Genomic DNA, 112,293 nt, shown 5'->3' on the forward strand with positions numbered 1-112,293 from the left:
TTCCCACAGCCCGCACGCCCCTTGCCATGAAGCTCGAGTCCTACTGGAACGATTCGGTCCCGCCGCTGGCGCTGGCACCGCACGATCTGCCGCGGCAGGTCGATGTCGCCATCGTCGGCGCGGGCTTCACCGGCCTGTCGGCCGCCCTGGCCCTGGCCCGGCGCGGCGCGAGCGTGGCGGTGTTGGAGGCGGGCGCCAGCGTGGCGCCCGAGGCATCGGGCCGCAACGGCGGCCACGTCAACAACGGCCTGGCGGTGGACTACGCCGAGGTGGCCGCCAAGGTCGGCGTGGCGCAGGCCCGGGCCTGGTACCACGCCTACGACGCCGCGGTGGACACCGTCGCCCGCATCGTGCGCGACGAGGCCATCGACTGCGATTTCCTGCGCTACGGCAAGCTCAAGCTCGCCACCCGGCCCCACCACCTGGAGGCGCTGCGGCGCAGTGCCGAGCGGCTCATCGCCGACGGGGTGGATACCGACGTGGAGATCCTCGACGCCGCCCGGGTGCGCGCCGAGGTGCAGAGCGACCGGTTCGAAGGCGGGCTGCTGTACCGGCGCAGCGCGCAGATGCACATGGGGCGGTTCGCCCAGGGGCTGGCCCTGGCCGCCCAGCGTCAGGGTGCACAGATCCACACCGGCACCTGCGTGGACCGCATCGAGCGCGTGCAGGGCCAGGTGCACCGGCTGCACACCGCGCGCGGCGCGGTGCAGGCCAGCCAGGTGCTGCTGGCCACCGGCACCTCGCGCCACGGCGGCTACGGCACGTTCGGCTGGCTGCGCCGGCGCATCGTGCCCATCGGCAGCTTCATCGTGGTGACCGAGCCGCTGGGCGCGGCGCGCGCGCAGGCCCTGCTGGCCGAGCGGCGCACCTACGTCACCATCGCCAACATCCACCACTACTTCCGCCTCACGGCCGACCACCGGCTGGTGTTCGGCGGCCGGGCGCGCTTCGCCATCTCCAGCCCGCAGCAGGACGCCGCCAGCGGCGAGATCCTGCGCGCCGGCCTGGCGGAGACCTTCCCGCAACTGGGCCGCGTGCGCATCGACCACTGCTGGGGCGGTCTGGTGGACATGACGCAGGACCGCCTGCCGCACGCCGGCGAGCGCGACGGCCTGTTCTATTCCATGGGCTACAGCGGCCACGGCACGCAGATGTCGGTGCACATGGGCGAGCGCATGGCCGCCGTGATGGCCGGCGATGCCGAGGCCAATCCCTGGCGCGGCCGCGACTGGCCCGCCGTGCCCGGCCACTTCGGCCCGCCGTGGTTCCTGCCGGCGGTGGGGCTGTACTACCGCCTGAAGGACCGGCTGGCCTGACGTCCCAGCGGGCGCCTGCCACCTTCCCTTGATTCGCACCATTCCAAGATCCCCGTTCCCCCCCACTGCCACCCGTCACAGGAGCATCACCATGAGCGACAGCCGCACCCCGTTCGACACCCTCGTCGGTCCCCAAGAAAGCCTTCGCGTGATGGACTCGCTGCGGCGGGGCGCCACGCGCCGCGACGTGCTCGCCATGCTGATGGCGGGCGGCATGCAGGCCACGCTGGCCGGCGGCCTGGCGGGCATGGCGGTCACCGCGCACGCGCAGACGCCCCGCCGCGGCGGCCGCATCCGCGTGGCCGGCGCCACGGCCGCGGCCACCGACACGCTGGACCCGGCCAAGCAGTCCAACCAGACCGACTACTCGCGCGGCACCATGCTCTACAACGGCCTGTTCGTGCTGGACGGCTCGCTCACGCCGCAGCCCGCGCTGGCCGAATCGTCCGCCACGCAGGACGCCAAGACCTGGGTGTTCACCCTGCGCAAGGGCGTCACCTTCCATGACGGCAAGGCCCTGTCGCCGGCCGACGTGGTGTTCTCCATCCTGCGCCACAAGGACCCGGCCACGGCCTCCAAGGCCAAGGTGCTGGCCGACCAGATCGAGACCGTCAAGGCCTCGGGTCCGAACGAGGTGACCATCGAGCTGACCGCGCCCAACGCCGACCTGCCGGTCATCCTGGGCACCTTCCACTTCCACATCGTCAAGGAAGGCACCACCGACTTCAACGCCGGCATCGGCACCGGCCCCTACAAGCTCAAGGAGTTCAAGCCCGGCGTGCGGTCGCTGATGGTGCGCAACGACGCCTACTGGAAGCCCGGCAAGCCCTACCTGGACGAGATCGAGTTCGTGGGCATCGGCGACGAGAGCGCCCGCGTGAACGCGCTGCTGTCCGGCGGCATGGACCTCGTGGCCTCGGTCAACCCGCGCGCCGTGGCACGGGTCAAGGGCACGCCCGGCTATGCCATCTTCACCACGCAGTCGGGCCAGTACTCCGACCTCATCCTGCGCAAGGACATGGGCCCGGGCGCCAACCCCGACTTCATCCTGGCGATGAAGTACCTGTTCGACCGCGAGCAGATGAAAAAGAGCATCGCGCTCGACTATGCCGTCATCGCCAACGACCAGCCCATCGACCCGACCAACCGGTTCTACTTCAAGGATCTGCCGCAGCGCGCGTTCGATCTGGACAAGGCCAAGTTCCACCTGCAGAAGTCGGGCGTGACGGGCAAGGTGCCCGTGGTCACCTCGCCGGCCGCCATGTACTCGACCGAAACCGCGCTGCTGCTGCAGCAGTCGGGACAGCGCATCGGCCTGGACCTGGACATCAAGCGCATGCCGGCCGACGGCTACTGGTCCAACCACTGGCTCAACAGCCCGGTGGGCTTCGGCAACGTGAACCCGCGCCCCAGCGCCGACACCATCCTGACGCAGTTCTTCAAGTCCGATGCGGCCTGGAACGAGTCGCGCTGGAAGAGCCCGCAGTTCGACCAGCTGCTGCTGGCCTCGCGCGCCGAGACCGATCTGGCCAAACGCCGCCAGATGTACGCCGACATGCAGACCATGATCCACCAGGACGCCGGCATCGGCATTCCGCTGTTCCTGGCCAGCATCGACGGACATTCCACCAAGCTCAAGGGCTTGTCCCCGATTCCGCTGGGCGGCCTGATGGGCTACTCTTTCGCCGAGCACGTCTGGCTCGAAGCCTGACGCCCCGCACGCCCCGAGCACTGGAAGCCGCCGCGCCATGAACCGTGTGATTCTCAAGCTCCTGGTCCAGCGGATCCTGCTGGCGCTGCTGTCCCTGTTGGCGGTCTCGGTGATCGTTTTCTCGATCACCGCCGTGCTGCCGGGCGATGCCGCGCAGGAGCAGCTGGGCCAGGACGCCACGGTCGAGGCCCTCGCCGCGCTGCGCGCCCAGATGGGGCTGGACGTGCCGGCCCCGCTGCGCTACCTGCGTTGGCTGGGCGGCATCGTGCGCGGCGACCTGGGCCAGTCGGTCACCACGCAGATGCCGGTGGGCGAGCTGGTGGCCAGCCGCCTGCCCAATTCGCTGCTGCTGGCGGCCGTGACCGCGCTGTTCTCGGTGCCCATCGCGCTCACCCTGGGCATCGCCTCGGCCGTGTGGCGCGGCTCGTGGTTCGACCGCCTGGCCTCGTCGGCGGCGGTGGCCGTGGTGTCCGTGCCCGAGTTCCTGGTGGCCACGCTGGCGGTGCTGGTGTTCGCCGTCAAACTCAAATGGCTGCCTGCGCTGTCCTACGTGAGCGACATCGAATCGGTGGGGCAGATGCTGCGGGCCTTCGCCATGCCCGTGCTCAGCCTGTGCTGCGTGATCGTCGCGCAGATGATGCGCATGAGCCGCGCCGCCGTCATCGACCAGCTGGAGGCGCCCTACATCGAGATGGTGCGCCTGAAGGGCGCCTCGCCCCTGCGCATGGTCATGGCCCACGCGCTGCCCAATGCCATCGGGCCGATCGCCAACGCGGTGGCGCTGTCGCTGTCGTACCTGCTGGGCGGCGTCATCATCATCGAGACCATCTTCAACTACCCCGGCATCGCCAAGCTCATGGTCGATGGCGTGACCCAGCGCGACATGCCGCTGGTGCAGACCTGCGCCATGATCTTCTGCGCGGGCTACCTGATCCTGGTGACGGCGGCCGACGTGTGCGGCATCCTCGCCAACCCGCGCCTGCGCCACCGCTGACCACACCGAAGGGCCGACCCATGGATTCCCTGACCCACCCTTCCGGCCCGCCCGCCACGCCGCGCCACGCGGTGCGCCGCTGGCTCTCTGGCTTCGGCATCTCCGGCCTGATCGGCCTGGCGGTGCTGCTGTGCTGGATGCTGGCCGCCCTGGCCGGTCCCGTGCTGCTGCCGGGCTCGTTGCAGGCGGGCGGCGGCTCCGACGTGTTCGCGCCCATCAGCGCCCAACACTGGCTGGGCACCGACTACCTGGGCCGCGACATGCTGGCGCGCGTGATCGACGGTGCGCGCTACACCGTGGGCGTGGCCCTGCTGGCCACCCTGCTGGCCAGCGGCACGGGCACGGCCCTGGCGCTGTTCGCCGCCGCCATGGGCGGCAAGGTGGACACCATTCTGAGCCGCGTGCTGGACACCCTCACCGCCATTCCCAGCAAGATGTTCGCGCTGATCCTGGTGGCCGGCTTCGGCTCGTCCGTCGCCATGCTGGTGGCCACGGCGGCGGTCATCTACATCCCGGGCGCCTACCGCATCGCGCGGTCGCTGGCCGTCAACATCAATGCGCTCGATTACGTCACCGTGGCGCGCACCCGGGGCGAGGGCACGCTCTACATCATGCTGCGCGAGATCCTGCCCAACATCGTCGGCCCCATGCTGGCCGACCTGGGGCTGCGCTTCGTCTACGTGGTGCTGCTGCTCGCCGGCCTGAGCTTCCTGGGCCTGGGCATCCAGCCGCCCGCGGCCGACTGGGGATCACTGGTGCGCGAGAACATCGGCGCGCTGCCCGACGCCGGCGCCTCGGTCATCGCACCGGCGCTGGCCATCGCCAGCCTGACCATCGCGGTCAATCTCGTCATCGACAACCTGCCGGGCCGCGCGGCCCGCGAACGCGGAGGGCGTTGAACATGGGGGCATCCGTTGTCGTCAAAGACCTGAGTATCACCGCGGGCGACCAGACGCTGGTCGATGCGCTGAGCTTCACCATCGCGCCCGGCGAGGTGCTGGCGCTCATCGGCGAATCCGGCTCGGGCAAGACCACCACGGCGCTCGCGCTGATGGGCTACGCACGGCACGGCTGCACCATCTCCGGCGGCAGCGTGCGCATCGGCGACGTCGACGTGCTGCACCTGGCGCCCGCCGCCCAGCGCGCGCTGCGCGGGCGCACCGTGGCCTACATCGCGCAGAGCGCCGCCGCGTCGTTCAACCCGTCGCGCACCATCATGGACCAGGTGGTCGAGCCCACCCGCATCCACGGCACCATGAAGCGCGCCGAGGCCGAGGCCAAGGCGGTGCAGCTGTTCCGTGAACTCGCGCTACCCGACCCGGACACCATCGGCGACCGCTACCCGCACCAGGTCTCGGGCGGGCAACTGCAGCGGCTGATGGCGGCCATGGCGCTCATCACCGATCCCGACCTCGTCATCCTCGACGAGCCCACCACCGCGCTGGACGTGACCACGCAGATCGAAGTGCTGCTCGCCTTTCGCCGCGTGGTGCGCGAACGCCGCGCCACCGCCGTCTACGTGAGCCACGACCTCGCCGTGGTGGCGCAAATGGCCGACCACATCCTCGTGCTGCGCAACGGCCGGATGCAGGAGGTGGACACCACCGCGCACATCCTCGCCGCCCCGGCCAACCAATACACCCGGTGCCTGCTGGCCGCCGCGCGCCCCACGCCGCGCGTGGCCGAGCACTGCCGGGGCGAGGGCGAGCTGCTGCTCGATGTGCGCGACCTGTCCGCCGGCTACGGCCCGGTGGATGCCACCGGCCGCCCCGCCGCGCTCATCCTGGAAGACATCAACTTCAAGCTCTACCGCGGCCAGGCCATCGGCGTCATCGGCGAATCGGGCTCGGGCAAGACCACGCTGGCGCGCGCCATCGCCGGGCTCATCCAGCCCTGGCACGGCACCATGCTGTTCGGCAATTCGGAGCTCAAGACCACGCTGGGCGCCCGCACCAAGGAAGAGCTGCGCCGCATCCAGATCGTGTTCCAGATGGCCGACACGGCGCTCAACCCATCGCACACCATCGAGCGCATCCTGGCCCGGCCGCTGCAGTTCTACAAGGGGCTCAAGGGCGAGGCGCTGCAGCGGCGCATCCGCGAACTGCTCGACCTGGTCAAGCTGCCGCACAGCGTGGCGGATCGCCTGCCCGGCGGCCTGTCGGGCGGCCAGAAGCAGCGGGTCAACCTGGCCCGCGCGCTCGCGGCCGATCCCGACCTGATCCTGTGCGATGAAGTGACCTCCGCCCTCGACACCGTGGTGGGCGCCGCCGTGCTCGACCTGATGGCCGAGCTGCGGCGCGAGCTGGGCGTGTCGTACCTCTTCATCAGCCACGACCTGCACACCGTGCGCTCCGTGTGCGACGAGATCGTCGTCATGCAGCACGGCCGCAAACTCGCGCAGGTGGCGCGCGCCGACTACGACCGCGGGCCGCACCACCCGTATTACGAACTGCTGGCGCGCTCGGTGCCCGAGCTGCGCCAGGGCTGGCTGGAGGAGAGGGCCGGCGCACCGGCCGTGCTGGCCGCAGCGGCCTGACAAACAGGCGACCCCTACCGGAGACACCCCATGCACCCCATCTTCCGCATCGCCGTGATCCCCGGCGACGGCATCGGCAAGGAAGTCATGCCCGAAGGCCTGCGGGCCATCCAGACCGCCGCCGAGCGCTTCGGCTTCGAGCTGGAATGCCGCACCATCGACTGGGCCAGCTGCGACTACTACGCCGCCCACGGAAAAATGATGCCCGACGACTGGAAGGCCCAGCTCGCCGGCGTGGACGCCATCTTCTTCGGCGCCGTCGGCTGGCCCGCCACCGTGCCCGACCACGTGTCCCTGTGGGGCTCGCTGCTCAAGTTCCGCCGCGAGTTCGACCAGTACATCAACCTGCGCCCCGTGCGCCTCTTCGAAGGCGTGCCGTGCCCCCTGGCCGGCAGGAAGCCTGGCGACATCGACTACTTCGTCGTGCGCGAGAACACCGAGGGCGAATACACCTCGCTGGGCGGCGTCATGTACGAGGGCACCGACCGCGAGATCGTCATCCAAGAGTCGGTCTACTCGCGCCACGGTGCCAACCGCCTTTTGAAGTTCGCCTTCGACCTGGCGCAAAGCCGCGCCAAGAAGCACGTGACCCTCGCCACCAAAAGCAACGGCATCGCCATCAGCATGCCCTGGTGGGATGCCCGCGCCGACGACGTTGCCAAGGCCTACCCCGAGGTCACCCTGGACAAGCAGCACATCGACATCCTCACCGCGCGCTTCGTGCTGCAGCCCGGGCGCTTCGACGTGGTGGCGGCCACCAACCTGTTCGGCGACATCCTCTCCGACCTGGGGCCCGCCACCACCGGCACCATCGGTCTGGCGCCTTCGGCCAACCTGAACCCCGAGCGCACCTTCCCCAGCCTGTTCGAGCCCGTGCACGGCTCGGCGCCGGACATCTACGGCCAAAACATCGCCAACCCCATCGCCATGATCTGGTCGGGCGCGCTGATGCTGGACTTCTTGACGCAAGGCCAGGGCGCGGGAAGGCAGGCGCACGATGCCATCGTGGCGGCGATCGAAGAGGTCATCAAGACCGGGCCGAAGACGCCTGACTTAGGGGGCACGGCCAACACCACGCAGGTGGGCGAGGCCATCGCGGCGTGCATCGCCAAGCGCTAGCCCATCGGCCCCGTCATTCCTTTTGCTATTGAATCTGTAGCGCGATGCCCTAGTGTTATTTGCACTGGAGCCCGATTTCATTCAAACCCCATTCTGTCCCTGCCATGCCCCTGACCCTCACCCGCCCCGACCTGATCCGCAGCGCCAACTTCATCGCGGGGCACTGGCACCCCGGCCCCGGCGCGCTGCTGCCCGTGACCGACCCCGCCACCGGCACCGTGATCACCGAAGTGCCCGACTCCGGCGCCCCCGAGGCCCGGGCCGCGCTGGAGGCCGCCCATGCCGCGTTTCCTTCCTGGCGCCAGGTGCCCGCCAAGCAGCGCGCGGCCATCATCAAGCGCTGGAACGATCTGGTGCTGGCCCACCAGGACGACCTGGGCGCCTTGATCTCGCTGGAGCAGGGCAAGCCCCTGGCCGAGGGCAAGGGCGAGGTGGCCTACGCCGCCAGCTACATCGAATGGTTCGGCGAACAGGCCACGCGCATGAACGGCGAGGTCATCCCCGCCCCCGTGCCCGGCCGTCGCATGTTCGCCCTGAAGGAGCCCGTGGGCGTGGTGGCCGCCATCACCCCGTGGAACTTTCCCGCCGCGATGATCGCCCGCAAGATCGCCCCGGCCCTGGCCGCCGGCTGCACGGTGGTCTGCAAGCCCGCCGAGGACACGCCCCTCACGTCGCTTGCTCTGGTGCTGCTGGCCCACGAGGCCGGGGTGCCTGCGGGCGTGCTGAACATCGTCACCGCCTCGCGCGAGAAGACGCCCGAGGTGGTGGATGTGTGGCTCGATGACCCGCGCGTGCGCAAGATCACCTTCACCGGCTCCACGCCGGTGGGCAAGCACCTGGCGCGCCGCAGCGCCGACACGCTCAAGAAGCTCTCGCTGGAGCTGGGCGGCAACGCCCCCTTCATCGTCTTCGAGGATGCCGACGTGGACGCCGCCGTGGAAGGCTTCATGGCCGCCAAGTTCCGAAACGGCGGCCAGACCTGCGTGTGCCCCAACCGGGTGTTCGTGCACACCAAGGTGCATGCCGAGTTCGCGCAAAAGCTCACCGCCCGCGTGGCGGCCTTGAAGGTGGGGCCGGCGAGCGACCCCGCCTCGCAGATCGGGCCGATGATCAACGCCCGGGCGGTGGAGAAGATCGAGCGGCACGTGCAGGATGCGGTGTCCAAGGGCGCCAGGGTGCTCACGGGCGGCAAGCGCCTGACCGACCTGGGCGCGACCTACTACGCCCCCACGGTGCTGGAGAACGCCGATGCGACCATGGCCTGCGCGTGCGAGGAGACGTTCGGCCCGGTGGCGCCGCTCACGCGCTTCGAGAATGAACAGGACGTGATCGCCGCCGCCAACGACACGCCGTTCGGCCTGGCCGCGTACTTCTACAGCCAGGACGTGCGCCGCATCTGGCGCGTGGCGGAGGCCCTGGAGTCGGGGATCGTGGGGATCAACGAAGGGGCGCTGGCGGCGGAGGCGGCGCCGTTCGGGGGCGTGAAGGAGTCGGGCTACGGGCGCGAGGGATCGACGCACGGGCTGGAGGATTACCTGCACACGAAGTATGTGTGCCAGGGCGGGCTGGGCTGACGGGGGAGGGCGCTGGGGTGGCTTATTTGGTAGAGAGAAGCATGGTCTAAACGCGAAGGGCCATGTTCATTCCGACGTTGCAATTGAATATTAGACGCGTGTCGAATGTCTCCTAAGCAGCGATTAGCGTCCTTCGGGCTATTCTCGCAGTAGGCCGCTATCGGCCAGAAGCAGTCGGTCGCGCTAGGTGAAAGCAGACGCTCAACGTTGAAATAAGCGGCCGCCGCAGGCGGTCCGATCAATTGACATGTGCTAAATAAGATAGAGAGAATTCATACCTCTTAGGACTTACCGCCTTGGACAGCAGGCCGCGCTCGGAATGTGTAGGACTAGGTTACTGTCGGCCTGGAGGCCCAAGCCGTCGCCTCGAACAACTATGCCGTTGGCTGCCGGCGTTGCAGGATATGGCTCCCCAGCGATCTCTGTTCTCTTCAACCCACGATTCGGGCTTACGATGTGGTTCGGAATGCAACTGAAAATTCGCTTTTTGCCTTGAATCGCCGAGGAATAGACATTCACTGCACTCTCGGCTGATACAGAGGCAATCGACCGCTCACCGCACCCAACGTCGCAAAGATATGCCGCGAGGAACTCAACGGTGCCTCAAAGCTGCATGATGCTTAACGTTGGAGATGGTACGTCCGCGTCAATCGCCATGCTGGGCCTCAGCGCCACACCCGTCGATAGCGGGAAAGACTCAGTAAAGCTTGAACATATCCTCCCAGAAAGCCACGACATCAGCGTCAAAACTCCCTCCAGTAGCACCCGCAATCAGTGACTCCGGCGCCTTGTTGAGTCGATATAGTGCTCTCATGCCGCTCCGCTGCTTGTCTGTTACAGCCCAGATGCGATGCTTCGCTCCTATAGGGAGAATGTCTCGTGGGAGTTTGCGATTCTCAAGATCTTCTTCTGAGAAGTACATGGATCGGGACGCGAGCCTAACGACTCGTTGTACCGTATCAAGTACTCGAAGCTCCCGATCACCCAATGGGCGCACAGGCTGACTTCCGGCATCGCGCAGTCCAAGCCTCTCCAGGAACTCTTTATCTTGTGCCGTCCTGTAGAGCGTGGACTCTTGACCTCCGCGACGAACTCGCAGACCGATGATCTCTTCACCAAGCCGGAGCCCTTTAAAGTTGAGGTTGGTAGCCTCATCGACCAACGGCATATGAAAGCTACAGCCTCTAAAGGTCGCTGTAGGAGCCTCCATGCCAGTCATATCAACCTCGTCGAATCTGCAGTCCTGAAACACTAGGCCATTGGCCTGCACACCCGAAAGATCGGTTGCTGAGAATATCGCTTGGGATACCGTCAATGGCGCGATGATCTCTTGCGAGTGCCTTAACACCCCCCCGATCAGCGCGCCACGGTTTGTATTGATTAGGTCAGAAGCTGCAGACTCACCTAACGACGCAGCCAAGCCGCCCAAGTAACGATTTAGTTCTACGCCGCCTTGGAGGAGCCACGCACACTGGCGAGCTAATGTTGCAGGTAAAACGGACCTACTTATCAGGCGAGCCAACTCTTTGCGAGATGCCGTGAGAACCGCATTTTTGAAGTAGTTTCCAAGGAAAAAACTGAAGTAGATCTCATGCCGGAACGAGAGCTTCCTCGCGCCCTCGCCGAGCTCGATAACAGCATTGCTGGAGAGTTTTCCAAGTAATGCCCCGGCTTTGCTCTTGTCAATACCCAACTGTTCCAGAGTAATATCCGCGACAACAAGGAGTGTATCGTCATCAAGTGTCCGGGTCTCCTGCCACCACATTTCCTCCGCTACCGCCGCGAAAAGCTGTTCAAACTGACGTTCATTCAGTATTTGATCTCCGTGCGCCCCTAGCAGCTTATCTTTAATCTCGCGTTGCACGAGTGCCCGGATGGCCGCCTCGACCACGGAACCACTTGGGTGCGAGATTCCTTGCTCCGCCAACAGACTCGCATAAGCACCCGTGAGAAGTGGGCTAGAGAGGATCTCGTCCGCGCCCACCCCGATGTGCTGCGCCGCCGCCTCATAAAGATCTGTATCTCGTGGATCCAAGGAATCGCCCAACAAATACTTAGCTGCCCCGAGCTGTTTCAGCAGTTGCTGAGTGGCTTCACGGTCCCAAGGCAAAAGGTGGATATTGTGGATAACGATGTTCACTGAAGTCGAAGCGCCGGATAGACGCGCTGCGGCCCGGCTCAACGCCGATTGTTGGTAGAAGGTGGAGCGCGCAGAGGTGACCACTGTGCCGTGGCCCTCTAAGCGGAATAGGAATGCTTCAAGAGAAGCGAACGCCTCCGCGTATCCGCCTGAACCGAGCAATTCGTCGAAACCGTCTACGACAGGCACCACTAGCCCAAGGCGAGTTAAGACTGCCAGCGATTGATAACGAAAATTAGAGTTCAGGTCGTCAAGAATCAACGCTACGGCCTCGTCTAGTCTGGATAACGCGCGCCCCTGTGCATCAATATACAGGTAAAGGAAATCGATTTTGCGGGCCGCGTAGTCGGCAGCTTGCTTTTGAGCAAGGTCGACCAAGCTGGTGCTCTTCCCATCTCCTGCACGGCCTTGCAAGAAAACGAGGGAGGTGCGATCGGTATCTGCAGCCGCTATGTCGCTGAGCGCGTGTCCGAACGTGGTTACATCAGGTTTATCCTCTACTCTCACCTTCGCCGGAATGATTTCAGTCGGATAACTACTTTTAAGAATCGCGAGACTCCGCTCTATTTCCTCAGCCAACCATGCCAAGGCTCCTATCTGTTCGGACGCAAAAAAATCAGGGTACGTGAACTCTTGACCCTCAAATTCGACACGAGTCGGCACGTCGCTATCGCCGAGTTCGAGCATCTTTAGCACACGTGCCGTCCGCTTCAAAGTCCACCTGAATTCATTTCCGCTGAACTCGATCTGTGTCCGGGAATCTGCGAATGCAGCGAGATCTCTGCGGACCCGGTCTTCAACGCCTTGGGGCAAGCTAAATGTCATAGATTTCGACTCCGTCCGATTTCAGCATCATGTCGTATCTACCCACGCTTGAGGAATGGTTCAGTCGCGCGAGTGCCATAGTGCACTTCCTATTATTCTGAAACAGCAGGCCGGGGAGCAAGTCTTCATCTGCAGATAAGATGACGATCTTGTCATAAAGACCGGAGACACCAGCGATCACCGCATCGGCGACCACTAACGTATCGACAACCTTTTGGCCACGCCGGCTTGCTACATCGCGCAGGCGCCCGGGACAGCCGTACTCTGGACACTTCCCGCGAATCCAGCAATTAAGAGTTTGCACTGCTTGGCATCTAGGCATCCCTGCAGCTCTCACGCATGTTGCAAGATCGTTTATCTTGCCCTCTGGCTGTTTCCAAGCCTCTGTGCGAAGCGTCGCCTCGAAGCGCATTTCCCCGCGAAACAGCGGAGCGTATGCCACCTCGAAATTCAAACGCTGCCCACTTAGATGGCGAGGATGCCGCGCTATGCACTGGACTACCATGTTATGCAGATCCGTCGGATCACCCGAAATCGACTCAAACCAGCCGCCATAAAAACGGAAGCTGAATTCGGATCGCGCTCCGGGTGTGCGGAGTGCCGCAACAACCCCACCAATTATTTCATCAAAAACAGCTGAATAATCAGCCAAACTGGGGTTGCCACGTCCCATTGCACGCTCCAAGCGGTCGTTCCGGCAATTGTCAAAATCGACTAATACGGCAGTACTTCCCATATTCAATGGCGCTTTTCGTGTGTTAGTGGTCGCACCGCCAAAGCAAAGCGGTACCAAAAAATTTTCAACCAGTTGCCGCTCGCTGCGCACGCTGTACAGGATCTGCAGCACCATAGCGCGCATCAGCTTCTCCGGTGCGATGCTGGGTCGCCCACCCTTAACGTCGGCCTCGTACATCGCGGAGAACCTAGCATCCCTTGGCCAAGGCGTCATCGACCCACTGGCGAATCGGTCGCAGCGGGTGGTCGGCCGGCACAAAGTTCTCCAGCCTCACAGTGGTGGACAGCGACTTGTTGTATCCGTCTGCTCCTCGCATGCTGTGATCAATTCTTGTTCGACGACGCACCGATGGTCGGCGACGACTGGGCTGAGGTCGATAGGTATTTCAACGGCCTGTTAGTGAGAGGCTGCTGCTGAGCATGAGCGCTCGAAGTGATACCCAATGTTGCAGTCAATATTCACTGCCAAATCATCTTCATCATTTTTTGCGCTTCATCGGCCAACGCTTTTTCAGGTGGATTCTGCCACCGCTGATCATGGTCAAGCGTTGCCACGGTCGGATGCGAACTTGTCGCGAAATGAAGGGCGTCTTTTGGCCGATAGTACTCATTCGCATGCGGGTACTCTACGTCCTTTTGCTGACGTAGTCGCCAGTCAGCCTCACGGACAGTTAATCACCCCCCAATAAGAAAAGTAATCCTTGCTCATCAACACATCCACGCGATGGACCTGAGCCGCCTCGGCAAGGATCGCATTCATCCGCGCCACGTCGCGAAAGATATCGCCCCCTCCGCCATCGACATGCGCCTGCCGCCCCGCCAGATCGGGAAACGCTTCAAAAATCGCAAAACGTCTTTCCGAAAACCGAACGGTGAACCACGGACCCGTGGCGGGTTCGGCTTCGACGCAGGCCCGGATGTCCCGCAGCATCTGCACCACCGCCTCCTCCTGACCGGGGCGGGCCTCGATCTCGATGAAGAAGGCCTTGCGGCCCTCAGCGCCTTGTTCTCCCAGCACCTGCACACCCCGGTGCGGTGCGCGGGCAGGTTCGGCGGCGGGCGGGTTCTCTTGCGGGGGCGACAGCGAAGTCATGGGTGCCTTTCGGGGTTCGGTGCAACGCAACGACTGTAGGGTCGCGCCCACTCCGTTGCGTGCCCGAAGATCGGCATTCCTTGCCTGATCGTCCAGGCCGGTTGTGCCGGGCCGGCCTTCCTGGCCAGAATGCGCCATGGCGGACGACGAATTGACGCAAGCGGTCTTGCGCTACACAGGCACCACGCACCAACGGACGGGCGGCATCACCGCCACGCCGGTGCACGGCCTGTACCTGGTTCGGCGCACGGCGCCGAGCGCGTTGGAGCATGCGGTGGAGCAGCCCCTGGTGTGCCTGGTGCTGCAGGGCCGCAAGCGGGTCGCCATGGGCAGCCGCACGGCGTCCTATGCGGCGGGCGACACGATGATCGTCACCGCCAACGTGCCCACGGCGAGTCGCATCAGCCAGGCCAGCATCGCCCAGCCCTATCTGGCCGTTGCACTGGAACTGGACCCGGCGGTGATCACCGATCTGGTCCTGGGCTCGCCGGAGTGCCATGCGCCTGCCGCCGCGCCCGACACGGGCGATGAGGATGATCTGCGCGATGCCGTGCGCCGGCTGGTGCGGCTGCTGGACCGGCCCGAATCGCTCGCGGTGCTCAAGGAGGGCTTGGTCCGGGAGATCCACCATTGGTTGCTGCGCGGCCGCCAGGGCGCCGCGGTCCGCCACCTGGGCTTGCCCGACAGCCACGCGCGCCGCATCGCGCGCGCGGTGGCGATCCTGCGGGCCGAGCCCGCGCGGCCGGTGCGTATCGAGCAACTGGCAGCGGCGGCCGGCATGGGCCGCTCGGCGTTCCATCGGCACTTTCGGGCCATCACGTCGCTGTCGCCGCTGCAGTTCCAGAAAGCGCTGCGGTTGATGGAGGCGCGCCGCCTGATCCTGTCGCAGGGCAAGAGCATGAGCCAGGTCGCTTTCGAGGTGGGGTACGAGAGTGCCTCGCAGTTCAGCCGCGAATACGCCCGCATGCATGGTCGGCCGCCGATGAGGGACAAGCGGCAGGCATCCGGCCGGGTCGGCTTGGTCGGCGCCGTGAGCGGTGTGGGTGCCGTGGGCGCCGCCACGCGATAGCCCGCGGGCCCTGCATCCTGTTGCTATTAAATATGTAGCGGCATGCCCTAGTGTTGATTGTGCTGGGGGGTGATTTCATTCAAACCCCATTCCTGGCTGCGCAGCGCCGGCCTGTGGTGTCCCCGTGCCGGGCGCATGTTCGCTGCCGGTTCTTCTGTTAAAAACCTCCACGCCGTGTGAACAATCGGTTACGTCAACCCTGCATTGGTGGGGAGAGGGAAACCCGGCTGCCCATGTAAAAAGCACGCTGCAAGGCGCCGACGCCTGAGCGGGCACGATCCTGCAGGTTCTGGCGGGTCTTCCCGGGTCCCCCATTGCCCGGCCTTGAATCGAATTCTGCTTCCCCACGCCTGCAGCCTGCGTTCTGCGGGTGTCTGCATGCATCGGCATTCGTCCTGTCGTGCGCCAGCCTTTGGCATGTCGCGTGGGCAGGTACACGTGTGCCGCCTCACTCAACCCGCTACCGGAGAAACCATGAAAATCAAAACCCTTTCTCAGGCGTTGGCAGCCGTGCTCGGCACATTCGCGCTGGCCGGTGCATCGCCTGCCGCCGTGATCGTGGGCACCGGTGCCCGCCCTTCCAGCACCCAGTTGGGCGCGACCACCGCGGTCGGTTTCAAGAAGGAAGAGGGCCAGCCCGGCCATGCACTGCTCGTGCCTTACTTCACGGCGCAGAACGGCCAGATGACCGTGCTGCACCTGATGAACACGGACATCGACAACGGCAAGGTGGTCAAGGTGCGGTTTCGAGGGGCCAACAACGGCGACAGCCTGCTGAGCGTGCATGTGTTGATGTCGCCCGGCGACATGTGGACGGCCGCGGTGACGGCCAATGCCGATGGCACCGCGCAACTGACCACGGGCGACCGGTCCTGCACGCTGCCACGGCTGGCCACCGGTGTGCCACAACGCTTTTCCACGGACCGTCTGGATCCTGGATGGACCCCCGACATCACCGCGGCCCACACGCGAGAAGGTGCCATCGAAGCCATCGTGATGGCCGACATTCCGCAATTGCGCGTCTACGGCGCCGACACCGCGAGCAATTCGGCGCTGTTCAAAGCCATCAAGCAGGTGAACGGCATTGCGCCTTGCACCTTTGAAGACTCCGCCGTCAATGCGGCCCTGATGTCCGAGGCCAACAGCGAAGCCGTTGCCGCGGGCCGCGGCCTTGCCGGCCCGACGGGCCGGCTGGCGGCCACGTGGTACATCATGGATGTGCTGGGCTCCACCACGTTCTCCGGCCCTGCCACTGCGATTCAGGCCGTCGACGGTGCAGGGGATCCCGCGCGCGGCAACTACATGCTCTTTCCGCCCACGGATTCGGAGGTGGCCCAGCCGGAGCGCTATACCTCCGACCCGTTGCTGGTTTCCGCAGGCCTGGCGTTTCGCGACAAGGACATGCCCGGCAACACCTCTCGGCCGACGACCGCGCCTGTGCTGACCGCCCGTTCCAACGACTTTCCCGATCTGTCCACCCCCGTCTACCTGCCGCCCACGGCGACCAACGCGGCCACGACGGCGGCCGACCTTTCCCGGCTGCTGACGGTGGCCGGATTCAGGAACCAAGTGGTTCTCGACGCTTCGATTTCGGCCCGCACGGACTGGGTCGTGGCAACCCCCACCAAGCGTTACAGCGTGGGCAAGGACTACAGCCAACCGGACCCCGCGGACCAGCGGGTGTATTCCGTGGTGCCTCCCTTGCGCACGACTTTGCAGTATTTCCATTCGGGCAATACGGAAGTCGGCCAGAGCATCTGCAGCATGCACGGCACGTGGGACCTGTGGATGGCCGATCGCGAGGCGACCGTCACTGTCCGCCCCAACCCAAACTTCCCCAACGAGAAGTATGAAAGCTGCGGCGCGGTTTCCGTATTCGCTTTCAGCGACTCGTATGTACTGTCCTCCGCAGTCAACCGCAGGCGGCTGAACGGTGTGTTTCGGGAAGGCTGGGCGGGCATGACGACTTCGGACAGCAATGGCATTCCGGTCATTGGTGCATCGTTCATCAAGCTGACCAATCCTGGCGTTGCGCCGGGCGTCGCGGGCAACTATGGGCTGAGCTTCCCCCACATCAGAAGGTTGCCCGTGAAGTGATGGCGCGAGACCTGTAGCGTCGGCCGGTGCGGTCTCTGCGGAAAAATTCTTTCAATGCGCTGCATGCGAAGGCCCACGCGCAGGGTCTGCGCAGTGCAGGCAAACGGCCGGGGCGCTACCACCTGTCCCGAAGCAGCAGGTAGCCCAAGGCTCCAGCCCCCAGCCAAACCACGAGAACCAAGACCACACCCGCTCGGCTGCGGGGCTTGCGGCCCTCCGTTCGCATCCATTCGTCTGCCTGGCTTCGGCACGACATCAGCACGGGCGCGGGCAGCAGTTTCACGGTGAGCCAGATCAGCGCCGGCAGCACGATGACGTCGTCCAGGTAGCCCAGGACCGGAATGAAGTCCGGGACCAAGTCGATGGGGCTGAGCGCATAGGCCACGACGACCACGCTCAGCGCTTTCGCATACCACGGGGTGGCGGGGCTTTTGCAGGCGAACCAGAGCGTGACGCCGTCTCGCTTGATGCGCCAGGCCCAGGCCTTCAGGGTTTTGTGGACGGACATGGTGCGGGCAGGGGTTGGCAGACCGATTTTGTGGCAGAACCCGCAGAGCGCCCGCGGCACGGCAAAGAGGGGCCAAGGCCCTGGCATCATCGCGCGCATGAATCGTCACTATCTGACCGCCGTCGCCGCCGTGGCGGCAGCGCTGCTGTTGCGCTACCTGCTCAATCCGGTGCTGGGGCAGCAGGGGCCGTACCTCATTTTGACGGTGCCGATCGTGGTGGCCGCGATCTATGGAGGGTTCGGCCCGGCACTGCTGGCCACGGTGCTGGGCACGTCGGTGGGCACGTACCTGTTCATCGAGCGCGGCGCTGGTTTGCGCGAGGTGCTGCAGCCAGAGAACGTGGCCCGGCTCCTGCTTTTCCTGGCGATCGGCCTGGGCATCGGTCTGATGGGCGGGCAACTGCGGCGCTCGCGCGTGGCGCTGGCGGAAAAGATGCAGCAGCTCAAAGCCAGCAACCGTGCCAAGGATAACGCCATGGCCATCCTCGGCCATGAGATCCGCAACCCGCTGTCCGCCATCCATTCCGCGCAGGCGGTGTTGCAGCGATCGCCCGGCGATGAGAAACGGGTGCTGCGGGCCAGCGAGATGATTGGCCGCCAGGTGGCGCAACTCACGCGCATGGCGGACGACCTGCTCGACCTGTCCGGGCTGATGCGCGCAAGCCCGCCGCCGAAGGTGCCGGTGGATCTGCAGCAGGTGCTGCGACAGGCGCTCGAGCAGAGCGCGCCGCTGGTGGCCAAGAAGGGCCACCGGCTCGACGCCGATCTGGGCGATGCGCCCGTGGTGGTCACTGGCGATGCGCTGCGGCTGGTCCAGGTGTTCGCCAATCTGTTGACCAACGCCGCCAAGTACACCGATCCCGGTGGCGAGATCGCCCTGCAGGTGCAATGGCGCGGCGAGCGCCAGGTGGCGGTGGCGATCCGGGACAACGGCGTGGGCCTGCCTCCAGGCTCCGTGGCCGACTTGTTCGAGCCGTTCGTCCAGGCGCCGGGCGCCGCCTCGAATGCGGAAGGCGGGCTGGGCCTGGGACTGGCGATCGTGCGCAAGATCGTGCTGGCCCACGGGGGCGAGGTGGTGGCCGAGAGCCAGGGACTGGGCCTGGGAAGTGAGTTCACGGTGGTGCTCCCCCTGGCCCGCACGGGTGCCTGAAGCCGCCGCCGCCCGGCGCGGCAGCCCGCGCTGCACCAGGGTCAGGAGGCCGGTCGGATGCGTTCGAAGAGGCCTTCATAGCGCTCGACGAAACCGTTGGCGTCCACCGTCAGGAGGGCTTCGAATCCCCTGAAAAGGCCCAGGTCCACATAGTGCAGCTGCCTCGGTCCGAGCCGGTCGTACCGCTGCCGCGACCGCGTGACGGTCCACTCCAGTGCGTCGATGAAGGCGGTTTCCAGGCGGAGGCTTTTGCCGGTGGATAGCGGCGTGCGCAGGATCGGGAAGGTGTTGCAGAAAGGGGTCGCGGACAGGTCGGGTTCTTCGGCGCCGTCCAGATCGGTGCGCGGCTTGCCGTCGACGGTCCAGCCGCTGCCGTTGCGTTCGAGCGCCAACCGCCGGTGGCCGTTGGCGTTCCAGCGCTCGACCTCGACCGACTGCGTGTGCCAGTCGGGTGTGATCCGCCAGCGATGGGTGAGCTGGAAGCCGCCGCCCTCCAGGCCGATCACCGTGGACGATGCGGTGATGCCGTCGTGCGCGACGTGCAGCGCCAGCCGCTCCAGGCTGGCATTGGCCGTTCCGCGCCAGAACAAAACGGATGTGCCGGGTGTGGCGCAAGCGGGTGTGGGAGTGGGGTCGGAAGCAGGGGCGATGGGCATGTGCGGGCTCCTTCAGGCGGCTGCACCGGCGAAGAAGCCGGGTCCGCGGTTTCGGTTCTGGTGCAGGATGGTGCGCAGATTCCATTAAGATGGAAACATATTCCACTTTACTGGACGAGGCGATGGTGGCATGAAAGGCAACAGGGCCGGCGGGCCGCTTTCGCAGGGCGTTCTGCCGATGCCGCCGGATTGTTCCAAAGCGCTGAAGTCCGCCCGCCGTTCGGCATGTTCCCCATGAATCACACCCCCATCCCCGAGGTTCGACTGATCGACTGCGACGAGGCCGCCCATGCGGGGGCAATTCTCGACATTCTGAACGAGGCCATCGCTCATTCGACGGCCCTCTACGACTATGCGGCACGCCCGCCATCGGCGATGTCTGCCTGGTTCGCCACGAAGCGCGCGAACGGCTTTCCCGTGGTGGGAGCGGTCGACGCGCAAGGCGCGTTGATGGGTTTTGCATCGTGGGGCACGTTCAGGGCGTTTCCGGCCTACAAGTACACGGTGGAGCAGAGCGTCTACGTGCACAAGGACTGCCGTGGGCGCGGGCTGGGCGCGCTGCTGATGCGAACCCTGGTGGAGCGGGCCCGGGCCGCGGGCCTGCACGCGATGGTGGGCTGCATCGACGCGGCCAACGAGGGGAGCATCCGGCTGCACCGGCAAATGGGGTTCGTCCACACGGGCACGATGCCGCAGGTGGGGTTCAAGTTCGGCCGGTGGCTGGATGCGGCGTTCTACCAGCTCACGCTGGAGACGCCGCTCGATCCGGTCGACGGTTAGGCGGCGGACCGTTCGGTGCTGGTGAGAGGGCGCACCGCACCGCGCCGTCCTCAAGCCGCCGGGGTCGCGCGCGCCTCGCCGCAATCCGGGTATCGCCGCAGCCGCTCGATCAGCCATCGGCCCGCAGGCCCGGGCAGCGCGTCGCGCCGATAGACCGCTTTCATCTCCAGCATGGGATCGCCCTGCACGCCGGTCTCCACCTGGATGCGCACCAGCCGCCCGTCGCGCAGGTCGTCTTCCACCATGGGCCGGGGCATGTGCCCCCAGCCGAGACCGGCGCGCAGGAAGGCGTGCTTGGCGCCGATGTCCGCCAGGCGCCACACGGTGTCGCCCAGCACGCCGAAGTCGCGGCCGGCGGTGAGGGGCGAGCGGTCGGTGAGGACGAGCTGGACATGGCCTTTCAGCTGCTGGCGCGTCAGCCGGCCCGGCTGCTTTGCCAGCGGCGATCCCGGGGCCGCCACGGTGACCATGGGCACGCCCATGAGCGGCACCTGTTCGAACTCCGGCGGAATGACGGGCAGCGAACCCATCACGCCCACGCGGCAGCGCCCGTCCAGCACCCATTGGGCCGCGGCGCCGAGTGCCTCCACCTGCAGTTGCAGCGTGGTGCCGGGAAAGGCGACGGCAAAGGCGCCGATGGCGTCGGTCAGGGCCGCCATGGGGAACATGACATCGACCACGACCGACAGTTCGGGCTCCAGGCCGGCGGCCATCGAGCGTGCCTCTGCCTTGAGTGTGTCGGCCGCGCGAACGATGTCGCGGGCGCGGCCGGCCAGTGCCTGGCCTTCCGGAGTGAGGGCGGGTAGGCGCGCCGCCCTGGTGAACAGTGTGACGCCGAGTTGCGCCTCCAGCCCGGCGATGGCCTGGCTGACGACCGATTGCGCCCGACCGACGCGGCGGCCGGCGGCCGAGAAGCTGCCGGTTTCCACCGCGGCGACGAAGATGCGCAGGTGATCCAGCGAGACGCCATCGAGCATGGTGATGTCCTCAATCCATCGTTAAAGCAGATGGATCATATTCAATCAAATAGGCTTCGCAGATGGAGAGTGCGTCTCTACACTGGGTGGGTAGCGGCGCCACGGCAAACCGGATGTGGCGCCGGCGCAGATTTGTCCGGCCCGTCTTTTCAGGAGCACCCCACCATGTCCGCCTTGCTTTCCCCCACCGCCCAACGAACCATCGTGCGGCGCACTCGTGGCCGTGGACACGGTCCCATCACCCGGCTGATGAGCCCTGGCGACCTGGGCCAGGTGCTCAAGCCTTTCGTGTTTCTGGATCTGTTCCAGGGCGAATCGTCGTTTGCCGGTGGCATGCCCATTCACCCGCACTCGGGGCTGGCCACCGTCACGGTGGTGACCGAAGGCGACTTTCGCTTCGACGATGCGGTCTCGGGCGAGGGGGAATTGGCCTACGGCGGCGTGGAGTGGATGCGCGCCGGGGGCGGCGTGTGGCATGGCAAGGAGCTTTCACCAGGGCAGTCGCCGCGCATCGCGGGTTTCCAGCTGTGGCTCGCCCTGCCGCCCGAACTGGAAAACGGCCCGGTGGACAGCCAGTACATCGAGGCCAGGGCCATGCCCGCCAGCGGCCCGGTCACGGTGATCCTTGGCGAATATGCCGGCCTTCGCAGCCCGGTGCGGGCACCGGAGGGCGTTCACTACCTGCTCGTCACGCTGCAGCCCGGCCAGGCATGGACGTATGCGCCGCCCCAGGGGCACGATGCCGCCTGGCTGGCGGTCAGCCACGGCCAACTGGTCGGTCCCAACGCGGTGGCCACGGGCGAGATGGCGGTGTTTGGCGCATCCGGCACGATCGAGCTGCAGGCCTCGCAGGAGCGTAGCGCGGTGTTCGTGATCGGGTCCGCCGAGCCGCATCCGCACGATCTGGTAACGGGCACGTATTCGGTGCATACCAGCCGGGCGGCCCTGGCGAAGGGGGAGGCAGGCATTCAGGCGCTGGCCGAGCGCATGGCACTGCGCCCTGCGGGGCCGCAGCGGCGCACGGCGGTGTTCAGCGGCTGACGGCATCGCGCCGCCGGGCGAGCACGGTGGGCACGGGCCCGTTCAGTTCGCGCCGCCCACGCGCTGCAGTGCTTCCAGGTGCAGCAGTTCGATGCGGCGGTAGCGCAGGCCGATCAGGCCTTCCTGCGCCAGGGCGTTGAGTTCTTTCGACAGGGTCTGCCGCGTCACGCCGAGCATCATGGCCAGGGCCTCCTGCGGCACGGCCACGCTGGGCCGCAAGGTGGCGGACTGGGTGGCGTCGCCGCGCGCCAGGGCCAGCAGGCGATGCACCACGCGCACGCGCAGCCCGCGCAGGGTGGCGTCCTCCATCATGCTGTACAGCCCCCGCACCCGTGAGGCGAGCAGGGTGGCCATGGCGTTGGCGAACACGGGGTCGGCCATCTGCGCGGCGAAGGCGGCGGGCGGCACCACGAGCAGATCGACCCCGGTGAGCGCGGTGGCGTCGTGCGTGCGCGGCGAGCCGTCGATGAGGGTGATCTCGCCGAACCAGTTGCCCGGCTCCAGCAGCACCAGGATGGCTTCGCGCCCGTCGTCGCGCAGCGTGGAGATCTTGAGGGTGCCGGCCAGCAGGCCGTAGAACCCGCTGCCGGCCGCGCCCACCGGGTCGCCCTGGCGAAAGGGCATGGCGCCACGCTGCAGGTGCACCAGTTCCGCCGTGCCCAGCAGGCCATTGCGCTGCGCGGCGGGCAGGGCCGCGAACCAGGGATTGCCTTCCATGGTGCGGCGGTGGGCGGGCGACAGCGGGGGCGTGTGGGGCATGCAATGCGGTGTACGGTGCGGCGCGGGCGGGTAAACCAAGGGGTCGAACTGTCAATTATTGGACAGTTGGCAGGCCAGGGCGCGCCTACAGTGGCCCGGTTCCCCCACGGAGACAAAACGATGCAGACCCATCAAAAGGCGACTTTCGTGCGCATGCAGGACAGCACGCGCGAGGACTGGCAGACGATTGGCGGCGAGTTCATGCAGTTCTCGCGCGGCCTGGCAGACCGGGTGGCGGCGCACCTGCGCATCTTGGAAGGCGACTACGGCGGCTTTCCGGTGGACCGCTACACGCACTCGCTGCAGACCGCCACCCGCGCGCTGCGCGATGGCCGGGACGAGGAGTACGTGGTGTGCGCGCTGCTGCACGACATCGGCGACACGCTGGGCTCGTTCAACCACCCCGACATCGCGGCCGCCATCCTGCAGCCGTTCGTGAGCGAGGCCAACCACTGGATGGTCAAGCACCACGGCATCTTCCAGGGCCATTATTTCTTTCACCACATCGGGCTGGACCGCCACCTGCGCGACCAGTTCGCGGGACACCCGCACTACCAGCAGACGGCCGATTTTTGCGAGCGCTACGACAACCCGGCGTTCGACCCGCACGCCGAGACGCTGCCGCTCGACACGTTCATGCCGATGCTGCGGCGCGTGTTGGCCCAGCCGCGCCAGAGCCTCTACAAGGCGGCGCTGCAGCCGCCGCAGCCGGCCGCCGCCTGACGGCTGCCGGCGCCCTCTGTCCCATGCACCCAACCCAAGGAATGTTCATGAATGCGATCACCCCGTCCGAAGTCCGGCAACTCGTGTCTGCCGAAGAGTGGCAGTTGCGCGTCGATCTGGCCGCCTGCTACCGCCTGGTGGCCCTGCACGGCTGGAGCGACCTGGTGTTCACCCACATCAGTGCTCGGGTGCCGGGGCCGGAGCACCACTTTCTCATCAACCCCTACGGCCTGATGTTCGACGAGATCACGGCGTCCAGCCTGGTCAAGGTGGATTCGCAATGCAACAAGGTGATCGACTCGCCCCACCCGGTGAACCCGGCGGGCTTCGTGATCCACAGCGCGGTGCATGCGGCGCGCGACGACATCCAGTGCGTGCTGCACACCCACACGCGGGCCGGCATCGCCGTGAGCGCGCAAAAGGACGGCGTGCTGCCCATCAGCCAGCAGTCGACCTTCGTGCTGGCCTCGCTCGCTTACCACGACTACGAAGGCGTGGCGATCCGCGACGACGAGAAGACCCGCCTGCAGGCCGACCTGGGCCACGCGAACTTCCTCATGCTGCGCAACCACGGCCTGCTCACCTGCGGCAAGACGGTGGCGGATGCGTTCCTGGCCATGTACACGTTCGAATCCACCTGCCAGATCCAGATCGCCGCGCAGTCCGGCGGCGGGGAGTTGACGCGGGTGCACCCGCAGATCGTGCAGGGGGTGGGCCATGCGATGAAGGTGCAGACGGGCGGCCTGGGCGGGCAGTTCGTCTGGCCCGCGCTGATCCGCAAGCTCGACCGCACCGACCCGGGTTACCGCGACTGAGCGCGGCGGCCCCGATGGACAGCACCCTCATCGTCACGCGCTTTCTGTTCGGCGCGCTGGCGCTCGTCATGTTCGGGCTCGGGCTCACCCTGCGGGTGGCCGACTTCCGGCGGCTGCTGCACAGCCCCAAGGCCGTGGGCATCGCGCTCGGCCTGCAGGTGATCGGCCTGCCGATCCTGTGCTACGCGATCATCCGCGCCTTTGGGTTGTCGCCGATGTTCGCCATCGGCCTCATGCTGCTGGCCGCGTCGCCGGGCGGCATCTCGGCCAACCTGTTTTCTCATCTGTTCGGCGGCAACGTGGCGATGAACATCTCGCTGACGGCGGTGAACACGCTGCTGTCCATCGTCACGCTGCCGATCATCGCCAACGCGGCCATCGCCCACTTTGCCCAGAGCGGGCAGGTGGTGCCGATCCAGACCGGCAAGCTCCTGGAGGTGATCGCCATCGTGCTGGTGCCGGTGGGGCTGGGCATGGCCGCGGCGGCGCGCTGGCCGGCCTTCGCGGCGCGCATGGAAAAGCCGGTGAAGGTCTTCAGCGCGCTGGTGCTGGCGGTGGTGTCCATCCTGTCGATCGCCAAGGAGTGGAGTTCGATCGCCAGCACCTTCGCCGAGATCGGGCCGGCGGTGCTGGTGTTCAATCTGGCGAGCCTGCTGTCCGGCTACTACCTGAGCCGCGCGGCCGGGCTGGACAAGCCGCTGGCCACCGCGGTGAGCTACGAGATCGGCATCCACAACTCGACGCTGGCCATCTTCATCGCACTGAGCGTGCTGGGCAGCTACACGCTGGCGCTGCCCGCGGCCATCTACTCGGTGCTGATGTACATCACGGCGCCGCTGTTCGGCTGGCTGCTGCTTCGCCGTCCGGCGCCTGTGGTGCCGGCTCAGAGCTAGAGCGCCTGCGGTGCCCGTTTCACGCGAGGGTGCCGCGGCGCACACCACCCAGAACCATCTGCCCCCCGCGGGCCGCCGGCGCCGTGCCGGCCGGCCCGCGCTGCGGGCCTGGTCAGGCGCGCAGCAGGCGGGTGGAAGGCCGTGGCGAGACCTTGGGCGCCGGGGCCGGCGTGGGGTGGTGCTCAGCCGCAAGGGCTGCGGCCTCGCCCAGTTGGAACACGGCCAGCGCCTCGCGCAGCACGGCCACCTGCGAGGCCATGGCCGAGGTGGCGGCACTGGCTTCTTCCACCATGGCGGCGTTCTGCTGTGTCATCTCGTCCATCTGCGAGACGGCGCGGTTCACCTCTTCGATGCCGGCCGTCTGCTCCACGTTGGCCGAGGCGATGCCTTCCATCAGGCCCGAGATGCGGTGCACGGACTCGACCACTTCGCCCATGGTCTTGCCGGCTTTTTCGACCAGCTCGGAGCCGGTGTGGACCTCGTTGACCGATTCGCTGATGAGGGTCTTGATTTCCTTGGCGGCGGCCGCGCTGCGCTGGGCCAGCCCGCGCACTTCGGAGGCCACCACGGCGAAGCCCCGGCCCTGCTCGCCGGCGCGGGCGGCTTCCACCGCCGCGTTCAGCGCCAGGATGTTGGTCTGGAAGGCGATGCCGTCGATCACGCCGATGATCTCGTTGATCTTGCGCGAGCTGGCGCTGATGGAGCGCATGGTCTCGACCACCTGGTTGACCACCTGGCCTCCCTGCACGGCGGTCTGGGCGGTGCTGGAGACGTACTGCGCGGCCTGGCGGGCGTTGTCGGCGTTCTGGCGCACGGTGGCGGTCAGCTCTTCCATGCTGGAGGCGGTCTGCTGCAGCGAAGAGGCCTGCTGCTCGGTGCGGCGCGACAGGTCGCCATTGCCCTGGGCGATCTCGCTGGCCGCATGGTCGATGGTGCTGGTGGCCTGCTGGATGCGGTGCAGGATGCTGGCGAGCCGGTCGCGCATGAAGCCGATGGCGTACATCAGGCTTTGCTCGTCGCGGGCGCGCAGCGGGATCTCCGCCTGCAGGTCGCCGTCGGCCATGCGCATCGCTGCGCCGGCGGCGGCGCGCGGCTCGCCGCCCACGGAGCGTTCGATGTCGCGCACCACCAGCCCGGTGAGGGCCGAGATCACCAGCCCCAGCAGGGCCAGCAAGCCGATCGCGCGGTACAGCGAGGCGCGGTAGGCCTGTTCGATGTCGTCGACGTAGTCGCCGGCCACTAGGTCCCAGTTCCAGGGCTTGAAGCGCACCACGTAGCCGATCTTGGGGCTGGGGGCGTCGCTGCCCGGGCGCGGCCACCAGTATTCGAGGAACCCGCGGCCCTGCGCGCCGGCGGCGGCGATGTTCACGTAGAGCAGGTTGCCCTTGGCATCCTTGAAGGCGATCATGTTCTTGCCGTTCAGCTCGGGCTTGATCGGGTGCATCGCCATGATCGAGTCGGAGCCGATGACGGTGACGTAGCCGTCCTTGCCGTAGCGCTGCGAGGCGATGCGCGCCAGGGCGGCGCTGCGGGCTTCCTCCTGGCTCATCTTGCCGGCCTGGGCCTGCTTTTCGTAATCGCTGGCCACGGTCAGCGCCATGTCGGTGATGTCGGAGAGGGCCGATTGCCGGGCCTGGTACTGGATCTGCCGGGTCTGCCACGCGTTCACGAAGGTCAGTGCCAGCAGCCCCAGCAACGCGAGGACCAGCGGGAGCCAGAGCTTTTGCCGCAAGGTCAGTTTTTTCATGGAAGGGGTCCTTTCAGGAGGGCGTACGGAAGGCATTGGGATGGGTCGCAGTATGGCCGTGAACACCCCTCGTCTGGCAGTCGGGCTACCCCTTTCTGTCGGGTGTTCGCAACGGTTTGATACATATGCAAGTTACGTGCTCGATCCGCACCCCGCGGCCTGCCACCCGGCGAAAACGGGGCTTCCTTTTGCGCGTTTCCGCACCGCGCAATGCCGGCTCAGTGGATGGGCGCGGCCTCGGCGCCCAGTTCCCGGCCCAGCGTTTCGGGCAGGGCGAGCGCCGCCACGATCACCAGCCCGTAGCAGATCGCGGTGATCCAGCCGATGGTCTGGCCCAGCGGCAGCGTGTTGCTCAGCGTGCCCACCAGCGCCGGGCAGATGGCGCCGATGGCGCGGCCGAAGTTGTAGCAGAACCCCTGGCCCGAGCCCCGCACGTCGCTGGGGAACAGTTCTGACAAAAATGCGCCCATCCCCGAGAAGATGCCTGACAAAAAGAACCCCAGCGGAAAGCCCAGCACCAGCATCCAGGCGTCCGTGATCGGGATCTGCGTGTAGGCCAGCACCAGCGCCATGCCCATCGCCGCGAACAGGATGAAGCAGCGGCGCCGGCCGATCACGTCCGACAGCCAGGCGCTGGCGAGGTAGCCCAAGAACGAGCCGGCAATGAGCACCAGCAGGTAGGTGCTGGTGCCCAGCACGGACAGGTGCCGCTCGGTCTTGAGGAAGGTCGGCAGCCAGGTGGTGACCGAGTAGTAGGCGCCCTGCATGCCGGTGGCCAGCAGGCTGGCCAGCACCGTGGTGCGCAGCAGCGAGGGGTGGAAGATGCGCAGGAAGCTGCCCTGCGTGCCGGCGGCGCGGGCACGGGCCTGGGCCGCCAGGTAGACCGGCGGCTCCTGGATGTTGCGGCGGATGTAGATGATGAGCACGGCGGGCACGATGCCGATCCAAAAGAGCACCTTCCAGGCGATCTCCGGCGGCAGCACCGAATACACGCCCCAGAACGCCAGCGCCGAAGCGGCCCAGCCCACGGCCCAGCTGCTTTGCACCAGCCCGGCCGCCTTGCCGCGGTGCCTGGCCGAGATGGTTTCCGCGATCAGCACCGAGCCCACGGCCCACTCCCCGCCGAAGCCGAAGCCCTGCATGGCCCGGGTGAAGAACAGCTGGCCGAACGATTCGGTGAAACCGCTCAGGAAGGTGAACAGCGTGAACCACAGCACCGTCCACTGCAGCACCCGCACGCGGCCGTAGCGGTCGGCCAGCACCCCGGCCGCCCATCCCCCGATGGCGGAGGTGAGCAGCGCGCCGGTGGCGATGTAGCCGGCCTCCGCCTTGGACATGTTCCACGCGGCCAGCAGCGTGGGGATGAGGAAGGTGTAGATCATGTAGTCGAAGCCGTCGACGCCATAGCCTGCGAAGGTGGCGGCCAGGGTGCGCCGCTCGGTGGGGGAGGTGTGCCGGAGCCACATGGTGCGAAGTCTTTCTTGGAAGGGGTGGGACAGGAAGGGCGGCGTCAGGCGGTCACCAGATCGCGGTTGAGCAGATCGGTGACCAGCATGTGCCCCGGCGCGTGGGTGATGCAGAAGGCGGGGCGGGCTGCCGCGATGGCGGCCTGGGGCGTCACGCCGCAGGCCCAGAACACAGGCAGCTCGTGCGGCTGCACGCTCACGGCGTCGCCGTAGTCGGGCCGGGACAGGTCGTGGATGCCGATGAGCGCCGGGTCGCCCAGGTGCACGGGGGCGCCGTGCACCTGCGGCATGCGCGAGGTGATTTGGATGGCGCGGATCGCGTCCGCAGCCGCCATGGGGCGCATGGAAACGACCAGAGGCCCGCGGAACGCGCCGCTGGGCTCGGTGGCGCGGTCGGTGCGGTACATGGACACGTTGCGGCCCTGGTCCACGTGCCGCAGGGGAATGCCGTCCGCCAGCAGCGCGTGCTCGAACGAGAACGAGCAGCCGATGGCGAAGGTCACAAGGTCGTCGCGCCAGTGGGCGAAGAGGTCGGTGGGCGCGTCCACCTGCTCGCCGTCGCGCCACACGGCATAGCGGGGCAGGTCGGTGCGGATGTCGATGTCCGCGCCCAGTGCGGGCAGGGCGGGCGAGCCGGGCTCGCTGACCGCCAGCACCGGGCAGGCGCGCGGGTTGCGCTCGCAATAGCGTTGGAACTCGGTGGCCAGCGCCTGGGGCAGGATGGCCAGATTGACCTGAACGTAGTCGCTGGCCAGGCCGCTCGTGTGGTCGGACAGGTGCCCGGCGCGGGCGGCCGCACGCACGTCGCGGGCGGTGGACCGGGCGGTCAGCCCGGCGGCGGCGCCTGGGCCGGGGGAAAGAACAGGGGATGGCATCGTCGTGAAAGCCCTGGAATGCGGGGCTTGCGGTGGTGGCAATGCCGCGGATTCTGAAAGCCGCACGGCGGCGAATCCAACGCAAAATTTTGCGTTCACGTCATCGAAAAAATCGATGGCGACCACTGAATTTTCAATATTGCGAAAAGCATGCCAATGCCATCCGGGCTTTCCCGGGGGGCGCGTGCACTGCGACGGTGCGGTCAGCGCGGCGTGCGCTTTTTTCGGGCAGTCTGGGTCTGGGCCACGTACGCCTGGGCCGATTCCAGCACCGATTCGGTGATTCCCGAGCCGGGGTCTTCGCGGTAGCTGGCGTGGATGGGCAGGGCGGTGAGCGCGCACGAGGCCCGCAAGATGTGCAGCGGCATGCGGTGCGACAGCCGCTGCGTCACGGCGCGCGGCAGCACCGCGATGCCGAATCCCGCTTCCACGAGCTGCAGCATGGCCGAAATCGACGAAATGGCGTGCATGCGTGGCACGGCCACGCCCGATTCCTGGAACAGCTGCAGCAGGCTCTGGTGCGGGTGCGAGCCCTTTTGGAAGGTGATGAGGTCGTGCTGCGCCAGCCGCTGCAGGTCGTACCGCCCCGCGGAGTGCAGGGTGCGGTGACCGACGAACACCAGCTCCAGCGGCGGCATGGTCCGCGTGCGGACCCCGGTGTCGGTGGCGGGCAGGGAGGTGAACACCAGGTCCTGCGCCCCGCGCCGCACCTGGTCCACCAGCACGGGCGAGGTTTCCACGGTCAGCTCCAGCTCGAAGTCGGGGCGGGTCTTGCGCATCTCCTGCAACCAGCCGGTGAGCCAGCTGTGCACGACCGATTCGATGGCCCCGATGCGCAGCGCCACCGGCGCGTGCGGGCTGGTGCCCAGTTCTTCCTTCACCTGCCGCTGCAGCTCCAGCAGGCGCACGGCCAGCAGCTGAAAGCGCTGCCCGGCGGCGGTGAGGCGGAACAGGCGCTCGCGCCGGTCTAGCAGGATCACGCCCAGTTCCTCCTCCAGCGCGGCGATGCGGCTGGACAGGGCGGATTGCGTGATGTGCAGCTTTTCGGCCGCCCGCGTGATGCTCTTGAGCGAGGCGGCCCAGTGGAAGGCTTCGACAAACCGCAGGTTCATGGGCGCGATTGTCGCCGCGCGGCGGGGGATCAGCCTGCGGCGGCCACGCCCCGGCAGGTGGCGAACATGTCCTTCGACGCCTCGTAAACGCTGGTCTGCACGTCCATCAGCCCGAGGATGGAGTGAAAGTAGTGGTCGTGCGACAGGCGCCGCTCGCCCAGGTCCTTTTGCAGGCAGGCGGTGGCCGTGCGGGTGCGCGACTGCATGGCGGGCGACAGCCAGGTGATCCACGGCACGTGCTTTTGCACATCGGGCGCGATGGCGTAGGGCATGCCGTGCAGGTAGATGTTGTTCTCGCCCAGCGACTCGCCGTGGTCGGCCACGTACATCATCGCGGTCTGCGCGGTGCCCGACTGCGCGGCCAGCCACTGGATGGTGGCGTTGAGGAAATGGTCGGTGGACACGATGCTGTTGTCGTACGCGTTCACCACTTCCTGGCGCTGGCATTCCTGCAGCGCCGAGGTCCGGCATTCGGGTTGGAAGGTCTTCTGCGAAGGCAGCGACCGCTTGAAATACGCCGGGCCGTGGCTGCCCATCTGGTGCAGCACCACCACGGTCCCGCGCGCCCGCTGATCGGACGGCAGCGCCGCGATGCGGGCGTCCAGGCCCTTGAGCATCACGTCGTCCAGGCATTCCTTGCCGTCAGCGCACCACTGTGGGTCGTCGGACTTGGCCGAGGTGCTGGCCTCGGCCACGCGGTCGCACACGCCCTTGCAGCCCGACTGGTTGTCCACCCACAGCACGGCCAGACCGGCATGCTGCAGCACGTCCAGCAGCCCCTCGGAGCGGATGTGGCTGGCCTCGTAGGCGGTGCGCCCCAGGTTGGAGAACATGCAGGGCACGGATGCCGCCGTGCTGGTGCCGCAGGACCAGGCGTTGCGGGCGCTGACGAGGTCGTTGCGGGCGGACAGCTCGGGCGTCGTCGGGCGGCCGTAGCCGTTGAGGCCGAAATTGCCGCTGCGCCCGGTCTCGCCCAGCACCAGCACCAGCAGCGGTGGTTTGCCTTGGCCGGCATAGGACGCCCCCAGCCTGGCATCGCGCCCCAGCGGCATCAGCGGGCCGGCATCCCGGCGCAGGGGGCGCGCAGCGGCATTGCCCACGGCATAGATGCTGTTCAGGGGGTTGACCAGATAGCGCAGCTGCGTGTGGTTGCGCATGGCGGAGGAAAAATCCTGGAACACGGCGAAGACCAAGCCCGCGGCCAGGGCCAGCGAGCCCAGCAGCAGCAGGCCATGGAACACGATCTGCCGGGCAAAGCCGAGCGGTTTCACGCGGGTGCGCGCCAGCCACCACAGGGGCGGCCCTGCCAGCGCCACGATCGTGAGCGGCAGGCGCCAGTCGAGCAGGTCGGCCGCCTCGCGCGGATCGGTCTGCAGCACGTTGGTGATCATGCCGGTGTCGATCACGATGCCGTAGGCCGTCATGAAGTAAGAACCAAGAGCGGCCAGCAAGATACCCATGGCCAGCATGGGCTTGAGAAGGCGACCCCACGCGAGAAAGCCGATGACCGCGGCATTGGCGGCGGCCACTGCCAAGACGAATGCCATAAGGAAAGCCCAGCCGCGCAGGCTGTGGGCATTGGGCAATTGCAGCAGGGCCCGCCACAACGGCACGTTGCAGGCCGTGGCCAGCCAGAGGCTGATGATGGTGATGATCCAAGCCGGATGCAGGGCGTTGCGGGGGTCCAGCCCCGCATGTCCCAACGCTCCCTTGCTCGTCTTTGTAATAAGCCGCAACTGCGGCTGCAGAATGTGAGCCATGGCGCATTCTTGAGCGCCAGCCTTAAGAGCAAATTAAGGGCTTACCCGTGGCGTTACAAAACGGGTAGGTGGGCCCGCCGGCCTATTCCAACAGCGCTGCGTGGTGTGCCAGATGGTCTTCGATGAAGGTCTGGATGAAGTAGTAACCGTGGTCGTACCCCTCGTGGCGGCGCAGGGTGAGGGGCTGGCCGATGGCCTGGCATGCAGCTTCGAAGCGCTCCGGGTAAAGCTGCTCGGCGAGGAATTTGTCGCCCAGCCCCTGGTCGATCAGGATGCCGGACGGGTAGGGGGCCAGCGGCTGGTTTTCCATGAGCACCGTGGCGTCATGCTCGCCCCACGCCGTGCGGTCCGCGCCCAGATAGCCCGTGAACGCCCGCTCGCCCCAGGGGCACTGCGTGGGCGCGCAGATCGGTGCCAGGGCCGAGAGCGACCGGAAGCGGCCGGGGTGGCGCAGCGCCAGCGTCAGCGCGCCATGGCCGCCCATCGAGTGGCCGAAGACGCCCAGGCGATCCAGGTCGATCGGCAGGTACCGGCCCAGCAGGGGCAGCAGTTCCTGCACCAGGTAGCTTTCCATGCGCCAGTGCGTGCGCCAGGGCGCTTGGGTCGCATCGAGGTAAAAGCCCGCGCCGACGCCGAAATCCCAGCGGGCGGTGGCGTCCGGCAGGGCCTCCACCGCGGCACCGCGGGGGCTGGTGTCGGGCGCGATCAGTGCCAGGCCCAGCTCCGAGGCCCGGCGCTGCGCGCCAGCCTTGACCATGAAGGTCTCTTCGTTGCACGTCAGCCCCGCCAGGTACAGCACCGCGGGCACCGGGCCGTGGGCGGCCTGCGGCGGCAGGTACACCGAAAACTTCATCGGCAGGCCGATCTCGGTGGAGTCGTGTTGGTAAAAGCGCTGCGTGCCGCCGAAGCTGCGGTGTTCCGACAGGGTCTGGAAGGGATGGGTCATGGCGTGGGAAGTGAAGAAGAAGGCGTGGCACGGACCAGTTCGAGCACCGCATCGGCGAAGGCTTCGGGGGCCTCCTGCGGCAGGTTGTGGCCGGCGCCGGGCACCCAGCGGTGCGTGCGCAGGCCGCTGAACTTCGCGGCATGGGCCGAGGCGTCGGCCGGCGGGCGAACCCCGTCGTCCACGCCGTCGAAGGTGATGGCCGGCACGCGGATGGCCGGCTGCGCCGCCAGGCGCGATTCGATCCCGGCGTACGCCGGATCGCCCGTGACCAGGCCGAAGCGGTGGCGGTACGAGTGGATCACCACGTCCACGAAGTCGGGGTTGTCGAACGCGGCGGCGCTGCGCTCGAAGGTGGCCTCGTCGAACGCCCAGGTCGGCGACCACGACTGCCACAGCAGGCGGGTGAGGGCCCGCCGGTCGTTTGCCAGGCCGGCCGCGCCCCGTGCGTTGTGAAAGTAGTACTGGTACCACAGGCGCTGTTCGTTGGCCGGCGTGTCGGGCGCCATGGCCCGGCCGATGTCCTGGATGTTGTAGCTGTTGAGCGAGACCAGCCCGGCGCACCGCTCGGGCCACAGCGCCGCGACCACGCAGGCCGCGCGCCCGCCCCAGTCGTAGCCCGCCAGCACTGCGCGCTCGATCGCCAACGCATCGAGCAGCGCCAGCAGGTCCGCGCCCAATGCCGCCTGCTCGCCCGAGCGGGGCGTGGCCGCGCTGCGGAACCGCGTGGGGCCGTAGCCCCGCAGGAACGGCACCACCACCCGGCACCCTTGCGCAGCCAGCCGGGGCGCGACCTCGGCATAGGCATGGATGTCGTAGGGAAAGCCGTGCAGCAGCACGACGGGCGGCCCTTCGGCGGGGCCCGCCTCGAAATACGCGACGTCGAGCACGCCGGCCTCGATCCGGCGCAGGGGTTCCAGGCGGTCCATGGCGGGCACCATCGGGGTCTGCCGCGGGCCGGTCAGTAGATGACCACGCCGCGGATCGACTCGCCGCGCTTCATCAGGTCGAACCCGTGGTTGATGTCGGCCAGGGGCATGGTGTGGGTGATCAGGCTGTCGATGTCGATCTTGCCCTCCATGTACCAGTCCACGATCTTGGGCACGTCGGTGCGGCCCCGGGCGCCGCCGAAGGCCGAGCCTTCCCACTTGCGGCCCGTCACGAGCTGGAAGGGGCGCGTGCTGATCTCGGCGCCGGCCTCGGCCACGCCGATGATGATGCTGCGGCCCCAGCCCTTGTGCGTGCACTCCAGCGCCTGGCGCATCACCTTGGTGTTGCCGATGCATTCGAAGGAATAGTCCGCGCCGCCGTCGGTCAGCTGCACGATGGCGTCCACCACGTTCTCGACCTCATTCGGGTTGATGAAGTGCGTCATGCCGAACTGGCGCGCCATCTCCTGGCGGGCGGGGTTGATGTCCACGCCGATGATCTTGTCCGCGCCCACCATCTTGGCGCCCTGGATCACGTTCAGGCCGATGCCGCCCAGGCCGAACACCACCACGTTCGCGCCGGCCTCCACCTTGGCGGTGAACAGCACCGCACCGATGCCGGTGGTCACGCCGCAGCCGATGTAGCAGACCTTGTCGAACGGGGCGTCCTCGCGGATCTTGGCCAGCGAGATCTCGGGGGCCACGGTGTAGTTGCTGAACGTGCTCGTGCCCATGTAGTGGAAGATGGGCTGGCCGTCGATGCTGAAGCGGCTGGTGGCGTCCGGCATCAGCCCCTTGCCCTGCGTGCCGCGGATCAACTGGCACAGGTTGGTCTTGCGCGACAGGCAGAACTTGCACTGGCGGCATTCGGGCGTGTACAGCGGGATCACGTGGTCGCCCTTCTTGAGGGTGGTCACGCCCGGCCCCACGTCCACCACGATGCCCGCGCCTTCATGGCCCAGGATGGCGGGGAAGATCCCTTCCGGGTCGGCGCCCGAAAGGGTGTAGTAGTCGGTGTGGCAAATGCCGGTGGCCTTGATTTCGACCAGCACCTCGCCGAATTTCGGGCCCTGCAGGTCCACGGTTTCGATGGTGAGGGGTTCTCCGGCCTTCCAGGCGACGGCGGCTTGGGTTTTCATGGGATGGGGCTCCTGTCAGTGGTGGTTCGGTGGCTCGCAAGGGGGCGGCGCGGCGCCGTCGTGGGTCGGCGGGCGAGGCGGCACGTCGGGCGGCTGCAGCAGTCTTTCTAGCAGATGCGGCGGGGCCGCCGCGTTCCATGGCCGGATCGTCCGGCGACAATCGCTGCGCCGGCCCGGCCCGGGCGGCGCCCGGACGGTCCTGCATGCCGGTGCCGCGAGCGTAAAAGCGTTTGGCCGGCTCGGCCACCCGGCGCGCTGCGCCCGGCCGTGTTTGGCCGCCGTGCCGGGCATCTTGGCCGCTGAAGCGGGTCGTGCCGTCCGCGGTCTGTCCATCCCTTGGTTTCCACCCCGTCCATGTCCGCTCCCTACACCGTCGATATCGTCGTCTACCCCGGCTTCAAGGCCCTGGAGGCGATCGGCCCCATGTCGGTGTTCGACTATGCCAACGTGCACCTGGCGCGGCGCGGCCAGCCGCCGGGCTATGCGGTGTCGGTGGCGGCTGAAGGGCTGGGCGACGTGCCTTCCGACACGGCCATGTCGCTGCGGGCCACGCGCCAGCTGGGGCAGGGGCCGGACCCGCACATCGCGCTGGTGGTGGGGTCCCGCGACATCGAGACGGCGCTGGCTGCCTCCCCCGGCGTGGTGGCCTGGGCGGCGGCCACCGCGCCGCGGGTGCGGCACATGGTGGCGCTGTGCTCGGGCAGCTTCTTCCTCGGGGCGGCCGGCCTGCTGGACGGCGCGCAGGCGGCCACGCACTGGAGCGTGGCCGATCTGCTGCAGCGCCGTTTCCCCTCCGTGCGCGTGGATGCCGACGCGATCTACGTGCGCAGCGGCAACCTGTGGACCTCGGCCGGGGTCACCGCCGGCATCGACCTAGCGCTGGCCCTGGTGGAGGAGGACTTCGGCCGCACGCTGGCGCTGGAGGTGGCGCGCGACCTGGTGATGTATTTGAAGCGCCCCGGCGGGCAATCGCAGTTCAGCATGCACCTGGCCAGCCAGGGCACGCGCCACCCGGGCATCCGCGAGGTACAGGCGTGGGTGCTGTCGCACCTGGCCGAGTCCCTGCCCCTGCAGCAGCTCGCTTCGCGGGCGGCCATGAGCGAGCGCAACTTCCGCCGTGTGTTCCTGCAGGAATGCGGGCAAAGCCCGTCGGATTTCATCGAGACCGCCCGGCTCGAAGGCGCCCGCCGGCTGCTGGAGGAACAGAACGGCCTGCCGCTCAAAACCGTGGCGGCGCGGGTGGGCTTTCGGTCGGACGAGCCGCTGCGCCGGCTGTTCCTGCGCCGCCTGGGGATCACTCCGCAGGCCTACCGCGAGCGGTTCGGCGGGCCGGGCTGAGCCCCGGCACTGCGGCCCGGCTGGCACTCGGGCCTTTTGGAAAAAAGGCATGATGCCAGGCTGAGCAGCGTCGGGAGACCGCCGGCAACGGCCGGGCCCGACTGCACATTGACACCCAACGAGCGAGCGATTCAAAGGTTTTTTCTCAATGCACACCGTCCCCGGCCCAGCGGCCGCCGGCCCTGCCGATCCCCTGGGTAGCCGCCCCGACGCGCGAGCGATCGCCGAGTTCGATTGGTCCCTGACCCCCCTGGGGCCTGTAGCGCACTGGCCGCAGTCCGTGCAGGCCGCGATCGCGCAGTGGAGCGAGGCCGCCGCGCCATCGGCACCCTTGCCGGATACCGACATCCGCAACCGCCAGATCCTGGACAGCGCCATCGACTACGCCATCATCGCTTTCGACCTGCAGGGCCAGGTCACGCGGTGGAACGAAGGTGCCCGCCGCGTGCTCGGCTGGACGGAATCCGAAATGCTGGGCCATAACGCCGCCCGGATCTTCACCCCCGAAGACCGCGCCGCGCAACGCATGGAGATGGAGATGCAGGCCGCGCTCGCGCGGGGCGTGGGCACCGACGAGCGCTGGCATGTGCGCAAATCCGGCGAGCGCTTCTGGGCCAATGGCGAGATGACGCCGATCCGCGATGGTGACGGCACGCCGATCGGCTTCGTGAAAGTGCTGCGCGACCGCACCGAGCAGCACCGCGCCGCTGAGGCGCTGCGCCAGTCCGAAGAACGCCTGCACCGCGCGCAGAAGGCGGGCGGCGTGGGCACGTTCTCCCTCGAACTGGCCACCGACCTGCTGTACGGCACGCGCGAGTTCTATCGCATCTTCGGTGTGCCCGAAGCCGAGACCATTCCCGCCAAGGCGCTGGAAGCGCTGGTGATCCCCGAGGACGCCCAGGTGCGTTCCGCCCGCGAAACCCGCAACGCCGAATCGGCCCCGCTGGATGTGGAGTACCGCATCCGACGCGCCACCGATGGCGCCCTGCGCTGGATCGCCCGCAAGGCCGAATTCGTGCGCAGCCCGGACGGCGCGATCGTTCGCATGGTGGGCGTAGTGCAGGACATCACCGACCGCAAGGCGGCGCTGCAGGCGGTGGCCGACAGCGCGGCGGAGTTCCGCACCTTCGCCCAGTCGCTGCCCAGCCACGTGTGGACCTCCCGGAGCGATGGCCAACTGGACTGGTTCAACGACCGGGTGTACGAATACAGCCAGGCCGAACCGGGCACGCTGGATGGCGACGGATGGACGGGCCTCGTGCACCCTGAAGATCTTCCGGCGGTGTCCCAACTCTGGCAGGCGAGCGTTGCCTCCGGCGAGCAGTATGAAACCGAATTCCGCATCCGCCGCGCGGACGGCGAGATGCGCTGGCACCTGGCGCGGGCGCTGCCCCTGCGCACGGGGGGCGGGGCCATCAGCCGGTGGATCGGCACCAGCACCGACATCCACGAGCAAAAGCTCGTGCAGGCCGAAAGCGTGCGCGACCGCAACCGCCTTTGGGCGCTTTCGCGCGAACTCATGCTGGTGTGCGACTTCCAGGGCGTGATCGCCGCGGTCAATCCCGCCGCCACGCGCCTTCTGGGATGGGAAAAGCCCCAGATGGCCGGCCACGCCGTGGCCGAATTCATCCACCCCGAAGATGCCGAGGGCATGGCCGCCGAACTGGCCAAGCTGGAGGCCGGCGCGCCCACGCTGGTGTTCGAGAACCGCTGGCGCAAGGAAGACGGCAGCTACCGCCTGCTGAGCTGGACCGCCGTGCCCGAGGAGGGCCTGGTCCATGCGGTGGCGCGCGATGTGACGCGCGAGCGCACGGCCGAAGAGGCGCTGCGCCAGTCGCAAAAGCTCGAAGCCATCGGCCAGCTCACCGGCGGGGTCGCGCACGATTTCAACAACGTGCTGGCGGTCATCCGAACGTCGATCGACCTGCTGCGGCGCGTGCAGCTCACCGACGAGCGGCGCCACCGTTTCATGGAGTCCATCTCCAACGCGGTGACGCGGGCGACCAAGCTCACGGGCCAGCTGCTGGCCTTCGCGCGGCGCCAGGCCCTGCAGCCCACGGTGTTCGATGCCGGGCACAACACCCGGGCGGTCAGCGACATGATCGCCAGCCTGGCGGGCGCGCGCATCGAGATCGAGCTGAACCTGGCGGAGACGGCCTGCTTCGTGCACGCCGACCCGAGCCAGTTCGACACCGCCCTGGTGAACCTCGCCGTCAATGCCCGCGACGCCATGCAGGGCAGCGGCAAGCTCACCATCGAGGTGCGGGCCGTCTCCGAGATTCCCGCGCTGCAGTCGCAGCCCGCGGTGCCGGGCAAATTCGTGGCCGTGTCCATCATCGACAGCGGCACGGGCATCGCGCCGGAGCACCTCACGCAGATCTTCGAGCCCTTTTTCACCACCAAGGGCGTGGGCCACGGCACGGGACTGGGCCTGTCGCAGGTGTTCGGCTTCGCCAAGCAGTCCGGCGGCGACATCCGTGTGGAAAGCACGCTGGGTGAGGGCAGCCGTTTCACCCTGTACCTGCCGCGTGCCGCGCGCCCCGGCTACGACGCGCAGGCCGCCGAGGGCGACGACCGGCTGGCCCTGGGCAACGGCGGCTGCGTGCTGGTGGTGGAGGACAACGCGGAAGTGTCCGCGTCCGTCGAGCAGACCCTGCACGAACTGGGCTACACCACCGTGGTCACGGCCAGCGGCGAGAAGGCGCTGGAGGCCTTGAAGGCCGGCCCGGGCCGCTTCGTGGCAGTGTTCTCCGACGTGGTCATGACCGGCATGAGCGGCATCGAGCTGGGCCGTGAGATCCGCCAGCGCTACGGCGCGACCCTGCCCATCGTGCTGTCCAGCGGCTACAGCTACGTGCTGGCGCAAAGCCCCGACCACGGCTTCACGCTGCTGCCCAAGCCTTATTCGCTGGACGAACTGGCCCAGGTGCTGCACGACAGCATCCACCGCGGCGCGGACGCCGCGCGGCCGCGCCGCCGCAAGGTGCGCGCGGCACTGCCCCCATCGGCCGCGGCGGATGCGGCGCAGTCGGAACTGCTGCGCCAGGCCGAACTGGAATCCATGCGCATCCTGGACACCGACGAGGAAGCGGCCTTCGACGAGTTCGCCCGGCTGGCGGCGGCCCTGTGCCAGACGCCCATCGCGCTCGTTTCGCTGGTGGATGCCGACCGGCAGTGGTTCAAGGCCAAGGTGGGGCTGGCAGCGCGGCAGACGCCCCGCGCGCATTCCTTCTGCGCCCACGCGATCCAGGTGCCGGAAAGCGTGATGATCGTGAGCGATACCTCGCGGGACGAACGCTTTGCCGACAACCCGCTGGTGACGGGCGAGCCCAACATCAAGTTCTATGCCGGCGCGCCGCTCATCACCTCGACCGGGCAGGCGCTCGGAACGCTGTGCGTGATCGACCGGGTGCCGCGGGAACTGGAGGCCCGGCAGGTGGAGATGCTGCAGTTCCTGGCCGCCCAGTTGGTCGAGCGGCTGGAGTCGCGCCGCGCGGCGCTGCCGGATGCCCCGGCACGGCCGTCCCCGTCGCAGTAGCCCGTCCACCGCATTCCGCCCGGCCACCGGACCGTTATCCCCCTTTGATCCGCCAGCCGGCGGGGGGAAGGGGGCGCGCGCGGGTGGTGTCGGATTGCGCCTACGCCGGCCGGCCCGGCCTTCCGACGTGCTGCGCTGCGGTGCGGGCGCCCAATGACAGCCCCAGACGACGGGTCTGTTTTTGGAGGGTTTCCCCATGTTTTCCAACCCGGCTGTTCCCTCGCCGCTGCGTTTCGGCGAAAGCGCCCCCTCCGCCCAGATGGGGGAATTCGGCGGCTTCGGCCTCCAGTGGCAACAGGGCGATGGCGCCATCGACGGAGACGGCCAGCAGGCCTTCCGCTCTGCCGCATCCGAATACCAATACGGCGACAGCTGCCGTTTCGAGACCCAGGCCCAAGGCTGAAGCCCGGGTTTTAGACAGCCCGTTTTCCGCGCCGCTGCTGGATGCAAGGCGTGGGCAGGCGCTGAATCGATGCCGGGGAGTACGCCCCCGGTGGTTGTAAAAAATGGATTGGCCTGCCCGGAGGGACTCGAACCCCCGACCTATTGCTTAGAAGGCAATTGCTCTATCCGGTTGAGCTACGGGCAGACGGAAAAAGAAAAAAGACGCGGGGCCTCCAGGCCCTGCAGCACGGGCCAGACGCCGTGTGGCACATCGGGACGATGGCGGGCGGGTCCGTGCGAGGCGTGAATGATACCTGCCTGCCGGGGCCTCCCCGGTCTTTTTGGCCCCTGGCGTTTTGCGGCAACCGGGGGCTTGCGGGTATAACGCAAGGGCAGGCGCCCATCGGGTGCGCCCGCTCCCCCATCACCCCATGCCGCACAGCCTCTCACTCATCAACACCATCGCCGCGGCGCTGGGCCTGGCGCTCGTGCTGGGCTTCATCGCGACCCGAATCCGCCTGCCGGCCCTGGTGGGCTATCTGCTCGCGGGCGTGGTGATCGGACCCTTCACCCCGGGTTTCGTGGCCGATGGCGAAATGGCCAGCCAGCTGGCGGAGATCGGGGTGATGCTGCTGATGTTCGGCGTGGGGCTGCATTTTTCGCTGGGCGACCTGCTGGCGGTGCGTAAGATCGCCGTGCCCGGGGCGCTGGTGCAGATGGCGGTGGCCACGCTGCTGGGCATGGGCCTGGCGCTGTGGTGGGGCTGGGGCCTGGGCGGGGCGCTGGTGTTCGGCCTGGCCCTGTCGGTGGCCAGCACCGTGGTGCTCTTGCGGGCGCTGGAGACGCTGGGCATCCTGGATTCGTACACCGGCCGCATTGCCGTCGGCTGGCTGGTGGTGGAGGACCTGGCCATGGTGCTGGTCCTGGTGCTGCTGCCGCCGCTGGCGCAGTGGCTGAACGGCACAGCCGGGGCGGGCAGCACCGGCGAGCTGTGGAAGACGCTGGGCTGGACCATCGCGCAGGTGGGCGGCTTCGTCGCGCTGATGCTGGTGGTGGGGCGGCGGGTGTTCCCGTGGATCCTCTGGCAGGTGGCGCGCACCGGCTCGCGCGAGCTGTTCACGCTGTGCGTGGTGGCGGCGGCGGTGGGCATCGCCTTCGGCTCCGCTGCGCTTTTCGGCGTGTCGTTCGCGCTGGGGGCGTTCTTCGCCGGCATGGTGATGCGCGAGTCGGAGTTCAGCCACCGCGCTGCCCAGGAGTCGCTGCCGCTGCGCGATGCGTTCGCGGTGCTGTTCTTCGTCTCCGTGGGCATGCTGTTCAACCCCTGGGTGCTGGTGGAGCGCCCCTTCCAGGTGCTGGCCGTGGTGGCCATCATCATCCTGGGCAAGACGCTCGCGGCGGCCGCCCTGGTGCTGGCCTTCCGCTACCCGCTGAACACGGCGCTCACGGTGTCGGCCAGCCTGGCGCAGATCGGCGAGTTCTCTTTCATCCTGGTGGGCCTGGGCGCCTCGCTGGGGCTGCTGCCTCCGGAAGGGGCCAGCCTGGTGCTGGCCGGTGCGCTCATCTCGATCGCGGTCAACCCGCTGCTGTTCCATGCCATCGCCCCGCTGCAGGAGTGGCTGCGCGCCCGCTCGGCCCTGGCGCGCCGGCTGGAGCAGCGCGACGACCCGTTGGCGGAACTGCCCCTGAGCACGCACCGCCGGTACCTCGCGCGCCAGGTGGTGCTGGTCGGCTACGGCCGCGTGGGGCGGCGCATCGCGGCGGCGCTGTCGGAGAGCGACATTCCCTTCGTCGTGGCCGAGCAGAACCGCGATCTGGTGGAGACGCTGCGCAACGGCGGCATGGCGGCGGTCTACGGCGACGCGGTGGAGCCGGCCGTGCTGATCCAGGCGCACATCGCCCGGGCGCACATGCTGGTGATCGCCACGCCGAACACGCTGGACGTGCGCCAGATCATCGCGACGGCTCGCACGCTCAACCCGGAGATCGAAACCGTGGTCCGCAGCCACAACGAGGCCGAGGCCCGGCTGCTGGAGCAGGAAGAGGGCGTGGCCAAGGTGTTCCTCGGCGAGGAGGCGCTGGCCGCGGCGATGACCACGCATGTGCTGGGCCGCGCCGGCGAGCGCCAGGCCGAGGCGACGGCGCCGGGCGCGCTGGAGGAGCGGCACGCTTCGGTTTGAGCCGAATCGGGCTCCACGGCATGATTGACTAGGGCATATTGCTACTATTTTTGTAGCAATCTACAGGGGCTTTGGCGCGCCTCATCCCGTCTGTCCGTCTGTCCGTCTGTCCGTCAGGTCGTCTGCAGGCTGGCCGGCGCCGTGGGGCTGGCCCCGCGCCTGTCTTTCCCCGGCTTCAGTCGGCCTCTTCGAACACCAGCGACGGCGTGGCCATGACCCGCGCCGTGTCGCCCAGCGCCGGAATCAGGTGGTTGGCGAAGTAGCTGTTCTGCGTGTCGGGCTCCAGCGCGGCGACGGCCAGGTTGGCCAGGGGCTGGTTCAGCGGCACGTAGTAGCTGCCTTCGGGCACGTCGATGGCAGTGCGCACGGTGGTCACGCGCACGCGGGTGATGTCCTGCTGGCCGGCGATGGTGCCGCGAACGTCCTGGCGCACGCCTTCCTCGCGGCTGGTTTCCTGGTAGCTGTCGCTCAGGAGCGAACCCGGCTCGGCCACTCGCATGACCTGCAGCCCGAGCAGCTTGAGCCGCTCGGCCGCCTGGCCCGCCGTGGGCGAGAGCCAGTAGCCGCAGGGCCGGGGGCGCGAGGCGACTGTGCGCAATTCGAGCGACGAGTTCCAGTCCACGCGCACGGTGCGGTCCGCACCCGTCGCGGGGTCGAGCATCACGAGGTCGCGCTGCGTGGAGGTCGGCCCCGCCTCGATGGCGACCTGGCCGCGGCAGGCCTGCGCCGCGGTGTCGCGCACCACGAACGAGCGCACCTGCTCCAGGTTGCCGGCCCGCTCGGCCGTGCTGCGCAGCGCGCTGGACAGCGCGGTCACCTGGGCATGCACGCGGCGCTGGATGTCCAGCCGCCCGATGCCCACGCCGCGCGTCTCCACCAGCAGGCTGACCGCGTTCTTGAGGCCGTTCACGTTGCGGCCGGTGTCGGGCTGCGTACCGCCCATCGAGACGCGGCGGTCCTGCGGATCGGTGGAGGTGGTGTAGTACCACTCGCTGGTCAGGCCCTGGCCCTGCAGCGCGGCCGCCATGGGCTGGTGGTACCACTCGCGCGCCGCCTTGGTGAGGAACTCGGGCACGTTGGCCGTGGTGGCGTACTGCAGCAGCGCGTCGTACTTCTGGATGGCGCCGAACTTCTCCAGGAAGCGGCCGGCGACGGTGTATTCGTGCGCATCGAGCACGGCGATGGGGCGGTAGTCCCGCGTGAGCCGCGCCAGGGCCTGGGCCTCGGGCGTGTTCAGCAGCAGGTGGTCGCGGTTCATGTCCGTGCCGTTGGCCGTGGCGCGGGTGCCGGCCTCGGCGCCGTCCGGGTTGGCGCGCGGCACCACGACCACGTTGATGCGGTCCAGCAGCGGCTCCAGCAGGCCCTGCGATAGTTCGCGCGCCATCACCAGCAGGGCTTCGCCGCCGGCGGGCTCGTCGCCGTGCTGCTGCCCGATCAGCAGCACCGTTGGCTTGCCGCTCGCATCCAGGCTGGCCACGTCGGTGTTGGGCGCGTGCGTGAGCACCAGGGCCTGCAGGGGCGTGCCGCGCTGGGACATGCCCAGGTCCAGCACCGTGGCCTTGGTGGCGCCCTGCGGCGTGGCGGCGAGCTGCCGCAGCCACTGGGCGGCCTCGGCATTGGTGGTGAACGCGCGGCGCCCGTCGGCCAGGCCGGGGGTGTCGTAGTGCACGGCCGGCGCGGGGAAGCGGGCGGCGACCGCCGCGCTGTAGGGCAGGTCGGACGGGGGCGCGGCCGCGGCGGGCGGCGTGGCGCCGGGCGCGGGCTCCGCGCTGGGAATGATGGGGGTGGACAGCACCGGCGAGGTGACGACCTCGGCGCGCTGGGTGCCCAGCGGCGGCGGCACCACGCGCGCGGTCTGGGGGCGGGGCGCCGCAGGCACCGTGGCCTGGGGCGGTGCTGAGGAGGGCCAGGGCGGCAGTGGGGTGCTGCTGCATGCCGCGAGCAGGGCCGAGGCGAGGACCGTGCTGCAAGTCCACAAGGTGCGCGCTTTCCAGGGCTCCGTGCCGGCAGGGCCGGCCAGGGGAGGCGATGAAAGGGCACGTCGGTGGGGAATGGGCTGTTTCATGGTCTGTGGATCCGGCCAAGGGGGTTGCTATGGGGCTGCGCCGATGTTACCCGGCGTTGCAGACGGGACCTGTCGGCCAAACACGCGGCTCTGCCGGGTTTTCGCGCAGGGCCGCGGCGGCGCGGCCGGGCTGCGCGCGGCGGGCGCCGGTCAGGCCGCAGGTGGCACGGCGGACGCCGTGGGCCTCGTGGGCGTGGGGGCGGGCATCTGCAGGCGCAGCAAGGCGCGGACGAAGCCGTGGTCGGAGCGCGTGCGGTCGCGCCCCTCGTGCAGGTGGTCGTTGAAGTAATCGACCCGCCGCACGTCGCCGGTGTTCGCGCCCGACCGGGCGTTGGGCACGAACTCCTCGCTGACCAGGATCTGGTCCAGCACTGCGGGCATGCCCTGGTGGATGTGCGAGTAGGCCACGTCTTTTTTCAGGGCGGCATCGCCCTGCACGTCGTAGGCGTTGTACAGGGCCACGTCGCGCGCGCTGCGGTCGTAGGCGACCTCGGTGGTCGCGCAGATGAGTTGCGTGGTCACGCTGTCGGGCGTGTCGTTGAAGTCGCCCAGCAGCACCAGCGGCACGTCGGTGCGCTGTAGCAGGTCCACAACCAGGCAGCGCAGCGCCGCTGCTTCCACGCCGCGCATGATGAGCGAGCGCAGCGAAGCCAGGGCCGCGACCTTGCGGTCGTCGCGGTCCTCCAGCGGTTGCCCGAGGGCGTCGAGCAGGAACTTGGGGCGTTTGGATTTGAGGTGCGCCGTGACCACGTTCACCGTCTGGCCGTGCTTCATGCGCAGGGTGGCAAGCAGGGGCGGGCGTTCGAAGCGGTGGTGCGTTCCCAGGCCCGGCACATCGACCGCCAGCGCGGGCGGAAACTCCGCTATCGAGCGCAGCGATTCGACGCGCAGCCGCGTGGCGATGCCCACGCGCGGCGTGCCCTGGGCGCCGTGCGAGGCGCCGGTGTTCTCGGCGCCGGGCACGCTCACGAAGTCGTAGCGCAGGCCGCTGCGGCCGATGGCCGTCTGCAGCGCCTGTTCGTCCCACACCTCCTGCACGGCCAGCACATCGGCATTCAGCGCGCGCAGGCGCCCGCCGAGCCAATCGACCTTGCGTTCGAATTCGGCCTGGGTATAGGCGTCCTGGTTGGGATAGAACACCCGCCCGGGCAGGGCGAGGTTCAGGGTGTTGCAGGTGGACACCAGCAAGGTGTCCATGGGCCGCGCGGGATCGGCAGGGCGCATGCGTTCCTCAGGATCGGGGCGCGGGCCGGCTGCGGCCGTGCACGGGCGGGGCCGGCGCTTCAGCGGCCGTAGCCGCCACCGCCACCACCCCGGGGGCCGCCACGCGAGCCGCCACCGGAATTGCCGCGGTTGCCGCCACCGCCGTAGCCGCCACCACCACCGCCACCGCTGCGGTAGCCACCGCCACCGCGGCGGCCGGAGCCGGCCATGCTGTCCACGCTCGTGCGCATGGGGTCGGGCTGGCCGCCGCCGGCACCGGCATGGCGGGGGGCGCCGAGGTGGCCGCCCGTCTGGGTACCCAGGTGCGCGTTCTCACGGCGCGGCTGGCCGTCGTCGAAGCGGTTGCCACCGCCACCACCGCCACCGTTGCCACCGCCGTAGCCGCCAGCACCGGCATTGCCGCCGCCGGGGCCGCGGCCGCCACGTCCGGCTGCCTGCGCGCCGGGACCGCGGGGATTGCCGCCAGGGCCGCCGGCACGCGGGCCGTTGCCGCCGCGTCCGCGGGGAGCGCCGTTGCCGCCGCCTTCGCCGGCCGCGGCGCGGGGGCCGCCGCCGGAGCGTGCGCCGCCGCCTGCGGGCTTGCCGCTCCGGTCGCCGCCGCCACCGCCCTGCGTGGCCTTGTTGGTGCGGATGCGGTCCATCATTTCACTGCGGGCGGCCTTGGCGGCGGCCTGCATGACTTCGCGGCTCGGGGGCTTGCCCGCGCCGCCCCAGATGGTCTGGCGGCCCATGGCGATGGGCTCGGCCTTCTCGCCGGGCTCGGGACCGAAGCCTTCGAGGATCTGGACCGGGATCTCCTGCTTGGTGAAGCGCTCGATCTCCATCATGAAACCCTCTTCGTCCATGCAGACCAGGCTCACGGCCTGGCCGCTGGCGCCCGCGCGGCCGGTGCGGCCGATGCGGTGCACGTAGTCTTCCGACACGTTGGGGATTTCGTAGTTGACGACGTGCGGCAGCTCGTCGATGTCGATGCCGCGGGCCGCGATGTCGGTGGCCACCAGCGCACGGATGTCGCCGCTCTTGAAGCCGGCCAGGGCCTGCGTGCGGGCGCTCTGGCTCTTGTTGCCGTGCAGCGCCATGGCGTTGACGCCGTTCTTGGTGAGGAACTCGGCCACGTTGTTGGCGCCGAACTTGGTGCGGGTGAACACCAGCACCTGGCTCCAGTCGTGCTCCTGGATGATGTGCAGCAGCACCTGCTTTTTCTTGCCGCGGCCCACGGGGTGGATCACCTGCGTGATGCGCTGCACCGTGGTGTTGCGCGGCGTGACCTGGATGCTCTGCGGGTTCTTGAGCAGCGTGTTGGCCAGCTCGCGGATCTCGTCGCTGAACGTGGCGGAGAACAGCAGGCTCTGCTTGTCCTTGGGCACCAGGGCGAGGATCTTCTTCACGTCGTGGATGAAGCCCATGTCCAGCATGCGGTCGGCTTCGTCCAGCACTAGGATCTCGACCGTGGACAGGTCCAGGAAGCCCTGCTGCTGCAGGTCCAGCAGGCGGCCGGGGGTGGCGACCAGCACGTCCACGCCGCGCTTGATGCGGTCGATCTGCGGGTTCATGCCCACTCCGCCGAAGACGACGGTGGACGAGATGTCGACGTACTTGCCGTAGTCGCGCACGGATTCCTCGACCTGGGCGGCGAGTTCGCGCGTGGGCGTGAGCACCAGGGCGCGCACGCCCTTGCCGCCGAACTTGCTCTTGGGGGCCGTGCCTTGCGAGAGGCGGTGCAGCATGGGCAGGGTGAAGGCGGCGGTCTTGCCGGTGCCGGTCTGTGCGCCGGCGAGCAGATCGTGGCCCTCGAGCACGGCGGGGATGGCCTGTGCCTGGATGGGGGTCGGGGTTTCGTAACCCTGTTCGTGCACGGCCTTCAGAATGGCTGGGGCCAGATTCAGTTCGTCAAAGTTCATTCAAGGAAACGCCCTGTCCGGGCGCTGGGGGCATCGGCCTGTCGCAGGACCCATGTCGGGGCTGCGGCCAGTCAAGGCAGATGGGATTCACGAATGGGAGCCAGAACGCCGCATGGCGGCTTCGTCGTCCCCAGCAGGTTGCTGAGGCCACCGATCACTGGAGCCGGTGGCTGGGCGCTATTGTGGCACGAGATGCCCGCCGGCGGTCGGGGCTTTACGCAGGCGGCGCGGGCGGGCCGCCCCTGGGGCAAACTGTCGCGCGCGGGCACCGCGTTGCGGGGTTGCCGAAAGCGCCGGCGCCAAAGCATCCGATAATCCGCCTGAACGCGCTTTTCCGGCAGGCCTCCCCGGCCGCTCGTGCACCCCGGCAGCGCCGCCCCCATCTAAGGAAAGAAAGCCAATGGCCCAATACGTGTATTCGATGAACCGCGTCAGCAAGACCGTGCCGCCGAAGCGGCAGATCTTGAAAGACATTTCCCTTTCTTTCTTCCCCGGCGCCAAGATCGGCGTGCTCGGCCTGAACGGCTCGGGCAAATCCACGCTGCTCAAGATCATGGCCGGCGTGGACAAGGAAATCGAAGGCGAAGCCATTCCGATGCCGGGCCTGACCATCGGCTACCTGGAGCAGGAACCCAAGCTCAACCCCGAGCACACCGTGCGCGAGAGCGTGGAAGAGTCGATGGGCGCGGTGTTCGCGGCCAAGGCGCGCCTGGAAGAGGTCTATGTGGCCTACGGTGCCGAAGACGCCGACTTCGACGCCCTGGCGGCCGAGCAGGCCCAGCTGGAGGCGATCATCGCCACGGCCGGCACCGACTCCGAGCACCAGCTGGAGATCGCCGCCGACGCCCTGCGCCTGCCCGCCTGGGACGCCAAGATCGGCCTGCTGTCCGGCGGCGAAAAGCGCCGCGTGGCCCTGTGCCGCCTGCTGCTGTCCAAGCCCGACATGCTGCTGCTCGACGAGCCCACCAACCACTTGGATGCCGAGTCGGTCGAGTGGCTGGAAGTGTTCCTCAAGCGCTTTTCCGGCACCGTCGTGGCCATCACCCACGATCGCTACTTCCTCGACAACGCCGCCGAATGGATCCTGGAGCTGGACCGCGGCCGCGGCATTCCATGGAAGGGCAACTACAGCACCTGGCTGGAGCAAAAGGGCGACCGCCTGGCGCAGGAGCAAAAGAGCGAAGAGGCCCACGCCAAGGCCCTGAAGAAGGAGTTGGAATGGTCGCGCCAGAACCCCAAGGCCCGCCAGGCCAAGAGCAAGTCGCGCCTGGCCCGCTTCGAGGAGCTGAGCGATTTCGAATACCAGCGTCGCAACGAAACGCAGGAAATCTTCATCCCCGTGGCCGAACGCCTGGGCCAGCAGGTGTTCGAGTTCCATAACGTCAGCAAGTCCTTCGGCGACCGCGTGCTGATCGACGACCTGAGCTTCAGCGTTCCCCCGGGCGCCATCGTCGGCATCATCGGCCCCAACGGCGCCGGCAAGTCCACGCTCTTCAAGCTGCTGGCCGGCCGCGAGCAGCCGGACAGCGGCCAGGTGGTGGTGGGTTCCACCGTCAAGATGGCGTTCGTGGACCAGCACCGCGACGAGCTGGGCAACGACAAGACTGTGTGGGAAGACATCTCCGGCGGCCTGGACATCCTGAACGTCGGCAAGTTCCAGATGGCCAGCCGCGCCTACGCGGGCCGCTTCAACTTCAACGGCTCGGACCAGCAAAAGAAGGTCGGCAGCCTGTCGGGGGGCGAACGCGGGCGCCTGCACCTGGCCAAGACGCTGATCGCGGGCGGCAACGTCCTGCTGCTGGACGAGCCCTCCAACGACCTGGACGTGGAAACCCTCCGCGCCCTGGAAGACGCGCTGCTGGAATACGCCGGCACCGTGCTGGTGATCAGCCATGACCGCTGGTTCCTGGACCGGATCGCCACGCACATCCTGGCCGCGGAAGGTGACAGCCAGTGGGTGTTCTTTGACGGAAACTATCAGGAATACGAAGCCGACAAGAAAAAACGCCTGGGCGAAGAGGGCGCAAAGCCCAAGCGCATGCGTTACAAGGCACTCAAGTAAGCAACAACCCGTTAGGATCGTCGCTGCTGCCGCTTTTCCTCGCCCGCCACCATGTCCCTGCCCGCGTCCCGGTCCAGAACGGTCTTTCGTGCCTGCGTCGTCAACGCGGTGCGGCAGGGCGAGGCGTTGATGGGACGGCTGACCAGCGTGACCCAGGGGGCGCTGGCCAGCGATGAGTCCACCGAGCGCAACATCCAGCAGCGCACGCTGCTGGCCGATGCGCTGCGGCTGATCAAGCAGCACGAGGACGCCCTGGCCAAGGCCTACCCCATGGCCTTGCTGGAGGTGTTCGCCGAAGGCCCCTCCACCGCGCGCGCGCGTCCGGGCGACGAAACGGGCATGGACTTCGGCGAGCTGTCGCTCATGGACGAGTCCGAGGTGCTGGCCCAGGTCGAGCTGTCGCGGGCCCAGCAGATCGCGGTGCACGCCACCGAGGCCACGCTGGCCGAGCTCAACACCCTGGTCAGCTCCGCGCAGGGCCTGCAGCGCGTGCAGCCCGAGCGCAATCCCCTGCGGCCCGAGAACTACATCCGCGCCCTGCAGCAGGTGGTGGGCGACACGGGCGTGTCCGCCGAGGTCCGCCAGGTGTGGATGGCCCACATGCGCAAGGTGCTGGGCGACGAGCTCGTCTCCGTCTACAAAACCGCCGCCCAGAGCCTTCGCGACAACGGCATCACCCCGGTGGGCTACGCGGTGGCGGGGCAGGCCGGCCAGTCAACGGGGCGTGCCACCGGCTACGGCGGCGCCTACCCCAGCAGCCACGGCGGCGGCTACGGCGGCCCGGCGAGCAGCTACGGCGCGCCCCATCCTGGCGCATATCCCAGCCAGTACGGCATGCCCGGCGGCATGGGCGGCGGTGGCGGCCCGGCCTCGCTGGGCATGCCGCTCGCCGCCGAGGCCGAGGAAGCCCTGCTGACCGTGGGCATGCTGCGCCAGATGCTCGCCAGTTCCGGCGATGCCTTTGCCTACGGCATGGCGCCCGTCGCCGCGTTCGGCGGCGTGCCCTCGCAGCCGGCCGCCTGGACCGAGGCCCGCGGCGGCGGCCCGGCCAGCTCGCAGATGGGCGCCGGGGGTTCGGACTACTTCGCGCCCAGCTCCGCGGCGGCCGCCGAGGCGATGGAAGACATCGCCCAGCTGGAGCGCCTCGTCGGCCGGCTGGCCGGCAGCCAGCCCGCGGCGCTGGGGGCCTGGAGCGGCGCTGCGGCCGTCGCGGCCCCGGCGACGGTCGCAGCCCCCGCGCCGCCATCGCCATCGCGCACGGCCACCGAGGTGGTGAGCCGCATGATGGACAACATCGCGCAGGACCAGCGGCTGCCCCCGCCCATCCAGCGGGCCGTGCAGAACCTGCGGCCCGCCATCAAGCAGCTGGTGCGGCACGACCGGCGGTTCTTCACCGACGAAAAGCACCCCGCGCGCCGCCTGCTGGACGAGTTGACGCAGCGCGCGCTGGATTTCGAATCCGATGCCGACCCCCGTTTCGACCGCTTCATGCGGCTCGTGGACGAGGCGGTGAGCCACCTGGCCACCAGCGAAAGCCAGGACGCCGACACCTTCGCCACGGTGCTGACCGCGCTCGAATCGGCCTGGGCATCGCAGGAGCGCCAGTTGCGCGAGGCCCAGGAGGCCGAGCGGCAGGCCGCCCTGCGCGTGCAGCAGCGCGAGGCCCTGTCCAAGCGCATCGCGGCCGACATCCGCGCGCTGGCGGGGGCGGACCAGGTGCCCCGGGACATTCTCGATTTCGCCGCCGGCCCCTGGGCCGACGTGGTGGCGCTCGCGCAGATGGACGACCCCGGCAGTGCCGATGGCGACCCTGGCGGCTACCTCGCCCTGGTGCCCGAGCTGTTCTGGATCGCCCAGCCCGAGGTGGCCGCGGCCGAGCCCGAGCGGCTGGGCGGCACCGTCACGCGCATGCTCGGCACCGTGCGCCAGGGGCTGGACAGCGTGGGCCATGCCGAGGCCATGGCGGGCGCCGTGCTCGAACGCATCGCCGGCCTGCACCAGGCCGCGATGGAGCGCGCCGCCAGCCTGGCCTTGCAGCCGGCCGGTGCGTCCGCCGAAGAGCCGGACGGCATGGAAACGATCGTGCCGCCGGAATCGCTCTACGGCTCGCTGCACGAACCCGGCGTGGCCGACGAGGGGGGCGATGCCGCCGCCAGCGGCGCCGAGGCCACCAACGACTTTCCGCTGGGCAGTTGGGTCGAGCTGATCTCCAACCAGCGCGCCGTGCACACGCAACTGACCTGGTCGAGTCCGCACCACACGCTGTTCCTTTTCACCGCGGCCGACGGCAGCACGCAGTCGATGACGCGCCGCATGCGCGACAAACTGATGGCCGAAGGGGCGTTGCGGGTGCTGCCCGGCCCGCCGCCCGCGGTGGCGGCTGCCCACGGCCGCGCGCAGCGCGGCAAGGGCGCCGGCAAGCCCGTCAGGCCGCGCTAGCCGGCGCGACGCCCGGCGCCGCGCGCAGCTTCTTGCGCACCAGTTGGATGTGGTTGCGCAGCGCGTACAGCTCGTCGGCATACGACAGCGGCACGCTCACCTTTTCCACCTGCGCCTCCAGCCGGTCCAGGGCCTCGTGCAGCGCCTGGGGCGCGGATTGCCCGGCGTCCATTTCGTCCTCGATCTCGCGCAGGCGGCCATACCAGCGGAACACGCGCGAGCGCACGCGGAACTGGTAGAGCGGCGGCACCACGCGCGACAGCGGCAGCATGGCGGCCAGCAGGATGCCCAGCACCAGCCACATGCGCTCGATCAGGTTGGCCATCCAGAAGGGCAGGTAGCGCTGCAGCAGCGGCGCGGGCTCGTTGATGGCGCGCTCGCCCTCGGCGGCGATGGGCAGCTCGCTGTGGCGGGTGCTCGGAAATTCCCGTGCCCGGTTGAACCAGCCGGCACTGCCGTGCAGGGACTGCGCGTTCTGCGCGAACAGCTGCAGCAGCGCCGGGTGCGTGCCCTCGCGCGCCAGCAGCGACGTGGTGGAGGCCACCAGCCGCACATCGGCGGGCGGCACGTTGCCGGCCAGGTCCACCACGCCGCGCGGCAGCGTGACGGGCGTGAGGAACGGAAAGCGCCGCCCGTAGGCCTCGTGCTGCGGAAAGTCCATGAGCCGCACGCCCGGCGTCTGCAGCAGCATCTGCACCATGAGCGACTGCGGCGCCGAGGCGAACACCAGCGCGTCGAGCCGGCCCGCGAGGAACTCCACCGTCGCCGGCGTCTGGCCCAGCTCGGACAGCCGCAGCGCCCGGGGCTCCATGCGGTTGGCCTCCAGCAGCTTTTCCATCAGCGTGGGCACGCCGCTGCCCGCGGTGCCCACGTTCACGCGCAGGCCGCGCAGCTGCGCCAGGCTGTCGAGCCGGCCGCTTTTGACCACGCGGCGCGCGGCCTCGGTGCGGTAGAAGATCCACACCGGTTCCACGAACAGGCTGCCCAGCGATTCCAGGGCGTCGGCGTCTTCCGGCCGCAGTTCGCCGGTGCCGCCCTGCACGAAGGCCAGGTCGGCCTCGCCGCTGCGCAGCAGCTGCAGGTTGGCGGACGAGCCTTCCGTCTCGCGCAGGACGACCTCGATGCCGTCGGCCGCCAGCGCCTTCTGGTAGCGCTGGCCGAAGTCCGCATAGGCGCTCTGCGCGGGCCCGGTGGCCAGGGTGACGCGCTTCGGGGGCGCGGGCTGCAGCCACCAGTAGGCCAGCACCAGCAGCCCCACCGCCAGGAAGACGAGCGGACCGGCCGACAGGATCAGGTCGCGCAGGTTCAGCAGCGCCGTGTGCACCCGTCGCGTGACGGTGCGGGAGCGGGCGGCGAGTGCGTTCATCGGCCGAGGTCCGCCGCGCTCGGCAGGTACAGGCCTTCGTGCGTGGTGAGGGACTGCGCGGCCTGCACGGCGCGCAGCGTGGCGCGGGCCACGGCCTCGGCCGCCATGGTGGCCAGCACCAGCATGCCCGCGTGGCGGCCCGTGGCGCCGGTGGCCAGGGTGAACAGCGTGTCGCCGTCCAGCTGGGTGTGCACGGGGTTGATGCTGCGCGCCAGCCCGTCGTGGCCCGACACCGCCAGGCGATGGGCCTGGGCCTTGGTCAGCACCGCGTCGGTGGCGATCACGCCGATGGTGGTGTTGGTGCCGGGCAGCACGGGCTCGGGCGGCACGCCGCCCAGCAGCGCGCGCCGCGTGTCCATCAGCCGCTGGCCGTCTTCCGAGCGTGCGCCGGCCACGGGCCGGGCGGTGTGCGGGTCGATCACGTCGCCCACGGCGTTGCAGGCGATGAGCGCGCCCACGGTGATGCCGTCCAGCGACACCGATGCCGTGCCGATGCCGCCCTTCATCGCGCGCCCGATGCCGAAGAGCTTGCCCACCGCGGCCCCGGTGCCCGCGCCCACGTTGCCCTCGGCCGGATCGTCGCGCGACGCGGCGGCGCAGGCGGCATAGCCGGCCGCGGCGTCGGGGCGGATGCGCATGTCGCCCACCAGCAGGTCGAACAGCACGGCCGCCGGCACGATGGGCAGGCGGCCCACGGCCACGTCCAGGCCCACGCCGCGCTCCTCCAGCCAGCGCACGGCGCCGGTGGCGGCCTCCAGGCCCCAGGCGCTGCCGCCCGCGAGCACGATGGCATGCACCTTCTCGACCAGGTTGGAGGGCGCGAGCAGGTCGGTCTCGCGCGTGCCCGGCGCGGCGCCGCGCACGTCGACGCCGCCTACGGCGCCCTCGCGCGCGAGGATGGCAGTGCAGCCCGTGGGGCGGCGGGCGTCGGTGTAGTGGCCGACCTCGATGCCCGCCACGCGGGTGATGCTGCCAGCGTCGCTGGCCGAACGGGTTGCTGCGGTCATATGGGCGGCGATTATGGCGCCGCGCCGGCGGCCTTCAGCGGGCCGCCTCGATGCGGGTGATGACGAGCGCTCCGCGCTGGCTCTCGGCATGGAAGCGCACCGGCGTGCCGGGCGCGAGCGGCAGGTCCGGCGCCGGGTCCTGCAGGCGGAACACCATGGTCATGGGCGGCATGGCGAGGTTCTTCAGTTCGCCGTGGCGCAGCGTGAGCCGGGCGGCCGACGGATCCCAGCGCACGACCTCGCCCTGGGACAGTTCGGCGTCCACCGCGGTGGCGGTGTCCGTGGTGGACGCCGCATCGGACGGGGTGGCTGCCTCGGCGGTGTGGCCGGCATGTCCATCGTGCCCGCCGTGCCCGGCCTGGCCGTGCGATGACGCCTGCGCGGGGAGCGTGCCCGCCAGGGCAAAGACGGCGATGGCGGCGATGAAGGCGATGAAAGGGGAAAGGGCGGCCCGGCCCGGGGTGGAGGGGTGGCGGGTCATGCGGGATCCTTGGATGGCGGGTAGTGGCTGAAAACGCGGGTGCTGGCGCCGCCGTGCGCCACCAGCAGCACGTCGTAGGCGTCCTTGCGCCCGCCGTAGATCGCGCCGTCCATTCCCGGCGAGCCCACCGGCATGCCGGGCACGGCCAGGCCCAGGGCCTTGGGCTTTTCGCGCAGCAGGCGCTGCACGTCCGCGGCCGGCACATGGCCCTCGATGAGGTAGCCGCCGACGAGTGCGGTGTGGCACGAGCCCAGCTTTTGCGGCAGGCCCAGGCGGCTGCGCACGGCGGCGTTGCCGGTCTCATGCACCGTGGCGCGAAAGCCGTTGGCCTGCATGTGGTCCACCCAGTCCTGGCAGCAGCCGCAGCTGGGGTCCTTCCAGACCTCGATGGCGGTGGGTTGCGGGCCGGCCGCGAAGGCCGGCCAGGGCAGGGCGGCGGCAGCGCCCCAGGCGGCGATGCCGTGCAGGGCGCGGCGGCGCCCGGCCAGCGGGGTCGGGGTGCCGTCAGCGGCGGGAGGGGGCAGGGGCATGGCAGGGTCCTTTCGGTGGGTGGGGGTGTCCACCCGGGTTTCAAGTAAAAAACGGCTCCAGTGCATATTCTTCTAGGGCGTATTGCTATTAAATTAATAGCAAAAAGAGTGCCTGCATGGCCGGTCAATGGGCGTGGCCGGTGCCGCCTGGGCCCGGTTTGCGCACGGTGGCGGCCCCGGCCTGCGGCGCGGTGGAGGCGGCCGGGGCCGCCGGCGCGGGGGGCAGGTCCGCCGCGGCGCCCTGCCATTCCCAGGCCTGGGTGCCGGGCGGCTGCACGTAGTCGCCCGGGTCGCGCCAGTCGCCGGCGGCCAGGTGCTCGCGCACCTTGAGCACGCTGAACATGCCGCCCATCTCCAGCGGCCCGTAGGGGCCGGTGCCGGTCATCATGGGCAGGGTGTTCTCGGGCAGCGGCATTTCCATGGCGCCCATGTCGGCCATGCCGCGCTCGCCCATCACCATGTAGTCGGGCACGATCTTCTGGATCTTCGCCACCAGCCCCCGGTGGTCCACGCCGATCATGGTGGGCACGTCGTGGCCCATGGCGCCCATGGTGTGGTGGCTCTTGTGGCAGTGCACGGCCCAGTCGCCGGGCTCGTCGGCGACGAACTCGATCTGCCGCATCTGGCCCACGGCGATGTCGGTGGTCACCTCGGGCCAGCGGGCGCCGGTGGGCACTGCGCCGCCGTCGGTGCCGGTCACCTCGAACTCGTGGCCGTGGATGTGGATGGGGTGGTTGGTCATGGTGAGGTTGCCCACGCGCACCCGCACCCGCTCGCCGCGCCGCGCCACCAGCGGGCTGATGCCCGGGAACACGCGGCTGTTCCAGGCCCAGATGTTGAAGTCGGTCATCTCGTTCACGCGCGGCGTGCGCGTGCCTGCCTCCACGGCGAAGGCGTTGAGCAGGAAGGCGTAGTCGCGGTCGGCCGTGGCGATGAGCGGGTGGCGCCCGCGCGCATCCAGCCGCGGGTGGGTGATCCACAGGCCCATCAGGCCCATGGCCATCTGCGTCATTTCGTCGGCATGCGGGTGGTACATGAAGGTGCCCGGGCGCCGCGCGGTGAACTCGTACACGAAGGTCTTGCCCGCGGGAATCGCCGGCTGGTTCAGGCCCGAGACGCCGTCCATCCCGTTGGGCAGGCGCTGGCCGTGCCAGTGCACGCTGGTGTGCTCGGGCAGGCGGTTGGTGACGAAGATGCGCACGCGGTCGCCCTCGACCACCTCGATGGTCGGCCCCGGGCTCTGGCCGTTGTAGCCCCACAGGTGGGCCACGAAGCCGGGTGCGAACTCGCGCACCACGGGCTCGGCGACCAGGTGGAATTCCTTCACGCCGGCGTTCATGCGCCAGGGCAGGCTCCAGCCGTTCAGGGTGACCACGGGGCGGAACGGGCGCCCGGTGGGCGGCGCCGGCGGCACGGCGGTGTCGGCCGATCCGTGCTGGGGGATTTCGGGCAGCGCGGCCAGGGCGGCGCGGCCCACGGAGGCGGCGGCCACGGCAGTGGCGGCGCCGGAGAAGAAGTGGCGGCGTTTCATGTCAGTGGCCTTGGGATTCGGGGTTGGCGGCGCGGCCGGCGGCGGCACCGGGCAGGGCGGCGGATGCGACGGCGCTGGACGCACCGCCCGAGGTGCCGGCCAGGGCCCGTTGCAGGTCGGCCTCGGCGAGCCAGAAGTCGCGCTGCGCCTGCAGCGCATCGGCCACGGCCTGGCTGCTGGCCCGCGCCTCGGCGAGCATCTGCCAGACGCTGGCGAGCATGCCGTTGTAGCGCAGGGTGGTTTCCTCGCTGATGAAGCGGCGCAGCGGCACGACCGCGTCGCGCTGCTGGCGCGCCAGGTCGTAGGCGGTGCGGTAGCCCAGCCAGGCGGTGCGCGCATCGCTGCGGGCGCGCAGGGCCACGTCCTGCAGCTGCGCCGCGCTCTGCAGCGTGCGGCCCCGGGCCTGGGAGCGTGCGGCGCCGCCCCAGTCGAACAGGGGCACGGCCAGTTCCACCTCCCAGCCGCGTTTGACGTCGGCGTGGCCGGTGCCCTGCTCGGTCGTGGTGTTGCGGGTGTAGGCCAGTCCGATCCCACCGGCCCAGGGGGCCACGCCGGCAAAGCCTTCGGTGTCGGCCACGCGGTCCAGCTCCAGCCGCGCGGCGCGCACGTCCAGCCGTTCGCGCAGGGCCCGGGCCTCGATGCCTTCGCTGGCCTCGGGCTGTGCCGGCAGGTCGGGCAGCCGGTCGGGCAGCGTGTAGTGCGCATCCGGTCCCCACAAGCCCATCAGCCGCGACAGCTGCTCGCGCTCGGTGGCGGCGTCCAGCCGCGCGCGGGCCAGCTGGGCGGCGCTGTCGGCCCACAGCGCCTGTTCGCGGGCCTGCTGCAGCCGGCTCCAGTTGCCGACGCGGGCCATGCGGCGCGCCAGTTCGGCACCGGCGTCGGCCGCCTCGTGCATGCGCTCCTGCGTGGCCGCCACCTGCTCGGCCGCCACGGCGCGCAGCCAGGCGCGCCGCGTGTCGAAGGCCAGGCGCACCACATCCTGCGCGGCGTCCAGCGTGGCCTGCTCCATCTGCTGGCCCTGCCAGCGCGTGCGCCAGGGCAGGGTGACGAGATCGATCAGGCCCAGGCCCAGCGTGCGCTCGATCTCGCGCTCGTGCCCGCTGCGAAAGCGCCCCAGCGTGAGCGTGGGGTTGGGCAGGGTCAGGGCCTGCACGCGCTGCGCATCGGCCACGCCCAGGGCTGCCAGCCGCGCCTGCAGGCCCGGGTTGCGCAGCAGGGCGATGCGCACGGCGTCGTCGGCGGCGAGCGGCCCGGCCAGCCACTGCGCGATGGCCGCGTCGGCCTGCGCGCGCGCCGCTGGGTCGGCAGAGGGCAGCGCGGGCGCGGCCACGCCGGCGCTGCGGCCATCGGCCAGCGCCTGCACTTGGCTGCGCAGGCCGTCGGGCGACACGCTGGCGCAGCCGGCCAGCAGCAGGGCGGCCGCCAGCGCGCCCCAGGCGGTGGTGCGGGGCGCGGTCATGGCGTCCCCCGCGCGGGCGTGGGGTCGGACGGCGGGTGGTGGTGCGCACCGTGGCCTGCTGCCGATGCTCCCGAGGGCGCGGCCTGGCGGGCTTCCCACGCCACGATGTCGGCATGGCCGCGCGGCGTGGCCGCCACGGCGGCCTGCGCATCGCGCCAGGCCACCGTGCCGGTTTCGACGGGCGGCGCGGCGTCGGTGAATACGCTGCGGTGGACCAGCGCACCGGCCGGTGCCAGCGGGTCGGCTACCGGCCCGGGGGCCTGGGCCAGGGCCGGCCATGGCGGCAAGAGCGCGGCGGCGGCCAGGGCACCGCGCAGGAGCGAAGAACGAACGGAAAGGGATGAGGGGGCGCGCACGGCGATCTCCTGAGCAAGGGCGAAACCAGCGGCCGCCGATCCGCGCGCCGCCGGTGGCGGGTGCGGATCGCGGACGCACTTCGGGCGTCGGGGCTCAGGAAATGGGTGGCTTGATGGCCTGCGCGGTCAGGGCGCTGGCAAAGCGGCGCTCTGCCAGGGGCAGGGGCGCGCGGGGCAGCGCGGTGCGCGCGGGGTCCGCCAGCGGGGGCGTCAGCATGGCCGAGTGGCAGATGCCGCAGGCCGAGCAACCGCCGTCATGGGCGTGGTGGCTGGTGTGGGGGGACGCATCGCCGGCGCCGCCGTGGGGCGCCTGCGCGGCCTCGGCCGAAGGGGCGGTGGCCTCGCCATGGCAGGGCGCCAGCGCCGCGGCATCGGAGGGTGCCGCGGTGTGGAGGGTGTGCGCCGGGGGCGTGCCGGATCGCGGTTCGGCCGCTGCATGGGCCGCGTGCGCCGCCGTGCCCACCGCCGGCAGCATGCCGGCCGCCATGGCATTGCCCGCCAGGCCCCGAAGGGCCATGAGCACAATGAGAAAGAGGAACATGCCGCGGCGCATAGGCGGGAATGATAGCCCCGCGCTGCGGGAGTTCCGGGCGGAGCCTGCGCCGGCTACATGGCCATGTAGCGGCCCGGGCGGTGGTTCATCGCCACGACCAGGTTGAGCGCCACGGCGCCCGCGATGGACCAGAGCACGCGCATGGGGTCCACCGTGAACAGCGCCAGCAGCACAATGCAGCAGTCCACCGCCATCTGGACCTTGCCCGCGCGCCAGCCGTAGCGGTCCTGCAGGTACAGCGCCAGGATGCCCATGCCGCCCAGGCTGCACCGGTGGCGGAACAGCACGAGAAAGCCTGTGCCCGTGATGAGCCCGCCCGCCACCGCGGCATAGAGCGGCTGCAGCGCGACGAATTCCATCAGACCCGGCTGGGCCTCGGTCAGCGCCGACAGCAGCAAGACGGCCACGAAGGTCTTCAGGGTGAAGCTGCGCCCCATCTTGCGCCAGGCCAGCCAGTAGAACGGCAGGTTGAGCAGGAAGAAGAGCTTGCCGAAGCCCATGTCGGTCGCATAGTGCAACAGAAAGGCCAGCCCCGCCGTGCCGCCCGTGAGCAGGCCGGCGCTGCCGAAAAAGCCCACACCCACCGAAATGAGCAGCACGCCCGTGAACAGGGCGGCGGTGTCTTCGGTGGCGGTGTGGGGAACCATGGTGGGCGGGGATGTCGGGGTGGGCGGGGCGGGGGTGCTCATGCGGGAAGAGGGGCGGCGTGGCCGGGGAACGGGGCCTCTTGAAGGGCTCGCGGTCTGGCGCCGGTGAAGAAGGTGGGCGGATTCTAGGAGGTGTCGAACCCATGATTACCCCACGCTGCGCCTGCGCCCGCACGCGAATGTGCGAAGCGCGACCTTCAAAGAGCGAAATCCGGGCCGGCCGTGCCCCCAGCGCGCCGTCCGCCCGGGAAGGCCGTGGACCGGCCCCTCCCCGGGCCGGCGGGGGGCGCCAAGGAAATCCAGCGAAAACGGGCCTGTGCCGGGGTTTCGATTGTGCCGGATGCTATTGTTTTGATAGCGATTCGCTGCTCAGCATGCGCAGGCCGTTCGCCACCACCAGCAGGCTGGCGCCCATGTCCGCGAACACGGCCATCCACATGGTGGCGTGCCCGGCCAGCGCCAGGCCGAAGAACACCGCCTTGATGCCCAGTGCCAGCACGATGTTCTGCATCAGCACGGCATGCGTGCGGCGCGACAGGCGCACGGTCTCGGCCACGCGGCGCAGGTCGTCGTTCATGATGACCACGTCGGCCGTCTCCATCGCCACGTCGGTGCCGGCGCCGCCCATGGCGAAGCCGATGTCGGCCTTGGCCAGGGCGGGCGCGTCGTTGATGCCGTCGCCCGCCATGGCGGTCATGCCGTGCTTTTGCTGCAGCGCGGCGATGGCCGACAGCTTCTGCTCGGGCAGCAGGCCCGCCTGCACCTCGTCGATGCCGGCTTCGCGCGCGGCCGCCTGGGCCGCTGCGGCGTGGTCGCCGGTGAGCATCACGGGCACGATGCCCAGCGCGCGCAGGTCCGCCACGGCCTGTGCCGACTGCGGGCGCAGCGTGTCGGCCACGGCGAAGAGCGCCCGCACGGCCTGGCCGTCGGCCAGCAGCGTGACGCTGCGCCCCTGGGCCTCGTGCGCGGCGGCGGCGGCCTCCACGGCGTCGGTCCACAGGCCTTTTTCCTGGGCCAGCCGGCGGTTGCCCAGCAGCCAGGTGGCGCCGGCGATGCGCGCCTGCACGCCGCGCCCGGGCAGGGCGGTGAAGTCCTCCACCTCGGGAAGGCCGGCGGGGGTGCCCAGCCCGGCCGCGATGGCCTTCGATACGGGGTGGTCCGAGCGCCCGGCGAGTGCCGCCGCCACATCCTGGGCGCCATCGCTGCCGAAGGACTCGCGGCCCACCAGCACCGGGCGCCCGGCGGTCACGGTGCCGGTCTTGTCGAAGGCCACGGCGCGCACGCCGCGGGCCAGCTCCAGCCAGTTGCCGCCCTTGATGAGAATGCCGCGCCGGGCCCCGGCGGCCAGGCCGCTCACCACGGTGACAGGCGTGGCCAGCACCAGCGCGCAGGGGCAGGCGATCACCAGCAGCACCAGCGCGCGGTAGATCGCATCCAGCCAGGTCCAGCCGAACAGCAGCGGGGCGCCGATGGCCACGGCGACGGCCATGGCGAATACGGCGGGCGTGTACACGGCGGCGAAGCGGTCCACGAAGCGCTGGGTGGGCGCCCGGGCGCTCTGGGCCTGCTCCACGGCGCGGATGATGCGGTCCAGCGTGGTCTGGCCGGCCGCGGCCGTCACGCGGAATTCCAGTTCCGACTGCGCGTTGAGCGTGCCGGCGTACACCGGATCGCCCGGCGCCTTGTCCACGGCCAGGCTCTCGCCCGTCACGCTGGATTCGTCGACCGCGCTGCGGCCGGTGGTGACCACGCCGTCCAGCGGCACGCGGCCCCCGGGGCGGATGCGCACGGTGCTGTCCACGGCCACATCGGCGGCGGGCACCGTGCGCCACTGGCCGTCCGGGCCGCGCACGTCGGCCTGGTCGGGGCTGAGCGCCAGCAGGGCGCCGATGGCGTCCCGCGCACGGCCCACGGCGCGGTCCTCGATGCGCTCGGCCAGGGCGTACAGCGCCATCACCATGGCGGCTTCGGGCCACTGGCCGATCAGGAACGCGCCGGTCACGGCCACCGCCATCAGCGCGCTGATGCCCAACTGGCCCCGCATCAGCGAGCGCAGGCCGCTGCGGTAGATGCCCAGCCCCGCCAGCAGGATGGCCGCCGCGGCGACGCCCATGCCCGCCACGCGCCACGGCGTGGTGTCCGGCCCCAGCAGGTGCAGCAGCTCGGCGCCGGTGGCCGCCACCAGGGCGGCGGCGAGGCGGCCCCAGCCGGGCAGGGCGCCGTGGTCGTGCCCGTCGTGGTCGCCTTCGGAGGCATGGCCGTGGTCGCCGTGCGCTTCGCCCGCCGGGGCGGCTGCCGCCTTCGTGCCGGCCTGGGGCGCGGTGCTAGAGCACCCGCCACCGCAGCAGGACACATCGATGCGGGGTGCGGTGGCCGGTCGGGCGGCGGCGGAGGCCGGGGCCGGGGCCGGCGCGGGGCCGTGGCCCGCGTGGACATGGCCGTCGTGTCCGGCATGGGAAAGGTCGTGGCTGTGTTTTGTCATGGTTTTCCTGGTGTGTCGGGGCGCGCGCGATGCCGCCGTGCCATGATTGAAAACCTTGAAGCCGCTCGAAGGTCAAGCCATGTCTGCCCAAAGCCCCTGCCACCGTATCGGAGATGCCGCCCGCCTGTCGGGCGTGCCGGCCGCCAACATCCGCTATTACGAGAAGGAAGGCCTGCTGCCCCAGCAGGCCCGCGCCGACAACCGCTACCGCCTGTACAGCGCGGACGAGGTGCACCGCCTGCGCTTCATCCGGCTGTGCCGGGCCATGGACATGTCGCTGGACGAAGTGCGCACCCTGCTGGCGCTGGACCACAGCGGCGCAGCGGCCGACCACGCGGCCTGCGACACCCTGGACGAGCACCTGCAGCACGTGCGCACCCGGCTGCAGGAGCTGCGCACGCTGGAGGAAGAGCTGCTGTCGCTGCGCGGCCGCTGCGACGGCACCGATGCCGGCCGCTGCCGCGTGATCGAGGCGCTGCACGCCCGCGCCGATGCCGAAACCGTGCCACCGCCCGCGCCGATGGCCAAGCGGCACGTGTGACGCCAGGCCGCGCCACCCCCGGTCACCAGTCGCATTGCAATGAAATTGATAGCGGAACGCCCTAGTGGAATATGCGCTGGAGGCCAATTTTGTTACGCATCGTCGCCGGCCCGTCCACTATGATGCCCGCATGATCGCCGGCCTGCCATCCCCCTCGCTGATCGACCGCATCTGGCGCGCCGCGCGGGGCTGGGCGGTGGCCTGGTGGCGCATCGTGCACCTCGGGTCGGTGGCGCTGGTGCTCATGCTCTCGCCGTCCAGCTACGGGCGCGCCACGCGCTGGCGGCTCGCGCGGCACATGTACCAGGACACGGCGCCCATCCTGCTGGGGTTCACGGTGCTGGCGGCGCTGGTCAGCCTGGTCATCACCCGCATCGTCGTCGTCACGGCGCTGAGCTACGGCCTGTCGCGTTACGCGCTGGAGATGGTCATCCGCGTGCTGGTGCTGGAGCTGATCCCGCTCACCGCCGCGCTCTTCGTCGCCATGCGCACCACCATCCCCAACGGCACCCAGCTCGCCCTCATGCGCCAGGCCGGCCGCCTGGACAGCCTGCGCCGGCACGGCGCCGACCCAATCCGCGTGGAGCTGCTGCCACGGGTGGTGGCCGGCATCTACGCCAGCATCACGCTCGCGGCGCTGTCGTGCGTGGTCGCGCTCGCCATGGCCTATTTCGGGGTGTATGGGCTCAACACCGCGGGGCTGCCGAGCTACACGCGCATGTTCGGCCAGGTGTTCACGCCGGCTGTCACGCTGGTGTTCGTGCTGAAAACCCTGTTCTTCAGCCTGGCCGTGGCCCTCATTCCCATGGCAGCGGGGCTCTACGAAAACGGCGACAGCCGGGGACGCCACGGCTCCGAACTGGGCGGGCTCGCGCGCATGTTCGCCGTGCTCCTGCTGATCGAAGTCGCGTCCCTGCTGGGCAATTACTACTAACTGGTTCCGTGACCCCTACCACGACCGACACCGGCCAAGGCACGCGCTGCGCGCCGTGGCCTCACCGAGGAAACGCTTTCATGTCCGACCCAGACACCTTCCCTGCCGGCGCTTTCGGCCCGCGGGCCCACGGCGGTGCGCGCCATGGCTGAGCGGCCCCCTTCCCACGAAGCGGACGATGCCGCCAGCGAGGCGCTGCTCGAAGCCCAGCGCCCGGTGGCGAACCTGGAGCGCAAGGCCGCGGCGCTGCTCCTGTTCACGCTGGCGCTCATCGTGGGCTCGGCGTTCTATCTGCTGTATGCACGCGGCGTCTTCGAGCCCACGCAGCGCCTGGTGCTCACGGCCGACGACTCCGAGGGCGTGGTGGTCGGCATGGACATGACGTTTTCGGGCTTCCCCATCGGGCGGGTGCGCGGCATCGAGCTCTCGCCCGACGGCAACGTGCGCATCCTGATCGACGTGCCGCGCAAGGACGCGCACTGGCTGCGCGAGTCCAGCGTCTTCACGCTGGTGCGCGGCATCGTGGGCGGCACCACCATCAAGGCCTACAGCGGCATCCTCACCGATCCGCTGCTGGCCGACGGCGCCGAACGCCCGGTGCTGCGCGGCGATGCCACGGCCGAGATCCCGCAGCTCATGGCATCGGCGCGCGAACTGCTGTCCAACCTGCAGGCCATGACAGCCCAGGACGCCGCGCTGGGCGGCACGCTGTCCAACGTGCGTGCGCTGACCGAGCGGCTGAACGCGCCGGGCGGCGCGCTCAACGTGCTCATGGGCAGCGAGGCGGATGCCAAAAAGATCACTGCCACGCTGGACCGCACCAACCAGCTGCTGGCGCGCATCGACGGCATGGCCGCCAAGGCCGACCGGCAGGTGTTCGGAGCGGCGGGCGATCCGGGGCTCGTGCCCGAGGTGCGGGCCACGGTGGTGCAGCTCAACGGCCTGCTGGCCGACACCCGCCAGAGCCTGAAAAAGGTCGATGCCGTGCTGGCCGAAGCCCAGGCCATCGGTGCCAACGCGCGCGAAGCCACCACCGATCTGGGCAGCTTGCGAGCCGAAGTGGAGAGCAACCTGCGCAAGGTGGAGAGCCTGGTCAACGACATCCAGCGCAAGTGGCCGTTTGCGCGCGACACGGAACTCAAGCTGCCATGAAACCCCTGCTGTCTTCCCCGCTGCGCACATCGGTGCTGCGTGCCGCTGCGCTGCTCCCCTGCCTGGCCCTGTGGGCGTGCTCGGCCAAGCCGCCCACGCCGGAATGGCAGATGAATGCCCACGGCGCGGCCCGCAAGGCCACCGAGGCATACCTGTCGGGCGAGCCGCGCATCGCGCAGCTGGAGTGGGACCGGGCCCGGGCGGAAGTCGCCCGCACGGGGCGGCCCGACCTGCTGGCACGTGTGGAACTCATGCGCTGCGCCGCCCAGGTCGCCAGCCTGGTGGTGGAGCCGTGCACGGCCTTCGAGGCCCTGCGCGCCGACGCCGCGCCGCAGGACCAGGCCTATGCCGATTACCTGGCCGGCACCATCGACAGCACCGCCGCCGCCCACCTGCCCGAGCCGCAGCGCAGCGCCTGGGCGGGCGGCCCGGCTGCGCAAGCCGGCCTGGCCGATCCGCTGTCGCGCCTGGTGGCCGCGGGGGTGTGGGTGAAAACCGGCCGGGAGACGCCGCAGGTGGTCGACTCCGCCGTGGAGGCCGCCTCTGCGCAGGGGTGGCGCCGGCCGCTGCTGGCCTGGCTGACCCTGGCGGCGCAGCGTGCCGATCAGAGGGGCGATGGGCCCGCCGCTGCCGCCGCCCGCAGGCGGTTGGCGGTGCTGGAAGAGGGGCTCAGCGCTGAAAAGCGCTGATGCAGAAACTCAAGGGGGGAGGGGGTGGCGCGGAGGTTCAGGGGACGGCCCCGGCCCGCGCCGTGCCGGGATGCCGGACTCAGTTGAGGAACGATTCCGCGGGAAGAATCTGTTCGAGGTTGCCCGGCAGATTCACCAGCGAGTCGGCGGCCTGCACCGCCTCGTCCGGCACCAGCGTCATGGCGGTGGCGGCCACCGCGAGAAGCACTGTCACCGTAAAGGCTGCGAAAGCGCGGGTTCCGGAGTGGATTTTGCGTTTCATGACAGATGTCCTTCAAGAGGGGTAGGGGCCTGCACGGCGGGTGGAGTGAACGCATTAAACCGCTTGCGTTCTGGCCCGGTCTGTCAGACAAGGCCTTTTGGAAGGCTGTTGCGACGACAGTTACGGTTGGTTGCGATCCGTTGACGCAAATCAACCGTTTCGGGCTGAATTCACCCAGGCGTCAGCCGCCGGGCGAGTGCCGACGCCGTCAAGGCGGTGCCGTCAGGCCATTGGTCTGCCGCATCGCCGTGCATCCAGCAGGCTGCCATGGCCGCATCGAAGGCGGCGTTCGGCACGTCGGGCGCCGCGGCCAGCCGCGCACCCACCAGTCCCGCCAGCACATCCCCCGTGCCGCCCGTTGCCAAGCGTGCGTTGCCGGTCGGATTGATGCGGGGCGTTTGCCCCGGGGCCGCGATCACGCTGCCCGAGCCCTTGAGCACCACGGCGCAGCCGAATTGCTCCGCCAGCCGGGAGGCCGCAGCCAGCCGGTCGGCCTGCACGCCTGGCGTGTCCAGCGCCAGGAGCCGGGCCGCTTCCAGCGGGTGGGGTGTCAGCACGGTGTGCCGGCCCGGCTGCGCCGCGCGATCGCGCAGCGCCTTCGCCAAGGACGGGTCGCCGGCCACGGCATTGAGCGCATCCGCATCCAGCACCAGGCGGTGCGCCTCGGCCAGGACCTTCGGCAGCACCGCCCGGATGGCCTCGCCCCCGCCGCATCCGCAGACCACGGTGCCTTGCTCCAGGTGCAGCGCGTCGAAGCGTCGGAACATGCATTCCGGCTGCATGGGGTCGAGGGACAGGTCGCCTCCGTCCAGCAGGGCCACCATCACCCGCCCGGCGCCCGCCTGCAGCGCCGCCGATGCCGCCAACAGCGCTGCGCCCGCCATGCCCATGCCCCGGGCCCGCAGCCCTTCTCCGCCCACCACCGCCACATCGCCGTAGCTGCCTTTGTGGCTGGCATGGGCGCGGTGGGCGGGCAGGGGCGCTGCCGCCAGCCAGGCGCAGGGCGCCACGTCCGTTGCGCCACAGCCCAGGTCGTCGAACCAGACCTGTCCGGCCGCGTCGCGCCCGTTCCCGGTGAACAGCCCGGGCTTCAGGGTGAGCAGGGCCAGGGTGTGCCGTGGTGACGCCGAGGCGCCTGGCGGCGGCGCCAGTCCGGCCGCGAACTGGCCGGTGTCGCCCGACAGGCCGGAGGGCGTGTCCACGCACAGCACCGGGGCGGGCGTGGCATGCAATTGGGCCAGCAGGTGCTGCATGCGCGGGTCGGCCGCACGGGGCTTGCCGCCGCCCGCCAGGCCGATGCCCAGCAGAGCGTCCACGCAGACGTCATCGGGCCCCATGTCGGGCGGCGGGCCATCGGAAAAAACGACACCCGCGGCCGCAGCGCGCCGATAGGACGCGAGCGCATCGGGCGGCGCCGTGTCCGGCTGGCCCAGCCAGATCACCGTGGCGATGCGCCCCGCCCGGTGCAGGTGGAACGCCGCCTCCAGGCCATCGCCGCCGTTGTTGCCCGCACCGCAGACCACCCATGCGTTGCGTGCGTGCGGGGCGATGGCCTGGGCCAGCCGGGCCACCGCCCAACCGGCCCGCTGCATCAGGGTGTGCGGGGGGTACTGCGCTGCCAGGGCCTGTTCGATCCGGCGCGTGGCCAGCGTGTCGAACAGAGGATGGGGCCGATCGGCCGTGATCCGGCGAAGGGCGGGCTTCGGCGCTGTTGCTGCAGGCGGCTCGGAGCGCATGGCGTCGGGTCCGGCTCAGAAGCGGCGCAGCGCGAAATGCTGCAGATCCACCTCGGGCGCGCGTTGGGCCATCAGGTCGGCCAGGGCCCGAGCGCTGCCATTGGCGAGCGCATAGCCGCAGCCGCCATGGCCGGCGTTGACCCACACCCCCGGCAGGCCGCTCGGACCCACGACCGGGGCACCGTCCGGCAGGGTGGGTCGGGCACCGCGCCACACCTGCACCTGGCCCGACGAAACCTGCACCCCGCCGGGAAACCAGCTGGAGATGGCCTGGTACAGCGTTTGCAGCGTGGGCGCATGGTGCGCGCCATCGCCCCGGCCGAGTTCGGCGCCACCCGCGATGCGCACGCGTTGGCCCTGGCGCGTGATCGTCACCCGGTGGAGCGGGTCCACGACCGATCCTTGCGGGGCATGGGAGTCTTCGCGCACCGGGGCGCTGATCGAGTAGCCGTGGAGCGCGGCCATCGGTAGCTCGGCACCCAAAGGGCGCAACAGCGCCGCCGCTGCCACGCCGGCGCAGACGACGACGGCATCGAACCGGCGCGGCAGCGTCTCGCCGGCGATCCGCAGGCCCGCGGGCGCCGCATCCAGCCCGGTGACCTGGGCATTGAAATGAAATTGCGCCCCGCGCTCCTGCGCGGCATAGCGCAGCATCTGCGCGAAGAGGCGGCAGTTGCCGGACTCGCCGTCGGGAATGTGCAGAGCGCCGATCAGGGGGCTGTCGGGCGACAGGCCCGGCTCGATCTGGCGGGCGGTCTCGGCATCCACGTCGTGGATGGCCATGCCCGCGTCCCGCAGCAGTTGCAGGGCCGGCTGCACGTGCGCCAGGTCTTCGACCGTGCGCAGCAGGACCAGCGCGCCGCGGCCGGTTTCCGCGTCCACCTGCAACTGCTCCGACACCCACCGCATGCGCGCCTGGCTGTAGCGGCCCAGTTGCTCCAGTGCGGAAAGGGCCATCGGAAGCGCCGGCGAACGACCGGCCTTGCGCCACCGCCAGAGCCATCGCAGCTCGGATGCCGTCACCCCCTTGGCGAGCCGCACCGCTGCATGGCGTCCCCAGAGCCGGGTGCTTTGCGGGCCGCCGATGCCCGGGGCCGCTAGGGGAATGAGGAGGGCGGGCGAGGACAGGCCGGCATTGGCGAAGCTCGATTCCTCGGCCGCGGCGCTGCGTTGTTCGAAAACCGAAACCTCGTGGCCGTCGCACGTCAGTTCGTAAGCAGTGGTGACGCCGACGATCCCGGCGCCCACGATGGCGATGTGCATTTGGTTTCTGAGCTCTTTCAGGCACCAGCGCTAATGGACACTGCGCTGGCTGCTACTGTTTTTGTGTTTTCCAAGGGCCTGTTTCCAGGCGGGCCCTGCCGGCGCCGGTGGCGCAAGGGTCCGTTTGGGCTCGGTCAATCTGCCATGCTAGAATCTTTGGGTTTTGCTGGTGGCTGCGCAGTGCGTGGCCGACGACCTGGCAAGACAAATCGCAAACCAGCCCTTTCAAGGTGCTGCCTTCTTCTTGCAAGCCGGCAGTTATTGGGGCTGGATTTTAGACCCAACCTTCGGAGAAATTCTCATGTCCGTCACCATGCGCGAAATGCTGGAAGCCGGTGTCCACTTCGGTCACCAAACCCGTTTCTGGAACCCCAAGATGGCCCCGTACATCTTCGGCCATCGCAACAAGATCCACATCATCAACCTGGAAAAGTCGCTCCCGCTCTTCCAGGACGCCCAAAAGTTCGCCAAGCAGCTCACCGCCAACCGCGGCACCATCCTGATGGTCGGCACGAAGCGCCAGGCCCGCGAAATCCTCGCCACCGAAGCGCAGCGCGCCGGTGTGCCCTATGTTGACCAGCGCTGGCTGGGCGGCATGCTGACCAACTTCAAGACGGTCAAGACCTCCATCAAGCGCCTGAAGGACATGAAGGCCCAGCAAGAAGGCGGCCTCGACGCCATGAGCAAGAAGGAACAGCTCACCTTCACCCGCGAAATGGAAAAGCTGGAAAAGGACATCGGCGGCATCCAGGAAATGAATGCACTGCCCGATGCCATCTTCATCATCGACGTGGGCTTCCACAAGATCGCCGTGGCTGAAGCCAAGAAGCTGGGCATTCCGCTGATCGGCGTGGTGGACTCCAACCACTCCCCCGAAGGCATCGACTACGTGATCCCCGGCAACGACGACTCGGCCAAGGCCGTGGCCCTGTATGCCCGCGGTATCGCCGACGCGATCATCGAAGGCCGTGCCAATGCCGTGAACGACGTGGTCAAGGCCGTGGCTGCCGAAGGCTCTGACGAATTCGTGGAAGTGGAAGAAACCGCTGCCTGATTCCCGGCCGCGCGACCTGTCGCGAATGAAAGCGGGGCTCCTGGTTAGCCCCCTTTTTTTTAGCCCGAATGCTGTAACGAACTGAACTGAGACTGGAGAAAAAGATGGCTGCAATTACCGCAAGCATGGTCGCCGAACTGCGTGCAAAGACCGATGCCCCCATGATGGAATGCAAGAAGGCCCTGACGGAAGCCGAAGGCGACCTGGCCAAGGCGGAAGAGTTGCTGCGCGTGAAGCTGGGAACCAAGGCCGGCAAGGCCGCCGCCCGCATCACCGCGGAAGGCGTGGTCGCCAGCTACATCGACGGCACGACCGGCGGGCTGATCGAAGTGAACAGCGAAACCGACTTCGTGAGCAAGAACGACAGCTTCCTCGCGCTGGCCAAGGCCGCTGCCGAACTGGTGGCCAAGCACAATCCCGCCAACGTGGAAGCCCTGGGTGCCCTGCCTTACAGCCAGGACGGCTTCGGCCCCACCCTGGAAGAAGTGCGCAAGGGCCTGATCGGCAAGATCGGCGAGAACATGTCGTTCCGCCGCTTCAAGCACTTCTCCGGCAACAAGCTGGCCTCTTACCTGCACGGCACCCGCATCGGCGTGGTGGTCGAGTTCGAAGGCGACGAAACCGCTGCCAAGGACGTGGCCATGCACATCGCTGCCATGAAGCCCGTCGCGCTGACCAGCGCCGACGTGCCTGCCGACCTGATCGAGAAGGAACGCTCGGTCGCCGCTGCCAAGGCCGCGGAAGACAAGGCCAAGGCGGAAGCCGAGGGCAAGGCCGTCCAGTCCGACGAAATCGTCAGCAAGCGCATCGAAGGCGGCGTGCAGAAGTACCTCAAGGAAGTGTCTTTGTTCGACCAGGTCTTCGTGAAGGCCGCCGACGGCAAGCAGTCCGTGGGCCAGATGCTCAAGGGCGCCAACACCACGGTCAAGGCGTTCACGCTGTACGTGGTCGGCGAAGGCATCGAGAAGAAGGTGGACGACTTCGCTGCCGAAGTGGCCGCCCAGGTGGCCGCCGCCAAGTCTGCCGCTTGATCGCAGACCCCATCGCCACCTCACCCGCCATTCCATTGCCCCACGGAGAAGTCCCCATGTCCATCGCTGCACCAGCCCACAAGCGCATTTTGCTCAAGTTGTCTGGCGAGGCGCTCATGGGGGACGATGCCTTCGGCATCAACCGTGCCACCATCGTCCGGATGGTGGAGGAGATCGCTGAGGTCACCCGCATGGGTGTGCAGGTGGCCGTGGTGATCGGTGGTGGAAACATCTTTCGCGGCGTGGCCGGCGGCTCGGTCGGCATGGACCGCGCCACCGCCGATTACATGGGCATGCTGGCCACGGTCATGAACGCGCTGGCATTGGCCGACGCCATGGACAAGCAGGGACTGACGGCCCGCGTGATGTCGGCGATCGCCATCGAGCAGGTCGTCGAGCCCTACGTGCGCCCCAAGGCCCTGCAATATCTGGAAGAGGGTAAGGTGGTGGTGTTCGCCGCCGGTACCGGCAATCCCTTCTTCACCACCGACACCGCGGCAGCGCTGCGGGGTGCCGAAATCGGCGCCGAGGTGGTTTTGAAGGCGACCAAGGTGGACGGTGTGTACACCGCCGATCCCAAGAAGGACCCGACGGCGACCCGCTACACCAAGCTCACGTTCGACGAGGCCATGTCGCGCAATCTGGGGATTCTGGATGCGACGGCGTTTGCCCTGTGCCGTGACCAGAAGTTGCCGATCCGCGTGTTTTCCATCATCAAGCACGGCGCGCTCAAGCGCGTGGTTATGGGTGAGGACGAAGGCACGCTGGTGTACGCTTGAGCGTTGGGCGCGCCCCGGCGCGCCCGGCTTCATGCTGAGGAGAAAAACATGACCATTGCCGATATCAAGAAGAATGCAGAAACCAAGATGGACCAGTCCATCGTGGCGTTCAAGAACAATCTGTCCAAGATCCGCACCGGCCGCGCCAATCCAGCGCTGCTCGATTCCGTGCAGGTCGAGTACTACGGCTCGTTTGTGCCGTTGTCGCAAGTGGCGAACGTGGCCCTGATCGACTCGCGCACCATCAGCGTCCAGCCCTGGGAAAAGGGCATGGGCGCCAAGATCGAGAAAGCCATCCGCGAAAGCGATCTGGGCTTGAACCCGGCCTCCATGGGCGACCTGATCCGCGTGCCCATGCCTCCCATGAGCGAAGAGCGCCGCAAGGAAATGACCAAGCTCGCACGCAATGAAGGCGAGAGCGCCAAGATCGCCGTGCGCAATCTGCGCCGTGACGCCAACGAAGCTGTCAAGAAGCTGGTCAAGGACAAGCTGGCCTCCGAAGACGACCAGAAACGTTCGGAAACCGAGATTCAGAAAGTCACCGACAAGCACATCGCCGAAGTTGATGCGCTGGTGTCCGGCAAGGAACAGGAAATCATGGCGGTCTGATCCCCGGTTCCGGGAATCGATCGTTGCCCTGCATGTCCGCCTCTTCGGCCATTCCGCACCACGTTGCCATCGTCATGGATGGCAATGGCCGCTGGGCCACGCGCCGTTTCCTGCCGCGGCTGGCAGGGCACAAGCAGGGCGTGGAATCTCTCAAACGCTGCGCGCAGGCCTGCGTGGAGCGGGGCGTGGCCGTCCTGACGGTGTTCGCTTTTTCTTCGGAGAACTGGAACCGGCCTGCCGATGAAGTGTCGGGCCTCATGGATTTGTTGGCCAAGGCGCTGTCCCGGGAAGTCCCCCAGTTGCAAAAGGACGGGGTACGCCTGCATTTCGTCGGTGAGAAGGCTGGGTTGTCCGAGAAGGTGCGGGCGGGCCTGCGTCAGGCCGAACTGGACACCGCGCACAATACCCGCCTGGTCCTGAACGTCTGCTTCAACTACGGCGGCCGTTGGGACATCGCGCAGGCCGCTGCGGCCGTTGCGGCGCGGGGCGAGCCCATCACCGAGGCCAGCCTGCATGCGGCCATGGGCCTGGCGCACGTGCCGGATCCGGACTTGGTGATCCGCACGGGTGGCGAAATGCGCATCAGCAATTTCCTGCTGTGGCAGTCGGCCTATTCCGAGTTCTACTTCAGTGACCGGCTCTGGCCGGACTTCGACGGCAAGGCCCTGGATGAGGCCATTGCCGCCTTCAATGCCCGAGAGCGCCGTTTCGGCAAGACATCCGAGCAAATACTGGCGTCGTCACCTGCCTCGCTGCAGGTCTGAAAGGGCTTTCCCATGCTTCGACAGCGCGTCATCACTGCCATCGTCCTGCTGGCCATTTTGCTGCCGGCGCTTTTTTACCCGTCTCCGTGGCCCTTTGCCACGGTCATCCTGGTCTTGATGGCCGCGGGTGCCTGGGAGTGGGGTCGGCTTCAAGGACTGGGCTCTGGCGCGGCCGTGGGGGTGGGGGCCGCTTGCGTCGCGCTTTGCGCGGTGAGCTGGTCACTGGGCTGGTTGCAGCAACCGCTGGCCTGGCTGTGGACCCTGGGTGGCGCCGCGTGGGTGCTTGTCGGTGCGTGGATGCTGCGCGCGGGTGTCCAGGGCTGGCCCCAGGTTCCCAAGGCCGTGCGGCTGGTCGGCGGCGTGTTCGTGCTGTGGCTGGCGTGGCTGGCGGCGGTGCAGGCGCGCATGGCGGGCATCAATTTTCTGATGTCGATCCTGGTTCTTGTCTGGGTGGCAGACATCTTTGCGTACTTCGCAGGCCGGGCCTTTGGCCTGCGCTTCACCAAGAACAAACTGGCCCCCTCGATCAGCCCCGGCAAGAGCTGGGAAGGCGTGTGGGGCGGCATGGCCGGTGTGGTGGTTCTGGCGGTGGGCTGGGTGGTCGCCGACGCGTCCACCAGTGCATCGGTCGCGAGTTTCTATACCCACCTGTTCGCGCGCGGCTGGTGGCTGTTGTTGCTGGGTGCCGTGTTCATGGCGGCCATGAGCGTGGTGGGCGACCTGACCGAGTCCCTCGTCAAGCGCAGCATCGGCGCCAAGGACAGCAGCGGTTTGTTGCCGGGCCACGGCGGCGTGCTCGATCGCGTGGATGCGCTGTTGCCCACCTTGCCGCTGGCCATGATGTTGACTCACTTCGCTTCCGCATGAAACAACGCATCACGGTCCTGGGATCCACGGGGTCCATCGGTACCAACACCCTGGATGTGGTGGCACGCCATCCCGAGCGCTACGAGGTGTTTGCCCTGAGCGCTGCCACGCAGGTCGACGCCCTGCTGGCGCAGTGTGTCCGTTTCCAGCCCCGCTTCGCCGTGATGGCTAGCGCGCCGCATGCGCGCCTGCTGGAGGAGCGGCTCGCGGCGCATGGTCTGGCAACGCGGGTCTTGCAGGGCCCGGACGCGCTGGACACCATTGCCTCCCACGAAGAGGTGGACGTGGTGATGGCCGCCATTGTCGGCGCTGCGGGCCTGGGCCCCTGCCTTGCGGCGGCCCGCGCTGGCAAGCGCCTGCTGCTCGCCAACAAGGAAGCGTTGGTGGTGGGTGGCGAGGTCTTCATGTCCGCCGTCCGGGAGGGCGGGGCCACGCTGCTGCCGATCGACAGCGAGCATTCGGCCATCTTTCAGTGCCTGCCGGAAGACCCGCAGACCTGGGCGCGCCGCGTGGACCACATTTTGCTGACCGCATCCGGTGGGCCGTTTCGCACCCGGGCGCCGGCCACGCTGCGCGATGTCACGCCGGAGCAGGCCTGCGCCCATCCCAATTTCTCGATGGGGCGAAAGATCTCGGTCGATTCGGCCACCATGATGAACAAGGCCCTGGAGGTCATCGAGGCGCGCTGGCTCTTCGATCTGGCGCCGGAGCAGATCAAGGTGGTGATCCATCCGCAGCAGATCATCCATTCCATGGTCCAGTTTGTGGATGCGTCGGTGCTGGCGCAACTGGGAACACCGGACATGCGCGTTCCGATCGCCTGCGGGCTGGCCTGGCCGGAGCGCATCGAGAGCGGAACGCCGCGGCTGGATTTTTCCACGCTGTCTGCGCTCACCTTCGAGGAAGCCGACGCCACCCGCTTCCCGGGGCTGCACCTGTCCTGGCAGGCGCTGCGTGCGCAAAGCGGCACCACGGCGGTGCTCAATGCCGCCAACGAAGTGGCCGTGGCCTCGTTCCTGGAGCGCCGCATCCGTTTCGATCAGATTCATCGGCTGAACCTTGCAACTCTGGAGGCGGTGACGCCCTCCAACCCCGAATCGCTCGGGGCCCTGCTCGCGCTGGATGCCGAAGCACGGTCCGTCGCTCTGCGCAGTGCGCAGCGGCTGGCCGCCTGAGCGATCGCCTCCGGGCAGAAAGACACCATGTTGCTGACCGTCATTGCCTTCATCGTCGCGCTGGGCGTGCTCATCGCCGTCCATGAATACGGCCACTACCGCGTAGCGGTCGCCTGCGGCGTGAAGGTCCTTCGTTTTTCGGTGGGTTTCGGCAAACCCCTGCTGCGCTGGCAGCCCAAGGGATCGCCCACGGAGTTCGTCATCGGCGCGTTTCCCCTGGGCGGGTATGTGCGCATGCTGGACGAGCGCGAGGCCCCCGTCGATGCCCATGAGCGCCACCTGTCGTTCAATGCCAAGCCGTTGCGATCCCGCGCTGCGATCGTGGCAGCGGGCCCGGCGGCCAATCTGCTGCTCGCCGTGCTGCTGTACGCCGCAGTGAACTGGATGGGCGTGGAGGAGCCGAAGGCGGTTCTCGCCAGCCCCGTGCCAGGGTCCGTGGCCCAGAAAGCCGGCCTGCAAGGCGGCGAGCTCGTGCTGGAAGCGGCCCTCGGCAACGAAGAATCCGAGCCAGTGCGATCCTTCGAAGACCTGCGCTGGCTCCTGACCCGCGGCGCGCTCGACGGCACCGACGTCCGCCTGCAGGTGCAGCCGTCGCCTGGGGCGCCGCAACGCCAGATGGTGCTGGAACTCGCGCAATTCGATGCGCGGGAGGCGGATGCGCAGCTCTTTCGCAAGATCGGCATCGTGGGTCCGTGGACGCGGCCCGTGCTCGGCGAGGTGGTGCAGGGGGGGGCGGCGCAACGCGCGGGATTGCGGCAAGGGGACCTGGTCGTCAGGCTCGGTGCGACCAATGTGGTGGATGGCCAGCAGCTGCGGGAGCTCATCCGTGCATCGGTCAGTGGCGGGGTGGCCGTATCCCAGCCGTGGCGCATCGAACGCGGCGGCCAGACCTTGACGCTGGATGTACTGCCGGATTTGCACAGTGAGCCTTCGGGCCCGGTCGGCCGGGTGGGGGCCTTCGTGGGCGCCCAGCCGGAGTTCGTGACCGTACGGCACGGGCCGCTCGAAGGACTCTGGAATGGGGTGGTCCGTACCTGGGAGGTGTCGGCACTGACCCTGCGCATGATGGGGCGCATGGTGATCGGCGAGGCCTCGCTCAAGAACCTCAGCGGCCCGCTCACCATCGCCGATTACGCGGGTCGTTCGGCCAGCATGGGGCTGACCCAGTACCTGGTGTTTCTGGCCCTCATCAGCGTGAGCCTGGGCGTGCTGAACCTGCTTCCGCTACCGGTTTTGGACGGTGGACACCTGATGTATTATCTTTGGGAAGGCGTGACCGGCAAGGGCGTGTCCGACGCCTGGATGGAGCGATTGCAGCGCGGCGGCGTGGCGGTGCTCCTCCTGATGATGTCCATCGCCCTGTTCAACGATATCACCCGGCTTTTTGGCTAACCTTTTTGCCGCGCGCGTTCACCGTGCGGTACCAGTTCACTCATGAAAAAACAATTCAATCGCTTGGGCGTGCGCAAGGCATGTGCCGTGGCCGCCATGGTTTTTGCTGCCAATGCGGCATGGGCCCTGGAGCCGTTCAAGGTGCAGGATATCCGGGTGGAGGGTTTGCAGCGCGTCGAGCCGGGCACGATCTTCGCGTCGATGCCGCTGCGGGTGGGTGACGACTACAACGACGAGAAGGGCGCTGCGGCGATCCGTGCGCTGTTCGCGCTGGGCCTGTTCAAGGATGTGCGCCTGGAGGCCAGCGGCAACGTGCTCGTGGTGGTCGTGGAAGAGCGTCCGACCATCGCCGACGTGGACTTCGCCGGTGCCCGCGAATTCGACAAGGACACGCTCAAGAAAGCCATGCGCGATGTGGGCCTGACCGAAGGCCGGCCTTTCGACAAGGCCCTGGCCGACCGCGCGGAGCAGGAGCTCAAGCGCCAGTACATCAACAAGAGCCTGTACGGCGCCGAGGTCGTGACCACGGTCACCCCCATCGAGCGCAACCGCGTCAACCTCACCTTCACCGTGACCGAAGGCGAGCCCGCGCGCATCAAGGAAATCCACCTGGTGGGCAACAAGGCCTTCAGCGAATCGACGCTCAAAGGGCTGTTCGACCAGGACACGGGCGGCTGGCTCAGCTGGTACACCAAGTCGGACCGCTATTCCCGCACCAAGCTGAACGCCGACCTGGAAACCCTGCGTTCCTACTATCTGGCGCGCGGCTACCTTGAGTTCCGCATCGACTCCACGCAGGTGGCGATCTCCCCGGACAAGCAGGACATCACGATCACCGTCAACGTGACCGAGGGCCAGCGCTACGTGGTCTCCGGCGTGAAGATCGAAGGCAATTACCTGGACCGCGACGACGAGTTCAAGTCGCTGATCACCATCCAGCCCGGCGAGCCTTACAACGCCGACAAGGTGGCCGAAACCACCAAGGCATTCACCGACTACTTCGGCAATTTCGGCTTCGCGTTCGCGCGCGTCGAAGCGGTGCCCGAAGTGGACCGCGAGAACAACCGCGTGGCCCTGGTCCTGCGCGCCGAGCCGGCCCGCCGTGCCTACGTGCGCCGCATCAACGTGAGCGGCAACAACCGCACGCGCGACGAAGTGATCCGCCGCGAGTTCCGCCAGTACGAAGCCTCCTGGTACGACGGCGACAAGATCAAGCTGTCCCGTGACCGCGTGGACCGCCTGGGCTTCTTCACCGAAGTCAATGTGGAAACGCAGGAAGTGCCAGGCTCGGCCGATCAGGTGGACCTGGTGGTGAACGTGGCCGAAAAGCCCACCGGTTCGCTGCAGCTGGGCGCGGGCTTCTCGAGCGCGGAAAAGGTCTCGCTGTCGTTCAGCATCAAGCAGGAGAACGTGTTCGGTTCGGGCAACTACCTCGGGGTGGACGTCAACACCAGCAAGTACCGCCGCACGCTGGTGTTCAGCACCACCAACCCGTATTTCACGCGGGACGGCATCTCGCGCACGCTCGATCTGTACTACCGCACCGACAAGCCGTACGAGGACCAGGGCGGTAACTACGAGCTGATCACCGCCGGTACGAGCGTGCGTTTCGGCATCCCCTTCAGCGAAACCGATACCGTGTTCTTCGGGGGCGGCCTCGAACAGACGCGGATCAAGCTGGGCACCAACATTCCCGCTGCGTACCTGTCGTATGCCACGACCTACGGCTCCAGCAGCACCGCGATTCCGCTCACGATCGGCTGGTCGCGCGATGACCGCGACAGCGCCTTGGCGCCCAATTCGGGCCGCTACCAGCGCCTGAACACCGAATGGTCGGTGGCTGGCGATGCGCGCTATGTCCGCGGCAATTACCAGTTCCAGCAGTATGTGCCGCTGAACAAGAAGTTCACCATGGCCTTCAACAGCGAGTTCGGCTGGGGCAAGGGCATGAACGGTCGGCCGTTCCCGGTGTTCAAGAACTACTACTCGGGCGGCCTGGGCTCCGTGCGCGGTTTCGACCAGGGCACGCTGGGTCCTCGCGACGTGACGGGGGCGTCGCTGGGCGGACCGAAGAAGGTCACGCTCAATGCCGAGTTGATCGCACCGTTCCCAGGTGCGGGCAACGACCGCACGCTGCGCGTGTTCACTTTCGTGGATGCGGGCAACGTGTACGGCGAAGATGAAAAGGTCACCCTCAGCGACATGCGTGTCTCTGCCGGCCTGGGCCTGAGCTGGATTTCTCCGCTCGGTCCGCTTCGCCTCGCTTTTGCGCAACCGGTGCGCAAGTTCGCCGGCGATAGAATCCAGAAACTGCAATTCCAGATCGGAACGTCTTTCTAATGAAATCTCTCTCCCGCCATATTCCCCTCGTTCTCTTGCTGGGCACGCTCGGTGCAGCCGTGCCTGCACAGGCGCAGGAGTTCAAGGCCGGCTTCGTCAACACCGACCGCATCTTCCGCGAGGCCAGCACCGCCAAGGCGGCCCAGGCCAAGCTGGAGCAGGAGTTCTCCCGTCGTGAGAAGGACCTCGTGGAGCAGGGCAACAGCCTGAAGTCCGCTACCGAGAAGTTCGAGCGCGAAGCGCCCACGATGGCCGAGAGCCAGCGCACGGCCCGCCAGCGCCAGCTGGTCGACCAGGACCGCGACTTCCAGCGCAAGCGCCGCGAGTTCCAGGAAGACCTGGGCGCCCGCAAGAACGAAGAGCTGGGCCAGGTGCTCGAGCGCGCCAACAAGGTCGTCAAGCAGGTCGCCGAGGCCGAGAAGTACGACGTGATCCTTCAGGAAGCCGTCTACATCAACCCCAAGCACGACATCACCGACAAAGTGATCAAGGCACTGAATGCCGCTGCTGCCACGCCCGCCAAGTGATGGCCGTCGGCTGACGGGGCGCGCGGCGTGAGCCTCTCTCTGGGGCAGATCGTCGATGCGCTGGGCGGCACGCTGGAGGGGGGCGAGAGGGACGGAGAAATCCGCCGTATCTCTCCCCTGGAGTCTGCAGGTCCCGGTGACCTGGCTTTTTTAAGCCATCCGCGCTACCAGCAGCAACTGGCCGCCTCCCGGGCGGCCTGTGTCATTGTGGCGCCATCGATGCGCGAGGCCGGGCTGGCCCGGGGGGCGTGCATCGTTGCGGACGAGCCGTATGTGTATTTCGCGCGTGCCACGCAGCTGTGGAAGCGCGCGCACGCCGTGGCGGTGCCGCAGGGCATCCATCCCAGCGCGGTGGTGGACCCGGACGCCACGGTGCATCCCACGGCCTTCATCGGCCCGCTGTGCGTGGTGGAGCGCGGCGCGCACGTGGGCGCGGGCACGGTGCTCAAATCGCGGGTGACGCTGGGCGAGGACTGCCACATCGGCGAGCGCTGCATCGTGCATGCCGGCGTGGTGATCGGGGCCGACGGCTTCGGCTTCGCGCCGCAGGGCGGCGAATGGGTCAAGATCGAGCAGTTGGGGGCCGTGCACATCGGCAACGACGTCGAGATCGGCGCCAACACCTGCATCGACCGCGGCGCACTGGAAAACACGATCATCGAAGATGGCGTGAAGCTCGACAACCTCATCCAGATCGGCCACAACGTGCGCATCGGCCGGCATTCCGCCATGGCGGGGTGCGTGGGGGTGGCGGGCAGCGCGACCATCGGCGCGCATTGCACGGTGGGGGGCGGAGGCATCGTGCTGGGGCATCTCGAACTGGCCGACCACGTGCACGTGTCGGCGGCCACGGTGGTCACGCGATCGCTGACCCGGCCGGGTCAATACACCGGCATGTTCCCCATCGACGAAAATGCGAAGTGGGAAAAAAACGCGGCCACGCTCAAGCAGCTTCACAGCCTGCGCGAACGGATCAAGGCCCTCGAACAAACTCGAAAAGACGGTTAGACCGCATCTTCCAATGATGGATATCCACCAAATTCTCAAGCTCTTGCCGCACCGCTATCCGTTTCTGCTGGTGGACCGCGTGGTCGAACTCGAAAGGGGCAAGCGCATCCAGGCGCTCAAGAACGTCACGATCAACGAGCCTTTCTTCACGGGACATTTCCCGAGCCGGCCCGTGATGCCCGGCGTGCTCATGCTCGAGGCCCTGGCGCAGGCCGCGGGCCTGCTGTCGTTCGACATGATGGGCGAGGCGCCCGGCGACGACAAGGTGTTCTATTTCGTCGGCATCGACGGCGCGCGCTTCAAGCGCCCCGTGGAGCCGGGCGACCAGCTCATCCTGGAAGTGGATCTGGACCGCATCAAGGGCGGCATCTACAAGTTCAAGGGCCTGGCGCGCGTGGGCGACAGCGTGGCCTGCGAGGCCGAGATCATGTGCACCATGCGCACTGTGGGCTGACGCTGCGAGGGCAGGGCGGCACGTGACCAGCAGCATCCACTCCACAGCCATCGTCGACCCCGCAGCGCGGATCGACGCCTCCGCGGCCATTGGCCCCTATGCCGTGATCGGCCCGCACGTGACGATCGGTGCGCGCACCTCGGTGGGCGCGCACTGCGTCATCGAAGGGCGCACCACGATCGGCGAAGACAACCGGATCTTCCAGTTCGCCTCCCTGGGCGCCGCGCCGCAGGACAAGAAGTACGCCGGCGAGCCCACCGAGCTGCGCATCGGCGACCGCAACACGATCCGCGAGTTCTGCACGTTCAACACCGGCACGGCGCAGGACCGGGGCGTGACCACGATCGGCAACGACAACTGGGTCATGGCCTATGTGCACATCGCCCACGACTGCGTGGTCGGTCACCACACCGTTCTGGCCAACAACGCCACGCTGGCCGGCCATGTGCACGTGGGCGACCACGCCATCATCGGCGGCCTCACGGGCGTGCACCAGTTCACCAAGGTGGGCGCGCACGTCATGGCTGGGTTCGCGAGCCACATCTCGCAGGACGTGCCCCCCTTCATGATGGTGGATGGCAATCCGCTGTCCGTGCGCGGGTTGAACCTTGAAGGCCTGCGCCGGCGCGGGTTCTCGGCTGACCGGCTCGCCGCGATCAAGCAGGCGCACCGCCTGCTGTATCGCCAGGGCCTCACGCTGGACGCGGCGCGGCAGGCGATCGCCGAGTTGCCGTCGGTCCACGGCGAGGCCGCGCCCGACATCGCGCTGCTGCTGGATTTCATCGCCAACTCTTCGCGCGGCATCGCGCGCTGACCGCGATGGCGCCCTCCCTCCAACCGGCACCGCACATCGCGATGGTGGCAGGCGAAACCTCCGGCGATCTCCTGGCGGGCCTGCTGCTCGACGGCCTGCAGGCGCAGTGGCCGGGCGTGACCGGGCAGGGCATCGGCGGGCCACAGATGCAGCGGCGGGGCTTTACCGCCTGGTGGCCGAGCGAGCGCCTGGCCGTGCACGGCTACAGCGTCGAGCTGCTGCGCCGGCTCTGGGGCATCGTGCAGATCCGCAAGCAATTGCGGCGGCGGCTGCTCGCGGACCCGCCGCAGGTCTTCATCGGCGTGGATGCGCCCGATTTCAACCTGGGGCTCGAATCCGACCTGCGCGCGGCCGGCATCAAGACGGTGCACTTCGTGTGCCCTTCGATCTGGGCCTGGCGTGCCGAACGCATCGAGAAAATCAAGCGCAGCGCTGACCACGTGCTGTGCATCTTCCCGTTCGAGCCCGTGCTCCTGGCCCGCCATGGCATTGCCGCCACTTACGTCGGCCATCCGCTGGCCAATGTGATTCCCATGCAGCCGGACCGCGAGGCGGCACGGGCCCGGCTGGGCCTGGCCCCCGGCGACGAGGTGCTGGCCATCCTGCCGGGCAGCCGTTCGGCCGAGGTGGACTACATCGCCGCGCCGTTCCTGCGGGCGGCGGCCTTGCTGCGCCAGGCGCGCCCCGCGTTGCGCATGGTCATTCCGGCCGTACCGGCGCTGCGCGCACGCATCGAGCAGGTGGTGCGCGAATGCGGCATGGCCGAGGCGGTGCAGGTCGTCGAAGGCCAGTCGCACACCGTGCTGGCGGCCTGCGACTGCACGCTGATCGCCAGCGGCACGGCCACCCTCGAGGCGGCCCTGTTCAAGCGGCCCATGGTGATTGGCTACCACATGCACCCCATCAGCTGGCGCCTCATGCGGCGCAAGCAGCTGCAGCCTTGGGTGGGGCTGCCCAACATCCTTTGCGGCGAATTCGTCGTGCCCGAGCTGATCCAGGACGCCGCCACCCCCGAGGCGCTGGCCGCAGCTGTGACGCAGTGGCTCGACGCGCCCACGCAATCCCCCGACACGCTGGCGGCGCTGGAGCAGCGCTTCACCGCGCTGCACGAAACCCTGCGCCGCGACACCCCCCGATTGGCCGCCGATGCGATCCAGAAAATCCTTGCCGCCTGAGCAGGCGGCCCTGCCGTGGCATCCCCCGGGCCTGGTGGCCGGGGTGGACGAAGCTGGGCGCGGGCCGCTGGCCGGCCCGGTGGTGGCCGCCGCCGTGATCCTTGACGATCTGAATCCGATCGCCGGTCTGGCCGATTCCAAGACCTTGACCGCTGCGCGCCGCGAAGCGCTGTACGACGAGATCCGCGCCAAGGCCCTGTGCTGCGCGGTGGCCGAGGCCAGCGTGCAAGAGATCGACACCATCAACATTCTGCAGGCGACCATGCTGGCCATGCAGCGCGCGGTGCAGGGGCTGCGCCTGAAGCCCGTGCGTGTGCTGGTGGATGGCAACCGGCTGCCCGTGCTGGAAGTGCCCGCGGACGCCATCGTCAAGGGCGATGCACTGGTGCAGGCCATTTCTGCAGCGTCGATCCTGGCCAAGGTCACACGCGACCGCTGGTGCGCGCAATTGCACCTGGAATATCCCCAATACGGCTTTGCCGGCCACAAGGGATATGGGACGGCCGAACACATGGCGGCGCTGCAGCAGCATGGCGCTTGCCCGCACCACCGCCGCTCGTTTTCACCCGTGGCCGCGACCCTCGTCCGGGGCAACGCGGCGGTACTCCCACTGCCTGCGGTGCCTACCGTGAATGGGTCGCACGCGTTGCAGGCGCCGCAGGGCCTGGTGCGGGCGGAATGGCAGCCGGCATGACCTCGGACAACGTCACCTTCGTTCAGTCGCGCGACAACGCGTTCGTCAAGGACCTGCGGCGCCTGGCGCAGGACAGCAGCGCTTACCGCAAGCAGGGCCGGGTATGGCTGGAAGGCGACCACCTGTGCCGTGCGGCGCTGGCCCGGGGACTGCAGCCGGCGGTGGCCGTGTATGCGGAGTCTTTTTGGCCTGCAGCGCAAGAAAAATACCGGCATGCTGCTATCAAAAACATAGTGATTGCCGATCCCCTCTGGGCGGACGTCAGCGGCCTCGAATCGCCGGCGCGCATGGGCTTCGTGCTGGAGATGCCGGCAGCCGCCGCGTTGGTGCCGGGCGTGTCCACCGTGGTGCTCGACCGCCTGCAGGACGCCGGCAACGTGGGGTCCATCCTGCGCAGTGCATCGGCATTCGGTTTCGGACAGATCGCGGCCATCAAGGGCACGGCGGCGCTGTGGAGCGCCAAGGTGCTGAGGGCCGGCATGGGGGCCCACTTCGGCCTGCGGCTGGTGGAGGGGCTCGATGCGACGGACATCGATGCGCTCGGCCTGCCCCTGCTGGCGACCAGTTCGCACGGCGGCGAATTCCTGCACCGGGCGCAACTGCCCTGGCCTTGCGGCTGGGTCATGGGGCATGAAGGGCAGGGCGTGTCACCGGCGCTGCAGGAGCGCGCGAGCCGCCTGATCCGAATTGCCCAGCCGGGCGGGGAAGAATCGTTGAATGTGGGGGCGGCCGCCGCGATCTGCCTGCATGCGAGCGCTGCGGCTGCGGAGACGGGCCGCACCTGACGGCTTGGCCCGCAGGCTTTCAGCGATGCGGGCAGACGTTGGTCAGAGCGGTCAGAGAGGGCGGTGAGCGCCTCGCAGCGCCGACCCCGCGGGTCGCGGCACGGCCGCCCTGAGGGAGGGAGGCCCGCCGGGGCGTCAGGCCATCGCTTCTTCACCCGCCATCAGCTCTTCCTTGCGGGCTTCGAGCGCTTCGCGCATGGCCACGAGGTCGAGCTTGCGGGCGGCACGTGCCTTCGGAAAGATCTCGTTGCGCTCTTCCTTCACATGGTGGTCGATGTACTCGCCCAACACGGTCACCTTGGCATCGAACATTTCATCGGCGGCGCTGGCGGCCTCGATCTGCGCGATCAGGTCCTTGGCGCTCGCGTGCTCCACTTCGGCTTCGGCGAGGAGGTCGGTGTCCTTGATGGCATCGCGCAGGGCAGGGTAGAAGATCTCTTCTTCGATCTGCGCATGCACGGCCAACTCGCGGCAGATCTGGCGCGCCAGTTCGAACCGCTGGGTGGCTGCCGCCTTGGAGCGGGACTCCATCAGCGATTCGTATTCCTTGAACATTTTCTTGACGGCGCGATGGTCCGCATCGAGCAGGGAGCAGGCGTCTCGGGGTGCACGGGTGGTCATGGGATTTCCTTGTAGATGGTGTGTGTGTGGGGAAGGCCATGCTGCACGGGTGGTCTACCCCCTGCCGTAGGACGCCAAGCCACGGCCGTGCGCGGGTTGGCCTTCGGCCGACACGCCGCTGGGGCAGGGCCACGGAGCCCATCGATCATGGGATTGGCTGCGGATGGTGCTGGCAACGCGCGTTGGTCGCCGCCGTTCAGCCGCTCGATGCCGGGATGCTGTGCAGCGCCGGCACACGCAAGGCAGGGCTCAAAAGAAAAACCCCTGACTCTTGCGAATCAGGGGTTTCCATTTGGTGCCGGAGAGATGAATCGAACACCCGACCTTCTCATTACGAATGAGCTGCTCTACCGACTGAGCTACACCGGCGAAGACTCGAATTATATATCGGAATGGTAGCGTGTCACGCGTTCCACTTCATTTTTTGAGCCCAGCACCACGCTGACGCGCTCGTGCAACTGCGTGGGCTGGATGTCCAGGATGCGCTGCTTGCCGTTGGTGGCGGCGCCGCCGGCCTGCTCGACGAGCCAGCTCATGGGATTGGCCTCGTACATCAGGCGCAGCTTGCCGGGCTTGTTGGGTTCGCGCTTGTCCCAGGGGTACAGGAACACGCCGCCGCGGGTGAGGATGCGGTGCACATCGGCCACCATGCTGGCGATCCAGCGCATGTTGAAGTCCTTGCCGCGCGGGCCTTCGGTGCCGGCCAGGCATTCGTCGATGTAGCGCTTGACCGGGGTGTCCCAGTGGCGCATGTTGCTCATGTTGATGGCGAATTCCTTGGTGTCCTCGGGAATGCGCACGTTCTCTTCCACCAGCACGAACGAGCCCTGCTCGCGGTCCAGCGTGAACATGGCGACGCCGTCGCCCACGGTCAGCACCAGCGTGGTCTGGGGGCCGTAGATGCAGTAGCCCGCGGCCACCTGCTGGGTGCCGGCCTGCAGGAAGTCCTCGGTCATGACACCAGGGTGGCCTTCGGGCTTTTTCAGCACGCTGAAGATGGTGCCGATGCTCACGTTCACGTCGATGTTGGAGGAGCCGTCGAGCGGATCGAACAGCAGCAGGTACTCGCCCTGCGGATAGCGGTTGGGCACCACGTAGATGCTGTCCATCTCTTCGGATGCCATGGCTGCGAGGTGGCCGCCCCATTCGTTGGCTTCGATGAGCACTTCGTTGGCGATGATGTCCAGCTTCTTCTGGATCTCGCCCTGCACGTTCTCGCTGGCGGCCGTGCCCAGCACGCCGCCCAGCGCGCCCTTGTTCACGGCGTGGCTGATGCTCTTGCAGGCACGGGCGACCACTTCGAGCAACAGGCGCAACTGCGAGGGGATGAGGCCGTCCACCCGCTGCTGTTCGACGAGGTAGCGGGTGAGGCTGATGGTTTTTGCCATGGAGGGGGTTTCCTAATTTTTTGGACGTGATCAGTCGGCCAGCGCGCGGGTGACCACCTCGCGCACGTCGTTGGACAGGTCGGGCTTGGCCGCCACGCGGGCGATGGCGTCGCGCGCCGCGCCGCGGTAGGGGTCGGCCAGCTTCTTCCAGCGGTCGAGCGCCCGGGCCAGGCGCGCCGCCACCTGCGGGTTGAGCGTGTCCAGCTCCAGCACGCGTTCGGCCCAGAACTGGTAGCCCGCGCCGTCCAGGCGGTGAAAGCCCCCGGGGTTGGCGCTGCAGTAGCTGAAGATCACGCTGCGCGCGCGGTTCGGGTTCTTGAGGCTGAAGTCCGCGTGCTTCATGAGCTGCTGCACGGCCGCCAGCACCTGCCCGCCGCGGTCGGGCGCGCCCGCCTGCAGCGAGAACCATTTGTCCAGCACCAGGGCCTCGTCCTTGAACAGGGCGTGAAAGCGCGCGAGTGCCGGCTCGGCCAGGGCATGGCCGCTGTACACCAGCGCCGTGAGGGCGTTGAAGCGGTCGGTCATGTTGCCCGCGTCCTTGAAGCGCTGGTACGCCTTGCCCGGCCACACGCTGTCGCCCGTGGTGCGGGCCGCCAGGCACAGCATGGACAGCGCCAGGCCCGACAGCGCGCGGCGCCCGGCCGAGATCGCGTCGGGGCGGTAGGCGCCCGTGTCGTGGTGCTGCGCCCAGATGGCTTCCCACTCCGGCTGCAGCGCGACGGCGAGTTGCGCGCGCATCGCTTCGCGCACGGCGTGCACGCGCTGCGGGTCCACCACGTCCAGGTGTTCGGCGATGTAGCCCTCGGAGGGCAGGCTGAGCACCAGTTCCTTGAAAGCCGCGTCCAGCGCGGGGTGGCGCAGCACGCCGCGCATGGCCTCCACGAAGCTGTCGGGCACGATCGCTTGCTCGATGGGCGCGCCTGCCGGCGGATTGATTGCCTCGTCTGCTATCGTTTTGATAGCGATTCGCAGGGCCAGGCGCTGGCCTGCCTCCCAGCGGTTGAAGGCGTCGGTGTCGTGCGCCAGCAGGGCGAGCAACTCGGCATCGCTGTAGTCGATGTCCAGCACCACCGGGGCGCTGAACCCGCGCAGCAGCGACGGCACGGGCTGGGAGCCCACGTTCACGAAGATGAACGCATGGGTGGCCTCGGTCAGCACCACGGTGCGGTCCGCGCCGCCCGCGGCGGCCTCGCCCTCCAGTTGCAGCGGCAGCGCCTTGCCGTCCGCACCCAGCAGGCCCAGGGCCACCGGGATCACGGCGGGCTCCTTGAGCGGCTGGCCGGGCGTGGGCGCGAGGCTTTGCGACAGCGTGAGCGTGTAGGTGCGCGCGGCGGCGTCGTACACGCCCGTGGCCTGCACGCGCGGCGTGCCTGCCTGCGAATACCAGCGCTTGAACTGCGGCAGCAGGCGGGCCAGGTCGCTGTCTGGGTTGGCATCGGCGATGGCCTGCGCGAAATCGTCGCAAGTGACCGCTTGCCCGTCGTGGCGATCGAAGTACAGCTTCATGCCGCGCGCGAAGCCTTCGCGGCCCACCAGCGTGTGCATCATGCGCACGACCTCGGCACCCTTTTCGTAGATGGTGACGGTGTAGAAGTTGTTGATCTCGACGTAGCTGTCGGGGCGCACCGGGTGCGCCATGGGGCCGGCGTCTTCGGGGAACTGCGCGGTGCGCAGCACGCGCACGTCTTCGATGCGCTTGACGGCGCGGGCCGAGGGGCTGCCCGACAGGTCCTGGCTGAATTCCTGGTCCCGAAAGACCGTGAGGCCTTCCTTGAGCGACAGCTGGAACCAGTCGCGGCAGGTGACGCGGTTGCCGGTCCAGTTGTGGAAGTACTCGTGGCCCACCACGCTTTCGATGTTGCCGAAATCCACATCGGTCGCCGTGGCCTGGCTGGCCAGCACGTACTTCGTGTTGAAGATGTTCAGGCCCTTGTTCTCCATCGCGCCCATGTTGAAGTCGCTGGTGGCGACGATCATGAAGCGCTCCAGATCCAGCGGCAGGCCGAAGCGCGCCTCGTCCCAGGCCACGCTGGCCATGAGGGAGTTCATGGCGTGCTCGGTCTTCTCCAGGTCGCCCGGGCGCACGTACACCTGCAGCAGGTGGTCGGCGCCGGAGCGCGAGCGGATGCGCTGCTCGCGCGCCACGAGCTTGCCGGCCACCAGCGCGAACAGGTAGCAGGGCTTCTTGTGCGGGTCCTGCCACCTGGCGAAATGGCGCGCGCCGTTGGGGCCATCGTCCAGCGGGCCGTGGTCGATCAGGTTGCCGTTGGACAGCAGCACCGGGTAGGCGGCCTTGTCGGCGCGCAGCAGCACGGTGAAGCTGGCCATCACGTCCGGCCGGTCCAGGAAGTAGGTGATGCGCCGAAAGCCCTCGGCCTCGCACTGGGTGAAGAAGGTGCCCTGGCTCACGTACAGGCCCGACAGCTGCGTGTTCTTGGTCGGAGAGCAGGTGGTGAAGATCTCCAGGTCGAAGGGCTCGTGGCCCTCCGGCAGGTTCTCCAGCACCAGCTGGCCGCCTTCCATCTTGAACGAGGTGCCCGCGCCGTTGACCAGCACGCGCGCCAGGTTCAGCTCGTCGCCATCGAGCCGCAGCGCGCCCGCGGGCACGTCCGCGTTGCGGCGCAGCCGCATCTTGTTGAGCACCCGGGTCTTGGCCGGGTCCAGGTCGAACGTGAGGTCCACCGTGTCGATCCAGAACGCGGGGGCGGTGTAGTCGGCACGGTGGATGGCCGTGGCGTGTCCTTCTCTCATCATGGCTTGGGGCTTTCCGGGCGCGTTACACGCCCTGCTTGAGGGAGGCTTCGATGAAGGCGTCGAGATCACCGTCCAGCACCTTCTGGGTGGCGGAGATTTCGACGTTGGTGCGCAGGTCCTTGATGCGGCTGTTGTCCAGCACGTAGCTGCGGATCTGGTGGCCCCAGCCGACATCGGTCTTGGTGTCTTCCAGCTTCTGCTGCTCTTCCTGGCGCTTGCGCATCTCGAAGTCGTACAGGCGCGAGCGCAGGCGCTGCCATGCCACGTCGCGGTTGCTGTGCTGGCTGCGGCCATCCTGGCACTGAACGACGATGCCGGTTGGAATGTGCGTCAAACGCACGGCCGAATCGGTCTTGTTGATGTGCTGGCCGCCGGCGCCGCTGGCGCGGAAGGTGTCGGTGCGCACGTCGGCCGGGTTGATGTCGATCTGGATTGAGTCGTCGATCTCCGGATAGACGAACAGGCTGGCGAAGCTGGTGTGGCGCCCGCCGGACGAGTCGAACGGGCTCTTGCGCACCAGCCGGTGCACGCCGGTCTCGGTGCGCAGCAGGCCGTAGGCGTATTCGCCCTCGATCTTGATCGTGGCGCTCTTGATGCCGGCCACGTCGCCCGGGGTTTCGTCTTCCACCGTGGTCTTGAAGCCCTTGCGTTCGGCGTACTTGAGGTACTGGCGCAGCAGCATGCCCGCCCAGTCGCAGGCCTCGGTGCCACCGGCGCCGGCCTGGATGTCCACGAAGCAGTTGAGCGGATCGGCCTCGTTGCTGAACATGCGGCGGAACTCGAGCATCTCGATCTCGGGCTTGAGCTTGGCGGTCTCGGCCTCGATGGTCATCAGGCCGTCGTCGTCGCCTTCTTCCTTGCTCATGTCGAAGAGCTCGGTGTTGTCGGCCAGCTCGCGCGTGAGCCGCTCCAGCGTGAGCACCACGCCGTCCAGGCTCTTCTTTTCCTTGCCCAACTCCTGGGCCTTCTTGGGGTCGTTCCAGACCGTGGGGTCTTCCAGCGAGGCGTTTACCGTGCGCAGGCGTTCGAATTTGGCATCGAAGTCAAAGATACCTCCGTAACTCTTGCGTGCGCACGGTCAGGTCGGAGAGGGTGTTGCCGATGAGGTTGATGCGTTCTGCGTCCATGGTGCGTGTCCTGAGTGTTCGGTGGAATAACCGGCGATTTTCTCACGCGATGCGCCGCACGCCCCCAATGCCCTTCCACGGGGCGCAGGGCGCTGCCGGCCGGCCCCTTCGCCGGGGCGCAAAACCGGCCGTTATTTCAAAAATGATAGCAAGATGCCCTAGTGGAATATGCGCTGGCGGCCTGTTTCATTCAGGGGTGCTCAGGAACGACTCGATCAGCGCCGCCACCGCGCTGGGCTGGTCATGGTGCAGCATGTGCCCGGCGTCCTGGACCACGGCGGTGCGGCAATCGCGCACGTGGCGCAGGCGGGCGTGGTATTCGGGCAGGTCGTAGCGGTCCTTCCACCACAGGCCCATGCTGTCGTCGCTGGCCTCCACCGCGAGGGTGGGTGCGGTGATGCCGTCGTACAGGGCCAGCGCTTCCTCCACGCGGTAGATCTGCGAACTGGTGATCTTGTGCGCCGCATCGCCCAGGATGCGCCAGCGGCCCTGCGCGTCGGGCGCGGCCCACTGGCGGGCCAGCCAGGCGGCCTTGTCGGCGGACAGGCGCGGGTTGGTCTTGATGAGGCGCTGGGCCACGCCGTCGGCGCTGTCGTAGGCCTTGAGCGATTTCTCGCCGCGCTCCAGCGCCCGGATCTCGTCCATCCACTGCGCGTAGCGCCGGGGGGCCTGGTCGGGCGTGGTGGCCGGCAGGCCGAAGCCTTCCAGGTTCACCAGCCGGCGGATGCGCGCGGGCCGCACGCCGGCATAGGCCATGCACACGTTGCCGCCCATGCTGTGGCCCACCAGATCGACCGGCTGGCCGGGCGCGTAGTGGTCCAGCAGGTGGTCCAGATCAGCCAGGTAGTCGGCGAAAACGTAGTGGTCGCAGGGCCCCGGCAGGCGGCTCAGGCCGAAGCCCCGCCAGTCGGGCGCGATGACCGTGCGGCCGGCGAAGAACGCCTGCGACAGCGCGTCCACCACGAACTGGTACGACGCGCCCACGTCCATCCAGCCGTGCATCAGCACCAGCGGGGGCCGAGAAGGGGAAGACGGGGAAGCGGAGGCGGGCGACGCCTCGCCGTTCCAGCGGCGAACGTGGTATTGCAGGGTGCGGACGGGGACGAATTCGCTCTGGGAGGCGCGGGCGGGCTGGTACATCGGGCGATTATTCGTGCAGGGCGCGGCGGCGTCAGTCAAGGCTGGGACAAGCGGGCGGCCACTCGTTCGGGGCCCTGACTGCGGGGGCCTTCGGGCATGCGGTGCGCTCGCTGCGGGAACAGGGAAAATCCATTATTCTGCCCAGCCCATCCGCAGCTTGTAGGTCTTCTCTCCATGCAAAAAATCCCATTGGGCGCCAGCGCGCTCCAGGTCACGCCCATCTGCCTGGGCACCATGACGTTCGGCGAACAGGTGGACGAAGCCACGGCCCATGCCATTCTCGACCGCTCGCTGGAGCGGGGCGTGAACTTCATCGACACCGCCGAGATGTACGCCGTGCCGGCGCGCGCCGAGACCTACGGCGCCACCGAGACCATCATCGGCCGCTGGTTCGCCAGCCGCCCCGGCGCCCGCGAAAAGACGGTGCTGGCCACCAAGGTGGCGGGCCCCTCGCGCGGCATGCCCTGGGTGCGCGAAGGCAAGGGAATGACCCCGGCCGACATCGTGGCCTCGTGCGACGCCAGCCTGCGCCGCCTGCAGACCGACGTGATCGACCTCTACCAGATCCACTGGCCCGAGCGCCACGTGCCCGCGTTCGGCACGGTGTACTACGACCCCGCCAAGGAAACCTCGGCCACCCCTATCCACGACCAGCTGCAGGCGCTGGCCGGGCTGGTGCAGGCCGGCAAGGTGCGCGCCATCGGCCTGTCCAACGAAACGCCTTACGGCGTGCACGAGTTCGTGCGGCTGGCCGAGCAGCACGGCCTGCCGCGCGTGGCCACGGTGCAGAACCCGTACTGCCTCATCAACCGCACCTGGGAAAACGGCATGGACGAGTCCTGCCACCGCCTGGGCGTGTCGCTGCTGGCGTATTCGCCCCTGGGCTTCGGGCTGCTGACGGGCAAGTACGACGCCAGCGGCACGACGGGCGCCGGTGCGCCGAAGGGTGCGCGCATCGCCAGCTACGAATCGGTGCGCAAGCAGCGCTGGGGCCGGCCCGAGGCGCTGGAGGCCTCGCGCCGCTACAACGCGCTGGCGCGCGAGCACGGCCTCACGCCCACACAGATGGCGCTGGCGTTCTGCTACACCAAGTGGCAGGTGGCCAGCACCATCATCGGCGTGACCTCGCTGGCGCAGCTGGACGAAGACCTCGATGCCTGGGGCACGGTACTCTCGCCCGAGCTGCTCGCGGCCATCGACGCGGTCCGCTGGGAACTGCGAGACCCGGCACTGTGAGCAAGAAGGCCGCCAAGGCCGCCCATGTGAGCGAAACCCCGGCCACCCAGTGGCTGCGGCGCCAGGGCGTGGCCTTCACCGAGCACCCCTACGACTACGTGGAGCACGGCGGCACCGCGCACAGCGCGGCCAGCCTGGGGCTGGACGAGCACGTCGTCGTCAAGACGCTGGTGATGCAGGACCAGGATGCGAAACCCCTCATCGTGCTCATGCACGGCGACCGCAAGGTGTCCACCAAGAACCTGGCGCGGCAGATCGGCGCCAAGTCGGTCGAGCCCTGCCAGCCCGAGGTGGCCAACCGCCACAGCGGGTATCTGGTGGGCGGCACCTCGCCGTTCGGCACGCGGCGCGACATGCCGGTGTACATCGAGGAAAGCATCCTCGCGCTGCCGCGCATCGCCATCAACGGCGGCCGCCGGGGCTTTCTGGTGCAGATCGATCCGCAGGTGTGCGTGCAGCAGCTCGGTGCCAAGCCGGTGCAGTGCGCGCTGGCAGAATAGGCCGCCCCGCCGAACCGGGGCCGCGCCTTCGGGGCGCCGGCCACCGGCACCTCGTGGCGCCTGCATCCTGAAGGAATTTCTACCTTGACCACCGTCTATTGCCTCCTGGCCACCGTGGCCGCCTACCTGCTGGGCTCGCTGTCGTTCGCCGTCATCGTGAGCCGCACCATGGGCCTGAACGATCCCCGCACCTATGGCAGCAAGAACCCCGGCGCCACCAACGTGCTGCGCTCCGGCTCCAAGGCCGCGGCCGTGATCACGCTGCTGCTCGATGCGGTCAAGGGCTGGCTGCCCGTGGTGCTGGTGCAGGCCTTCGGCAAGCCCTATGGCCTGGAGGACGGCACCGTGGCGCTGGTGGGCCTGGCGGCATTCCTCGGGCATCTGTGGCCCGTGTTCTTCCGCTTCGAGGGCGGCAAGGGCGTGGCCACGGCGCTGGGCGTGCTGGTCGGCATCAGCCCATGGCTGGGGCTGGCCACGCTGCTGACCTGGGTCATCATCGCGTTCTTCTTTCGCTACTCGTCGGGCGCGTCGCTCGCGGCGGCGGTGTTCGCGCCGCTGTACTACGTGATGTTCGGCGGCGTGCTGTGGTACACCGACGCGACCATCGGCGTGGCCATCGCCGCCATGTCGGCGCTGCTGGTGTGGCGGCACCGCGAAAACATCCGCCGCCTCATGGCCGGCACCGAATCCCGGCTGGGCCAGAAGAAGAAAAAGCCCTGAATCGAAGGGAACGGAGCCGGGCGGGGGGTAGCCGCCCGGTCAGGGCCGGCCCGCCGTGCTCACCAACCCCATCAGCCCGCTGCTGTGCTGGGCCGCGTAGTGGCCCAGGCGCACCAGCGTGCGGTGGTTGATCTCCACCTTCACCGCGGGCCGGGCCAGTGCTGACTGGATGCGCGGCCGGCCGCTGGCCGTCTGGTGCAGCCGGGGCTGGGCCAGTTGCTCGCCGTCGCGATCGAGCAGGCTGGCCACCAGTGGGGAGTTGACCTTCTCGCTGCGGCGCAGCACCAGGGCGGTCTCGCCGTTGTCCAGCCGCACGAAGGTGCCGGGCGGGCACAGCCCGACGGCGCGCACCAGCGCATAGGTGACTTCGTCGCGCCGGTCCACGTCCTGGCCCACGATGGCGCGCACCGAGTCCGTGGCGCTGCGGCCCGCACGCGACTTGCGCGGGCTGATCATCGCGGCGTAGCGGTCGATCGTGCCCAGGATGCGGCTGAGCCGGTCCTCGGCGGGCATGCCCGCCAGCGGCTGCGTCTCGGCCAGTGGCGCATGGTGCTGGCCCACGACGTCCAGCCACAGCGGGTCCTTCACGTCCAGCTGCTCCAGCAGGGTCATGCTGCGCAGAGGGTGCGCCTCGATGGCCTCCTGCTGCGCGGGGCTGGGCCGCTCGCGCTGGCTGGCCAGCTCGTCCTGCAGCGCGGTCATGCCGATGTTCATGGTGATCGCGGCCCGCACCAGGCTGTCGCGCTCCAGCGTGGGCAGCTGCAGTTCGTGCGCGAGGATGTGGCACAGCGTGCCGCACACCAGGGCGTGCGAGGTGCTGTAGCCCACCGTGGAGGTGGACGCCAGCTGGAACATCAGGTACAGCGCCGCGTCGATGTCGTGCGCCACCAGTTCCTGAAGCCACCGGTCGCACTGGCGCACCTTGGCGGGAAAGTCGTGCACCTGCAGGGGCCGCGACAGGATCACCGCCAGGGCGGATTCCAGGTCCGACCACAGTCCGAGCAGGTCTTCGTATTCGCTGTCGGACGGCTCGCCGGCGCTGGGGGGGCTGTGGGGCATGGGGCGCGGGCTACTGGCGCTTTTCCAGCACCATCTGGTCGTTGATGCGGCTCATCTGGAACTCGTTCAGGAAACTGTTGCCCAGCAGCACGAAGGGCATGGCCTGGGGCGTGACGACGGCGTCCACGCCGAGCACCTCGACGTCGCCGATGCGCACCGAATCGAGCTTGATCCGCCAGCCCTGGGCCGTGCCGTTGGCCGTGCCCAGCACCACGGGCTGCCCGCTGCGGTAGGCCAGGCCCATGCGTTCCGCCTCGGGCTGGCCGATGGCCACGGTACTGGCGCCGGTGTCCACCAGGTACTGCATCGGCCGGCCGTTGATGGTGCCGCTGTTCACGAAATGCCCGCGGCTGTCGGCGGTGAGCACCACGCGCCGGCCCGTGCCGGCGGCGCCGCGGCTGCCCACGCTGACCGGGGCCTCGCCCAGGATCAACGTGCGCCGCGCGCCGGCCAGCTCGACCACCGCCTCCTCGCGGCCGACCGAGACCACCTTCACGCCCTGGTGGCTTTCACCCGGGCCCACGCCGCGCGGCGCGCCACCGTTGACGACCAGCAGCGCCTTGCCGCCCAGGATGCCGGACAGCGCCACCGCCTGGGCGTGCGCCTGCCATGGCGCAAGCGCCAGGGCGGCAGCGAGGGGGAGGGCGCGCAGGAGCATGGAGGGGCAGCCTGGGAGTGAGGGCGGTGATGCGGCAGGCGGCGGGGAAGTCGGTGTCAGTCGCGGAAGTTGTCGAACGACAGTGGAATGTCCACCACTTCCTTGCGCAGCAACGCCATGGCGGCCTGCAGGTCGTCGCGCTTGGCGCCGGTCACGCGCACTTTCTCTTCCTGGATGGCGGCCTGCACCTTGAGCTTGCTTTCCTTGAGGAGCTTCTGGATCTTCTTGGCCAGCTCGCTCTCGATGCCGTTGCGCACCTTCACGACCTGCTTGACCTTGTCGCCGCCGACCTTCTGCGGCTTTTCCATGTCGAGAAAGCGCACGTCCACGTTGCGCTTGGTGAGCTTGTTGCGCAGGATGTCTTCCACCTGGGTGAGCTGGAAGTCGGCATCGCCGAACAGCGTGATCTCCTTGTCCTTGATCTCGATGGCGGCGGACGTGCCCTTGAAGTCGAAGCGCGTGCCGATTTCCTTGGCGGTGTTTTCGACCGCGTTCTTCACTTCTACGAGGTTGGCTTCACAAACGGTGTCAAAAGAAGGCATGGCATCACTCTCGGAAACTGGGGGAGAACCCGGCCGCGAAAAGGGGCCGGGTGCGACAATCCGGTCGATGTTAGTCGAGAAAAACGCTCCCCTGCAGCACTGCAATACCTTCGGCATCGTGGCCCGCGCCCACACGCTGGTGCGTGCCCGCTCGGTCGATGACGTGCGCGCCCTGGTGTCCGACCCGCAGCTGGCGGGCTCGCCCGTCTTCGTGCTGGGCGGCGGCAGCAACATCGTCCTCACGGGCGACGTCAAGCCCGTGGTCCTCAAGATGGAGATCAAGGGCCTGCGGCTGGTGCAGGAAACCCCCCAGGCCTTCATCGTGGAGGCCGGTGCCGGCGAGTCCTGGCACGACGCCGTCGCCTGGACCCTGGCGCACGGCTTTCCCGGGCTGGAAAACCTGGCGCTCATCCCCGGCACCGTGGGCGCGGCGCCCGTGCAGAACATCGGCGCCTACGGCGTCGAGCTGCAGGACCGCTTCGATTCCCTGGACGCCATCGACCTGGCGACGGGCCAGCCGTTCACGCTCGATGCCGCCCAATGCGCGTTCGGCTACCGCGATTCCGTCTTCAAGCACCAGGCCCCCGTCGCCCCCGCGGGCGCCGCCGAGGGCAGCGGGCCGCGCGGCATGGGCCTGGCGGGGCGCGCGGCCATCACGCACGTGCGCTTTCGCCTGCCCAAGCCCTGGAAGCCCGAGCTGGGCTACCTCGACCTGGAGCGCAAGCGGGCCGAGGCCGGCGTGGCCGAGCCCACGGCGCAGCAGATCTTCGAATGGGTGTGCGAGGTGCGCCGCGCCAAGCTGCCCGACCCGGCGGTGGTGGGCAATGCCGGCAGCTTCTTCAAGAACCCCACGGTCACGCCCGACCAGTGCTCGGACATCATCGCCCGCGAGCCGCGCATCGTGCACTACCCCATGCCCGACGGCACCATCAAGCTGGCGGCGGGCTGGCTGATCGATGCCTGCGGCTGGAAGGGCAAGAGCGTGGGCAAGGCCGGCGTGTACGAAAAGCAGGCGCTGGTGCTGGTCAACCGCGGCCGGGGCGCCGATAGCGTGACCGGCGGCGAAGTGATGACGCTGGCCAAGGCCATCCAGACCAGCGTGTACGAGCGCTTCGGCATCCGGCTGGAGCCGGAGCCGGTGGTGGTCTAGGCCCGGCGCATGCGGCCGGTTCTGCCGCGAAGCGGCTGCAAAGCCGTTGCGGAGAAATTGCTATGCTATTAATAGCATCAATGGCATGTTTGACTAGGGCATGAGGCCGATCGGGCTCTTATTTTTGGTGCGACGGCCCGAACGGGGCGCTCAGGCGCCGGCGCCGCCCGCCGGTGGCGCGCGGAAGGCGACCTGGAACCGGTTCCAGCCGTTGATGGCGACGACGGCCAGCGACAGCTCGACGATCTCCGCCTCCGAGAACTGCGCCGCCACCATGTCATAGACCGCGTCCGGCACGTCCTGCGTGGCGGCCAGGCGGGTCAGCGATTCGGCCCAGGCCAGCGCGGCGCGTTCGCGGGCATCGAACAGGCCGGCCTCGCGCCAGGCGGCCAGCAGGTGCAGGCGCCGGTCGGTCTCGCCATGCCGGCGGGCCACGCCCACGTGCAGGTCGATGCAGAACGCGCAGCCGTTGATCTGCGACACGCGCATCTTCACCAGCTCCTTGAGGGCAAGGGGCAGGGCGCCAGCGCGCAACTGGTTCTCCAGCGCCATCATGGCGTTCGCGGTGGCGGGGTGGTTTTTCATGAGGTCGATGCGGGCTTGGGACATTGGGGAGCCTTTCGTGGCGGTGGGTGGTTGAAGGAAGGAGCGGGTGGGAAACCCGTGGCCCATGGCGCGGCCCGCACCCGGCGCGGGTGCCATGCCATGGGAACGGATCGGGAAAGCGGGACCCGGCGGCGGGGCCTACAACCCGCGCAGCTTGTCCGGGTTCAGCACGGCGTAGATGCCGTGGATGTGCGTGCCGTCGGTCTGCAAGGCCAGCGCCACGCGCGGCGTGCCGCCTTCGCGCAGCACCAGACCCGGCGTGCCGTTGATCTGCACTTCCTGCACGGCGAGGTGGCGCAGGTACACGCGCCACAGACCCGCCGCCAGCCGGGCCAGGGCCCGGGGACCGCGCACCACCTTGGTGGCCGCCTGGACCTTGCCGCCCGCATCGGGCGTCCAGGTGGCGTCCGGCGCGAAGAGGGCGAGCAGGGCGCCGTGGTCCTGGGCGCGCATCGCGTCCACGAGGCGGTGCAGCAGGGCCTGCGCGGCGTCCGGCGTGGCCGAAAAGCGCACCTTCTCCCGGCGCACCTGGGTGCGGGCGCGGTGCACCAGCTGGCGGCAGGCCGCCTCGCTGCGGTCCAGCACGGTGGCGATCTCGCCGTAGTCGCTGTCGAACACGTCGTGCAGCAGGAAGGCGGCGCGCTCGTCGGGCGACAGGCGTTCCAGCACCACCAGCAGCGCGATGGACAGATCGGACGCCAGCTCGGCGCGCGCATCGGCCGCCGGCGCGGTGGCGTCGCGGTCCAGCCAGGGTTCGGGCAGCCACGGGCCGCTGTAGGCCTCTCGCTCGGTGCGGGTGGCGCGCAGCCGGTCCACGCACAGGCGCGTGACGGTGGTCACCAGCCAGGCCTCGGCCGTCTGCACGCGCTCGGCCGGCGTGGACTGCCAGCGCAGCCAGGCGTCCTGCAGCACGTCCTGCGCATCGGCGCGGCTGCCCAGCATGCGGTAGGCCACGCCCAGGAGGCGCGGGCGGTGCTGAAGGAACGTGGCGGTGTGCGGGTCCGGGGCGAGGGGAATGTCGGCGTTCATGCCTTCAAGACGGGTGGCCGGGCCGGTTTGTGACAGGAATCCGCGCCGCCTGCCAAAAAAAGAAAACCGCCCGGCCGGGTGGCGGGGCGGTTGCTCTTGTTTTCATAGCTGCCAGCGCATGTCGCGGTAGCGCTGGAGGCCTTTTCGATGCCTGGCGTTACTTTTTCTCGCTGCCGTCGCCCAGCTGCGCCAGCGCGGCATTGCCGCCCAGCGACAGCAGGCCGGACTGGGCGTAGACGCCCAGCTTGTGGCGCGTGTCGATGATGTCCAGGTTGCGCATGGTCAGCTGGCCGATGCGGTCGGCGGGGCTGAACGGCGCGTCTTCCACCTTTTCCATCGACAGGCGCTCGGGCGCATAGGTCAGGTTGGGCGACTCGGTGTTGAGCAGCGAGTAGTCGTTGCCGCGGCGCAGCTCCAGCGTCACCGTGCCGGTCACGGCGCGCGCCACCCAGCGCTGGGCGGTCTCGCGCAGCATGATGGCCTGCGGGTCGAACCAGCGGCCCTGGTACAGCAGGCGGCCCAGTTTCAGGCCGTTCATGCGGTACTGCTCGATGGTGTCTTCGTTGTGGATGCCGGTCACCAGACGCTCGTAGGCGATGTGCAGCAGCGCCAGGCCCGGGGCTTCGTAGATGCCGCGGCTCTTGGCTTCGATGATGCGGTTCTCGATCTGGTCGCTCATCCCCAGGCCGTGGCGGCCGCCGATGCGGTTGGCTTCCAGGATCAGCGCCACGGGGTCGTTGTACTCGACGCCGTTCAGGGCGACGGGCTGGCCTTCCTCGAAGCGCACGGACACTTCCTCGGACTTGACCTGGACATCGTCCTTCCAGAACGCCACCCCCATGATGGGGTTCACGATGCGGATGCCGCTGTTCAGGAACTCCAGGTCCTTGGCCTCGTGCGTCGCGCCCAGCATGTTGCTGTCGGTGCTGTAGGCCTTTTCGGCGCTCATCTTGTAGCCGAAGCCTTCCTTCGTCATGAAGGCCGACATTTCGGCGCGGCCGCCCAACTCGTCGATGAACAGCTGGTCCAGCCAGGGCTTGTAGATCTTGAGCGAGGGGTTGGTGAGCAGGCCGTAGCGGTAAAAGCGCTCGATGTCGTTGCCCTTGAAGGTCGAGCCGTCGCCCCAGATGTGGACGTCGTCTTCCTTCATGGCCGCCACCAGCATGGTGCCGGTGACGGCGCGGCCCAGCGGCGTGGTGTTGAAGTAGGTGATGCCGGCCGTGCTGATGTGGAAGGCGCCGGCCTGCAGCGCGGCGATGCCTTCATGGGCGAGCTGCGTGCGGCAGTCCACCAGGCGGGCTTTTTCGGCGCCGTATTCCATCGCCTTGGCGGGGATGGCGTCGTAGTCCGGCTCGTCGGGCTGGCCCAGGTTGGCCGTGTAGGCGTAGGGCAGGGCGCCCTTGTTCTTCATCCAGCGCAGCGCGGCGCTGGTGTCGAGACCGCCGGAGAAGGCGATGCCGACCTTCTGGTTCAGGGGCAGGTTCTGGAGGATGGTGGCCATGTGCGGTGCCTTGCGGTTCAGCCGAAGTGGCAGATGTAGTGGTAGGCGCTGGCGACGCGGATCTCGAACTTCGACTGGCCGGGCACGCTGAATTTCTCGCCCGCGCCGGACTTCACCCAGGCGTCGGTGCCGTCGAGCTTGTACTCGCACGCGCCGCCCACGCATTCCATGATCTCGGGCGCGCCGGTGTTGAAGGTCAGCGTGGCGGGCAGGATCACGCCCACCGATTTCTTCGTGCCGTCCGGAAACGTGATGTTGTGGCTCACGCATTTGCCGTCGAAATACACGTTGGCTTGGGTGGTGACGGACACGCCGTCGATGGTTTCGGTGGTCATGGATGCGCTTGAAAGGAAGAGGAAGGGGGAAAACCGAAGATTCTAGGTTGAACGCTGCGGCCGGCCCCCGTTCCCCGTGCGAGGCGGCGCCCCAAAACGCCGGGCCGAAGGCGCGCCCCACGAAAAAGGGAGCCCGAAGGCTCCCTGCTGGATGGGTTGGCCGTCCGGCCGGTGGTGCCTTCAGCGCCAGTAGGGATCGCGCGGGCGGGGCGGGTAGTAGGGGCGGCCGTAGCTGTCGTGGTATTCGATGACCGTGGTGGACGGGGGCGTCACGTAGGCGGGCGGGCCAGGGTAGGTGGAGACCACCACGCCCGGCTGGGCGTAGCCGCCGGAGTAGGCGGGGGCCGGCGGTGCGCTGGCGATGGGCTGCACGCTCACGGGAATCCAGGCGCCCGGGTCGTGCTGCGTGCGGGTGGTGTACTGGCGGCCCGCGTACTCGTACAGCACGTTGTAGCCCATGGTGCGGTTCTCGTAGTACGTCTGGGTGGAGCAGCGCTGCACGTTCTGGTACTCGGGCCGGGTGCCCTCGATGTTGTTGCCCAGCACGGCCCCGCCGATCAGCCCGATGGCGGTGGCGGCGGCGCGTCCGCTGCCCTTGCCGATCGCGTTGCCGGTGGCCCCGCCGGCGATGGCGCCCAGCACCGCCCCGGCGCCGGTCGGCCGGGATTCGCCGTAGATGGTTTCGTTACCGCACACCTGCTGGGGAATGGCCACCTGCTCGGTAATGGGGGTGGCGGAGAGGACGCGGCCCTGCTCCTGGGCGCTGGCACCGGCTGCAACGGCAGCCAGCGCGGTCAACAAGATGATTTTCTTCATGGAGAAGCTCCTTTCGGTCGGTGTACAACGCATCAGGCTGAGAAAAAGTTTAGGGTCGCCGTGTCAAGCCTGCAGCCGGGGGCCGTAAATCTGGGTAAAGATTTGTGCCGTTTCAGGGCTTGGAGCGCGCGGTGGCGGCTTCGTTCCAATCGGCTTCGTTGAAACCCACGGTGATGCGGCCGTCCGCCCATTCCACGACCGGGCGCTTGATGACGCTGGGCTGCGCCTGCATCACCTCGGCGGCGCTGCCCTCGTCGTGCACGGTGGCCTGGGTGGCCGCATCCAGCTTGCGCCAGGTCGTTCCCTGGCGGTTGAGCAGCTTTTCCCAGCCCACCGCATCGGCCCAGTGCGGCAGGCGATCGGCCGGCACGCCCTGCTTCTTGAAGTCGTGGAACTGGTGCGCAATGCCCTGGGCGGCAAGCCAGGCGCGGGCCTTCTTGACCGTGTCGCAGTTGGGAATGCCGTAGAGCACGGTGGTGTCCGGGCGGGCGGCGGGGTGGGCGGGGGGACGGGTGGGGGTACTCATGGCGCAGATCATCGTGCAAGCCGCGCTCGGCGACAATCCGGCCCCGTATGCACACCAATTTCGACACCCTGGAAGGCTGGCTCGGCCATTGCGAGCGCCTGCACCCGAAGAACATCGACATGGGCCTGGACCGCGTGCGTGCCGTGGCCCGGCGCATGGATCTGCGGTTCGACTGCCCGGTCATCACCGTGGCCGGCACCAACGGCAAGGGCTCCACCTGCGCCATGCTCGAAGCGGTGGCGCTGCAGTCGGGCTACCGCACCGGGGTGTACACGTCGCCGCACCTGGTGCACTTCGAGGAACGGTGTCGCATCCACGGCGAGATCGTCGCCGCATCGGATCTGATCGCACACTTCGCCGCCGTGGAAAGCGCCAGGACCCTGGACGGCGAGGACATCTCGCTGTCGTACTTCGAGTTCACCACCCTTGCGATTCTGCGGCTCATGAGCCTGTCGCGGCTGGATGTGGCCATCCTCGAGGTCGGCCTGGGTGGGCGGCTCGATGCCACCAACGTGATCGACACGGACTGCGCCGTCATCACCAGCATCGACATCGACCACACCGAATTCCTGGGGCCCGACCGCGAAACCATCGGGCGCGAGAAGGCGGGCATCATGCGCACGGGCCGCCCCGTGGTGGTGAGCGATCCCATGGCGCCGCAGAGCGTGCTCGACCATGCGCTGGAAATCGGCGCCGACCTGTGGCGCTTCGGCCATGACTTCAACTTTTCGGGCGACAAGCAGCAGTGGAGCTGGGCTGGGCGGGGCCGCCGCTACGCCGGCATGGCCTACCCCTCCTTGCGGGGCGCCAACCAGCTCGTCAATGCCTCTGGCGCCCTGGCAGCGCTCGAGGCCCTGCGCGATCGGCTTCCGGTCACCGCCCAGGCGGTGCGCAACGGGCTGGCCATGGTGGAGCTGCCGGGGCGCTTCCAGATCGTTCCCGGCCAGCCGACCCTGGTGCTGGATGTGGCGCACAACCCCCATTCGGTGGCGGCGCTGACCGCCAACCTGGACGCGATGGGGTTCTTCCCCACCACGCATGCCGTGCTGGGCGCCATGGCCGACAAGGACCTCGGCCCCATGCTGGCCAAGATCGGCCCGCTGGTGGACCGCTGGTATTTCACCGATCTGCCCACGCCCCGCGCCGAGAGCGCCGCGGGCCTGCAGCAGAAATGGAATGCCCTGCAGATCGTGGCCGGGGGGCGCCGCACCGTGCCCACCAGCCTGCACGCGGACCCTCAGCAGGCACTGCAGGCGGCCGTCGATGCCGCGGAGCCGGCTGATAGAATCGTGGTCTTTGGCTCGTTCTACACGGTGGGCGGCGTTCTGACCAACGGGACGCCTCGCCTGCAGGCCAAGCATCTGGGCGCATAAGGTCCGCACGATTCTGCACTCCATGGCATTTTTCAAGTTTCGGTGGCCCGGCAGCAAGGAGCAACCCGATAAACCCGCGGGCAAGCGTTCGCGCAATGCCCAGGCCGAGAGCATCGAGGCCATGCGTCGGCGCGCACGGCACCGGCTGATCGGCGCAGCGGTGCTGGTGTTGCTGGGGGTGGTGGGTTTCCCCATCCTGTTCGACACCCAGCCGCGCCCCATTCCGGTCGATATTCCCATCGACATTCCCGATCGCAACAAGGTGGCTCCCCTGGTGGTGCCCGAGGCTGCGCCGGCCCGTCCGGCAGCGTCGGCCCCGGCCATGGCGTCCGCCGGGGGCCTGGCCGAAGGCGAAGAGGTCGTGCCGTCCAGCCGCAACGCGCCCAAGCCGGTGGCGTCTGCTCCGGTGCACGCCCCTGCGCCCGCGCCTTCAGCGGCGTCCAAGCCCGAGGTGCGGGCCGAGCCCAAGCCGGTGCCCCGGCCGGAGCCCAAGCTACAGGTCCACGAAGCGAAACCGGAACCCAAACCCGAACCCAAGCCCGAGGCCAAACCGCAGCGCTCGGAAGACGCGGCGCGTGCGCGGGCCTTGCTCGAAGGGCGCGATAGCCCGGCTCCGGTTGCGGCCGCCTCCAAAAGCGAAGAGGGCCGGCTGATCGTGCAGGTGGGTGCCTTCGCCGATGCCGACAAGGCCCGCGAAGTGCGCCAGTCGCTGGAGCGCGCCGGCCTCAAGACCTACACCCAGGTGGTGGACACCAAGGACGGTAAACGCACCCGCGTCAGGGTCGGCCCCTATGCCTCCCGCGCCGAAGCGGACAAGGCGGCTGCGCGCGTGAAGGGCCTGGGCCTGTCGGCTTCGGTCCTGGCGCTGTAGCCGGCCGACGGCTCGCGTGCGTGCATGGCATCGCTGGACTGGATTTTCTTGGCGGTGCTGCTGGGGTCCCTGGTGCTGGGGGCCTGGCGCGGGCTGATTTATGAAGTGTTGTCGCTGGCAGGCTGGGTCATGGCCTTTTTCATGGCCCAGTGGTGGGCCGAGGACGTGGGGCGGTGGTTGCCGATTTCCGATTCGGCCGAGTCCGTCCGGCATGCGGCGGGCTTTGCCCTGGCGTTCATCGGCACGCTGTTTGCCTGTGGATTCCTGGCCTGGCTGGCCAAAAAATTGATCGAGGCGGTGGGGCTGCGCCCTGTGGACCGCACGCTCGGGGCCGCGTTCGGGGCCCTGCGGGGCATGGTGCTGCTGCTGGCGGCATCGCTCGTGGTGCTGTGGACCCCCTTGCAGGAGGGGCTGTGGTGGAAAGAGTCGCAGGCCGCCCCCATATTGACGGGTGTGCTGGAAGTTTTGAAGCCGGCTTTGCCGCCAGCGCTGGGAAGGCATCTGCCTTCATGACAGGGACGCAGCGCCACCCGGGTGGCGCTGCACTGATTTTTTATTGCGGGATCGCCCGCCTTTGGATGGAACGCGAATATGTGTGGAATCGTCGGCGTGGTCAGCACGGCTCCTGTCAACCAACTGGTCTATGACGCTCTGCTGCTTCTGCAGCACCGGGGCCAGGATGCGGCGGGCATCGTCACCCAGCAGGGGCGCAAGTTCTTCATGCACAAGGCCAAGGGCATGGTGCGCGACGTGTTTCGCACGCGCAACATGCGTGCGTTGCCGGGCACGGTCGGCCTGGGTCAGGTGCGCTACCCCACGGCGGGCAATGCCTACAGTGAGGAAGAGGCCCAGCCGTTCTACGTGAACGCCCCCTTCGGCCTGGTGCTGGTGCACAACGGCAACCTGACCAATGCGCAATCGCTGCGCGCCGAATTGTTTTCGACCGACCACCGCCACACCAACACCGAGAGCGACTCCGAAGTGCTGCTCAACGTGTTCGCGCATGAGCTGGAGCGCGCCACCCGCGGTGTGCCGCTGCAGACCGAAGACGTGTTTGCGGCCGTGCGTGCCGTGCACCGCCGCGTCAAGGGCTCCTACGCCGTGATCGCGCTGATCGCCGGCCACGGGCTGGTCGCCTTCCGTGATCCCCACGGCATCCGCCCGCTGTGCATGGGCCGCAGCCCGGAAGGCACCGTGATGGTCGGCAGCGAGTCGGTGGCCCTGGAAGGCACCAACCACGTGTTCGAGCGCGATATCCAGCCGGGCGAGGCTGTGTTCATCACGGACGACGGCACGGTGCATGCGCAGCAGTGCGCCGATGCGCCGCAGCTCAACCCCTGCATTTTCGAGTTCGTCTATCTGGCGCGTCCGGATTCGGTGCTGGACGGCATCTCGGTGTACCAGGCCCGCCTGAACCTGGGCGAGGCGTTGGCCAAGCGCGTGGTCTCCACGGTGCCGCCCAACGAGATCGACGTGATCATTCCCATCCCGGAATCGAGCCGCCCGAGCGCCACGCAACTGGCGCATCTGCTGGGAATTCCGTACCGCGAGGGCTTCGTGAAGAACCGCTACGTGGGGCGCACCTTCATCATGCCGGGGCAGGGCGTTCGCAAGAAGTCCGTGCGGCAAAAGTTGAACGTCATCGCCAGCGAGTTCAAGGGCCGCAACGTGCTGCTGGTGGACGACTCCATCGTGCGTGGCACCACCTCGCGCGAGATCGTGCAGATGGCGCGCGACGCGGGCGCCCGCAAGGTCTACCTGGCCAGCGCCGCGCCGCCGGTGCGCTATCCCAACGTGTACGGCATCGACATGCCCACAAGCAATGAACTGGTGGCCCATGGCCGCACGGTCGAAGAAGTGCGGCAGTCCATCGGCTGCGATGCCTTGATCTATCAGGACGTCAACGGCATGAAGAAGGCGGTCGGCGCCCTGAACGGGCGCATCGAAGGCTTCGACGCCTCGTGCTTCGACGGCGTGTACGTCACGGGCGACATCACCGCGCAGGACATCGCGCGGCTGAACGAAGGGCGTGTGGGCGTGGAGGAGCCGCAGGAGGAAGACACTTCCCGCCTGGCCCTGCCCAACGCGCAGGACGCCTGACCGCTATTCGCTTGGATCTTCACGCCATGAACTCCCCCTTGAATGCCCGAACCCTTCCCGAAGGCCTGCACCCCGACACGCTGGCGGTGCGCGAAGCCATTCCCCGCAGCGTGTACGGCGAGCATTCCGAGGCGCTGTACCTGAGCAGCAGCTTCGTGCAGCCCGACGCGGCGACGGCGGCGCGCCGGTTTGCCGGCGAGGAAGAGGGCTACACCTACACCCGGACCGGCAATCCCACGGTCACGAGCTTCGAGCGGCGCCTGGCCGCCCTGGAAGGCACCGAATCCGCGATCGGCACCGCCACCGGCATGTCTGCCATCCTGCTCATGTGCCTGGCACTGCTCAAGACCGGCGACCATGTGATCTGCTCCCGGTCGATGTTCGGCTCGACCATCAAACTCATCGGCGGAGAGCTGTCGCGTTTCGGCGTGCAGACCACGTTCGTGCCGCAGACCGATGCGGCCGCATGGAAGGCTGCGCTGCGCCCGGAAACGCGGCTCATGTTTGCGGAAACCCCCACCAATCCGCTGACCGATCTGTGCGACATCCAGGCGCTGGCCGACATCGCCCATGAAGCCGGCGTGCTGCTTGCCGTGGACAACTGCTTCGCCTCTCCCGCCTTGCAGCAGCCCGCCAAATGGGGGGCGGATCTGGTCCTGCACTCCGGCACCAAGTTCCTCGACGGACAAGGCCGGGTGATGGCGGGGGCCGTGTGCGGACCCCGCGCGCTCATCGACGACAAGCTCGCGCCCATGATCCGCAGCGCGGGCATGAACCTGTCGCCCTTCAATGCATGGGTGGTTCTGAAGGGCATGGAAACCTTGTCCATCCGCATGAAGGCGCAAAGCGCCAACGCGCTGCAACTGGCCACCTGGCTCGAATCGCATCCGCGCGTGGCGCGCGTGTACTACCCGGGGCTGGCGTCCCATCCCCAGCATGCGCTGGCCATGCGCCAGCAATCCGGCCTCGGCGGCGCTGTGGTGTCGTTCGACGTCAAGGTGAAAGAGGGCGATCCGGCCTCGGCCCGTGCGCAGGCATTCCATGTGATCGACAGCACGCGGGTGTGCAGCATCACGGCCAATCTCGGCGACACCAAGACCACCATCACCCATCCCGCCAGCACCTCGCATGGCCGCCTGACCGAAGAGCAGCGCCAGGCCGCCGGCCTGGGGCAAGGCCTGATCCGCGTGGCGGTCGGGCTGGAGCACATCGAAGATTTGAAGGCCGACCTCGCGCGCGGCCTGGATACCCTGCAATGACCGAAGCCAACCTGACCCAGCGCGTTCGCACGCGTTTCGCTCCCTCGCCCACGGGGTTCATCCATCTGGGGAACATCCGCTCCGCCCTGTACCCTTGGGCGTTCGCCCGCGCGACGGGTGGCGACTTCATTCTGCGCATCGAGGACACCGACCTGGAGCGGTCCAGCCAGGCCGCCGTGGACGTGATTCTGGAAGGCATGGAATGGCTCGGCATGCAACCCGACGAAGGCCCGTTCTACCAGATGCAGCGCATGGACCGGTACAAGGAAGTGCTGGCCCAGCTGCAGGAGGCCGGCCATGTCTATCCCTGCTACATGAGCGTGCCGGAACTCGACGCGCTGCGCGAACGGCAGATGCAGGCCAAGGAAAAGCCGCGCTACGACGGCACGTGGCGTCCCGAGCCTGGCAAGACCCTGCCGGACGTGCCGCAGGGCGTGCAGCCGGTGCTGCGTTTTCGCAATCCGCTGGGCGGCTCCGTCGTATGGGACGACAAGGTCAAGGGCCGCATCGAGATCCGCAACGACGAGCTCGACGATCTGGTGATCGCGCGGCCCGATGGCACGCCCACGTACAACTTCTGCGTGGTGGTCGATGACATCGACATGGCGATCACGCATGTGATCCGTGGGGACGACCACGTCAACAACACACCGCGCCAGATCAACATTTTCGAGGCCCTCGGAAAGCAGCCGCCGGTGTATGCCCACCTGCCCACCGTGCTCAACGAGCAGGGCGAGAAGATGAGCAAGCGCAACGGCGCCAAGCCCGTGACCCAGTACCGGGACGAAGGCTATCTGCCCGAAGCCATGGTGAACTACCTGGCCCGCCTGGGCTGGAGCCACGGCGACGACGAGATCTTCAGCCGCGAGCAATTCTTGCAGTGGTTCAATCTCGACCATCTGGGGCGCAGCGCCGCCCAGTTTGACGAAGCCAAGCTGCGGTGGGTGAACGCGCAGCATCTCAAAGCCATGCCGGACGAAACCCTGGCCGCCCTCGTGGCGCCGCGGCTGGAACAGCGGGGCGTTTCTGCGGCAGAGTTGGCTGATGGTCGCCTTCCGCGCATCTGCGCGCTTTTCAAGGACCGTTGCGACACGACCGTGGCATTGGCGGACTGGGCTTTCGTCTTCTACGGCGATGTGAAGCCCAACCCCGAGGAGTACGCCAAGCACGTGACCGAAGCCGTGTGGCCTGCCATCGGCGCGTTGGCGCAGGCCCTGGCCACCTGCACGTGGGACAAGGCGGCGATCGCTGCCGCCTTCAAGGAAGTGCTGGCCGCCCATTCGCTCAAGATGCCGCAACTGGCCATGCCGGTGCGCGTGCTGACCGTGGGAACGGCCCACACGCCATCGGTCGATGCGGTGCTCGAACTCGTAGGCCGCGAAAAAATCGCAGCGAGATTGCTGAAGCCTTAAAAACCTGTCTATAATTCAAGGCTCAGGAAATGATGACAGTCACAGTGTGAATGTGGTCATTCAGTGGGGGTATAGCTCAGCTGGGAGAGCGCTTGCATGGCATGCAAGAGGTCATCGGTTCGATCCCGTTTACCTCCACCACTGAGAATTAGAGAACGGTTAGTTCCCAGGTTTTGACCCTATCGTCTAGAGGCCTAGGACATCACCCTTTCACGGTGAGTACCGGGGTTCGAATCCCCGTAGGGTCGCCAAGTTTGTAGCACTTGGCTTGTGTCTTTTCACAAGCAAACGCTGCCTGCCAGGAGTGGTAGTTCAGTTGGTTAGAATACCGGCCTGTCACGCCGGGGGTCGCGGGTTCGAGTCCCGTCCACTCCGCCAGTCAAAGCCCTTGCAGGTCTTGGATGTGCAAGGGTTTTTCTTTGGTGAATGCCGAAGAAAGTGGGGGGTATAGCTCAGCTGGGAGAGCGCTTGCATGGCATGCAAGAGGTCATCGGTTCGATCCCGTTTACCTCCACCACTGAGAATTAGAGAACGGTTAGTTCCCAGGTTTTGACCCTATCGTCTAGAGGCCTAGGACATCACCCTTTCACGGTGAGTACCGGGGTTCGAATCCCCGTAGGGTCGCCAAGTTTGTAGCACTTGGCTTGTGTCTTTTCACAAGCAAACGCTGCCTACCAGGAGTGGTAGTTCAGTTGGTTAGAATACCGGCCTGTCACGCCGGGGGTCGCGGGTTCGAGTCCCGTCCACTCCGCCAAATGGAAGCCCTCGCAAGCAATGCTTGCGAGGGCTTTTTCTTTGGTTTTTGGTGGCGAGAGGCGGCTTCGCTGCGTGGGATCTGTCCACCCGTCCCGGACCAATCAATAGTGGCTCTTCATAAGAATGCTGCAATGCCAGTGGATGGCCTGGTCTGAAAAAGGGCTTTACATGTTGTCGATCCGGGTGCGCATCGCACTGCCGCCGGATGGACCCCTTAGATGAGCCCACAGAACGCACCTTTGTTTTGGACCCGAAGGAAGGCGCATCGCATCGGGCCTGTTCCGAACGGGCACAATCGCGCCTTTTCGCCCACTTGCCGTCAAAGGATCGCTCCTGCCGCCACAGCGCCACCGCTCGGCAGTCCAGGGCCATGCCGGCATCGCACCACCCCTTCCATGCCCATCGACCGCTCCCTGCCTTCCCCCAACGCTGGCCCCGCGTCTGCCCGGCTGCAGTCCATCGACGCGCTGCGCGGGCTCGTCATCCTGTTCATGCTGCTGGACCACGTGCGCGAAACCTTTTTCCTGCACCACCAGGTCAGCGACCCCATGGCCGTCGCGGCCAGCTCGCCCGACCTGTTCGCAAGCCGGCTGCTGGCCCACGTGTGCGCGCCGGTGTTCGTGTTTCTCACGGGGCTGTCCGCCTGCCTGTATGGTTCGCGGCAGGGCGGAGGCCGGGGGGCGGCCTCGGTATTCCTGCTCCAGCGTGGGTTCTTCCTGGTCGCGCTGGAACTCACGCTGGTGAACTTTGCCTGGACCTTCCAGTGGCCGCCCCAGGTGGTGTACCTGCAGGTGATCTGGGTGATCGGCCTGAGCATGCTGGCCCTGGCGGCGCTGCTGTGGCTGCCGCGCACCGTGTTGATCGCCCTGGGCGTGGTGATCGTGGCCGGGCACAACCTGCTCGACGGGCTGCATTTTTCGGTCGGCCATGCGCTGCACATTCCCTGGGCGGTGCTGCACGACCGCGGCTGGATCGAAGTGGGCGAATCGCTGCGCCTGCGCACTTCCTATCCGCTGCTGCCCTGGATCGGTGTGATCGCGCTGGGCTATGCGGCCGGACCCTGGTTCCTGGCGTCCACGGATGCGGGCGCGCGGCAGCGCCGCCTGCTGGCCTGGGGCACGGGCCTGCTGGCCGGGTTTGCCGTGTTGCGCTGGTGGAACGTGTACGGCGACAAGCCCTGGGTGGCGGGCGACACGGCCCTGGCCACCGCGATGTCGTTTTTCAACGTGACCAAATACCCGCCTTCGCTGCTGTTCGTCGCGCTCACGCTCGGCGTCGGCCTGCTGGTGCTGCGGGCGTTCGAGCGGGCGCGGCCCGGGGCCGGGCTGCGGGTGTTGGCGGGGTTCGGTGCCGCGCCCATGTTCTTTTACCTGCTGCACCTGTACGTGCTCAAGCTGCTTTACCTCGCGGCGGTGGCCGTGTGGGGCAAGACCCAGGGCACGTATTTCGGGTTCGACGCCATGTGGGCCGTCTGGCTGTGCACGGCCGTCCTGGCCGTGGCGCTGTACCCAGCGGTGAAGGCCTTTGGGGCCTTCAAGGCGCGGCGGCGCGACATCGCCTGGCTCAAGTACCTTTGAGCGTGGGCGGTGCCGTCGCGAATGCCCGCGTTGGTGCGCAGCCTGGTCAGTGGGGCCGGCCGGAGGTGTCTGCCCGGTTCACCTCGACGGAGACGTGCACCAGTTCCTCGTGCACGCTCAGCAGGCGCTTGAAGAAGTCGGGCGCCACGGACGGATGGGCCGTGGACAGC

General features: G+C 68.3%; 97 protein-coding genes, 8 tRNA genes and 1 pseudogene (1 of these 106 only partly in view). 58 read left to right on the forward strand and 48 right to left on the reverse strand.

From position 1 onward, the window contains the following. Positions 1-26: 26 nt before the first annotated feature. From AVTE2539_RS15430 to AVTE2539_RS15460, 7 genes are all read left to right on the forward strand, one after another. A complete protein-coding gene (locus AVTE2539_RS15430; protein WP_284411893.1) occupies positions 27-1,316 on the forward strand; it encodes an NAD(P)/FAD-dependent oxidoreductase in 1,290 nt (429 codons plus the stop codon). Positions 1,317-1,407: 91 nt separating this feature from the next. Continuing rightward, entirely contained in the window at positions 1,408-3,027 is a 1,620-nt protein-coding gene (locus tag AVTE2539_RS15435; protein WP_284398929.1) for an ABC transporter substrate-binding protein, read from the forward strand. Positions 3,028-3,064: 37 nt separating this feature from the next. Continuing rightward, the gene (locus tag AVTE2539_RS15440; RefSeq protein WP_272568392.1) at positions 3,065-4,021 is read left to right on the forward strand and encodes an ABC transporter permease; all 957 of its coding nucleotides are present in this window, start codon (positions 3,065-3,067) and stop codon (positions 4,019-4,021) included. Between the two features lie 20 nt (positions 4,022-4,041). After that, positions 4,042-4,920 carry an ABC transporter permease gene (locus AVTE2539_RS15445; protein WP_284398926.1) on the forward strand — a complete coding sequence of 293 codons (879 nt, stop codon included), beginning with the start codon at positions 4,042-4,044 and terminating at the stop codon, positions 4,918-4,920. A gap of 2 nt (positions 4,921-4,922) precedes the next feature. Then, positions 4,923-6,557, forward strand: a complete 1,635-nt coding sequence (locus AVTE2539_RS15450) for an ABC transporter ATP-binding protein (RefSeq protein ID WP_284411895.1) — start codon at positions 4,923-4,925, stop codon at positions 6,555-6,557. 30 nt (positions 6,558-6,587) lie between these two features. Continuing rightward, positions 6,588-7,676, forward strand: a complete 1,089-nt coding sequence (locus AVTE2539_RS15455) for a tartrate dehydrogenase (RefSeq protein WP_284411896.1) — start codon at positions 6,588-6,590, stop codon at positions 7,674-7,676. Positions 7,677-7,780: 104 nt separating this feature from the next. Continuing rightward, the gene (locus tag AVTE2539_RS15460; RefSeq protein WP_284411898.1) at positions 7,781-9,250 is read left to right on the forward strand and encodes an NAD-dependent succinate-semialdehyde dehydrogenase; all 1,470 of its coding nucleotides are present in this window, start codon (positions 7,781-7,783) and stop codon (positions 9,248-9,250) included. Between the two features lie 697 nt (positions 9,251-9,947). Here AVTE2539_RS15460 and AVTE2539_RS15465 read toward each other — a convergent pair. The 3 genes and pseudogenes from AVTE2539_RS15465 to AVTE2539_RS15475 all read right to left on the reverse strand — a co-directional run bounded on the left by AVTE2539_RS15465 (position 9,948) and on the right by AVTE2539_RS15475 (position 14,043). Continuing rightward, a complete protein-coding gene (locus AVTE2539_RS15465) occupies positions 9,948-12,215 on the reverse strand; it encodes an NACHT domain-containing protein (RefSeq protein WP_284411900.1) in 2,268 nt (755 codons plus the stop codon). A 775-nt stretch (positions 12,216-12,990) separates the two neighbouring features. Continuing rightward, positions 12,991-13,267, reverse strand: a pseudogene (locus AVTE2539_RS15470) (transposase); the annotation flags it as partial. A gap of 344 nt (positions 13,268-13,611) precedes the next feature. Further along, positions 13,612-14,043 carry a putative quinol monooxygenase gene (locus AVTE2539_RS15475; protein ID WP_284411902.1) on the reverse strand — a complete coding sequence of 144 codons (432 nt, stop codon included), beginning with the start codon at positions 14,041-14,043 and terminating at the stop codon, positions 13,612-13,614. 136 nt (positions 14,044-14,179) lie between these two features. On the opposite strand from AVTE2539_RS15475, the gene AVTE2539_RS15480 reads away from it, so the two are divergent. Continuing rightward, positions 14,180-15,112, forward strand: coding sequence for an AraC family transcriptional regulator (locus tag AVTE2539_RS15480; protein WP_284411904.1), 933 nt, complete (start codon positions 14,180-14,182; stop codon positions 15,110-15,112). A 474-nt stretch (positions 15,113-15,586) separates the two neighbouring features. Then, entirely contained in the window at positions 15,587-17,209 is a 1,623-nt protein-coding gene (locus AVTE2539_RS15485; protein ID WP_284411906.1) for a surface layer protein NpdA, read from the forward strand. Between the two features lie 115 nt (positions 17,210-17,324). On the opposite strand, the gene AVTE2539_RS15490 is transcribed toward AVTE2539_RS15485, so the two are convergent. Beyond that, the gene (locus AVTE2539_RS15490) at positions 17,325-17,717 is read right to left on the reverse strand and encodes a YkvA family protein (protein WP_284411908.1); all 393 of its coding nucleotides are present in this window, start codon (positions 17,715-17,717) and stop codon (positions 17,325-17,327) included. 97 nt (positions 17,718-17,814) lie between these two features. Between AVTE2539_RS15490 and AVTE2539_RS15495 the strand changes: the two genes are divergently transcribed. Further along, complete coding sequence (locus AVTE2539_RS15495) at positions 17,815-18,867, forward strand: sensor histidine kinase (RefSeq protein WP_284411911.1); 1,053 nt, start codon at positions 17,815-17,817, stop codon at positions 18,865-18,867. A gap of 41 nt (positions 18,868-18,908) precedes the next feature. On the opposite strand, the gene AVTE2539_RS15500 is transcribed toward AVTE2539_RS15495, so the two are convergent. Further along, positions 18,909-19,523, reverse strand: coding sequence for a putative glycolipid-binding domain-containing protein (locus AVTE2539_RS15500; protein ID WP_284411913.1), 615 nt, complete (start codon positions 19,521-19,523; stop codon positions 18,909-18,911). Between the two features lie 234 nt (positions 19,524-19,757). On the opposite strand from AVTE2539_RS15500, the gene AVTE2539_RS15505 reads away from it, so the two are divergent. Beyond that, the gene (locus tag AVTE2539_RS15505; RefSeq protein ID WP_284411915.1) at positions 19,758-20,303 is read left to right on the forward strand and encodes a GNAT family N-acetyltransferase; all 546 of its coding nucleotides are present in this window, start codon (positions 19,758-19,760) and stop codon (positions 20,301-20,303) included. Between the two features lie 50 nt (positions 20,304-20,353). Here the strand turns inward: AVTE2539_RS15505 and AVTE2539_RS15510 are convergent, their stop codons facing one another. Further along, the gene (locus AVTE2539_RS15510) at positions 20,354-21,280 is read right to left on the reverse strand and encodes a LysR family transcriptional regulator (RefSeq protein WP_284411916.1); all 927 of its coding nucleotides are present in this window, start codon (positions 21,278-21,280) and stop codon (positions 20,354-20,356) included. 165 nt (positions 21,281-21,445) lie between these two features. Here AVTE2539_RS15510 and AVTE2539_RS15515 point away from each other — a divergent pair, with 165 nt between their 5' ends. Continuing rightward, entirely contained in the window at positions 21,446-22,321 is an 876-nt protein-coding gene (locus AVTE2539_RS15515) for a pirin family protein (protein ID WP_284411918.1), read from the forward strand. Positions 22,322-22,363: 42 nt separating this feature from the next. On the opposite strand, the gene AVTE2539_RS15520 is transcribed toward AVTE2539_RS15515, so the two are convergent. Continuing rightward, positions 22,364-23,080, reverse strand: coding sequence for a Crp/Fnr family transcriptional regulator (locus AVTE2539_RS15520; RefSeq protein ID WP_284411919.1), 717 nt, complete (start codon positions 23,078-23,080; stop codon positions 22,364-22,366). Between the two features lie 120 nt (positions 23,081-23,200). Between AVTE2539_RS15520 and AVTE2539_RS15525 the strand changes: the two genes are divergently transcribed. Genes AVTE2539_RS15525 through AVTE2539_RS15535 form a run of 3 tightly spaced genes read left to right on the forward strand, consistent with a single transcriptional unit; the run spans position 23,201 to position 25,511 of the window. Further along, a complete protein-coding gene (locus AVTE2539_RS15525; RefSeq protein WP_284411922.1) occupies positions 23,201-23,803 on the forward strand; it encodes an HD domain-containing protein in 603 nt (200 codons plus the stop codon). 47 nt (positions 23,804-23,850) lie between these two features. Further along, positions 23,851-24,618 (forward strand): class II aldolase/adducin family protein, encoded by a 768-nt coding sequence (locus tag AVTE2539_RS15530; RefSeq protein WP_284411924.1) that lies wholly within the window; start codon positions 23,851-23,853, stop codon positions 24,616-24,618. A gap of 14 nt (positions 24,619-24,632) precedes the next feature. Further along, positions 24,633-25,511, forward strand: coding sequence for a bile acid:sodium symporter family protein (locus AVTE2539_RS15535; RefSeq protein ID WP_284411926.1), 879 nt, complete (start codon positions 24,633-24,635; stop codon positions 25,509-25,511). A gap of 112 nt (positions 25,512-25,623) precedes the next feature. Here AVTE2539_RS15535 and AVTE2539_RS15540 read toward each other — a convergent pair whose 3' ends face one another. From AVTE2539_RS15540 to AVTE2539_RS15575, 8 genes are all read right to left on the reverse strand, one after another. Beyond that, on the reverse strand, positions 25,624-27,258 hold the full coding sequence (locus AVTE2539_RS15540) for a methyl-accepting chemotaxis protein (protein WP_272568417.1): 1,635 nt from the start codon (positions 27,256-27,258) through the stop codon (positions 25,624-25,626). 218 nt (positions 27,259-27,476) lie between these two features. Further along, positions 27,477-28,724: an MFS transporter gene (locus AVTE2539_RS15545; RefSeq protein WP_284411928.1), complete on the reverse strand. Its 1,248-nt coding sequence runs from the start codon at positions 28,722-28,724 to the stop codon at positions 27,477-27,479. A 44-nt stretch (positions 28,725-28,768) separates the two neighbouring features. Continuing rightward, the gene (locus AVTE2539_RS15550) at positions 28,769-29,599 is read right to left on the reverse strand and encodes a putative hydro-lyase (protein WP_284411930.1); all 831 of its coding nucleotides are present in this window, start codon (positions 29,597-29,599) and stop codon (positions 28,769-28,771) included. A gap of 203 nt (positions 29,600-29,802) precedes the next feature. Continuing rightward, positions 29,803-30,711, reverse strand: coding sequence for a LysR family transcriptional regulator (locus AVTE2539_RS15555; protein WP_284411932.1), 909 nt, complete (start codon positions 30,709-30,711; stop codon positions 29,803-29,805). Positions 30,712-30,740: 29 nt separating this feature from the next. Beyond that, positions 30,741-32,471 carry a phosphoethanolamine transferase gene (locus AVTE2539_RS15560; RefSeq protein WP_284411934.1) on the reverse strand — a complete coding sequence of 577 codons (1,731 nt, stop codon included), beginning with the start codon at positions 32,469-32,471 and terminating at the stop codon, positions 30,741-30,743. An 82-nt stretch (positions 32,472-32,553) separates the two neighbouring features. Beyond that, positions 32,554-33,417, reverse strand: coding sequence for an S-formylglutathione hydrolase (gene fghA, locus AVTE2539_RS15565; protein WP_284411937.1), 864 nt, complete (start codon positions 33,415-33,417; stop codon positions 32,554-32,556). Further along, positions 33,414-34,343 (reverse strand): alpha/beta fold hydrolase, encoded by a 930-nt coding sequence (locus tag AVTE2539_RS15570; RefSeq protein ID WP_284411939.1) that lies wholly within the window; start codon positions 34,341-34,343, stop codon positions 33,414-33,416. Before AVTE2539_RS15570 ends, fghA begins: the two co-directional genes overlap by 4 nt. A 32-nt stretch (positions 34,344-34,375) precedes the next feature. Then, entirely contained in the window at positions 34,376-35,482 is a 1,107-nt protein-coding gene (locus tag AVTE2539_RS15575; protein WP_092744641.1) for an S-(hydroxymethyl)glutathione dehydrogenase/class III alcohol dehydrogenase, read from the reverse strand. Between the two features lie 354 nt (positions 35,483-35,836). Here AVTE2539_RS15575 and AVTE2539_RS15580 point away from each other — a divergent pair, with 354 nt between their 5' ends. The 3 genes from AVTE2539_RS15580 to AVTE2539_RS15590 all read left to right on the forward strand — a co-directional run bounded on the left by AVTE2539_RS15580 (position 35,837) and on the right by AVTE2539_RS15590 (position 40,761). Next, positions 35,837-36,820: a GlxA family transcriptional regulator gene (locus AVTE2539_RS15580; protein ID WP_284411942.1), complete on the forward strand. Its 984-nt coding sequence runs from the start codon at positions 35,837-35,839 to the stop codon at positions 36,818-36,820. 148 nt (positions 36,821-36,968) lie between these two features. Further along, on the forward strand, positions 36,969-40,358 hold the full coding sequence (locus tag AVTE2539_RS15585; RefSeq protein WP_284411944.1) for a PAS domain S-box protein: 3,390 nt from the start codon (positions 36,969-36,971) through the stop codon (positions 40,356-40,358). A 196-nt stretch (positions 40,359-40,554) separates the two neighbouring features. Beyond that, the gene (locus AVTE2539_RS15590; RefSeq protein ID WP_284411946.1) at positions 40,555-40,761 is read left to right on the forward strand and encodes a hypothetical protein; all 207 of its coding nucleotides are present in this window, start codon (positions 40,555-40,557) and stop codon (positions 40,759-40,761) included. Between the two features lie 109 nt (positions 40,762-40,870). Here the strand turns inward: AVTE2539_RS15590 and AVTE2539_RS15595 are convergent. Continuing rightward, positions 40,871-40,947, reverse strand: a tRNA-Arg gene (locus AVTE2539_RS15595). A 226-nt stretch (positions 40,948-41,173) separates the two neighbouring features. On the opposite strand from AVTE2539_RS15595, the gene AVTE2539_RS15600 reads away from it, so the two are divergent. Further along, positions 41,174-42,919 (forward strand): cation:proton antiporter domain-containing protein, encoded by a 1,746-nt coding sequence (locus tag AVTE2539_RS15600; RefSeq protein WP_284398821.1) that lies wholly within the window; start codon positions 41,174-41,176, stop codon positions 42,917-42,919. A gap of 175 nt (positions 42,920-43,094) precedes the next feature. Here AVTE2539_RS15600 and AVTE2539_RS15605 read toward each other — a convergent pair whose 3' ends face one another. The 3 genes from AVTE2539_RS15605 to AVTE2539_RS15615 form a co-directional block, all read right to left on the reverse strand. After that, a complete protein-coding gene (locus AVTE2539_RS15605; protein WP_284411948.1) occupies positions 43,095-44,984 on the reverse strand; it encodes a M14 family metallopeptidase in 1,890 nt (629 codons plus the stop codon). 150 nt (positions 44,985-45,134) lie between these two features. Continuing rightward, positions 45,135-46,208 carry an endonuclease/exonuclease/phosphatase family protein gene (locus AVTE2539_RS15610; RefSeq protein WP_284411951.1) on the reverse strand — a complete coding sequence of 358 codons (1,074 nt, stop codon included), beginning with the start codon at positions 46,206-46,208 and terminating at the stop codon, positions 45,135-45,137. 59 nt (positions 46,209-46,267) lie between these two features. Continuing rightward, positions 46,268-48,109: a DEAD/DEAH box helicase gene (locus AVTE2539_RS15615; protein ID WP_284411953.1), complete on the reverse strand. Its 1,842-nt coding sequence runs from the start codon at positions 48,107-48,109 to the stop codon at positions 46,268-46,270. Positions 48,110-48,509: 400 nt separating this feature from the next. Here AVTE2539_RS15615 and ettA point away from each other — a divergent pair, with 400 nt between their 5' ends. Both ettA and AVTE2539_RS15625 read left to right on the forward strand, forming a co-directional pair. Further along, entirely contained in the window at positions 48,510-50,171 is a 1,662-nt protein-coding gene (ettA, locus tag AVTE2539_RS15620; RefSeq protein ID WP_272568457.1) for an energy-dependent translational throttle protein EttA, read from the forward strand. A gap of 51 nt (positions 50,172-50,222) precedes the next feature. Further along, on the forward strand, positions 50,223-52,610 hold the full coding sequence (locus AVTE2539_RS15625; protein WP_284406151.1) for a DUF1631 family protein: 2,388 nt from the start codon (positions 50,223-50,225) through the stop codon (positions 52,608-52,610). On the opposite strand, the gene AVTE2539_RS15630 is transcribed toward AVTE2539_RS15625, so the two are convergent. The 10 genes from AVTE2539_RS15630 to AVTE2539_RS15675 all read right to left on the reverse strand — a co-directional run bounded on the left by AVTE2539_RS15630 (position 52,597) and on the right by AVTE2539_RS15675 (position 63,022). Then, positions 52,597-53,976: a TAXI family TRAP transporter solute-binding subunit gene (locus AVTE2539_RS15630; protein ID WP_284411955.1), complete on the reverse strand. Its 1,380-nt coding sequence runs from the start codon at positions 53,974-53,976 to the stop codon at positions 52,597-52,599. The two genes, AVTE2539_RS15625 and AVTE2539_RS15630, sit on opposite strands and share 14 nt — an antisense overlap. Then, positions 53,973-54,983 carry a P1 family peptidase gene (locus tag AVTE2539_RS15635; protein ID WP_284411958.1) on the reverse strand — a complete coding sequence of 337 codons (1,011 nt, stop codon included), beginning with the start codon at positions 54,981-54,983 and terminating at the stop codon, positions 53,973-53,975. The genes AVTE2539_RS15630 and AVTE2539_RS15635 overlap by 4 nt, the downstream gene beginning before the upstream one ends. 34 nt (positions 54,984-55,017) lie before the next feature. Then, positions 55,018-55,464: a copper-binding protein gene (locus tag AVTE2539_RS15640; protein WP_284411960.1), complete on the reverse strand. Its 447-nt coding sequence runs from the start codon at positions 55,462-55,464 to the stop codon at positions 55,018-55,020. Next, positions 55,461-55,994 carry a DUF411 domain-containing protein gene (locus AVTE2539_RS15645; protein ID WP_284411962.1) on the reverse strand — a complete coding sequence of 178 codons (534 nt, stop codon included), beginning with the start codon at positions 55,992-55,994 and terminating at the stop codon, positions 55,461-55,463. Before AVTE2539_RS15645 ends, AVTE2539_RS15640 begins: the two co-directional genes overlap by 4 nt. Before the next feature lie 124 nt (positions 55,995-56,118). After that, positions 56,119-57,525: a multicopper oxidase domain-containing protein gene (locus AVTE2539_RS15650; RefSeq protein ID WP_284411964.1), complete on the reverse strand. Its 1,407-nt coding sequence runs from the start codon at positions 57,523-57,525 to the stop codon at positions 56,119-56,121. Position 57,526: 1 nt separating this feature from the next. Continuing rightward, positions 57,527-58,984 (reverse strand): TolC family protein, encoded by a 1,458-nt coding sequence (locus tag AVTE2539_RS15655; protein WP_284411966.1) that lies wholly within the window; start codon positions 58,982-58,984, stop codon positions 57,527-57,529. Then, a complete protein-coding gene (locus AVTE2539_RS15660) occupies positions 58,981-59,340 on the reverse strand; it encodes a hypothetical protein (RefSeq protein WP_284411968.1) in 360 nt (119 codons plus the stop codon). The genes AVTE2539_RS15655 and AVTE2539_RS15660 overlap by 4 nt, the downstream gene beginning before the upstream one ends. A 94-nt stretch (positions 59,341-59,434) precedes the next feature. Beyond that, a complete protein-coding gene (locus AVTE2539_RS15665; RefSeq protein WP_284411970.1) occupies positions 59,435-59,881 on the reverse strand; it encodes a hypothetical protein in 447 nt (148 codons plus the stop codon). Positions 59,882-59,946: 65 nt separating this feature from the next. Continuing rightward, positions 59,947-60,582, reverse strand: coding sequence for a YitT family protein (locus tag AVTE2539_RS15670; RefSeq protein WP_284411972.1), 636 nt, complete (start codon positions 60,580-60,582; stop codon positions 59,947-59,949). Positions 60,583-60,883: 301 nt separating this feature from the next. Next, entirely contained in the window at positions 60,884-63,022 is a 2,139-nt protein-coding gene (locus AVTE2539_RS15675) for a heavy metal translocating P-type ATPase (protein WP_284411974.1), read from the reverse strand. Positions 63,023-63,101: 79 nt separating this feature from the next. On the opposite strand from AVTE2539_RS15675, the gene AVTE2539_RS15680 reads away from it, so the two are divergent. From AVTE2539_RS15680 to AVTE2539_RS15695, 4 genes are all read left to right on the forward strand, one after another. Continuing rightward, positions 63,102-63,563: a MerR family transcriptional regulator gene (locus AVTE2539_RS15680; protein ID WP_272568473.1), complete on the forward strand. Its 462-nt coding sequence runs from the start codon at positions 63,102-63,104 to the stop codon at positions 63,561-63,563. Between the two features lie 130 nt (positions 63,564-63,693). Then, a complete protein-coding gene (locus AVTE2539_RS15685; RefSeq protein ID WP_284411976.1) occupies positions 63,694-64,497 on the forward strand; it encodes an MlaE family ABC transporter permease in 804 nt (267 codons plus the stop codon). 144 nt (positions 64,498-64,641) lie between these two features. After that, on the forward strand, positions 64,642-65,649 hold the full coding sequence (locus tag AVTE2539_RS15690) for an MlaD family protein (RefSeq protein WP_284411978.1): 1,008 nt from the start codon (positions 64,642-64,644) through the stop codon (positions 65,647-65,649). Beyond that, positions 65,646-66,338 carry a hypothetical protein gene (locus tag AVTE2539_RS15695; RefSeq protein WP_284411981.1) on the forward strand — a complete coding sequence of 231 codons (693 nt, stop codon included), beginning with the start codon at positions 65,646-65,648 and terminating at the stop codon, positions 66,336-66,338. Before AVTE2539_RS15690 ends, AVTE2539_RS15695 begins: the two co-directional genes overlap by 4 nt. 79 nt (positions 66,339-66,417) lie before the next feature. On the opposite strand, the gene AVTE2539_RS15700 is transcribed toward AVTE2539_RS15695, so the two are convergent. The 3 genes from AVTE2539_RS15700 to AVTE2539_RS15710 all read right to left on the reverse strand — a co-directional run bounded on the left by AVTE2539_RS15700 (position 66,418) and on the right by AVTE2539_RS15710 (position 69,599). Continuing rightward, positions 66,418-66,600 (reverse strand): hypothetical protein, encoded by a 183-nt coding sequence (locus tag AVTE2539_RS15700; RefSeq protein WP_272568478.1) that lies wholly within the window; start codon positions 66,598-66,600, stop codon positions 66,418-66,420. Positions 66,601-66,770: 170 nt separating this feature from the next. Then, complete coding sequence (locus tag AVTE2539_RS15705; RefSeq protein ID WP_284411984.1) at positions 66,771-68,336, reverse strand: NAD(P)H-hydrate dehydratase; 1,566 nt, start codon at positions 68,334-68,336, stop codon at positions 66,771-66,773. A 15-nt stretch (positions 68,337-68,351) separates the two neighbouring features. Beyond that, positions 68,352-69,599 carry an FAD-dependent oxidoreductase gene (locus AVTE2539_RS15710; RefSeq protein ID WP_284411986.1) on the reverse strand — a complete coding sequence of 416 codons (1,248 nt, stop codon included), beginning with the start codon at positions 69,597-69,599 and terminating at the stop codon, positions 68,352-68,354. 301 nt (positions 69,600-69,900) lie between these two features. Here AVTE2539_RS15710 and rpsB point away from each other — a divergent pair, with 301 nt between their 5' ends. The 16 genes from rpsB (at position 69,901) to AVTE2539_RS15790 (ending at position 85,067) form a co-directional block, all read left to right on the forward strand. Beyond that, on the forward strand, positions 69,901-70,653 hold the full coding sequence (gene rpsB, locus AVTE2539_RS15715; RefSeq protein WP_272568482.1) for a 30S ribosomal protein S2: 753 nt from the start codon (positions 69,901-69,903) through the stop codon (positions 70,651-70,653). A gap of 104 nt (positions 70,654-70,757) precedes the next feature. Then, positions 70,758-71,684, forward strand: coding sequence for a translation elongation factor Ts (gene tsf / locus AVTE2539_RS15720; RefSeq protein ID WP_284398757.1), 927 nt, complete (start codon positions 70,758-70,760; stop codon positions 71,682-71,684). A 56-nt stretch (positions 71,685-71,740) separates the two neighbouring features. Beyond that, a complete protein-coding gene (gene pyrH / locus AVTE2539_RS15725; protein ID WP_272568484.1) occupies positions 71,741-72,463 on the forward strand; it encodes a UMP kinase in 723 nt (240 codons plus the stop codon). A 48-nt stretch (positions 72,464-72,511) separates the two neighbouring features. Next, entirely contained in the window at positions 72,512-73,072 is a 561-nt protein-coding gene (frr, locus tag AVTE2539_RS15730; protein WP_272568485.1) for a ribosome recycling factor, read from the forward strand. 32 nt (positions 73,073-73,104) lie between these two features. Further along, the gene (gene uppS / locus AVTE2539_RS15735; RefSeq protein WP_284399043.1) at positions 73,105-73,836 is read left to right on the forward strand and encodes a polyprenyl diphosphate synthase; all 732 of its coding nucleotides are present in this window, start codon (positions 73,105-73,107) and stop codon (positions 73,834-73,836) included. 12 nt (positions 73,837-73,848) lie between these two features. After that, positions 73,849-74,703 (forward strand): phosphatidate cytidylyltransferase, encoded by an 855-nt coding sequence (locus AVTE2539_RS15740; protein WP_284411988.1) that lies wholly within the window; start codon positions 73,849-73,851, stop codon positions 74,701-74,703. After that, positions 74,700-75,878, forward strand: coding sequence for a 1-deoxy-D-xylulose-5-phosphate reductoisomerase (ispC, locus tag AVTE2539_RS15745; RefSeq protein ID WP_284411990.1), 1,179 nt, complete (start codon positions 74,700-74,702; stop codon positions 75,876-75,878). Before AVTE2539_RS15740 ends, ispC begins: the two co-directional genes overlap by 4 nt. Before the next feature lie 27 nt (positions 75,879-75,905). Continuing rightward, positions 75,906-77,270: an RIP metalloprotease RseP gene (gene rseP, locus AVTE2539_RS15750; RefSeq protein ID WP_284398743.1), complete on the forward strand. Its 1,365-nt coding sequence runs from the start codon at positions 75,906-75,908 to the stop codon at positions 77,268-77,270. A 42-nt stretch (positions 77,271-77,312) separates the two neighbouring features. Further along, on the forward strand, positions 77,313-79,610 hold the full coding sequence (bamA, locus tag AVTE2539_RS15755; protein ID WP_272568493.1) for an outer membrane protein assembly factor BamA: 2,298 nt from the start codon (positions 77,313-77,315) through the stop codon (positions 79,608-79,610). After that, positions 79,610-80,137: an OmpH/Skp family outer membrane protein gene (locus tag AVTE2539_RS15760; RefSeq protein WP_272568495.1), complete on the forward strand. Its 528-nt coding sequence runs from the start codon at positions 79,610-79,612 to the stop codon at positions 80,135-80,137. Before bamA ends, AVTE2539_RS15760 begins: the two co-directional genes overlap by 1 nt. 27 nt (positions 80,138-80,164) lie before the next feature. Continuing rightward, entirely contained in the window at positions 80,165-81,145 is a 981-nt protein-coding gene (gene lpxD / locus AVTE2539_RS15765; RefSeq protein ID WP_284411992.1) for a UDP-3-O-(3-hydroxymyristoyl)glucosamine N-acyltransferase, read from the forward strand. Between the two features lie 13 nt (positions 81,146-81,158). Next, positions 81,159-81,599, forward strand: coding sequence for a 3-hydroxyacyl-ACP dehydratase FabZ (gene fabZ, locus AVTE2539_RS15770; RefSeq protein ID WP_092744676.1), 441 nt, complete (start codon positions 81,159-81,161; stop codon positions 81,597-81,599). 22 nt (positions 81,600-81,621) lie between these two features. Next, on the forward strand, positions 81,622-82,413 hold the full coding sequence (lpxA, locus tag AVTE2539_RS15775; protein WP_284411994.1) for an acyl-ACP--UDP-N-acetylglucosamine O-acyltransferase: 792 nt from the start codon (positions 81,622-81,624) through the stop codon (positions 82,411-82,413). Between the two features lie 5 nt (positions 82,414-82,418). After that, the gene (gene lpxB, locus AVTE2539_RS15780; RefSeq protein ID WP_284411996.1) at positions 82,419-83,588 is read left to right on the forward strand and encodes a lipid-A-disaccharide synthase; all 1,170 of its coding nucleotides are present in this window, start codon (positions 82,419-82,421) and stop codon (positions 83,586-83,588) included. Continuing rightward, complete coding sequence (gene rnhB, locus AVTE2539_RS15785) at positions 83,560-84,282, forward strand: ribonuclease HII (RefSeq protein ID WP_284411998.1); 723 nt, start codon at positions 83,560-83,562, stop codon at positions 84,280-84,282. The genes lpxB and rnhB overlap by 29 nt, the downstream gene beginning before the upstream one ends. Further along, positions 84,279-85,067, forward strand: coding sequence for a TrmH family RNA methyltransferase (locus AVTE2539_RS15790; RefSeq protein WP_284412000.1), 789 nt, complete (start codon positions 84,279-84,281; stop codon positions 85,065-85,067). Before rnhB ends, AVTE2539_RS15790 begins: the two co-directional genes overlap by 4 nt. Before the next feature lie 135 nt (positions 85,068-85,202). On the opposite strand, the gene AVTE2539_RS15795 is transcribed toward AVTE2539_RS15790, so the two are convergent. The 6 genes from AVTE2539_RS15795 to AVTE2539_RS15820 form a co-directional block, all read right to left on the reverse strand. Further along, on the reverse strand, positions 85,203-85,688 hold the full coding sequence (locus AVTE2539_RS15795; RefSeq protein WP_284398720.1) for a hemerythrin domain-containing protein: 486 nt from the start codon (positions 85,686-85,688) through the stop codon (positions 85,203-85,205). Positions 85,689-85,981: 293 nt separating this feature from the next. After that, positions 85,982-86,057, reverse strand: a tRNA-Thr gene (locus AVTE2539_RS15800). A gap of 11 nt (positions 86,058-86,068) precedes the next feature. Further along, the gene (locus AVTE2539_RS15805) at positions 86,069-87,076 is read right to left on the reverse strand and encodes a class 1 fructose-bisphosphatase (RefSeq protein ID WP_272568522.1); all 1,008 of its coding nucleotides are present in this window, start codon (positions 87,074-87,076) and stop codon (positions 86,069-86,071) included. Between the two features lie 30 nt (positions 87,077-87,106). Then, positions 87,107-89,827 (reverse strand): aminopeptidase N, encoded by a 2,721-nt coding sequence (gene pepN / locus AVTE2539_RS15810; protein ID WP_284412471.1) that lies wholly within the window; start codon positions 89,825-89,827, stop codon positions 87,107-87,109. A 25-nt stretch (positions 89,828-89,852) separates the two neighbouring features. Then, positions 89,853-90,957, reverse strand: a protein-coding gene (gene prfB, locus AVTE2539_RS15815; RefSeq protein WP_272552141.1) for a peptide chain release factor 2 whose coding sequence is annotated in 2 segments (ribosomal slippage) — positions 89,853-90,875 and positions 90,877-90,957 — 1,104 coding nt in all. Because the reading frame shifts where the segments join, the coding sequence is not laid out codon by codon here. 186 nt (positions 90,958-91,143) lie between these two features. Next, the gene (locus AVTE2539_RS15820; RefSeq protein WP_284412001.1) at positions 91,144-92,097 is read right to left on the reverse strand and encodes an alpha/beta fold hydrolase; all 954 of its coding nucleotides are present in this window, start codon (positions 92,095-92,097) and stop codon (positions 91,144-91,146) included. Between the two features lie 174 nt (positions 92,098-92,271). Between AVTE2539_RS15820 and AVTE2539_RS15825 the strand changes: the two genes are divergently transcribed. The 3 genes from AVTE2539_RS15825 (at position 92,272) to plsY (ending at position 94,553) form a co-directional block, all read left to right on the forward strand. Then, positions 92,272-93,333 carry an aldo/keto reductase gene (locus AVTE2539_RS15825; protein WP_284398709.1) on the forward strand — a complete coding sequence of 354 codons (1,062 nt, stop codon included), beginning with the start codon at positions 92,272-92,274 and terminating at the stop codon, positions 93,331-93,333. Further along, positions 93,330-93,833 (forward strand): aminoacyl-tRNA deacylase, encoded by a 504-nt coding sequence (locus AVTE2539_RS15830; protein ID WP_284412002.1) that lies wholly within the window; start codon positions 93,330-93,332, stop codon positions 93,831-93,833. Before AVTE2539_RS15825 ends, AVTE2539_RS15830 begins: the two co-directional genes overlap by 4 nt. Positions 93,834-93,917: 84 nt before the next feature. Continuing rightward, on the forward strand, positions 93,918-94,553 hold the full coding sequence (plsY, locus tag AVTE2539_RS15835; protein WP_272568532.1) for a glycerol-3-phosphate 1-O-acyltransferase PlsY: 636 nt from the start codon (positions 93,918-93,920) through the stop codon (positions 94,551-94,553). A 39-nt stretch (positions 94,554-94,592) separates the two neighbouring features. On the opposite strand, the gene AVTE2539_RS15840 is transcribed toward plsY, so the two are convergent. From AVTE2539_RS15840 to AVTE2539_RS15850, 3 genes are read right to left on the reverse strand one after another with little or no spacing between them, the layout of a single operon-like run. Beyond that, on the reverse strand, positions 94,593-95,612 hold the full coding sequence (locus tag AVTE2539_RS15840) for an HD-GYP domain-containing protein (protein WP_284412003.1): 1,020 nt from the start codon (positions 95,610-95,612) through the stop codon (positions 94,593-94,595). Positions 95,613-95,622: 10 nt separating this feature from the next. Then, positions 95,623-96,270 (reverse strand): retropepsin-like aspartic protease family protein, encoded by a 648-nt coding sequence (locus AVTE2539_RS15845; RefSeq protein ID WP_284412005.1) that lies wholly within the window; start codon positions 96,268-96,270, stop codon positions 95,623-95,625. Between the two features lie 56 nt (positions 96,271-96,326). Then, positions 96,327-96,812, reverse strand: coding sequence for a YajQ family cyclic di-GMP-binding protein (locus AVTE2539_RS15850; RefSeq protein WP_272568536.1), 486 nt, complete (start codon positions 96,810-96,812; stop codon positions 96,327-96,329). 67 nt (positions 96,813-96,879) lie between these two features. Here AVTE2539_RS15850 and murB point away from each other — a divergent pair, with 67 nt between their 5' ends. After that, entirely contained in the window at positions 96,880-97,962 is a 1,083-nt protein-coding gene (gene murB, locus AVTE2539_RS15855; RefSeq protein ID WP_284412008.1) for a UDP-N-acetylmuramate dehydrogenase, read from the forward strand. A gap of 150 nt (positions 97,963-98,112) precedes the next feature. On the opposite strand, the gene AVTE2539_RS15860 is transcribed toward murB, so the two are convergent. From AVTE2539_RS15860 to AVTE2539_RS15885, 6 genes are all read right to left on the reverse strand, one after another. After that, entirely contained in the window at positions 98,113-98,571 is a 459-nt protein-coding gene (locus tag AVTE2539_RS15860; protein WP_284412011.1) for a carboxymuconolactone decarboxylase family protein, read from the reverse strand. 135 nt (positions 98,572-98,706) lie between these two features. Continuing rightward, positions 98,707-99,597 carry an RNA polymerase sigma factor SigJ gene (gene sigJ / locus AVTE2539_RS15865; protein ID WP_284412013.1) on the reverse strand — a complete coding sequence of 297 codons (891 nt, stop codon included), beginning with the start codon at positions 99,595-99,597 and terminating at the stop codon, positions 98,707-98,709. 157 nt (positions 99,598-99,754) lie between these two features. After that, complete coding sequence (gene argG / locus AVTE2539_RS15870; protein WP_272568543.1) at positions 99,755-101,098, reverse strand: argininosuccinate synthase; 1,344 nt, start codon at positions 101,096-101,098, stop codon at positions 99,755-99,757. A gap of 17 nt (positions 101,099-101,115) precedes the next feature. After that, positions 101,116-101,433, reverse strand: coding sequence for a pyrimidine/purine nucleoside phosphorylase (gene ppnP / locus AVTE2539_RS15875; protein WP_272568545.1), 318 nt, complete (start codon positions 101,431-101,433; stop codon positions 101,116-101,118). Positions 101,434-101,613: 180 nt separating this feature from the next. Then, positions 101,614-102,249 carry a glycine zipper 2TM domain-containing protein gene (locus AVTE2539_RS15880; RefSeq protein WP_272568547.1) on the reverse strand — a complete coding sequence of 212 codons (636 nt, stop codon included), beginning with the start codon at positions 102,247-102,249 and terminating at the stop codon, positions 101,614-101,616. A gap of 112 nt (positions 102,250-102,361) precedes the next feature. Next, a complete protein-coding gene (locus tag AVTE2539_RS15885) occupies positions 102,362-102,775 on the reverse strand; it encodes an ArsC family reductase (protein WP_284412015.1) in 414 nt (137 codons plus the stop codon). A gap of 47 nt (positions 102,776-102,822) precedes the next feature. Here AVTE2539_RS15885 and folC point away from each other — a divergent pair, with 47 nt between their 5' ends. The 13 genes from folC to AVTE2539_RS15950 all read left to right on the forward strand — a co-directional run bounded on the left by folC (position 102,823) and on the right by AVTE2539_RS15950 (position 112,123). Beyond that, positions 102,823-104,148, forward strand: coding sequence for a bifunctional tetrahydrofolate synthase/dihydrofolate synthase (gene folC / locus AVTE2539_RS15890; protein WP_284412018.1), 1,326 nt, complete (start codon positions 102,823-102,825; stop codon positions 104,146-104,148). A gap of 22 nt (positions 104,149-104,170) precedes the next feature. Continuing rightward, on the forward strand, positions 104,171-105,019 hold the full coding sequence (locus AVTE2539_RS15895; protein WP_284412020.1) for an SPOR domain-containing protein: 849 nt from the start codon (positions 104,171-104,173) through the stop codon (positions 105,017-105,019). A 24-nt stretch (positions 105,020-105,043) separates the two neighbouring features. After that, a complete protein-coding gene (locus AVTE2539_RS15900; RefSeq protein ID WP_272568564.1) occupies positions 105,044-105,532 on the forward strand; it encodes a CvpA family protein in 489 nt (162 codons plus the stop codon). Positions 105,533-105,610: 78 nt separating this feature from the next. Next, positions 105,611-107,119, forward strand: coding sequence for an amidophosphoribosyltransferase (purF, locus tag AVTE2539_RS15905; protein WP_284412022.1), 1,509 nt, complete (start codon positions 105,611-105,613; stop codon positions 107,117-107,119). A 26-nt stretch (positions 107,120-107,145) separates the two neighbouring features. Further along, on the forward strand, positions 107,146-108,378 hold the full coding sequence (locus tag AVTE2539_RS15910) for an O-succinylhomoserine sulfhydrylase (RefSeq protein ID WP_284412024.1): 1,233 nt from the start codon (positions 107,146-107,148) through the stop codon (positions 108,376-108,378). Then, positions 108,375-109,790 carry a glutamate--tRNA ligase gene (gene gltX, locus AVTE2539_RS15915; RefSeq protein ID WP_284412026.1) on the forward strand — a complete coding sequence of 472 codons (1,416 nt, stop codon included), beginning with the start codon at positions 108,375-108,377 and terminating at the stop codon, positions 109,788-109,790. The genes AVTE2539_RS15910 and gltX overlap by 4 nt, the downstream gene beginning before the upstream one ends. 65 nt (positions 109,791-109,855) lie before the next feature. Continuing rightward, a tRNA-Ala gene (locus tag AVTE2539_RS15920) sits at positions 109,856-109,931 on the forward strand. A gap of 34 nt (positions 109,932-109,965) precedes the next feature. Beyond that, positions 109,966-110,041, forward strand: a tRNA-Glu gene (locus tag AVTE2539_RS15925). Between the two features lie 50 nt (positions 110,042-110,091). Then, a tRNA-Asp gene (locus tag AVTE2539_RS15930) sits at positions 110,092-110,168 on the forward strand. Positions 110,169-110,231: 63 nt separating this feature from the next. Beyond that, positions 110,232-110,307 (forward strand) — tRNA-Ala (locus AVTE2539_RS15935). Positions 110,308-110,341: 34 nt separating this feature from the next. Then, positions 110,342-110,417: transfer RNA gene (locus AVTE2539_RS15940), tRNA-Glu, on the forward strand. Positions 110,418-110,467: 50 nt separating this feature from the next. Next, positions 110,468-110,544 (forward strand) — tRNA-Asp (locus AVTE2539_RS15945). Between the two features lie 397 nt (positions 110,545-110,941). Then, positions 110,942-112,123, forward strand: coding sequence for an acetyltransferase domain-containing protein (locus AVTE2539_RS15950; RefSeq protein ID WP_284412029.1), 1,182 nt, complete (start codon positions 110,942-110,944; stop codon positions 112,121-112,123). Between the two features lie 46 nt (positions 112,124-112,169). Here the strand turns inward: AVTE2539_RS15950 and dmeF are convergent, their stop codons facing one another. Further along, positions 112,170-112,293 carry the final stretch of a CDF family Co(II)/Ni(II) efflux transporter DmeF gene (gene dmeF, locus AVTE2539_RS15955; protein ID WP_284412031.1) on the reverse strand. The gene runs 872 nt beyond the window's last position, so the window shows 124 of its 996 coding nt (coding positions 873-996); its start codon lies off the right edge, out of view; its stop codon occupies positions 112,170-112,172.

The sequence above is a fragment of the Acidovorax sp. SUPP2539 genome, from assembly GCF_030158975.1.
Taxonomy (GTDB): Bacteria; Pseudomonadota; Gammaproteobacteria; order Burkholderiales; family Burkholderiaceae_C; genus Paracidovorax.

Coding starts and splice junctions, on each gene's coding strand:
- AVTE2539_RS15430 (WP_284411893.1), top strand. CDS start 27: ATGAAGCTCGAGTCCTACTGGAACGATTCGGTCCCGCCGCTGGCGCTG.
- AVTE2539_RS15435 (WP_284398929.1), top strand. CDS start 1,408: ATGAGCGACAGCCGCACCCCGTTCGACACCCTCGTCGGTCCCCAAGAA.
- AVTE2539_RS15440 (WP_272568392.1), top strand. CDS start 3,065: ATGAACCGTGTGATTCTCAAGCTCCTGGTCCAGCGGATCCTGCTGGCG.
- AVTE2539_RS15445 (WP_284398926.1), top strand. CDS start 4,042: ATGGATTCCCTGACCCACCCTTCCGGCCCGCCCGCCACGCCGCGCCAC.
- AVTE2539_RS15450 (WP_284411895.1), top strand. CDS start 4,923: ATGGGGGCATCCGTTGTCGTCAAAGACCTGAGTATCACCGCGGGCGAC.
- AVTE2539_RS15455 (WP_284411896.1), top strand. CDS start 6,588: ATGCACCCCATCTTCCGCATCGCCGTGATCCCCGGCGACGGCATCGGC.
- AVTE2539_RS15460 (WP_284411898.1), top strand. CDS start 7,781: ATGCCCCTGACCCTCACCCGCCCCGACCTGATCCGCAGCGCCAACTTC.
- AVTE2539_RS15465 (WP_284411900.1), bottom strand. CDS start 12,215: ATGACATTTAGCTTGCCCCAAGGCGTTGAAGACCGGGTCCGCAGAGAT.
- AVTE2539_RS15475 (WP_284411902.1), bottom strand. CDS start 14,043: ATGACTTCGCTGTCGCCCCCGCAAGAGAACCCGCCCGCCGCCGAACCT.
- AVTE2539_RS15480 (WP_284411904.1), top strand. CDS start 14,180: ATGGCGGACGACGAATTGACGCAAGCGGTCTTGCGCTACACAGGCACC.
- AVTE2539_RS15485 (WP_284411906.1), top strand. CDS start 15,587: ATGAAAATCAAAACCCTTTCTCAGGCGTTGGCAGCCGTGCTCGGCACA.
- AVTE2539_RS15490 (WP_284411908.1), bottom strand. CDS start 17,717: ATGTCCGTCCACAAAACCCTGAAGGCCTGGGCCTGGCGCATCAAGCGA.
- AVTE2539_RS15495 (WP_284411911.1), top strand. CDS start 17,815: ATGAATCGTCACTATCTGACCGCCGTCGCCGCCGTGGCGGCAGCGCTG.
- AVTE2539_RS15500 (WP_284411913.1), bottom strand. CDS start 19,523: ATGCCCATCGCCCCTGCTTCCGACCCCACTCCCACACCCGCTTGCGCC.
- AVTE2539_RS15505 (WP_284411915.1), top strand. CDS start 19,758: ATGAATCACACCCCCATCCCCGAGGTTCGACTGATCGACTGCGACGAG.
- AVTE2539_RS15510 (WP_284411916.1), bottom strand. CDS start 21,280: ATGCTCGATGGCGTCTCGCTGGATCACCTGCGCATCTTCGTCGCCGCG.
- AVTE2539_RS15515 (WP_284411918.1), top strand. CDS start 21,446: ATGTCCGCCTTGCTTTCCCCCACCGCCCAACGAACCATCGTGCGGCGC.
- AVTE2539_RS15520 (WP_284411919.1), bottom strand. CDS start 23,080: ATGCCCCACACGCCCCCGCTGTCGCCCGCCCACCGCCGCACCATGGAA.
- AVTE2539_RS15525 (WP_284411922.1), top strand. CDS start 23,201: ATGCAGACCCATCAAAAGGCGACTTTCGTGCGCATGCAGGACAGCACG.
- AVTE2539_RS15530 (WP_284411924.1), top strand. CDS start 23,851: ATGAATGCGATCACCCCGTCCGAAGTCCGGCAACTCGTGTCTGCCGAA.
- AVTE2539_RS15535 (WP_284411926.1), top strand. CDS start 24,633: ATGGACAGCACCCTCATCGTCACGCGCTTTCTGTTCGGCGCGCTGGCG.
- AVTE2539_RS15540 (WP_272568417.1), bottom strand. CDS start 27,258: ATGAAAAAACTGACCTTGCGGCAAAAGCTCTGGCTCCCGCTGGTCCTC.
- AVTE2539_RS15545 (WP_284411928.1), bottom strand. CDS start 28,724: ATGTGGCTCCGGCACACCTCCCCCACCGAGCGGCGCACCCTGGCCGCC.
- AVTE2539_RS15550 (WP_284411930.1), bottom strand. CDS start 29,599: ATGCCATCCCCTGTTCTTTCCCCCGGCCCAGGCGCCGCCGCCGGGCTG.
- AVTE2539_RS15555 (WP_284411932.1), bottom strand. CDS start 30,711: ATGAACCTGCGGTTTGTCGAAGCCTTCCACTGGGCCGCCTCGCTCAAG.
- AVTE2539_RS15560 (WP_284411934.1), bottom strand. CDS start 32,471: ATGGCTCACATTCTGCAGCCGCAGTTGCGGCTTATTACAAAGACGAGC.
- fghA (WP_284411937.1), bottom strand. CDS start 33,417: ATGACCCATCCCTTCCAGACCCTGTCGGAACACCGCAGCTTCGGCGGC.
- AVTE2539_RS15570 (WP_284411939.1), bottom strand. CDS start 34,343: ATGGACCGCCTGGAACCCCTGCGCCGGATCGAGGCCGGCGTGCTCGAC.
- AVTE2539_RS15575 (WP_092744641.1), bottom strand. CDS start 35,482: ATGAAAACCCAAGCCGCCGTCGCCTGGAAGGCCGGAGAACCCCTCACC.
- AVTE2539_RS15580 (WP_284411942.1), top strand. CDS start 35,837: ATGTCCGCTCCCTACACCGTCGATATCGTCGTCTACCCCGGCTTCAAG.
- AVTE2539_RS15585 (WP_284411944.1), top strand. CDS start 36,969: ATGCACACCGTCCCCGGCCCAGCGGCCGCCGGCCCTGCCGATCCCCTG.
- AVTE2539_RS15590 (WP_284411946.1), top strand. CDS start 40,555: ATGTTTTCCAACCCGGCTGTTCCCTCGCCGCTGCGTTTCGGCGAAAGC.
- AVTE2539_RS15600 (WP_284398821.1), top strand. CDS start 41,174: ATGCCGCACAGCCTCTCACTCATCAACACCATCGCCGCGGCGCTGGGC.
- AVTE2539_RS15605 (WP_284411948.1), bottom strand. CDS start 44,984: ATGAAACAGCCCATTCCCCACCGACGTGCCCTTTCATCGCCTCCCCTG.
- AVTE2539_RS15610 (WP_284411951.1), bottom strand. CDS start 46,208: ATGCGCCCTGCCGATCCCGCGCGGCCCATGGACACCTTGCTGGTGTCC.
- AVTE2539_RS15615 (WP_284411953.1), bottom strand. CDS start 48,109: ATGAACTTTGACGAACTGAATCTGGCCCCAGCCATTCTGAAGGCCGTG.
- ettA (WP_272568457.1), top strand. CDS start 48,510: ATGGCCCAATACGTGTATTCGATGAACCGCGTCAGCAAGACCGTGCCG.
- AVTE2539_RS15625 (WP_284406151.1), top strand. CDS start 50,223: ATGTCCCTGCCCGCGTCCCGGTCCAGAACGGTCTTTCGTGCCTGCGTC.
- AVTE2539_RS15630 (WP_284411955.1), bottom strand. CDS start 53,976: ATGAACGCACTCGCCGCCCGCTCCCGCACCGTCACGCGACGGGTGCAC.
- AVTE2539_RS15635 (WP_284411958.1), bottom strand. CDS start 54,983: ATGACCGCAGCAACCCGTTCGGCCAGCGACGCTGGCAGCATCACCCGC.
- AVTE2539_RS15640 (WP_284411960.1), bottom strand. CDS start 55,464: ATGACCCGCCACCCCTCCACCCCGGGCCGGGCCGCCCTTTCCCCTTTC.
- AVTE2539_RS15645 (WP_284411962.1), bottom strand. CDS start 55,994: ATGCCCCTGCCCCCTCCCGCCGCTGACGGCACCCCGACCCCGCTGGCC.
- AVTE2539_RS15650 (WP_284411964.1), bottom strand. CDS start 57,525: ATGAAACGCCGCCACTTCTTCTCCGGCGCCGCCACTGCCGTGGCCGCC.
- AVTE2539_RS15655 (WP_284411966.1), bottom strand. CDS start 58,984: ATGACCGCGCCCCGCACCACCGCCTGGGGCGCGCTGGCGGCCGCCCTG.
- AVTE2539_RS15665 (WP_284411970.1), bottom strand. CDS start 59,881: ATGTTCCTCTTTCTCATTGTGCTCATGGCCCTTCGGGGCCTGGCGGGC.
- AVTE2539_RS15670 (WP_284411972.1), bottom strand. CDS start 60,582: ATGAGCACCCCCGCCCCGCCCACCCCGACATCCCCGCCCACCATGGTT.
- AVTE2539_RS15675 (WP_284411974.1), bottom strand. CDS start 63,022: ATGACAAAACACAGCCACGACCTTTCCCATGCCGGACACGACGGCCAT.
- AVTE2539_RS15680 (WP_272568473.1), top strand. CDS start 63,102: ATGTCTGCCCAAAGCCCCTGCCACCGTATCGGAGATGCCGCCCGCCTG.
- AVTE2539_RS15685 (WP_284411976.1), top strand. CDS start 63,694: ATGATCGCCGGCCTGCCATCCCCCTCGCTGATCGACCGCATCTGGCGC.
- AVTE2539_RS15690 (WP_284411978.1), top strand. CDS start 64,642: ATGGCTGAGCGGCCCCCTTCCCACGAAGCGGACGATGCCGCCAGCGAG.
- AVTE2539_RS15695 (WP_284411981.1), top strand. CDS start 65,646: ATGAAACCCCTGCTGTCTTCCCCGCTGCGCACATCGGTGCTGCGTGCC.
- AVTE2539_RS15700 (WP_272568478.1), bottom strand. CDS start 66,600: ATGAAACGCAAAATCCACTCCGGAACCCGCGCTTTCGCAGCCTTTACG.
- AVTE2539_RS15705 (WP_284411984.1), bottom strand. CDS start 68,336: ATGCGCTCCGAGCCGCCTGCAGCAACAGCGCCGAAGCCCGCCCTTCGC.
- AVTE2539_RS15710 (WP_284411986.1), bottom strand. CDS start 69,599: ATGCACATCGCCATCGTGGGCGCCGGGATCGTCGGCGTCACCACTGCT.
- rpsB (WP_272568482.1), top strand. CDS start 69,901: ATGTCCGTCACCATGCGCGAAATGCTGGAAGCCGGTGTCCACTTCGGT.
- tsf (WP_284398757.1), top strand. CDS start 70,758: ATGGCTGCAATTACCGCAAGCATGGTCGCCGAACTGCGTGCAAAGACC.
- pyrH (WP_272568484.1), top strand. CDS start 71,741: ATGTCCATCGCTGCACCAGCCCACAAGCGCATTTTGCTCAAGTTGTCT.
- frr (WP_272568485.1), top strand. CDS start 72,512: ATGACCATTGCCGATATCAAGAAGAATGCAGAAACCAAGATGGACCAG.
- uppS (WP_284399043.1), top strand. CDS start 73,105: ATGTCCGCCTCTTCGGCCATTCCGCACCACGTTGCCATCGTCATGGAT.
- AVTE2539_RS15740 (WP_284411988.1), top strand. CDS start 73,849: ATGCTTCGACAGCGCGTCATCACTGCCATCGTCCTGCTGGCCATTTTG.
- ispC (WP_284411990.1), top strand. CDS start 74,700: ATGAAACAACGCATCACGGTCCTGGGATCCACGGGGTCCATCGGTACC.
- rseP (WP_284398743.1), top strand. CDS start 75,906: ATGTTGCTGACCGTCATTGCCTTCATCGTCGCGCTGGGCGTGCTCATC.
- bamA (WP_272568493.1), top strand. CDS start 77,313: ATGAAAAAACAATTCAATCGCTTGGGCGTGCGCAAGGCATGTGCCGTG.
- AVTE2539_RS15760 (WP_272568495.1), top strand. CDS start 79,610: ATGAAATCTCTCTCCCGCCATATTCCCCTCGTTCTCTTGCTGGGCACG.
- fabZ (WP_092744676.1), top strand. CDS start 81,159: ATGATGGATATCCACCAAATTCTCAAGCTCTTGCCGCACCGCTATCCG.
- lpxB (WP_284411996.1), top strand. CDS start 82,419: ATGGCGCCCTCCCTCCAACCGGCACCGCACATCGCGATGGTGGCAGGC.
- rnhB (WP_284411998.1), top strand. CDS start 83,560: ATGCGATCCAGAAAATCCTTGCCGCCTGAGCAGGCGGCCCTGCCGTGG.
- AVTE2539_RS15790 (WP_284412000.1), top strand. CDS start 84,279: ATGACCTCGGACAACGTCACCTTCGTTCAGTCGCGCGACAACGCGTTC.
- AVTE2539_RS15795 (WP_284398720.1), bottom strand. CDS start 85,688: ATGACCACCCGTGCACCCCGAGACGCCTGCTCCCTGCTCGATGCGGAC.
- AVTE2539_RS15805 (WP_272568522.1), bottom strand. CDS start 87,076: ATGGCAAAAACCATCAGCCTCACCCGCTACCTCGTCGAACAGCAGCGG.
- pepN (WP_284412471.1), bottom strand. CDS start 89,827: ATGAGAGAAGGACACGCCACGGCCATCCACCGTGCCGACTACACCGCC.
- AVTE2539_RS15820 (WP_284412001.1), bottom strand. CDS start 92,097: ATGTACCAGCCCGCCCGCGCCTCCCAGAGCGAATTCGTCCCCGTCCGC.
- AVTE2539_RS15825 (WP_284398709.1), top strand. CDS start 92,272: ATGCAAAAAATCCCATTGGGCGCCAGCGCGCTCCAGGTCACGCCCATC.
- AVTE2539_RS15840 (WP_284412003.1), bottom strand. CDS start 95,612: ATGCCCCACAGCCCCCCCAGCGCCGGCGAGCCGTCCGACAGCGAATAC.
- AVTE2539_RS15845 (WP_284412005.1), bottom strand. CDS start 96,270: ATGCTCCTGCGCGCCCTCCCCCTCGCTGCCGCCCTGGCGCTTGCGCCA.
- AVTE2539_RS15850 (WP_272568536.1), bottom strand. CDS start 96,812: ATGCCTTCTTTTGACACCGTTTGTGAAGCCAACCTCGTAGAAGTGAAG.
- murB (WP_284412008.1), top strand. CDS start 96,880: ATGTTAGTCGAGAAAAACGCTCCCCTGCAGCACTGCAATACCTTCGGC.
- AVTE2539_RS15860 (WP_284412011.1), bottom strand. CDS start 98,571: ATGTCCCAAGCCCGCATCGACCTCATGAAAAACCACCCCGCCACCGCG.
- sigJ (WP_284412013.1), bottom strand. CDS start 99,597: ATGAACGCCGACATTCCCCTCGCCCCGGACCCGCACACCGCCACGTTC.
- argG (WP_272568543.1), bottom strand. CDS start 101,098: ATGGCCACCATCCTCCAGAACCTGCCCCTGAACCAGAAGGTCGGCATC.
- ppnP (WP_272568545.1), bottom strand. CDS start 101,433: ATGACCACCGAAACCATCGACGGCGTGTCCGTCACCACCCAAGCCAAC.
- AVTE2539_RS15880 (WP_272568547.1), bottom strand. CDS start 102,249: ATGAAGAAAATCATCTTGTTGACCGCGCTGGCTGCCGTTGCAGCCGGT.
- AVTE2539_RS15885 (WP_284412015.1), bottom strand. CDS start 102,775: ATGAGTACCCCCACCCGTCCCCCCGCCCACCCCGCCGCCCGCCCGGAC.
- folC (WP_284412018.1), top strand. CDS start 102,823: ATGCACACCAATTTCGACACCCTGGAAGGCTGGCTCGGCCATTGCGAG.
- AVTE2539_RS15895 (WP_284412020.1), top strand. CDS start 104,171: ATGGCATTTTTCAAGTTTCGGTGGCCCGGCAGCAAGGAGCAACCCGAT.
- AVTE2539_RS15900 (WP_272568564.1), top strand. CDS start 105,044: ATGGCATCGCTGGACTGGATTTTCTTGGCGGTGCTGCTGGGGTCCCTG.
- purF (WP_284412022.1), top strand. CDS start 105,611: ATGTGTGGAATCGTCGGCGTGGTCAGCACGGCTCCTGTCAACCAACTG.
- AVTE2539_RS15910 (WP_284412024.1), top strand. CDS start 107,146: ATGAACTCCCCCTTGAATGCCCGAACCCTTCCCGAAGGCCTGCACCCC.
- gltX (WP_284412026.1), top strand. CDS start 108,375: ATGACCGAAGCCAACCTGACCCAGCGCGTTCGCACGCGTTTCGCTCCC.
- AVTE2539_RS15950 (WP_284412029.1), top strand. CDS start 110,942: ATGCCCATCGACCGCTCCCTGCCTTCCCCCAACGCTGGCCCCGCGTCT.